Here is a 115,343-nt window from a genome sequence, read left to right on the forward strand (position 1 = left end):
AACATTTCAGAGCCAGTCAAAACTTCTGTAACACGGGGCTCGAGTCCGAAAGAAGGTGTACGTGCAACCATTTCATGCGGAATCGACTGAACGAATTACGCCGCGATATGCACCGCGAATAGCATCAATCACTCGTATGAAATTGCGGCGCAGTCATCGGTAAAAATTACGTTTAAAACCGGAAAGTTTGGCAATAAGTCCCGCAACGCCTTATCTGGCGGGCGTTACAACCTGAAACACTTTGTTACCGCGCTCGTAGGTTAATTCGCCCACAATGCCCTCAACGGTTTCAACACGGATGTGGCTGGGTGCGTGGTGTGAGCGGATACGATGCACTTGCCGGTCGGCGTATGCCGAAGCCCTGTGAAGGGGCATCCCTGCTGGGGCCGTAGTCGGCGCAGGGTCGTCGTCTCAGTCGGTTCCAACTTTGGTCTCCTCGCGCTAACCCCGTAGCGTGTGGTTTTTAGCGGGCTCCAGGCCCGCTTTTTTTTTGTCTGGCCAAACGTTTGCGTGCTGCGAAGTTGGTCTGATCTGGACAGCTCGTGAGCGCTCTCGAAGGCTTCTCTACGAGAGTTGTCGAGAAACCTTCCTGCCTGCTCTCCCCTACGCTTTGTTCCTATATCCCGGTTTTTCCAGCGCACCCTGATTTCGCGGCCTGGCACCGTCTCGCCCAAGTCACGCCGTCCTGTCTTCCCGTAGCTTCAACTCGCTAATCATCTGTTCGCGCATGATGAATTTTTGCACTTTGCCGGTCACTGTCATCGGCAATTCGTCGACGAAACGGATGTACTTCGGCACCTTGTAGTGCGCAATCTGGCCTTGGCAGAATTGCTGAATCTCGTCGGCTGTCGCCTGTTCGCCTGAACGCAAAACGACCCACGCGCACACTTCTTCGCCGTACTTCGTGTCGGGCACACCGAAGACCTGGACACTCTGAATCTTCGGGTGGCGAAACAGAAACTCCTCGATCTCGCGTGGGTAGATGTTCTCCCCGCCTCGAATCAGCATGTCCTTCAGGCGGCCAACAATGTTGCAATAGCCCTCGTTATCGAGCGTCGCGAGATCGCCGGTATGCATCCAGCCGTCCACAATGCTTTCGCGTGTCTTCGCCTCATCGCCCCAATAACCCCGCATCACCGAATAGCCTCGCGTGCACAGCTCGCCCGTTTCGCCAACCGGCACGATTTCGCCAAGCGGATCGACGATTTTCACCTCCAGGTGCGGCTGGATGCGACCGACGGTCGTGGTGCGCTTGTCGAGTGGATCAGTGGTTGAACTCTGGAACGAGACCGGGCTGGTTTCCGTCATCCCGTAGGCGATGGTGATCTCGCTCAAATGCATCTTCGAGACAACCTTTTTCATCGTTTCGATCGGGCATGGCGAGCCGGCCATGATGCCGGTTCGTAGGCGCGAAAAGTCGTAGGCGGCAAAGTCGGGATGATCCAGTTCTGCGATGAACATGGTCGGCACGCCATGCAAGGCCGTGCACTTCTCCTCGGCAACCGCGGCCAACGTTGCCGCCGGATCGAATCCCTCGCCCGGAAACACCATGTTCGCGCCGACCGACACGCTAGCCAGCACCGCCAATACCATTCCAAAACAGTGATATAGCGGGACCGGAATGCACAGGCCGTCCTGTTCGGTCAGCCGCATCGCCATCGCGATGTAGCGTGCGTTGTTGACCACGTTGCTATGAGTGAGGGTCGCGCCCTTCGGATTGCCCGTGGTGCCGCTGGTGAACTGGATGTTGATCGGCTCGTGGCACGACAGCGTGGCGCCGATAGCGTCGAGCTTCGGCACATCGAGCGTCGCGCGGCCCCGCTCAATCAGATCGGAAAAGCTCAGCATGCCGGGCGTTTCCGTGTCACACATGCGGATCACATAGCGCAACTCGGGTAATTTCGCGGCACGAAGCTCGCCGGGCCGCTGCGCTGCCAGTTCGGGCGCGAGTTCCTGCAGCATCTCCAGATACATCGACGTCTTGAAACGCTCGGCCGCAATAATCGCCTTGCAGCCGACCTTGTTCAACGCGTATTCAAGTTCCGCGAGCCGATAGGCCGGATTGATGTTGACGAGGACGGCCCCGATTCGCGCGGTCGCAAACTGGGTAAGCAGCCATTCAACCCGATTCGGCGACCAGATGCCGACGCGGTCGCCCTTCACGATACCGAGCGCAAGAAGCCCTGACGCCAGAACGTCCACCTCGTCCGCAAACTCCTTCCACGTCCAGCGAATGCGCTGCTCACGAAATACCACCGCGGGTCGATCGGGGAAGCGCCCGGCGGTGTCGCGGAGAAATTGCGCAACGGTTGCTTCGCTCAACGGAATTTCAGTCGATCCACGGACATACGAGAGGCCGTCTTTCGGCTCAATGAGTGCACCTTCGCCCGACACTTGCGTTGCCATGGTGTTGTCTCCGTGAGCGGAAGCTCGCTCTATTGAAATGAATTTGAAATCGATTGTGCCACCGGCACAGGTTGCTTCGGCATCAAGTCTTACCCGCAGCGCATTGCATGGGCATTGTTCCGCCGCAGTTCAACTCTCTTCTTGACCCTCGATTGTGCTTACCTTTCCGTAAACGTCAACTTGAGATCAAAAAAAAGCAGCCACTAAGGCTGCTTTTTCTCTAATACGTACTGCCTAGTTCTGACCGCGCAGCTTGCGCAGACGCTGGATTGCAGCGAGCTGAGCCGTCGCGTACGCCAGTTCCGCTTGCGCGGTTGCGTATTCGAGGTTCGAACCCGTGTTTTGCAGCGCTTCTTCTGCACGCTTGCGTGCATCTTCAGCTTTGGCTTCGTCGAGATCCTTGCCTCGGATTGCGGTGTCGGCGAGAACCGTCACAGCGCCCGGCTGGATTTCGAGGATGCCGCCAGCGACGAACACAAACTCTTCTTCGCCGTTTTCAGCTTCGATGCGCACCGCACCCGGACGAATCCGCGTAATGAGCGGCGTGTGGCCCGGCAGAATGCCGAGTTCACCTGCTTCGCCCGGCAGCGCGACGAACTTCGCCTGGCCCGAGAAGATCTGCTCTTCCGCGCTGACGACGTCTACTTTAATGGTTGCCATAAGTGTCGACTCCTGTGGACGAAAGTAAGCGCTTTAGCGCTGGCCCTCGTCCCATGCAAGGCTGGGTTGAGCGTAGTAAGAGGCGCCGGATTTGCGATTGGATGCCGCCAAGGCATCCAATCAGCGCGGACTCCCGCGCCTCGCTTCGTTAAACCCGACCTTTACTGGATCTTCTTGGCCTTTTCGAAGGCTTCGTCGATCGTGCCGACCATGTAGAACGCTTGTTCCGGCAGGTGGTCGCACTCGCCTTCAACGATCATCTTGAAGCCACGGATCGTTTCTTTCAGCGGCACGTACTTGCCCGGCGAACCCGTGAACACTTCAGCGACGTGGAACGGCTGCGACAGGAAACGCTGGATCTTACGAGCGCGCGCAACGGCGAGCTTGTCTTCCGGCGCCAGTTCGTCCATACCCAGAATCGCGATAATGTCGCGCAATTCCTTGTAGCGCTGCAGCGTTTGCTGCACGCCGCGCGTGATCGAGTAGTGCTCTTCACCGATCACGTTCGGGTCGATCTGACGCGAGGTCGAATCGAGCGGGTCGACTGCCGGGTAGATACCCAGCGAAGCGATGTCACGCGACAACACGACGGTTGCGTCCAGGTGGCCGAAAGTCGTAGCCGGCGACGGGTCGGTCAAGTCATCCGCAGGGACGTACACGGCCTGAACCGACGTGATCGAGCCAGTCTTGGTCGACGTAATACGCTCTTGCAGCTTGCCCATTTCTTCAGCCAGCGTCGGCTGATAGCCCACTGCCGACGGCATACGGCCGAGCAGTGCCGACACTTCCGTGCCTGCCAGCGTGAAACGGTAGATGTTGTCGACGAAGAACAGCACGTCGAGGCCTTCGTCACGGAAGTGCTCAGCCATCGTCAGGCCGGTCAGCGCAACGCGCAGACGGTTGCCCGGCGGCTCGTTCATCTGGCCGTACACCAGCGCGACCTTGTCGAGAACGTTCGAGTCCTTCATTTCGTGATAGAAGTCGTTCCCTTCGCGGGTACGCTCGCCAACACCGGCGAACACGGAGTAACCACCGTGTTCCTTGGCGATGTTGTTGATCAGTTCCATCATGTTCACGGTCTTGCCCACACCGGCGCCACCGAACAGGCCAACCTTACCGCCCTTAGCGAACGGGCAGATCAGGTCGATAACCTTGATGCCGGTTTCGAGCAGTTCCGTCGACGGCGACAGTTCGTCGAACGCCGGAGCCTTCTGGTGAATGCCGCGAACCACGTCCGAGTTGATCGGGCCGGCTTCGTCGATCGGGCGACCCAGCACGTCCATGATCCGGCCCAGAGTCGGCTTGCCGACCGGCACGCTGATCGGCTTACCCGTGTTTTTCACGACCGTGCCACGACGCAGGCCGTCCGAAGCACCCAGACAGATGGTACGGACAACGCCGTCGCCCAGCTGTTGCTGGACTTCGAGGGTCAGTTCCGAACCTTCGAGAATGAGCGCGTCGTAAATCTTCGGCATGTCCGAACGCGGGAATTCCACGTCGATCACCGCGCCGATGCACTGTACGATCTTGCCTTCTACCAAAGCAGTAGTACTCATCGCTTTTCCTTTAGATACTCAATTCTTCACTCGCGCAAAGGCGCAATTTCGATGGGACCGCCAAGGTGGGGTGCGCCGCGAAGGGCGCACACGAAGCGGCTTGCCTGACCGTCACGGTCAGACTGCCGCCGCGCCACCGACGATTTCCGACAGTTCTTTCGTGATCGCGGCCTGACGGCTCTTGTTATACACAAGTTGCAGTTCGTTGATGACCGTCTTCGCATTGTCCGAAGCGGCCTTCATCGCGACCATCCGTGCCGACTGCTCCGATGCCATGTTTTCCGCGACGGCCTGATAGACCAGCGCTTCGACATAACGCACCAGCAGTTCGTCCACCACTGCTTGCGCATCCGGCTCGTAGATGTAGTCCCACTGCGTGCTCGGCGTCGTGCCGTCATCTTCCGTGCGCTCGAACTGTTCTGCCGACAGCGGCAGCAGTTGCTCGATCACCGGCTCCTGCTTCATCGTGTTGACGAAGCGCGTGTACGCCAGGTACACCGCCGAAATCTTGCCTTCCGAGTACAGGTCGAGTTGCACCTTGACCGCGCCGATCAGCTTTTCCAGATGCGGCGTATCGCCCAGATGCACGACGTTCGACACCACTTTGGCGCGCAAGCGGTTCAGGAAACCCAGACCTTTGGTGCCGATCGCAGTTGTCTCGACCGTCTTGCCCTGGCCTTCCAGTTCCTTGAACTTCTGCAGCGACGCACGCAGCACGTTGGTGTTCATGCCGCCGCACAGACCCTTGTCGGTCGTCACGAGGATGAAGCCAGCCGTCTTCGCACCTTCATTCGACACCATGAACGGGTGACGATACTCCGGGTTCGCACGGCTCATGTGCGCAGCGATATCGCGGACCTTGTCGGCATACGGGCGAGCAGCGCGCATGCGCTCCTGAGCGCGGCGCATCTTCGATGCGGCCACCATCTCCATCGCTTTCGTGATCTTGCGCGTGTTTTGCACGCTCTTGATCTTGCCGCGAATTTCCTTCATTCCAGCCATTGCTTGCTCCTTGATCGAAGCAGCGCGGGTTCAGTTGCCTGCGGCCCGCGCCGCTTCAATGTCCGTTTATGCCTTGCGGATCACTCGCGGATCAATAAGCGCCGGACTTCTTGAAGTCTTTGACGGCCGTGTGCAGCAGGCCTTCGTCGTCCTTCGAGAGTTCCTTGGTATCTTCGATGCGCTTGACCAGGTCAGCGTGGCTCGCTTTCAGGTGTTCGCGCAGGCCCTTTTCGAACGGCAGGACTTGCGAGACTTCCAGATCGTCGAGGTAACCGTTGTTCGCGGCGAACAGCGAAACACCCAGCTCCCACACTTGCAGCGGCTGATATTGCGGCTGCTTCAGCAGTTCCGTCACGCGGCGGCCGCGTTCCAGCTGCTTACGGGTTGCTTCGTCGAGGTCCGATGCGAACTGCGCGAATGCTGCCAGTTCACGATACTGCGCCAAGTCGGTACGGATACCGCCCGACAGCTTCTTCACGATCTTCGTCTGAGCCGCACCGCCAACGCGCGACACCGACACGCCGGCGTTAATTGCCGGGCGGATACCTGCGTTGAAAAGGTCGGTTTCCAGGAAGATCTGGCCGTCGGTAATCGAGATCACGTTCGTCGGAACGAATGCGGTCACGTCGCCTGCTTGCGTTTCGATAACCGGCAATGCCGTCAGCGAACCGCTCTTGCCCTTCACTTCGCCGTTCGTGAACTTCTCGACGTACTCTTCCGAGACGCGAGCAGCACGTTCGAGCAAACGCGAGTGCAGATAGAACACGTCACCCGGGTAAGCTTCGCGGCCCGGCGGGCGGCGCAGCAGCAGCGAGATCTGACGGTATGCCCAAGCTTGCTTGGTCAAATCGTCATAAACGATCAGCGCGTCTTGACCGCGGTCGCGGAAGTATTCGCCCATCGAGCAGCCGGCGTACGGCGCGAGGTATTGCATCGCTGCCGATTCCGAAGCCGAAGCGGCCACGACGATCGTGTATTCCAGCGCGCCGGTTTCTTCCAGCTTGCGGACCACGTTCATGATCGACGACGCCTTCTGGCCGATCGCGACGTAGATACAGAAGAGGTTCTTGCCCTTCTGGTTGATGATCGCGTCGACTGCGACTGCGGTCTTGCCGCACTGGCGGTCGCCGATGATCAGCTCACGCTGGCCACGACCAACCGGCACCATCGCGTCGATCGACTTCAGACCGGTTTGAACCGGCTCCGAAACCGACTTACGCCAGATCACGCCCGGAGCAATCTTTTCGATTGCATCGGTCTTCTTTGCGTTGATCGGACCCTTGCCGTCGATCGGGTTGCCGAGTGCGTCGACCACACGGCCGAGCAGTTCCGGACCCACCGGCACTTCGAGAATGCGGCCCGTCGTCTTGACGATGTCGCCTTCCGAAATGTGTTCGTACTCACCCAGAATCACGGCGCCGACCGAGTCGCGCTCGAGGTTCAGTGCGAGACCGAAGGTGTTGCCCGGGAATTCGAGCATTTCGCCCTGCATCACTTCCGACAGGCCGTGAATACGCACGATACCGTCGGTCACGGAGATCACGGTGCCTTGGTTGCGAACGTCTGCGTTCGCTTCAAGGCCCTGGATCCGGCTCTTGATCAGCTCACTGATCTCAGAGGGATTGAGTTGCATTATTCGCTCCTGATAGTCAATTCTGTTGCGTGCCAGCCGCTTCAGCGCGTATCGCGCTTCAGGCCGTCAGAGCCGTCTGCATGCTGGCAAGCCGCGCGCGGACCGAGGCATCGAGCACTTCGTCGCCGACCGTCACGCGAACGCCGCCGATCAACGACGAGTCGACTTCGACCGTCGGCTTCAGCTTGCGTTGGAACTTGCGTTCGAGACTTGCGACGAGTTCGTTCAACTGCGCGCCTTCGAGCGGGAATGCGCTGACGATCAGCACATCGGCCGCCCCTTCGCGGGCGTTTTTCAACTCTTCGAACTGCACAGCGATTTCCGGCAGCAGTTGCAGGCGATGGTTATCGACCAGCATTTGCACCAGATTCTTCGCTTGCGCGTTGTCCTTGAGCGGCGACTTGACCGCGGCCAGCAGCAGTTCGCTGACCTGGGCGCGGCTTACTTTCGGGCTCGAGGCGATCGACAGCACTTCGGGCAGACGCGCAACCTGTGCCAGCTCCTGCACGAGGGTGGACCAGGCGGCGATGTCACCAGCTTCGGCCACGCCAAACAGCGCTTCTGCGTACGGACGGGCGATGGTTGCAAGTTCGGCCATGATCAGAGCTCGGCTTTCAGTTGATTCAGCAGGTCAGCGTGAGCTGCCTGGTCGACTTCGCGCTTCAGGATCTGTTCAGCGCCCTTAACAGCGAGTGCAGCGACTTCGCCGCGCAGCGTTTCGCGTGCTTTCACGACTTGCTGGTCCGCGTCGGCCTTCGCTTGCGCGATGATGCGAGCGGCTTCAGCTTGCGCTTGCGCCTTGATTTCGTCAGCGACTGCCACGGCGCGCTTTTCTGCGTCAGCAATACGTTGCTGACCGTCGTTGCGTGCCTGAGCGAGTTCCTGGTCGACGCGCTTATGAGCAGCTTCGAGTTCTTGCTTGCCCTTTTCAGCAGCCGACAAACCGTCAGCAATCTTCTTCGAGCGCTCGTCGAGGGCGTTGATCAACGGCGGCCACACGAACTTCATCGTGAACCACGCGAGGATCAGGAACACGACCATTTGCGCAAACAGGGTTGCGTTGAGATTCACGGTGTTTCCTTAAACGTTGCTAGTTCGGAAAGTGAAACGGCAAGGCGCTCATCGATTCTGTATTCGATCAGCGCCTAAGTGCCCGTTCCGCCCTGCGCCTTTACCTGTTATAGCTCAGGCGCAAACTTCCGAGGAACCTCAGCCTGCCAGCTTCGACAGCAGCGGATTCGCGAACGCAAACAGCATTGCCACACCAACGCCAATCAGGAACGCCGCGTCGATCAGACCAGCCAGCAGGAACATCTTGGTTTGCAGCGGGTTCATCAGTTCAGGCTGACGTGCACATGCTTCGATGTACTTGCCGCCCATCAGGCCGATACCGATACAGGCGCCGATAGCACCCAGGCCGATGATGATGCCGATACCGATGGCGGTCAGACCCTGGATGTTGGCGATGAAAGCTTGCATGATCACTCCTTTGTGAAAAGTCTTTTAGAACTGGTTGGAACTGGGATTTGAAAAACTACGATTCTTTATTCGACGGCGCCGGTTAGTGCGTGTCGTGTGCCTGGCCGATATACACCAGCGTCAGCATCATGAAAATGAACGCCTGCAGCAGAACGATCAGGATGTGGAAGATTGACCACACGCTGCCGGCAATCACATGGCCGATGAAGCCAAGCACCGTCGTGTCCGCGCCAAAGCTCCAGATGCTGCCGAGCAGGGCAATCAGCAGGAACAACAGCTCGCCCGCGTACATGTTGCCGAACAGCCGCATGCCGAGCGAGACCGTCTTCGCGACGAACTCGATGATGTTCAGTGCAAGGTTCGGGATCCACAGCAGCGGATGCGCGCCGAACGGAGCGGACAGCAGTTCATGCACGAAGCCGCCTGCGCCCTTGATCTTGAAGTTGTAGTAAATCATCAGCACGAACACACCGAGGGCGATACCGAGCGTGCCGTTCAGGTCGGCAGTCGGGACGATACGGTGGTGCGGGATGGTTTCGGACAGACCCAGCCAGCCAATCACGTGGCCCGGCAGGTCGACAGGGATAAAGTCGAGCGAGTTCATCAGCGCGACCCAGACGAACACGGTCAGGGCCAACGGTGCGATGAAGGTACGCGAGCCGTGGATCATCGACTTCGATTGATCCTCGACCATTTCGACCAGCATTTCGATCGCGCATTGGAAACGGCCGGGCACGCCGGACGTTGCCTTACGGGCAGCGAGATGCAGGATGAAGATCGTGGCCAGACCGCAAACGATCGACCAGAAAAGGGTGTCCAGATTCCACACGTGAATGTCGAAAATCGACGTCTGATGCGCGGTGGAAAAGTTTTGCAAGTGGTGCGCGATGTACTCGGACGGATCCATTGCGCGCGTGCCTTCGCTAGCTGCCATATCGTTAAAGCCACCCAAATTGTCGAAAATCGTCTTAGGCCGCACCCGCAGCAATGCTGTATTGCGGGAACACGCCGGGTGCGGACCGTGTCTCATCCGCACACCTGTTGCCGGCGCTGCGCGCCAGCCTGAATTTTTTGCTGCTACTTGTTGCTGCTGCCCGTTCGCTAACTTAGCGCCAAGCCAAGGCGATCCAGTATGTCTTGAGCGCGATGAGGTAGGTCACGAGCAGCGGAACCCAGCGTACGTCGTGATACCAGAAGGCGATGGCTACAAACATCGCGATCGTTGTCCCCATCTTGAGCGCTTCACCAATCATCCAGCTCATCACTGTTTTGGCGCCGCTCAGCGTTCTAAGGCGCGCCGCAAACAGCGCGCCTGGTATCCAGCAAATTGCGCCCCCCAGGAATGCAGACAGCGCAGCATCGCCCGGCGGCTTATAGAACAGCCACCACAACAGCGTAGCACCCAGGGACAAAACCATTTGCGCTGCCACGACCTTGAAAGGCGTAACGCGCGATGGACGACTCACATTGGGACCAAACAGCTTTTCAGCTTCGGCCCGCGTGAGCGGAACGATATTGTTATCTTCTTGCGCGACATCCCACTCATCGCCAGATGCAGCTTGCTGACCGGAGGACAGACCGGAAACGGAGCGTTCATCGCGGTGTCCGTCGTGCCCATTCTTCGGCGCTTGATTCGACGTTTTGACCGCCATCGCAGTGTTCCGAAAGTCTTGTTCCAGCCCGCGAGCTTACGCTGCGCTTACGGGGTTGCCGTGCAATTAAATCCGGGCGATTGTAAGCGATAGTTGCAGGCAATTCAAGACTTTAGGCCGTTCAATAACCTGCGTGAAATGCGCCTCCACAATGCGGCAACGGCGCATTTTTGGGTGAAAACACGTCAAATGTAAGGTGGCTGGGGGACGGCAAAAACCAATGCACAAATTGGGCTCGCGGATGTGCGGCGAACGGTCGCTAAAGCGCTGTGGCCGACGTTTCGTAAATGCAACAAACGCCAATTTATGCGCGTAGGGATTGGACAGGTGACGGGTCTTCGGGTAAGCGGGCGCTCAGACACACTTAAGCTCAGAGAACGGCCCTACCCTCTTCGAAATACCTCGCCCGCAATTTAGTTAGGAATCCAACGATTATTGATGCATTCCGGCTCCCCTCGAACCCTGCCCCGGCACAAAAAAGCCTTCGCGTTCGCCCAAAATACAAACGGGCGACTCAACATCGAGTCGCCCGTTCATTCCGCACTGTTCAGCGGGATGTATCGATCAAACGGTGGCATTGCCCCGCAAACGTACCAGGATTCCTTCCAACGCATCCAGGTCGCCGAAGTCCACGAGGACCTGTCCCCGTCCTCGTCGACCCAGCTTGATCTTCACGGTTGCCGATAACAGATCAGACAGCTCCTCTTCCAATCGACGCGTATCGCGCCCGCCGTCCTGATTTGCACGAGCCTTAACCGTAGGAACCGCCTTGGTCGTCGCCGTCACTAGTTTTTCGGTCTCGCGCACCGACATGCGCTTGTTAACTACCTGGTTAGCCAACGTGATTTGCGTTGCGGCGTCGACGGCGAGAAGTGCGCGCGCGTGCCCCATATCCAGATCGCCCGCCAGCAACATCGTCTGCACCGGCGAAGCCAGATTGAGCAAACGCAGCAGATTCGACACCGCACTACGCGACCGGCCAACCGATTCCGCCGCCTGCTCGTGCGTAAAATTAAACTCATCCAGCAGACGTTGAATACCCTGCGCCTCTTCCAGAGGATTCAGATCTTCGCGCTGAATATTCTCAATCAGCGCCATCGCAGCGGCAGCCTGGTCCGGCACGTCCTTCACCAGCACCGGCACTTCTTCCAGACCCGCCAGACGCGCCGCGCGAAAACGTCGCTCCCCAGCGATGATCTCGTACTTGTCCGCCGAAACGGGACGCACAAGAATCGGCTGCATCAATCCTTGAGCACGAATGCTGGCGGCCAACTCCTGCAACGCACCTTCGTCCATGCGTGTACGCGGTTGATACTTACCCGCCTGCATCTTGCTGAGCGGCAGCACGTTCGGTGCGCCCTCGATCGTCGCCGTCTCGGTGATGTCAGCCGTGCCGCCCAGCAACGCCTCCAGACCGCGGCCCAATCCCTTCTTTCTTGCTACTGCGTTCATTGTGCTTCCTCGATCCGCTTAGGATGCCTGGGGCGCATCGTTCAATGCGCGCACCCGTTCAATCATTTCCACGCCGAACTGCACATATGCCTGTGCGCCACGTGAAGCCTTGTCGAACACCACACCGGGCAAGCCATAGCTAGGTGCCTCGGCAAGACGCACGTTGCGCGGAATGACTGCGTCGAAAACCTTGTCGCCAAAGTGTTCTTTCAGTTGATCGGAAACCTGCTGCTGCAACGTGATGCGCGGATCAAACATCACACGCAACAGACCGATGACCTTCAGATCACGGTTCAGATTGGCATGCACCTGTTTGATCGTATTGACGAGATCGGACAGACCTTCGAGAGCGAAATACTCGCACTGCATCGGAATGACGACACCATGCGCGGCGCACAGACCATTAAGCGTCAACAGCGACAAAGCCGGCGGGCAGTCGATCAGCACGAAGTCGTATTCGCTTTCGACAGCCGCGAGTGCGATTTTCAGTTGACGCTCACGGTTTTGCACGCTGACGAGCTCCACCTCGGCGCCCGCGAGTTCGCGATTCGCGGGCAACACGTCGTACCCGACGGCTTCCGGACGAATTCGCGCACTAGCGACCGACACGCCGTCCACGAGCACTTCGTAGACGGTATTCGCGCACGCTGCCTTGTCAATACCGCTACCCATCGTGGCGTTGCCCTGCGGGTCCAGATCGATGAGAAGGACTCGCTGTCCCTGCGCTGCCAAGCTCGCGGCCAGATTCACGGTGGTGGTCGTCTTGCCGACGCCGCCTTTCTGGTTCGCAACGCAGAAGATTTTTGCCATCGTTGGTGTGTCCCTTTTGCTGCTAGATGAAGAAGAATTGCTATTGATTCTGAAGATGCTGCGAGCTACGGCGACGGCTCAATTGTCGGCGGTCACCAGAACCTTGATCAGATGACGCTCCGCGTCGAGCGACGGCACGTTCAATCGAATGATCTGTTCCACGTGGGCCCCGGCAGGCAGGCGCTCAATCTCGCCGTCCGGACGCACGCCTTTCATAGCCCAGATCGCGCCGTGCTCAGCAACCAGATGCCGGGCCAGTGTAACGAAATCCGAGAGTTCTGCGAATGCGCGTGAGACGATTACGTCGAACTTTTCCGATACTTCGGCGCCGGGCGTCAAACTCTCCACTCGCCCCGTCACCACTGACAGATTCGTCAGACCCAACTCGGCCTTCGCCTGAGCCTGGAACGCTGTCTTTTTATGAACGATGTCGTTTGTGGTGATGGTCCAGTCGGGCAGCACAATTGCCAGCACGATACCCGGCATACCACCACCCGACCCGACATCGAGCACAGACGACGGGCCGAGCGGCGCGAGGTGCGGCACGATCGAAAGCGAATCCAGAATGTGCTGGATCAGCATTTGTCGCGGGTCGCGGATCGCCGTCAGGTTGTAGACGGCATTCCATTTCGACAGCAACGCGACATAGTCCAGCAGCTTGTTGAGCTGGGCATCGCTCAAATCGAGGCCAAGCTCGCGGACACCATCCGCAAGCAGCGACGCCAACTCTTGAGAAGCGGTACTCCCCTTCTGTCCCACCATCATTGCGTCACCGGCGTGTTGTCGGTACCCGGTGCAGCAGGTTTCGTCGAACGACGCCCCAGACCACGCTTCAGGTGAACCATCAGTAGCGAGATCGCGGCAGGCGTAATGCCGGAAATCCGCGACGCCTGACCAATGGTCTCCGGGCGGAATTGCGTCAGCTTCTGACGGGCCTCAAATGACAGACCTCTCACTTCCGCGTAGTCCAACCCTTCAGGCAAACGCGTGCTTTCATGAGCTTCGTTGCGCTCGATCTCATCCGCTTGACGGTCGATATAACCTTGGTACTTGATGCCGATTTCGATCTGTTCCTTGATCTGCGCGAGGAGCACTTCATCTTCGGCCAGAACGTCGGGCGCGGCGCATTCGCCGGCACGCAGCCCGCAAACACCGTCATAGCTCACGCCCGGACGACGCAGCAGATCAGCCAGACTGTACTCATGGTCGATCGGCTTACCTAGTAACGCCGTCGCTTCGTCTGCGGGTAAAGTCTTAGGATTCACCCACGTCGTACGCAAACGCTCTGTTTCACGTGAAACAGCGTCACGTTTACGACTGAATGCATCCCAGCGGATATCGTCGACCACGCCAAGCTCGCGACCCATCTCGGTCAATCGCATATCCGCGTTGTCTTCGCGCAGGCTTAGGCGATATTCGGCGCGGCTGGTAAACATCCGGTACGGCTCGGACACGCCGCGCGTGACAAGATCGTCCACCAGTACGCCCAAGTAAGCCTGATCCCGACGGGGACACCAAGCTTCCTTGCCCTGCACGTACAGGCCCGCGTTGATACCTGCCAGCAGGCCTTGCGCAGCCGCTTCCTCGTATCCCGTCGTCCCGTTGATCTGACCGGCAAAGAACAGTCCGCTGATCACCTTGGTTTCAAGCGAAGCCTTCAAACCACGTGGATCGAAATAGTCGTACTCGATCGCATAGCCTGGTCGCAGGATGTGCGCATGCTCCAAGCCGCGCATCGATCGCACGAGTTCCAGTTGGACGTCAAACGGCAGGCTGGTAGAAATACCGTTTGGATAAAACTCGTTGGTCGTCAGCCCTTCCGGCTCCAGAAAGATCTGATGCGATTCCTTCGACGCAAACCGATGGATCTTGTCCTCAATCGAAGGGCAATAACGCGGCCCCACCCCTTCGATCACACCCGTATACATCGGCGACCGATCGAGTCCGCCCCGAATAATGTCGTGGGTACGCTCGTTCGTATGCGTGACCCAGCATGGCACTTGCCGCGGATGCTGTTCGACACGGCCCAGGAACGAAAATACCGGCACCGGATCCAGGTCGCCCGGCTGCTCTTCCAGTTGGGAGAAATCGATCGTGCGACCGTCGATACGCGGCGGCGTCCCTGTCTTGAGCCGCCCTTGAGGCAGCTTCAATTCCTTCAGTCGCGCGGACAAAGACACCGCAGCCGGATCGCCAGCACGCCCCCCGGTGTAGTTGTTCAAACCCACGTGAATCTTGCCGTCGAGGAAGGTCCCCGCCGTCAGCACAACCGCTCGGGCGAGAAAGCGAATTCCGACCTGCGTCACTGCTCCGACGACCCGGTCACCTTCCACGATCAGATCATCCACAGCCTGCTGGAACAGCCACAGGTTCGGTTGATTCTCCAGCCGATGACGGATCGCCTGCTTGTACAACAGCCGGTCCGCTTGGGCGCGCGTCGCACGCACTGCGGGGCCCTTCGACGAATTCAGGATACGGAATTGGATCCCGCCTTCATCCGTCGCTGCCGCCATCGCACCGCCGAGCGCGTCGACTTCTTTAACCAGATGGCCTTTGCCAATACCGCCGATCGACGGATTGCAGCTCATCTGGCCGAGGGTTTCAATGTTGTGAGTCAGCAGGAGCGTGGTATTGCCCATGCGTGCCGAAGCCAGGGCAGCTTCAGTGCCAGCATGACCGCCGCCGACGACGATTACGTCAAATTCTGTGGGAAAGAGCATTGCGGATCTCACGCCAGATCATCGCGTGAGCCTTTCAAAGGAAGAGGTATGGGCGAATTATAACGGGTTCGGTTTAGGCCCGAATTTCGTCCGAATGGCTAACTCATAAAAAAAGCGGCTTGTTTCACGTGAAACAAGCCGCTTCAAAGTACGACGAACAACAAACGCGCGATCCTAGGCGACTTTTTTTGCCAGCCCCAGATATGTCTCAATCACACGCGGATTTTTCGCCAAATCGGCCGCCTCCCCTTCCAGCGCCAACTCTCCCGTTTCAAGCACGTAACCATAATCGGAGATTTGCAACGCGGCGCGCGCATTCTGCTCGATCAGTAGCGTCGCGACGCCGGTCTGGCGCAGCGCGCTGATGATGTGAAAAATCTCTTTCACGATCAACGGCGCCAGGCCCAAACTTGGCTCGTCCAGCATTAGCAGATCTGGTTTGCCCATCAGTGCCCGCCCTACCGCAAGCATCTGGCGCTCGCCGCCGGACAACGTGCCAGCGGCCTGCTTGCGACGCTCCTTCAAGCGTGGAAAAAGAGTAAACACGGGTTCGAGCTGATCGAGGAAATTTCGCTCCCCTGCCCGCTTGCGCCGATACGCCCCCAGCACCAGGTTGTCTTCAACCGTCATCGACGCGAACAACTCGCGCTTCTCAGGCACCAGACACATGCCCCGCGCGACTCTCTTTTCGACCGGTACCGCGCTGACATCCTCGCCCTGATAAACCACGGCGCCTTTCGCGTGCCCCGTACTCGGCAACGCCCCCATGATCGCGTTCAAGAGCGTGGACTTGCCGGCACCATTGGGGCCGATCACCGAGACGATCTGCCCCGCGCGCACTTTGATCGCCGCGCCGTGTAGCGCCTCGACCTTGCCGTACCGAACGGACAGTCCGATAACATCGAGAATCGGCGAACCAGCATTCATTGTTTTCTCCATCACTCCACCCCGCCCAGATACGCTTCAAGCACAGCCGGGTCTTGCTGCACGTCCTGCGGCAAACCTTCGGCGATCCGGGTGCCAAACTCCATGACGACGAGTCGGTCGGTGAGATTCATCACGAAATCCATGTCGTGCTCAACCAGCAGCACGCTCATCCCCTCCGCTTTCAGGCGACGCAGCAAGTCTGCCAGTTGCAGCTTTTCCTGGTAACGCAAACCGGCCGCCGGCTCATCCAGCAGCAGCAGCGTCGGGTCACAGCACAACGCACGGGCAATCTCGAGAATCCGTTGCTGCCCCAGCGCCAGACTGCCCGCTTCGTCATACATATGCTGCTCAAGCCCGACACGACGGATCTGGCGAGCGGCCTCGGCCATCAAGCGCGCCTCTTCCGTGCCGTTCAACCTGACGACGCTGCGCCAAACGCCCGCCTGCCCTCGCAGATGCGCGCCAATCGCGACGTTCTCCAGAACGGTCATGCCGGGCAGCAGCTTGACATGCTGGAACGTCCGGCCGATTCCTCGCTTGACGATTTCACGTGAATTCAGCGAATCGATCCGCTCACCACGGAACGTAATTTCGCCGCTGGTCGCCTGAAGCACGCCGGTCACCAGATTGAAGGTGGTCGACTTGCCCGCGCCATTGGGTCCGATCAGCCCGATGATCTGCCCCGCTTTCACCTCGAAGCTGACATCGTTCACCGCAACCAGGCCACCGAACTGCTTGCGAGCCTTGTTCACCGTCAGCAGGCTTTCGCCGCTCGCCGGCTTGCTGCGCTGCGGCAGCGGTTCTGCATGATCGGACATGTGAGCGCGCGAACCACGCGGGAAAAATCGCGCGACGAATGGCCAGACACCCTGGCGGGCGTATTGCAGCAGCAGCACCATCAGGATGCCGAACACGATGACTTCGAAATTGCCATTCTCGCCCAGCAACTTCGGCAGCAAGGTTTGCAGATAGTCCTGCAACACCGTGAGGATCGCCGCCCCCAGCACTGCGCCCCACACGTGCGACACGCCCCCCACCACCGCCATGAACAGAAACTCGATGCCGTGATTCAAACCAAACGGCGTCGGATTCACTGCGCGTTGCAGGTGGGCGTACAAAAAGCCTGAAATCGACGCCAACACCGCTGCATAGACGAAGATCACCACACGCATCCAGCCCGTGTTGACGCCCATCGCTTCAGCCATCATGCCGCCGCCGCGCAACGCGCGAATCGCCCGGCCCGGCCGGCTATTAAGCAAATTCTGAACAGAGACGACCGCGCCAAGCACGACGACCCAGATCAGGTAATAGATATGCCGGCCAGACTCCAGGTTGATGCCGAACACATTCAGCACCGGAATCCCGTTGATGCCGTCGTACTTGCCCAGCATGTCCAGATTGCCGAACAGATAGAACAACGCGAGTCCCCATGCGATCGTGCCAAGCGGCAGGAAGTGGCCGGACAAACGCATGGTGACGAGGCCGAGCATCAGCGCGATCACTGCCGTCACGACCACCCCGGCGATGAGCGCGAGCCACGGCGACACGCCGTACGTTGTCGTCAGATAGGCGGTCGCATAGGCACCGATCCCGACGAACGCCGCCTGCCCGAAGCTCGTCATCCCGCCGATGCCCGTGAGTAACACGAGCCCGATCGCGACGATCGAATACAGCCCGATGTAGTTCAGCAAGGTCACCCAGTACTCGGGCACATGAATCGGTTGCGGCAACACCGGTAGCGCGAACAACACCACGAGGAACAACCAGAAGAACTTGTTTTGCATGATCCGTTTCATCGGGTCACTCCTCCTCTTCTTCGGTGTGCGGGCTGGCAAGACTTCGCCACAGCAGCACCGGGATGATCAGCGTGAACACGATCACTTCTTTATAAGCGCTCGCCCAGAACGACGAATACGATTCCAGCAGGCCGACCAGAATCGATCCCGCAGCCGCCAGCGGATAGCTGACGAGTCCGCCGATAATCGCGCCCACGAAGCCCTTCAAACCGATCAGGAAGCCCGAGTCGTAGTAGATGGTAGTCAGCGGTGCAACGAGGATGCCGCACAGCGCGCCGAGACCCGCAGCGAGCGTGAACGCGAGCCGTCCCGCCTGCGTCGTGCCGATACCGACGAGCCGCGCGCCGAGCCGGTTCACCGATGTCGCGCGCAACGCCTTACCGGAGATCGAGCGGTCGAAGTACAGATACAACGCGCCGATCAGCACAACCGCGGTGCCGACGACCCACAGGCTTTGCCCGGAGATCGACAGGCTGCCGAGGTTGAACGTCGCATCCGAGAATGCGGTCGTGCGCGAACCCTCCGCGCCGAACATCACAAGCCCGAGGCCGACCATCGCGAAGTGCACCGCCACTGCGACGATCAGCAGCAATAGCGTGGTCGCTTCTGCGATCGGCTCGTATGCGAGCCGGTAGACGAACGGTCCCATCGGAATCACGATCAGAAGTGTCAGCGCGATCTGCACGAGCATCGGCAATGGCTGCAGGAAGACACCTCGCGTGAGCGCGTAAACCGCAATCGGAAACAGCAGGTATTTGCCGACCAGCAAGACCAGCGTGCGCGCCGCATGGCGCCGCCGCTCGGCATGCCGCACCATCCCCCCTACTTCGACGACGAAACAGGCAGCGCCCATCGCCATTAACAACCAGCATGTGGCCGGAAATTTCTGCGTCTGCAAAGCGGCGAGCGTCAACGCACCGTACGAAACAAACTCCCCCTGTGGGATGAAGATCACCCGCGTCACGGAAAACACCAGCACCAGCGCAAGCGCGAGCAGCGCGTAAATCGCGCCGGTGGTGATGCCGTCCTGCGCGAGGATCGCCGCAATTGATAGATCCATACTTCCTCGTCCTGAAGCGTCGAAATCGAAAACTGGGAACCGGTCGACGTGGTGGCAAGATACGTGGCCCCACCGACCTGCAATATCTGAAAAGACACCCGCCGCACCGGAACACGGTGCGGCGGGCGATGCCATTGTCATCGAACAGAATGGCAATGCGGCTTATCAAGCCGCAGAATGCGCGAGAGGCGCGTACCGCTTTTTGTTATTAGTCGTTTTGCAGCTTCCACTTGCCGTCGACGATCTGCACGATCACACGTGCACGTTTATCGAGACCGTTGTGGTCGGTCGTCGTGGTGTTCATGATGCCGTGCGAGACCGGCAATTCCTTGATGTTCTCCAGTGCGCCGCGCAGTGCCACGCGGAACGCTTCGGTGCCCGGTTGGGCCGTCTTCAGCGCGACGGGGATCGCGGCTTGCAACATCTGGCCGGCGTCCCATGCGTGACCGCCGAAGGTTGCCACCGAACCCGCGCCATACGCTTTCTCGTACGCCGCTTTATAGGCTTCGGACGACGCCTTCACCGGATTCGAATCGGGCAATTGATCGGCCACGAGGATCGGCCCCGCAGGCAGGAGTTCACCTTCGCAATCCTTGCCGCACACGCGCAGGAAGTCGTTGTTGGCGACGCCGTGCGTCTGGTAGACCTTGCCCTTATAGCCGCGCTCTTTCAACGTCTTGGCCGGCAGCGCGGACGGCGTACCGGCCCCCGCGATCAACACCGCGTCGGGATTGGCGCCCATGGTCTTCAGAACCTGGCCGGTCACCGATGCGTCGGTGCGGTTAAAGCGCTCGTTCGATACGATCTTCAGATGATGCGCAGCGGCAGCCGCAGTGAAGACGTTGTTCCAGCCGTCGCCGTATGCGTCGGCGAAGCCGATGAAGCCCACCGTTTTCACGCCGTGACGCTCCATATAGTCGGCGATAGCGTCGGCCATCAGGCTATCGTTTTGTGGCGGCTTGAACGCCCATGCGCGCTTCGTATCCATCGGCGAAATGATCGCAGCCGATGCCGCCAGCGAAATCACCGGCGTCTTGCCTTCCGCCGCGGGATCGAGCATGGCGAGCGAATTCGGTGTGACCGTCGAGCCGATGATCGCATCGACATGATCTTCGTCGATCAGCTTGCGCGTGTTCTGCACGGCCTTGCCGGTATCCGATGCGTCATCGAGAACAATGTACTGCACGGTCTTGCCGCCAATCTCTTTCGGCAACAATGCGATTGTGTTCTTCTCAGGAATCCCGAGTGATGCGGCCGGTCCCGTGGTGGACAACGTCACGCCGATCTTCACCTGGGCGAACGCTGCGCCGGCGCCGCACATCAACGCCATGGCGATGCCTGTGCGTACCCATTGCTTTGTCTTTTTCATTGCGAGTCTCCAAACGCTTCGAAGCGCGTACCTGTAATCCGGCGCATGGGCCGGGTGTCTGAATCTAGTTTTCGGGTTCAGGCGTGCCAAGCATGGTTTTCCCTGCTTCACGTGAATACCATCGCCACTTTTTATTCCACTGCCCTACTTCTATCGTCGCGAACAGCCCGCCACGATTCCCACGATAGTCGGCGCACTTCATCGTCACGATTTCGTCGCCGGACAAAACCACTAACATGTTAGTAGTATTGCGTTCTGCATCATTCATGGTCAATAGACTGTATGGCTAATGCGGGTTTGTCCTGAAGCCGCCGAGCCACACTTTTCACGTGAAGCACTCATGCAGCGCATTCACTTCAGACAAGCAATAAAAAAGACGCGTCAACTGCACGCGTCTTTTTTGATGGGCTTCCGTATCGCTGCGCCTTCGCTCAGTCGCCGGCCAGCTTCCACTTGCCGCCGACGATCTCCACCATCACGCGCGCACGCTGGTCGAGGCCTGCGTGATCGTTCGCGCTCATGTTGAAGATGCCGTGCGACGCGGGCATGTCTTTGGTGCTCTCCAGTGCCGCGCGCAGCGCCTCACGGAATGCGGGTGTGCCCGGCTGGCCCTTCTTCAGCGCGAGCGGAATGGCACGTTGCAGCAGCAAACCTGCGTCCCATGCGTGACCGCCAAACGTCGAGATCGAGTCAGCACCGTAAGCGCCTTCATAAGCGTGCTTGTACGCAAGCGCACTCTTTTTCACCGGATTCGAATCGGGCAACTGGTCAGCAACCAGCAGCGGCCCAGCCGGCAGATAGGTACCTTCGCAATCCTTGCCGCACACGCGCAGGAAGTCGTTATTCGCGACGCCATGCGTCTGGTAGTACTTGCCCTTGTAGCCACGTTCCCGGAGCGTTTTCTGCGGCAGCGCGGCCGGTGTACCCGCACCCGCGATCAGCACCGCGTCGGGGTTTTGCGACATCATCTTCAACACCTGGCCCGTCACCGACGCATCGTTGCGCGCGAATCGTTCGTTCGCGACGATCCTGATCTTTGCGAGATCGGCAGCCTTGCTGAACTCCTTAAACCAGCTTTCGCCGTATGCATCGGCGAAGCCGATAAACGCAACCGTCTTCACACCGTGATTCGCCATGTGTTGCGCAATCGCGGTGGCCATCAGAATGTCGTTTTGCGGCGTCTTGAAGACCCACGCGCGCTTCGCATCCATCGGCTCGACGATGCTCGCGGCGGCGGCCATCGAGATCATCGGCGTGGTGCTTTCAGCGGCGACGTCGATCATTGCCAGCGAGTTCGGCACGACGGTCGAACCGATCAGCGCATCGACGTGATCTTCGCTGGTGAGCTTGCGGGCATTCTTGACCGCCTGAGTTGAATCGGTCGCATCGTCGAGCACGATGTAGTCGATCTTCTGCCCTGCTACCTCTTTAGGCAGCAACGCAACGGTGTTCTTTTCCGGAATTCCCAGCGACGCAGCCGGCCCCGTTGCCGACACCGACACGCCAATTTTCACGTCTGCGAATGCATGGGTGCTCCATGCCGACGACATGCCCACAGCGACCAGTGCCGCACTCATCCAACCCGATACCGACTTCATCCTGCTCCTCTATCTACCCCGGTTATTCATTTGAATTTAAAGCCGCGGATTTAAATGCCGACCCAGCGGTCGGTGAAAAGCGAGTTTAGCGGACGAAAGTGCGGCCCCGCAAGCAATTTGCAGGGTTGTGTGGCGTGGAATCAGTGGCTATCCGGCGAATAAAAAAGGGCCACCGGATTAGAGAAAAACGGGAATGGTGATTAATCGAAAGTACAAATAAAAAGCGCTGTTGGATATCAATCCAACAGCGCTTTCGTCTGGGCACTTAGTGCCTCATTGTCTCCTCGTTCTCCACCTGCAAATTCGGTGCTGCATCAGAACTTCATGAAGATTAAACGACCACCCTCCCGGCTACAACTAGCAATTACCCTAGTGGTGCACTGCGGCACCAACTTGGCGCACGTTTATGCCAAGCAGAACCGCCTTCGTTTGATACCGCCCGGGGAAGGCTTTGCAGTCTACCTCAAGCACGCCCGACGCACAGATACATCGGAATCCAGATCAATTGTGCGACGCATCGTTTTCACGCTCTGAGCGGCCGGACCCGCGCCACGATCTCACCGACAATGCCGCGCCGGAACGCGAGCACGCACGCGATAAAGATGATCCCCGTGACGATGGTCACTGACTCGCCCAGCGAACGGAACCAGTCGACGCCAGTCGATGCAGCCAATGCCGAGCCGATGTCGCCGAGCCGGTCTTCCAGTGCAACGATCAGCGCGGCGCCGAGCAACGGTCCGAACAGCGTGCCCATGCCGCCGACCAGCGTCATCAGGATCACGAGACCGGACATGGTCCAATAGGCATCGCTCAGCGTTTCAAAACCCTGCACCAGCACCTTGAGCGATCCGGCCAGACCTGCAAGTCCCGCCGACAGAATGAACGCGAGCAACTTGAAGCGATCCGTGTCGTAACCAAGCGACACCGCACGCGGCTCATTTTCCTTGATGGCGACCAGCACCTGCCCGAACGGCGAATGCACGATTCGCACGATCAGCAGGAACGCCAGCACCATCACGATCAACACGACAAAATACAGCGCTACGTCCGACGACAGATCGAGCAGGCCGAACAGCTTGCCGCGCGGCACGCCTTGCAGTCCGTCCTCGCCATGCGTGAACGGCGCCTGCAGGAACACGAAATAGACCATTTGCGCGAGCGCCAGCGTCACCATCGCGAAGTAGATGCCCTGCCGGCGAATCGCGAACAGCCCGACGAGCAGGCCGAGCACGGTCGCTGCCGCGGTGCCGGCCAGCACCCCGAGTTCCGGCGAAAAGCCGAGCGTCTGCATTGCATAGCCTGTGACGTAGCCGGCCGAGGCAAGAAACATCGCATGACCGAACGACAGCAACCCGGTATACCCGATCAACAGGTTGAAGGCCGCGGCAAACAACGCGAAGCACATCACCTTCATCATGAAGAGCGGATAGATGCCGAGCACGGGCACCGCGAGCAATGCAATCAGCAGCAGGCCGTAGAGGATTTTTCTCTGCATCATTTTTCCTTGCCGAAGAGACCCGCCGGGCGCACGAGCAACACCAGCGCCATGATCACGAAGACGACGGTGGCCGACGCTTCCGGATAAAACACCCGCGTCAGTCCCTCGATCACGCCGAGCATCAGCCCAGTGAGAATCGAGCCCATGATCGACCCCATCCCACCGATCACGACCACCGCGAACACGGTGATGATCATCGGCTGGCCCATCAGCGGTGATACCTGGATGACCGGTGCCGCCAGCACGCCGGCAAACGCGGCCAGCGCGACGCCGAAGCCGTAGGTCAACGTGATCATCAGTGGCACGTTGATGCCGAACGCTTCGACCAGCTTGGGGTTTTCAGTGCCCGCGCGCAGATAGGCGCCGAGGCGCGTCTTCTCGATCACGAACCACGTCGCGAAGCACACCACCAGCGACGCGACGACCACCCACGCACGATAGTTCGGCAGGAACATGAAGCCAAGATTGGTCGCACCGGACAGCGCCGACGGCACGTCGTACGGCTGGCCCGACGAACCGTAGATAGACCGGAATACGCCTTCGACCACCAGCGTCAGCCCGAACGTCAGCAGCAGGCCGTAAAGATGATCGAGCTTGTACAGCCAGCGCAGCATCGAGCGTTCGATCACCATGCCGAACAGGCCGACGATCAGCGGCGCAACAAAAATCATCACCCAGTACGGCAGCCCGAAATACGACAGCCCCATCCACGCGAGCATCGCGCCGAGCATGAACAACGCGCCGTGCGCGAAGTTGATCACGTTGAGCAAGCCGAAGATGATCGCCAGACCGAGGCTCAGGATCGCGTAGAACGAGCCGTTCACGAGCCCCAGCAGCAGCTGGCTCAGCATCGCCGGAAGCGGAATGCCAAAGATGTCCATTAAAGCCTTTAACCCCTGAAGCCATTGCCAGGATGAGATCGATCACGCACGATCCGGCCGGCGCGCGATGGGCATCGACAAAAACCCCATCGCGCGCGGCATGTGAAACGGTTGGCCGCGGCACGGGCGCTTGCGACACCGACGCGTCGACGCTCGCGCCAGCACACGCAGCCCTGCAGCCATCAGGCCTTCACGTGATGCTTATTTCCACAACGCGCAGCGCGTCTGCGCCTTGGTCGTGAATGCCTGTTCGCCGGGAATCGTCGCGAGGATCTTGTAGTAGTCCCACGGCTCTTTGGATTCGGCCGGCGTCTTCACCTGCATCAGATACATGTCGTGGATCATGCTGCCGTCCTGACGGATGTAGCCCTTCGCGTAGAAGTCGTCGATCTTCGTCTTGCGCAACTGGGCCATCACCTTGTCGGTGTCGGTGGAGCCGACTGCCTTCACCGCGTTCAGGTAGGTCATGGTCGCGGAGTAGTCGGCGGCCTGCAGGCTCGACGGCATCTTCTTCGTCTTGTCGAAGTACCGCTGCGCCCACTTGCGGGTCTCCGCGTCCTTGTTCCAGTACCAGCTGTCCGTCAGCACCAGACCTTGCGTGGTTTCCAGACCCAGGCTGTGCACGTCGTCGATAAACATCAGCAACGCGGCAAGTTTCATCGTCTTGGTCAGGCCGAACTCCTTCGCGGCCTTGATCGAGTTGACCGTGTCGCCACCGGCATTGGCGAGACCGAGAATCTGCGCCTTCGACGCTTGTGCCTGCAACAGGAACGAAGAGAAGTCCGACGCCGACAGCGGCGCACGCACCGCGCCGAGCACCTGGCCGCCGTTTGCCTTCACGACGTCCGAGGTGGCTTTTTCAAGCGCCTTGCCGAACGCGTAGTCGGCGGTCAGGAAGTACCACGTCTTGCCACCCTGCTTCGTCACCGCCGAGCCCGTGCCGTTGGCCAGCGCCGTGGTGTCGTACGCGTAATGGATCGTGTACGGCGTGCATTGCTCGTTGGTCAGCGTGTCGGCACCCGCGCCGATGTTGATGTAGACCTTGTGCTTTTCACCCGCGACGGTGTTCATCGACAGACCCGTCGCCGAGTTCGTGCCGCCGATCAGCATATCCACGCCGTCACGGTCAAACCACTCACGCGCACGCGATGCCGCGATATCCGCCTTGTTCTGGTGATCTGCGTAGACCAGCGTGATCGGCTTGCCGTTGACCTTGCCGCCGAAGTCGGCAATCGCCATCCGAATCGACTCCAGCCCGCCCTGCCCGTCGATGTCGGCATACAGCCCCGAAAGATCGGTGATGTAGCCGATCTTTACCGCGTCGTCGGCCGCTTGCGCGCTGCCTATCGCCGACGCGGTAAGCGCGGCGCCCGCAGCAACCGCAAAACAGAGGGAGGCAAGCCGCGCGAGTGGGTTCTTTTTCATTCGTGTCTCCAGTTTCTTCGCTTGTGGTTATGAGAGGCAGAGAGGCAACCAGACGCCTTTTTATACGCCCAGTAAATCGTGCAACACCGGCATCTTGCCTTCGAGCTCCTTTGCCCCGAAGTGCTCGACGATCGCACCGTGTTCCATCACGTAAAAGCGATCGGCCAGCGGCGCCGCAAAGCGGAAATTCTGCTCGACCATCACGATCGTGTAGCCGCGCGCCTTCAGCGTCACGATCATCCGCGCGAGTGCCTGCACGATGACAGGCGCCAGCCCTTCCGAGATTTCGTCGAGCAGCAGCAGGCTCGCGCCGGTGCGCAGAATGCGCGCGACCGCCAGCATCTGCTGTTCGCCGCCCGACAGGCGCGTGCCCTGACTCATCCGGCGTTCCTGCAGATTGGGAAACATCGAATAGATTTCTTCGAGCGACATCATGTGCGCCTTATCGCCGACAGGCGGTGGCAGCAGCAGATTTTCCTCGCAAGAGAGACTCGAAAAAATACCCCGCTCTTCCGGGCAATAACCAATGCCGCAATGCGCGACGCGATGCGTCGGCAGATTGATCGTTTCGCGTCCGCCGATACGGATCGACCCCGTGCGCCGCCCCGTCAATCCCATGATCGCGCGCAGCGTGGTGGTGCGGCCCGCGCCATTGCGGCCGAGCAGCGTGACGACCTCGCCGCGATTCACCGTCAGATCGACGCCGTGCAAAATGTGGGATTCGCCGTACCAGGCCTGCAACCCCGCAATCTCCAGCGCCGGTGCGCCGCTCTCGGCCCCGCTCACCGCGAGGCCTTCGCGCTCGGCAATCGTATTCATCAGTGAGCTCCGGCGAGCGCCGCGTCGGCGCTGCCCATATAGGCTTGCATCACAAGCTGATTTTTCGATACTTCGGCGTAGCTGCCTTCGGCCAGCACTTCGCCACGTTGCAGCACGGTAATCGTGTCGGAGATGCCCGCGATCACATTCATGTTGTGCTCGACCATCAGAATCGTGCGACCGCTCGATACTTTTTTGATCAGCGCCGTAACGCGGTCGACGTCTTCATGGCCCATCCCTTGCGTTGGCTCGTCGAGCAACATCAGTTCAGGTTCCATCGCGAGCGTGGTGGCGATTTCCAGCGCGCGCTTGCGACCGTACGACAACTCGACGGTCGCGACATCGGCGAAATCGGTCAGACCGACCTGGGTCAGCAGATCCATCGCGCGATCGTTCAACTGACGCAGCGTGCGCTCGCTTTTCCAGAAATGAAACGCCGTGCCGAGCGAGCGCTGCAAACCGATCCGCACGTTCTGCAATGCTGTCAGATGCGGAAACACCGCAGAGATCTGAAACGAACGAATGATGCCGCGCCGCGCAATTTGTGCCGGACGTTCACGGGTAATGTCGATGCCGTTGAAGACAATCTGACCCGCCGTGGGCGTGAGAAATTTGGTGAGGAGGTTGAAGCAGGTCGTCTTGCCCGCCCCGTTCGGGCCGATCAACGCATGGATCGAGCCACGGCGCACGCGCAGATTCACGCCGTTCACGGCGATGAAGCCTTTGAACTCGCGGGTGAGGCCGCGCGTTTCGAGAATCGTATCGCCGAGAATCATGTTCCCTTCCATACGGAGTAAGGCGAAGCATTACGATCTTCCGCGCGAAGCTCCGCGCGACTTTTTATGACGGCGGCACCCCTTTGCCGCGCGTTGACGTGCTGCACCAATACGGACGGTAATCCATGACGCGGCACGCAGCATGGCTGCCATTGTCGCGCCAATGATGCAGCGCATTCATTGGGATTTGCACTTAGTGAGGAGGGTTGCCACGCGCGTTGCCGATGCGCGACTCGGCTTTGGAACGCGTGTGAGACGCCGGCCAGGCTGGTCTGGCTGACGTCTCACACGCTGAACCGCGTCAAGCTGTCGTGACTGTCATACAGCGGACATCGAAGGAACGGGACTGCTTTGCGCCGACCAGCTGCCGCCCACGCGTGCGCGGCGATCCTCGCGGATCATGTCGCTTGCGCGCTCGGCAATCATCAGCGTGGGCGAGTTGGTGTTGCCCGACGTGATGGTGGGCATGACAGATGCATCGACCACGCGTAATCCGTCAACACCGATCACGCGCAGGCGGTTGTCGACTACTGCTGCCGGATCGTCGGTCGTGCCCATCCGGCAGGTGCCGACCGGATGAAAAATGGTCGTGCCCACTGCGCCTGCAGCCTGCTGCAATTCTTCTTCGGTCTGGTACTGGATGCCCGGCAAAATCTCCTGCGGTCGATAACGCGCAAGCGCGGGCGCCGCAGCGATGCGACGCGTGAGACGCAGCGCATTGGCCGCCACGTGGCGGTCGTAATCGGTGGACAGATAGTTGGGGGCGATGAGTGGCGCCGCGGACGCATCGGCTGACCCGATGTGGATACTGCCGCGCGAAGTCGGCCTTAACTGGCACACCGACGCCGTAAACGCATTGAATCGATGTAGTGGTTCACCGAAGCGATCGAGCGAAAGCGGCTGCACGTGATACTCGAGATCGGCACGCGTAATCGAGCGGTCATCGGGATCGGATTTGGCGAACGCGCCGAGTTGCGATGGCGACATCGACATCGGACCGCTTTGAAACAGCGCGTATTCGATACCGATCATCAGTTTGCCCCACCAATGCGCGGACGCCGTGTTGAGCGTGCGCACACCATCGACCTTATAGGCCATGCGCAGTTGCAAATGATCCTGCAGATTTTCGCCGACACCGCGCAGGTCCTTCACCACATCAATGCCCAGATTCTGCAGACGCGCGCCGTTGCCAATACCGGACAGTTCGAGCAGTTGCGGCGAGTTAACCGCGCCCGAACTGAGGATGACTTCGCAGCGGGCTTTAGCGAGGTAGTCGATGTTATCGCCACGATATTCGACACCTGTACAACGGCGTCCTTCGAAAACGACGCGCTGAGTATGTGCGCCGGTAATCACCGTCAGATTTGGGCGCTTCAATGCGGGACGCAAGAACGCTTTCGACGCATTCCACCGGATACCGCGTTTCTGATTGACGTCGAAATAGCCGACGCCAGTGTTATCACCGCGATTGAAATCGCGGGTGGCGGGAATGCCGTTCTGTTGCGCAGCTTGCGAAAACTCTTCGAGAATCTTCCATTTGAGCCGCTGTTTTTCGACCCGCCACGGACCACCCGCACCATGCGATTCACTCGCGCCAGCATGATGATCTTCGCTGCGTTTAAAGACCGGCAAAACAGAATCCCACGACCATGAAGCATCGTTGGTGACGCGAGCCCATTCGTCGTAATCTTCGCGCTGGCCGCGCATGTAGATCATGCCGTTGATCGACGAACTGCCGCCCAGTACACGTCCCCGTGGATACGAAAGCGCGCGTCCGTTCAGTCCCGCTTCCGGCTGCGTTTTATATAGCCAGTCCGTGCGTGGATTCCCGATACAGTAAAGGTAGCCGACTGGAACATGAATCCAGTGGTAATCGTCTTTGCCGCCGGCCTCGAGCAGTAGAACCTGAATGTCCGGATCTTCGGTCAGTCGATTTGCGAGCACGCAACCGGCCGTCCCTGCGCCGACAATGATGTAATCGAATTCGCCTTCCAGCCGCCGGGATGCTGCTGGCGAACTTTCGGTGTGGCTCATCATTGAGTCTCCTAAGCTTTTTTCCCGCGATCCGCGTGATGTCCACGCGGATCGCATCGTCAGGCTTTAGTTATGTTTGTACCGCTGCGTTCGACGCACGCATCACACGAAGCGCCGCCGAACGCCAATGCATCAACCACTATTTAGCGACCGGCATCGTAAATTCCGCACCCTTCGCAATGCTGTCGGGCCATCGCTGCATGATGCTCTTGTAGCGGGTGTAAAACCGCACGCCTTCTTCACCATACGCGTGATGATCGCCGAACAGCGACTTCTTCCATCCGCCAAAAGAATGCCAGGCCATCGGCACAGGAATCGGCACATTGATGCCGACCATGCCAATCTGGATCTGCCGCGAGAAAGCGCGTGCGACACCGCCATCGGAGGTGAACAGCGATACGCCGTTGGCAAACTCATTCGAGTTGATCAGTTCCACCGCTGAAGCGAAATCGGGCACGCGCACCACGCACAACACCGGGCCAAAAATCTCTTCGCGATAAATCTTCATATCGGTCGATACATCATCGAACAACGTGCCGCCGAGGAAGAACCCCTTTTCGTGGCCGGCAACCTGATGCCCTCTTCCGTCGACCACGAGCTTTGCGCCCGCTTCGACGCCGGCGTCGATATACCCCACTACCTTGTCGCGATGCACGGCCGTCACCAGCGGCCCCATCTCCGCGGCCGATTCCATCCCGTTGAGTATCTTCAGACTCTTGACGCGCGGCGTGAGTCGCTCGATCAGTTCATCGGCGATATGGCCGACTGCGACCGCGACGGAGATCGCCATGCAGCGCTCGCCCGCCGAGCCATAGGCCGCACCGATCAACGCATCGACGGCCTGATCGAGATCCGCGTCCGGCATCACGACGAGGTGATTCTTCGCCCCGCCCAACGCCTGCACGCGCTTGCCGCGCTTCGTGCCTTCCGTGTAAATATATTCGGCAATCGGTGTCGAGCCGACAAACGACAAAGCGCTCACGTCCGGATGCGCGAGCAGCGCATCGACCGCCACTTTATCGCCGTGTACGACGTTGAACACGCCGTCAGGCAAGCCCGCTTCCTTCAGCAATTCCGCGAGGCGGTTCGAGCACGACGGATCGCGTTCGGATGGCTTCAGCACAAACGTATTGCCGCAAGCAATCGCGACGGGAAACATCCAGCACGGCACCATCATCGGAAAATTGAACGGCGTAATACCGGCCACCACGCCGAGCGGCTGACGCAGATTCCAGTTGTCGATACCGCCGCCGATCTGATCGGTGAAATCGGTCTTCAACAGATTCGGAATGCCGCACGCGAATTCGACGATCTCGATACCGCGCATCACCTCGCCCTTCGCGTCCGAGAACACCTTGCCGTGTTCGCGCGTGATCAGCTCGGCCAGTTCGTCGTGGTGACGATCGAGCAATTCCTTGAACTTGAACAATACCCGCGCCCGCTTGATCGGCGCGGTTTCGCTCCATGCGGGGAACGCGGCGTTGGCGGCGGCGACCGCGGCATCCACTTCGGCGACGCTCGCGAGCGGCACGCGTGCGCTTACGCTGCCCAGCGCGGGATTGAAGACGTCGCCGAAACGGCCGCTCGTGCCGTCCACAGCATGGCCGTTGATGATATGAGTCAGCGCGCGTGCGCTGGCCGCGCTACGCACGGTGTCGTCCTGATATGTCTCGCTCATGTGTGTCCTCTTCGTGTGAAGTCTTCCGCCCGGCACCGATAGCGCGACAAAGGCGTGATGAACGACAAGCGTACGGTGCTTCAGGGCGACAAATCCAATGAGTAATGCTCAACTGCGCTATAAGCCGCGCTAATATCAGGATATGGATCTGATACTTCTCCGGGCCTTTATCACCGTCGCGCGCGAGGGCAATCTCACGCGTGCTGCGGTGCAGCTTCATCTGACGCAACCGGCGGTCAGCCTGCAAATCAAGCATTTGCAGGAGACACTCGGTGTGACATTGTTCACGCGGACCTCGCACGGACTTTCGCTGACGCGCGACGGCCAGGCGCTGCTGCCCCACGCCGAGCGCGCACTCGGAGCGGCGGCCGACGTGCAGCGCGCCGCACAATCGCTGCGTCACGAAGTACGTGGACGCTTGCGGATCGGCACGATTCTCGACCCCGCGTTTCTGCGGCTGGGCGGCTTTCTGAAGCAACTGGTGGAGACATGGCCCTCGATTGAAACCGCGTTGCGGCACGGTATGTCGGGCTGGGTGCTGGAGCAGATTCGCGCGGGTGAGCTGGATGTCGGCTATTACATCGGCCTGCCGTCCGATGACGAGCCGCGCGACGGACCCGCGTTTCACGCGGTGACGCTCACGCACTTCCAGTATCGCGTGCTGGCGCCGGCCGGCTGGAAAGACCGCGTCAAAGGGGCGCGCGACTGGCGTTCACTGGCTGCGTTGCCGTGGATCTGGACGCCGCCCGCGTCCGCGCATAACCGGCTGTTATCGCGCTGTTTCGGCGAGGCTGGGGTGAAACCCGTCAAGGTAGCCGAAGTGGACCAGGAGCCGTCGATGCTCGATCTGGTCAAATCGGGCGTGGGCCTCACGCTCGCTCGCGACGCCACCGCCATTGCCGAAGCGCATGCGCACGCGCTGACCATCGTCGAAGGAATTACGGTGCCGACCCAGCTCAGTTTCGTCACGCTCGACGAACGCAAGGACGAACCGGCGATCGCCGCTGCGCTAAAGCTGATCGAACAGCAATGGGCCACCTGAGTGAAAACGTGGACGGCCGCGGCACGGTCGTGAAACTACACCGTCACGCAGTTTTTGTTAGATTGAGGCTTCGCGCTCACACGCCGGCTCTGCACCATTCCCGTTTCGCATGACTTTGTCTCCCTGGTGGCTTCGTTGGCAATACAAGAAGCTGCCGTCCCTCCCTTTTCCCACAGGAACCTGACATGGCACGCAACATCGAAATCAAAGCCCGCGCCCAGCACTTCGACCAACTGCGCGAACGCGCAGCGAAGCTCGCGCCCGATGCGCCGCTGATCTTTCGCCAGCAGGATTTCTTCTACGATGTGCCGCGCGGCCGTCTGAAACTGCGCCAGTTCGACGACGGCACACCCGCCGAACTGATCTTCTATCAGCGCGACGATCGCGACGGTCCGAAGGCGTCGTATTACACGCGCAGCCCCGTGACCAATCCCGAAGCGATGCATGCTCTGCTCGCCACCGCGCTGACCACCCGCGGCATCGTCACCAAGGAACGGCATGTGTACCTAACCGGACGCACACGGATTCATCTGGATCGGGTCGACGGTCTGGGTGATTTCGTGGAACTCGAAGTCGTACTCGGGCAAGAAGACGACGAGGAAGGTGGTCATGCCGAAGCCCACGCGATGTTCGAAACCCTTGGTGTAGCTGAATCGGATCTGGTCGCGGTGGCTTACGTCGATCTGCTGAATCTGGACAGCGAGCCTAAGCAGGCGGCCTGACTTAAAGCCACCAGCACGGATTGCGGCCTCCATCACGGAGTAAACGTTTTGCACAGGTGACGGCGAGCGCCGCCCATGCTGGAGCCTCAGACAGCCGCTGCACCCGGCGACAGATGCGCAAGCGGCAACGGCCCGTTGCGCTTGAACGTAGTCAGCACGATATTCGAACGGACACTGTCGACCCCTGGAACGCGCATTAGCTTCTTCATCACGAAGGTCGACAGATAATTCAGATCGGGCGCGACGATGCGTAACAGGTAATCGGCGTCGCCCACCACCGCATGGCACTCCAGTACTTCCGGCAGCACGTCGATTTGCTGCTGAAACTGTTCGATGATCGAATCGCCGTGGTGCTTGAGTTTCAGACTGGTAAACGCGGTGACGCCGAGGCCGAGTTTCTCCGGCCGCAGCACGACGCGGTAGCCGTCCACCACACCGATCTGTTCCAGCCGCTGCAGGCGTCGTCCGATTTGCGACGGCGATAGCGGCACTTCCTCCGCCAATTGCTGATGGGTGGCGCGACCGAAGCGCTGAAGCACGTTCAGTAGCGCGAGATCGAAGTGATCGAGATCAAGCATGACGATTATCCGCATTAAATCGATTATTAATGCATGATTATTGCATATAAAATTAGTTAAACGCCACTATTGCGCCCATCCCGCATGCTTGCCCCTCTACACTCGCATCATCGATTTCACTTGCAGAGCGCAGCATTCATGTCGACCAGCACCTCGAACACCGCCAACACCGTCAAACTGAAAGAACAATTCGATGCCGGTCTCGAAACCCGCGTCGACTTCACCATCGACCAACCCATCGAACGATACGGTGCGGTCGATCACGCCGTCTGGCAACAGCTCTATGCGCGTCAGACCGCGCTGCTCAAAGGCCGCGTGTGCGATGAATTTCTCGAAGGAATCGAACGCATTGGCATGCCTGCGGACCGCGTCCCTTCATTCGACGAAATCAACGCGAAGCTGACACCCGCCACCGGTTGGCAGATTGTCGCCGTGCCGGGCCTCGTGCCCGACCAGGTGTTTTTCGAGCATCTGGCCAATCGCCGTTTTCCCGTGACGTGGTGGATGCGTCGTCCCGATCAGCTCGACTATCTGCAGGAACCCGACTGCTTTCACGATCTGTTCGGCCACGTGCCGCTGCTGATCAACCCTGTTTTCGCGGACTACATGCTCGCTTACGGTCGCGCTGCGCTAGCCGCCAACGATGCAGGTGCGCTGCCTCTGCTCGCGCGGCTTTATTGGTACACAGTGGAGTTTGGCCTGATCCGCGACGAGGCCAGTCCGAACGGTGTCAAGATCTATGGCGCGGGAATCGTATCGAGCAAAGGAGAGACGCTGTATAGCCAGCAGAGCGGCGCTCCGAACCGCCTCGGCTTTAATCTGGAGCGCGTGATGCGCACGCGTTATCGCATCGATACGTTCCAGAAAACCTACTTCGTAATCGATGACTTCGAGCAGCTATTCGACGTCGCGCAAACCGATTTCGCTCCGCTGCTGACGAGGCTCATCGCGGAACCTGCATTCATGGCCGGCGAGGTACGCGACGGCGATCACGTGATCACCCGTGGCACGCGGGACGGCTGGCAAACCGACGGCGATATCTGAAACACAACCTGGGAGCCACGCGGTGCACGCCGTCAGCAGGCTCAGTGCATCCGTGAAAAAATAGTGAACCCGCACGTCCGCCGGCATGCGGGTGCCGCATGTTGCCGCTATCGACGAGAGGTACCACCATGATTCAGAAACTGACCACCGAAGAACGCGCCACCGAACTCGCCCAGTTGAAAGGCTGGCAAGTTGTGAAGGACCGTGACGCAATCCAGCGCAAGTTGCAGTTTGCCGATTTCAATGAAGCATTCGGCTTTATGACGCGCGTGGCGATCAAGGCGCAGGAAATGGATCACCACCCCGAATGGTTCAATGTGTACAACAAAGTGGAAATCACGTTGTCCACGCACGAGGCCAACGGACTGACCGCGCGCGACATCAAACTCGCGTCGTTCATTGACAGTATTACAGCGTAATACAGGAAATTCGCGCCCTTCATCGCGCGCTGATCGGCCGCAAACCGCACAATTGACCGGAAATGAAAGGGCAATGCAGGTTATCCCTCGCCCAAACCTTCAGTTCTACAGGCTATTCTTAAGGCGTACGTAAGCTTCCCACGCTTGCCTGGCGAACCCGTCTAAACGATCCGGTGATAGCGTCTGCTGACGCTGTACAATCAGCAGCGCATACGGCTTGGAGAGCGCGCTTGCCTCCTTGCACAGTTCGAGTTCGTCACCGCTTGAAGGTGAGCGGGCGCGCCAGAAGTTGATCGCGGCTTCCAGTTCGTGGATGGTTATATCGGACATGACTTCGCGGTTGCCTTGCGCGCAACATGGCGGCTCGATGGCTGCTTCGTGGCCCGCTCCCGCCGTACCGGCACGGCCACCCCGCACGCTGCCTGTGCAGCAGGCGCCCCGGCGAACCGCTTGCCCAAACGCCTAAACCCATTGTACTTGAGCGAAATCCATGCGACTCCTTCTGATCGAAGATGACCGCCCCATCGCACGCGGCATCCAAAGCAGTCTCGAACAAGCCGGCTTCACAGTCGACATGGTCCACGACGGCATTTTCGCCGAACAGGCCCTCACGCAAAACCGCCATGAGCTGGTGATTCTCGATCTGGGCCTGCCCGGCATCGACGGCATGACGTTGCTCTCGCGTTTCCGCCAGAGCAATCGCCACACGCCGGTCATCATCCTCACAGCGCGCGACGAGCTGAACGACCGTGTCCAAGGCCTGAATTCCGGCGCCGACGACTACATGTTGAAGCCGTTCGAACCCACCGAACTCGAAGCACGCATTCGCGCCGTGATGCGCCGCAGCGGTCCGCACGGCGATATGCCGCGTCCGGAAGTGTCGCTGGGCGGTGTGCGTCTGTCGGGCGTCGATCGCCGCATTTTCAACGACGACAAGCCGCTCGAACTGTCGCCGCGCGAATTCGCGGTGCTCGAAATGCTGCTGTTGCGTCATGGCCGCGTGGTCAGCAAAGCGCAACTGCAAGACCATCTGACGCATTTCGGCGGCGATCTCGGCGATACCGCGATCGAAGTCTACGTGCACCGGGTGCGTAAAAAGCTCGAGAGCTGCCGTGTGGAGATCGTCACGGTGCGTGGCTTTGGTTATCTGTTGCAGGAAATTCGCCAAGCCGCATAATCGTCGTAAGGGCCGCCCACGAATTTCGTGGCGGCCTGACGGTGCCGGGCCGGCGCCGCGCACGTATCGCATGCGTGCTATGCAATTCGCCGGCATCGGCGGAATTTAAACGGCGCCTCGCGCCGTAGCCCTTTTCCCGCGCGTTCGATCATGCCCCAGCCGGCCGCCAATAGTCTGCGCCGCACGCTGCTGCGGCGCCTCGCTGCACCCCTTTCCCTGCTTGCCCTGATGAGCGGTTTGATCGCTTACTGGCTGGCGTGGCAATACACGCAGCATGTGGTCGACCGCTCGCTCGCCGACCTCGCCACCGCGATTTCCAAACAGATCCAGATTGCCGGTCCCGATGCCAGAGTGACTGTGCCGCCGCTTGCGCAGGCCATGTTCTCCGATCCGGTCGAACAGCTCGTCTACCGGATCAGCAACGGTGACGCCGAAATTGCCGGCGACCCCAGCCTTCCGCTACAAGGCACCAGCGTGCGCCGCATGCATTACGCGTACGTGTTCGAAACCGAACATCAAGGCACGACCGTGCGGGTCGCACAGGTGCGTGTCGATCAACCTTCTGGCAACCCGATCGTGATCGAAGTGGGTCAGCCAGTGCGTCACCGGTTTCAAATCGCCGCCGAGTTCCTGGTCGCGATCATGATGCCCCTGCTCCTGTTACTGCTGGCGGGCTGGGTCATCGTGTGGCGCGTCGTCAACCAGCAACTCAATCCGCTGACCGACCTCGCGGACTCCTTGAACCGGCAAACTCACACATCGCTGGAACCGGTCGACGAAACCTATGTGCCGGTCGAAATCCGGCCGCTCACCGGTGCGCTGAATGCGCTGCTCGATCGTTTGAAGACCGCGCTCGACGGCCAGCGCAAATTTATCGCCGACGCAGCGCATCAACTGCGCACGCCGTTGACCGCCGTCAAGCTGCACGCCGAACAGGCCGCCACGGCGCGCGATCCGCAGCAAACGCTGGTGGCGGTGCGTGAGTTGCGGGCCGCGGCCGACCGCGCGGTGCGTCTGTCGAATCAGTTGCTGTCGCTGGCACGTGCCGAGCCGGGCGAACAGGCGGCACGCTTCGTCAACGTGGACATGTCCGCGCTTGCGTTCGACACCGGCGCCGAATGGGTGCCGCGCGCGTTGTCGTTCCATGTCGACCTCGGCTTCCAGCGACTCGACGATCCGAACAACGATCAGCCGTTGATGGCGCGCGGCAATCCCGTGCTGTTGCATGAAGTGATCGCCAATCTGCTGGATAACGCACTGAAGTATGTGCCGCCGTCGCGCGTCGATGGCGGGCGCATCACGGTGACGGTGTCGCAAACGGTCGTCGACGAGGTGCGCATGGCTGAGATCATCGTCGAAGACAATGGGCCGGGGGTGCCGCGTACGCAGCAGTCCGACCTGTTCAAGCGGTTTTTCCGCGGCGATGGTCAGGCCGAAGCCGGCGTAGATAGCGGCGCGGGTCTCGGCCTCGCGATCGTCCACGACATCATGGTGCTGCATCACGGCAGCGTGCATTACCAGGACGCGCCGGAGGGCGGCGCACGTTTTATCGTGCGGGTTCCGTTGATCCTGGCAAGCATTCAGGCCGAAACCCCGCGTACCGACGTGCCGCGAGTCGCAAAAAAAACGGCGCACTCGGCGCCGGTGGACATGTAACGGTAGCGACACAAAAAGGGGCTGCTCAGAGTCGGCTCACGGGCGTGATATGCGCAACGTGACCTACAGGGGCAGCCCTCGCGTTATTTCTTCTTTGCCTTTTTCGCCGACGTTTTGGCTTCCGACACCTTGGCTTTCTTCGCCGACTTGCCGGCTTTACCGTCGCCCTTTTCTTTCTCCGGCGGAGCCAGCATCGTGCCGCGACACTTGCGCGCGCCGCAACGGCATTCGTATTCCTTCTTCAGCTTTTTAGTCTGACGCGCGTCGATCACGAGGCCGTAGTCGTAAAAGACTTCCTCGCCTTCAGCGATATCGCGCAATGCATGCACATAGACGTGACCGTCGATTTCTTCGGCTTCGCAGTTCGGCGCGCACGAGTGGTTAATCCATCGCGCGCTGTTGCCGTCCACTTTGCCGTCGATCACCTTGCCGCTATCCAGCGCGAAGTAGAACGTGTGATTCGGCTCGTCCGGATTATGCGGATGGCGGCGCAATGCTTCTTTCCAAGAGATCCGCTCGCCTTTGTACTCGATCAGCCGCTCGCCAGCCGCAATCGGTTCGAGGGCAAACACGCCTTTGCCGTGCACGCCCGAACGGCGCACGGCGATCCTGCGTGAACTCATTGAATGAATCCTTGTGAAGAACTGGGGATGAAGTCCGACAGCCGCCTGAAATGCCCGCGTCTGACGCGCTGCTTTTTCCTGACGCCAATAGCAAACGCGGCGCCCTGCGAGCGCCGCGTCGACTTGCGACGCTTACGCGCCACATCCGGCATCCTACACGCTCAAGACGGCTTCCTTCAACCGTCAAAAAGACGTGTTCATGCAACCTGCACTGTCGGCTTCAACGTTGTCCGAACGAAATATCGCCGAACAGCGCTTTTTGCTCGCGTGGCTGCGAACGCCAGTATTGCGGCGGCGCTTCGACCGTCGCGCCAAGTTGCGCCGCGGCATGCCACGGCCAACGCGGGTTGTACAGCAATGCACGAGCCAGCGCGATCAGATCGGCGTCGCCGGCTTCGATCAGTTGCTCGGCATGCAGCGGATCGGTAATCAGGCCGACACCGATGGTGGTCAAGCCCGTGGCCTGTTTGACCGCCTTCGCGAACGGAATCTGGTAGCCCGGTTCGAGCGGAATTTTCTGCAAAGGCGACACGCCTCCCGACGACACGTCGATCCAGTCGCAGCCGCGCTTTTTCAACTCCTGCGCAAACGCGATGGTGTCCGCAAGCGTCCAACCACCTTCGACCCAGTCGGTTGCCGACACCCGCACGCCGACGGGCTTATCGGCCGGGAATGCAGCGCGCACGATATCGAAGATTTCCAGCGGGAACCGCATACGGTTTTCGAGCGAACCGCCGTAGTCGTCATCGCGCTGGTTGGCGATGGGCGACAGGAATTGATGCAGTAAATAGCCATGTGCTGCATGCACTTCCAGCGCGTCAATGCCGATGCGCGCAGCGCGCCGTGCAGATGCCGCGAACGCTTCACGGATCCGGTTCAGCCCCGCGGTGTCGAGCGCAAGAGGCGGCTCCTCACCGGCCTTATGCGGCAGCGCGGACGGTGCGTGCGGCAGCCAGCCGCCTTGCGACACCGGGATCAGCTGACCGCCCTCCCAAGGCACATGGCTCGACGACTTGCGCCCTGCGTGCGACAACTGCATCGCAACCTTGATCGACGAATGTTTGCGAATTGCGGCCAGCACCGGCACGAGCGCGGCTTCGGTTGCGTCGTCCCACAAGCCGAGATCGCCGGGGGTGATGCGGCCGTCCGGTTCGACCGAGGTCGCTTCGATGCACAACATGCTGGCACCGGACAACGCGAGGCTGCCGAGGTGGATCATGTGCCACGCGGTGGCCTCGCCGCGTTCAGCGGAATACTGGCACATCGGGGACACGACGATACGATTGGGAAGCGTCACGCTACGCAGCGTGAGTGGAGAGAAAAGCGCGCTCATGGATGTCGCCCAGTGAAAACCCGAGAGCGATCGAGCATAGCACCGTGAGCGGTTTACTGCATGTCAGCGAGGGTCAGAGCTTTACGCCAGAGCCTGATTTCGCTTCGACCTGGTCGAGCCATTCGCCGAACATCTTGCAGGCAGCCGATTCGAGCGCAGGACCAAATTGCGCGGTCTCGGCGCGTAACCGACGTGCGTCGATACCGTGGCCAGCAAGCTCGCCCGCGTTGCCGATCAGCCAGGGTTCGAACCGGTCGGTGCGAATCTCCGGATGGCACTGCAAACCCAGCACATGATCACCCCATGCAAATGCCTGGTTTTCGCAGGTGGGAGTCGATGCGAGATGAATGGCCTGGTCGGGTAAATCGAAGGTATCGCCATGCCAATGCAGCATGGAAGTATGTGCGCCATCCAGATGACGCACCGGCGACGCGCGGCCGGCATCGGTCAACGTGAGGGGCGCCCAGCCGATTTCAGAATGACCTGCGGGATAGACTCGCGCACCGAGCGCACGCGCAATGAGTTGAGCACCCAGGCAGATACCGAGCGTCGGCAGACCCGCCGCGATGCGCTTCTCGATCATCGACAGCAACGGTACAAGGGTGGGATAAAGCGCGTCGTCGGTTGCGCTGATCGGGCCGCCGAGCACCACCATCAGCGATGCCGCGACCGGATTCGGCGCCTCGATGCGGGCGAAACCGACATCGAGATATCGCACTGGACGCCCGCGCTCGCCGAGCACGAGCTCGAGACTGCCCAGATCCTCGAAGTGCACGTGGCGAATGGCCAGAACTTCGCGATTCATCGGCCTGCCCTACCTTCAGGTTGACTAAAGACTTGCCGCGACGCGGCGCCATGCGGCTGGCGGGCGGCGTAAGCCGCCCGCCGAAGCCGGCTTGGCAGTGTAGCGGATTGCTCCGAAAGAAGCCGCGTTATTGCGCGAAGATCTTCCAGGTCTTCTTCTGGGTAGCGACGTCGGCGACTTCATATACCGAGCAATCGAGACGCAGATCCGTGTCCGACATCTTCAGACCGAGCAGCGCGCATTGATGCGGCGTCTTCTTTGGATTCTTGCTCGGTTCGAAGTGCGTGCAGCTCAGGCACATGCGATGCGGCGGAATCTGGGTCTGAGCTTCGAGCTGATGGATGGTTTTGAGCAGCGTGCGGTAGAACACAGCCTGCTCGTCGTCACGCAATGTGCCAACAGCCTTGGACAGGAAGTCCGGCCATTGCGCCGCGCGCTTGGCAGCCGTACGGCCGCGTGCGGTCAGGCGAACTGCCAGTGCCCGGCCGTCGTCGAGTGCACGACGCTTTTCGACCAGACCCTTGGTTTCGAGCGTGCTCACCGCGTCGCTGGTGGTCGCGGCAGTCAAAGCCGTTTCACGGGCGATTTCGCCAAGGCGCATCGGGCCTTTACGTTGCATCAACAAGACCAGGATTTCGCCCTGAGTCGGCGTGAGACCCGCGCCTTCGGCCCATTCCCAGGCCTGGCTCCGCATCGCCGTGCTCAATCGCAATAGGCTGTGGGTCACTCGCCCGGTTGCCTGTTCTCCGTATACGCCTTCGCTCATAATCTTCGATTGGTTTATTTGCAGCCCTGGTGCGTGCCGGTGAACTGCTCGCCGACTTCGCCCGTAGCTCGTGTGGGGTAGCTTCGCCCAACTGCAGGCGAAACGGTTTCTACTATCTCAAAAATTTACCGCCTTGCAAGCCAGCAAGGGGAAAACGGTATTCTATGCGACAGCGGCGAATCGTACAGCTAACTTATCCAATGCGAGCTGTGGATAACCGCGGGAAAACGTTTGGATAGCCTGTGCAGCGATTCTTTATCTGCGCCAGGAGCGAATTCGCCACTGACTGAATTGCACGCGTTTTGCGGCGTCGAGGCAGCATGAGGCCAGCCGGTTATCATTTTCCCACCGTGTTGACTTTGCAGGGAATTATTCAGTTGTCCACAGTCTATGGCACGCCCGCTCGCTACCTCTATGGAGGTATACGTAAACTTTCTGGAAATCTGAAGGGCTGTCCGTCAGAAAATTTAATTACGAAAAAAAACCCGCTCGAAGCGGGTTTCTCCAGAATCAGGCGCAAAAGGGTATTAGCCGGCTACGCGCGCCACTGCAGGCACTGCTGCCGCACCGCTTCGTGCAAGGACTTTTCTTCGCTAAACACGCTGCGCAACCACGTGGCGTCGTTGACCTGGCCGCGAGCGATCGCGCCGATTTCGGCCAGCGCATTGGCTGAGCCCAACGCTTCCGCGTGTGGCGCGATGAGATCGAGCGTTTCGAGGATGTCTTCGGAAATAGTCTTTCGCTCACCGGTTTGCGGGTTGATGCAGGTACCGGCCAGACCGAAACGGCAAGCTTCGAAACGGTTGAACGTGTAGACCAGGTAGTCGTCTTCCTTCGGCGTAATCGGCTTGTCGAGCAGCAGATGTCGTGCAAGCGTCTGGATGTAGCACGCAATCGCAGCGGCGCGATCCACGGAAAACGGTGTGTCCATCACGCGTACTTCGATCGTGCCGAAGCCTGGCTTAGGCCGGATGTCCCAGTAAAAATCCTTCATGCTGTTGACCACGCCCGTGTGGACCATCTTCGAGAAATACTCCTCGAAGCTGTCCCACGTCAGCACGAACGGCGCGCGTCCCGAGAGCGGGAACGCAAACACGGAATTCAGTCGTGCCGAATGAAAGCCGGTGTCCACGCCCTGCACGAACGGCGACGATGCGGACAACGCGATGAAGTGCGGAATGAAGCGCGACATCGAATGCAGCAGATAAAGCGCGCTGTTCGGATTTGGGCAACCAATGTGAACGTGCTGGCCGAACACGGTGAACTGCTTGGCCAGATAACCGTACAACTCGGACAGGTACTGAAAACGCGGCGTATCGACGATCTGCCGCTCGCTCCATTGCTGGAACGGGTGCGTGCCGCCGCCGCACAAACCGACGTTCAGATGATCGGCCGCCGACACCAGCGTGTCGCGAATCTTGCGCAAATCGGTGACGGCCTGTTCATGCGTCGTGCAGATGCCCGTCGACAGTTCGATCATGCTTTCGGTGATTTCCGGCGTGATGTTGCCGGGGATTTTTTCGTCCTTGATCAAACGCATCAAATCCGAGCCAGCTTTGGTCAGATCATAGTCATGCGTGTTGACGATCTGCATTTCGAGTTCGACGCCGAAGGTAAACGGCTTCGAATCGATGAAGGGTTCGAGTGACATGGCGTCCCCTGAGTCAGGTCGGCCGGGAAGTTGTCACATGCCCGGCCGTTTTTTGAATCAAACAAGTTGGATGTTGCAGGTCAAACTTTGAGCGCAACCAGGTGCGTTAACCGGCGCTGACTGCGGTTAGAGCCGTGCTGTTAGAGCGGTTTACTCCTCGCGTCGTTCAGCCACCATCGCGAGGCTGCGATACACGAGCCACGGCCCGAGAATCTGCAGCACGAAAATCGAACACATCACGATAGCGCGCAGTTGCGGGTCGAAATTCGGGTACAGGTTGTAGGTGTCGTCGACCAGCAGATATGCGAGCGCCGACATCGGCGAGAGCGATAAACCGAGCGCGACCCCCTGCTTCCAGTTCAAACCGCTCGGCTTGGCGAATGCCATGACGCCGACCAGTTTCGCGACCAGCCGCGCGACGATCAAACCCAACGCGGCCACACCGCCAAGCGCGATGTCCTTCCATTCGAACGATGTCAGTGTGAGCACAAACAGGATCACAGTAAGCAACCAGCCAGCCGTGCCGAAATGCTGCGGCCACAACTGCGGACGCGCTTCGTGGTTCTTCACGATGATGCCGGCCGCGAGTAGCGCGAGAATCGTCGACAGCTTGAACAGGTGCGCAACCGCGATCGCCAGCAACACCAGGCCGAACAATGCGACGAACGAATGCTCGTCCTGCATGTTCAGGCGTCGATAGAAAAATGTGCAGGTGCGCGCGAGCAGATACGCGAGTACGAGTGAGCCGGCCAGCAGATAAAGCGGCTGCAGAATGGTCGCGAAAACGTTGCCGTAAATCTCCTGATGCAGCCAGCTCGACACGAGCTTTTCAATCACCACGGCATACATGCTGTTCAACGCGGTTAACGTGAGCAGACGCTGGGTGACCTGTCCTTCGGCGCGCAATTCCGTTTTCAGCTGAATCATCATCGCGGGCGATGTCGCCATCGCAATCGCGGCGAGCACGGTCGCCACCATCAGCGGCACTTTCAGGAACAGCAAAACAGGAAGAACCAGCGCGAAAGTCAGCGTGGCTTCTGCCACACTCGACAGAATCAGCCACGGATTGCGACGGATCCAGCGCAAATCGAGTCGGCTACCCAATTCGAATAACAGTAAACCGAGCGCGACATCGAGCAATGGCCGCGCGGCGCGCGCCGATTCTGCATCGATCACGCCGAAACCCGCGGCGCCCGCTATGAGACCAATGACTGCATATCCGGAAATGCGCGGTAAACGCCACGCGCGATAGCAAAGCTCACCGCATAAACCTGCGGCAAGCAGTGCGAGACCAGCCCAAAAAATGGCGTCGGGTGAAAGCGGCCAGGCTGGAAAAAATGAAAACGCCGAATTCATCGTGATGGGTTCTCCTTTGCAGCAACGGCAGACGACACGAACCGGCGTAAACACCGGCAACGGGTAAACGCAAGAAACGTTCACCGTCGCAATCGCTTCGCGTGGCCAGCGTTGCGAATTTTCTATGATCGGATGATCTGAATGCGCTGCAGCAGCAAGAGCCCGGCACATTCATGAGTGCGGCCGTAGCTACCGGCACGGCACGGTGAAAGAACGCCGTCGACTTTGAATCAGATTCTGTTTGTCCGGCACCGTTCCGTTTGCTGCGTATGCCGCTAGAGGCAGGGCACGACGCGGAAAAGAACGGCGATTGTGCCATAGCTTTTTCAGCCCCAACCGAAAACACACGAACATGCAGGCAAAACGGTAAAAACGTACGTTATCTTCACGGCATGAGCAAAAAGCGACTTTTTTACCGCTGATGCAGGGCGACGTAAACGAAGAGATTGGATGACCCGTATGTGCTTTTCGGGTCATTGGCGCAGAAGTTTTGCGTCGATTTGAACGGGCCGGGCTATGCCGATGAGAGCGTCTCCAGCCTCGGCTTTGCTGTTTACAGGTTTACTGTATGTATACGTAGTAACAGTTAACAAGCTGCCTTGTTTTCTGTGGATAACTCCTGTTTACCGAAACGAATCATTAGCTTGCCGACCGCATAACCGGATGCACAGCGTGTGAGGGAGCGCCGCGTATACGAGGGTAACTTTTTGCGTTTTTCGGCAACGGCGAAGTTACCCCGTTTACGTCCACAACGGTTCCACACGACTTGCGCCGGTTAACTGCGCGGTTATCCACATGTTTCAGTGGATAACTTTTTCGCTCGGTGCGGTCGTTAACACCGGGAGTTAACTCACCGCTCCCTGCCGCAGCGCACGCAAGAGAAAACGTGCAGGGTCGATGTCTTCGGCAAGATCGCGTTCCAGTGGCCATGGCTCGCCTTCAATTTGCGAAGCGATCAGCTCCGCGCCGAGCGCCGCCCAGACGAGGCCGCGGGAGCCATAGGCGAATGCGCCGTATACGCCGTCCATCCGTGGCAGATCGAGTGGCCATGCGCCGCGTAAGCGCTGGGCGTCCTGAGCGGCGCGGGCTTCGTCCGCGAGTTGGCCTATCATCGGCATGCGATCGCTGGTGACGCAGCGGAATGCGACGCGGCCCGCCAGCGCCGCCGCTTGCGCAGGGTCAATCGCACCTTCGAATGCAGGCAGCATATGTGCGACCCGCGCGAGGTTTTCCCGGTGCCCGTCGGCACGCAACGACGCGTCGAGGTCGTCTAGTTCATAAGTGGCGCCGGTTAACGTGACTCCGTTGGCGAGCGGCACGGCATAGCCCTCACCGATCACCGGCAATGCAAGCGACGGCACCGTTCCGGATGGCAGCAACGTTAACTGCCCGCGAATGCTGCGCGTCGGCGCGTGCTGCAATCCGGCGATTCGCGCCGCATCGTGTGCGCTCGCGACGATCACCACTGGCGCACGGACCACGGGGTTGCCCGCTGTGTCGAAGACGGTCCATTGATCGCCGAAACGTTCGAGCCGGGCGACTTCCACGCCGAAACGCCGTTCGAGACGATTGCCAGCCGCGGCAAACTGGGCCGCGCATAGCGATGCCGGGTCAATCCAGCCACCGCGTGGAAACAACCAGCCGCCGCGTGTGAGCGGCGTGCCCGCGAGCCGTCTGGCGTCGTCCGCTGAAACGGGTGTCACATAGTCAGCCGGGTAACCGAACGCGGCGATGGCTTCGCTGATCGCACGGGCTTCATCGTCGTCCGCGGCGATCTGCAACAGGCCTTGCCCGCCGCGCAACAGCCGATGACCCGCGCGTTCAAGTTCGCCCCAGCGCCTGAGCGCGTAAAGAAAGCCCGCGCGCGTGACCCGAGACGCGACGCTGTCGTCGCGTGAAATCATCGGGTGGAACACCCCAGCGGGATTGCCCGACGCGTCCTGCGCGACCGCGCCGTGTCGTTCTAACGACGTCACCCGCCACCCACGCGCCGCTAGCCGTTCGATCACCGCGCAGCCCGCCAGCCCGGCGCCGATCACCACCGCGTGCCGCTCTTCCACCGCGAGCGGCGCGGGCGGCTCATAGCGGCGCACGCGCCAGCGCGGCGCAAAGTGACCGACCAGCATCGCCCGCTTCCAGCCGAATCCATCGACCTTGCGGTATTCGAAACCGTTCTGTGTCAACGCGCGTTTGATGTCGCCCGCGCTGCTGTAGGTGGCGAACGTCGCGCCCTCGCCGGCCAGCCGCGCGAGCGCCTTGAAGATGGATGGTGTCCATAGTTCGGGGTTCCTGGCAGGTGCGAATCCATCCAGATAGAACGCGTCGGCGCATAACCTCAACGCGGGCAGGCTCTCGGCTGCGTCGCCCAGTACGAGCGTCAGCACGACGCGTCCGTCTTCGAATTCGATGCGATGTGTGCCGGGGACGAGCATCGGCCATGCGTCGGCAAGCGTCTGCGCCAGATCCGCGATCCCGGGATCGGACAAGGTCGCGGCGTAGACGCTGCGCAGATCGTCGAGCGTAAAAGGATGTCTTTCTGTCGAGACGAAATGCAGCCGTTCGCAACGTGATGGGTCGGCACGCCACGCGGCCCACGTCACCAGAAAGTTGATGCCCATGCCGAAGCCGGTTTCGAGCACGGTGAACGTGCGTCGTCCTTGCCACCGTTCAGGCAGTGAATTGCCGCGCAGAAAAACGTAATGGGCCTGTTCCAGACCGCCGACGGCACTGTGATAAATGTCGTTATAAAGCGGCGAAAAAGGGGTGCCGTTGTCGCGAAAAGCGAGGACGGCGGGAATCAGCGGATCGGTCATTCGCGTCGGGAAATGACGCTCGGGAGAGCGGGTCGAACGTTACCGCCGGCGCGCGCAGATCGCCGGGCGGCGAAAAAGACGCGCGAGGCGTTGGTAAAAACCAACGCCAAGCCCCGTCCATACTGGGTTTCAGCCCTCGGTTAGAGGTCGCGGGGAAGAAAAATTGCAGTTTCCTTGCGATATCGGCTCCGGAACCGTCGAAATCTTCGAAACCCTTGTCCTGATTGGGTTTGCGCTGCGCTATCATAGCAAGCGCCGCGAGAGGAGCGGCAGCACGGCCGCTGGGTGGTCATTTTCCCGGCGCTCAGGTCCGGAGGGGCTCCGGAGCCGTAGCTGCTCGACGGCGCGGCCCGCGCACGTATAATCGGCGCGTTCGCGCTGTTCGTGTCAACCTAAACCAGAAAGGAACCTTAATGAACAAACAGGAACTGATCGACGCCGTCGCAGGACAGACGGGCGCCAGCAAAGCTCAAACCGGTGAAACGCTGGACACGTTGCTTGAAGTGATCAAGAAGTCTGTTTCGAAGGGCGACGCAGTCCAGCTGATCGGCTTCGGTAGTTTCGGTTCGGGCAAGCGCGCGGCGCGTACGGGTCGTAATCCCAAGACCGGCGAAACCATCAAGATCCCGGCTGCCAAGACCGTCAAATTCACGGCAGGCAAAGCGTTCAAGGACGCAGTCAACAAGCGCTAAGCAGATTACTGCCCGGCAGTTGACACCCGCCCACGGCGGGTTTTTTTTCGTCTGTGCGTTCTGGTCTGTGCGTTCTGAATAGCCAGCGTGGCTCGAGTGTGAGGCGCCGTGACGTGCGTCGCCGCGGCTCCCGACCTTCTCAATCGAGGCGATGACCCTGACAGTTCTCGTCATGGTCGTGGTCATGATCGCAACCATGATGGTGATGGCCGTGATCATGGTCATGATCGTCTTCGTCGAAATCCCATGCGGGGAACGGATCGGCGAATTGTTGCCAGGCTTGTGGTCCGAGCGCGTATTCGTCGTCGGTCAGCAGACAGGCGTCGAACTTTGCCGTCCATTCGGCCGCATCGATGCCGACGCCGATCATCACCAGTTCCTGACGACGGTCGCCGATGGTCATATCGTCCGGATCGCCGTACCAGTCGGCGGCGATTTCGGCCAGCAGTTCGTCGTCGCCCTCCGGCCACTCGCTGCGATCCTGGGCGGCCCACCACATTCCCGCCGGACCATGCCGGCACGCCCCGCCGGCTTGCGATAACGAACCGCCGATATCGTTACGCGTCGCCAGCCAGAAGAAGCCTTTGCTGCGCAATACGCCTTTCCATTCCTGATGCAGCAACGCCCACAACCGTTCCGGATGAAACGGCCGACGCGCGCGATAAATGAAATTGCCGATGCCGAATTCGTCCGCTTCGCCATGATGTGAATGGCCGTGGTCGTGCTCATGTTCATGTTCATGAGCCAGCGATGCCAGCCAGCCGGGCGCGCTCGCCGCTTCGTCGAAATCGAAGCGACCCGTGTTCAGCACGTCGGCGAGCGGCACATTGCCAAATCGGCTCACCACCTGCACCGCGCGCGGATTGATGCGGGCCAGAATGCGTTGCAATCGTGTGAGTTCGTCGGCGCTAACGAGGTCGGCCTTGTTCACCACCAGCACGTCACAGAATTCGATCTGCTCGATCAGCAATTCGACGAGCGTGCGGTCATCTTCTTCGGTCGCGGCGATACCACGCTCGGCGAGCGCGTCGGACGAACCATAATCGCGCAGGAAGTTAAACGCATCGACCACGGTCACCATCGTGTCGAGTCGCGCGACGTCGGACAGCGACGCGCCGTCGTCGTCGACGAAGCTGAATGTCTCCGCGATCGGCATAGGCTCGGCCACGCCGGTCGACTCGATCAGGATCGCGTCGAAACGCTTCTCGCCAGCAAGACGTTTGATTTCCAGCAGCAGATCATCGCGCAGCGTGCAGCAGATACAACCGTTCGACAGTTCGACCCGTTGCTCCTCGACATGTGCCAGCGCAGCGGCATCGCGCACCAGGGTTGCGTCGATATTGACGGCGGCCAGATCGTTGACGATCACGGCCACGCGCAAGCCTGCGCGATTCGCGAGGATGTGATTCAGGAGCGTGGTCTTGCCGGCGCCCAGAAAACCGGAGAGCACGGTGACGGGCAGTAGCGGCTGGTTCATCGCAGTACGGAAAAAACAAGAGAATTGGAAGGCGTGCCGCAGCGGGTGTCGCCTGACTGAACAAGCTGTCATGACGTCGAGCTTCGACGGGCAGCACGAAGCCGCATTGTGCATCAAAACGGCAGACGCCCGCGTGCCGCGGAAGGTCAAAAATCAGAAGAAGGTATAATGCGGGGCTTGTGTGCGGCGCGATTATGCGGTAAGGAGGGTGCGAACCCGCTTAATGATCCCGGCGAATCCGTGCTGGCCTGGACCGACGGGTACTCCTGACGAATCCAGCGCTCAGTGCGCGGCCGGCATCAGATTCCACTTGCGCAGAATCGCGGCGATCTGTTGTGAATACTTGTCGCGCAAAGCCGGCGTTTCAGAGTGGTACGCACCGACGGCTTGCCACGTGTTGCCGTACTTGTTCATCTGATGGCGCAGGTGCCATGCCGCGATATACACGTTCTTGCACGGCTCCATTAGCGTGCCCTGCGAGATCCCGTATTGGGCGAGCACAGGCAGATGAATCGAGTTGATCTGCATCACGCCGTAGTCGATTGAACCGTTGGCATTCTTGTGTTGCGCGTCTGGCCGGTTATGCGATTCCTGCCACGCAATGGCCCGCAGAATCAACGGATTGACCTTCTGATACTTCGCCGCCTCGTCAAAGCAATCCGCGCGCGCCGACCCTGCCGCTATCAGCATGGCAAGTCCGGCGGTGACGGTGACAAGGGCTCGTTTCATCGGTCAAGACGACTAAGTAAATCGCAAGGGTAAGGGGTGGTAAGGCATTTCTTCGGCCATATGTCAGCCGCTGACAGCCGCGAGAGCATGCTGGTTGGGACTTCGTCGGACATCGGGGAAAACCCGTGTCGGCAAAACCTCCAACCGAGGCTTGAACCGCTCGTATGATACCGGCAGTCCGGTTTGCGTCAAGTTGGCTAACAGACATAAGCAGGCAGAAAACGAAGCGCCTCTGGGGCGCCATTTATGCCCATCAGCTTTCAATTGATTAACAGACCAGCGCTCCCGCATAAGATTCGCGTCCAGTCGTTCGTTTTGTGACAAATCCGACATGAAAAACTGTTACTGTTCATTTTTTTCGGACACCGGGTGGTCCCCACCCGAGGCGATTTCAGGCCGAGAGGCTGGCCCGCAGACCGGCAAGGCGGCGTCCAGCCTCCGTGTTCGCACTGCATGACCGTCGGCAGCTCATGCTGCTGGCATCGATATCACATTCCATGAGAAGAAATAGTATGGCTTTGCGTCGCGTTGCAACGGCGCTGCTGGTGGCTGGATTGATCACCGCGCAGACAGCACAGGCACAGGTGACACTCAACTTCGTGAACGCCGACATCGATCAGGTCGCGAAAGCAATCGGCGCCGCAACCGGTAAGACGATCATCGTCGACCCGCGTGTCAAAGGGCAGTTGAACCTCGTGTCCGAAAACTCGGTGCCTGAAGATCAGGCACTGAAGACCTTGCAGTCCGCGCTGCGCATGCAGGGTTTCGCGCTGGTTCAGGACCACGGTGTACTGAAAGTCGTGCCCGAAGCCGACGCCAAGCTGCAAGGCGTGCCGACCTACGTCGGCAATTCGCCTGTCGCGCACGGCGATCAGGTTGTCACGCAGGTGTTCGTGCTGAAGAACGAGTCGGCGAACAACCTGCTGCCGGTGCTGCGTCCGCTGATCTCGCCGAACAACACCGTGGCGGCCTACCCCGCCAACAACACGATTGTCGTGACCGATTACGCCGACAACGTGCGTCGTATCGCGCAGATCATTGCGGGTGTCGATACGGCGGCGGGTCAATCGGTGGCGGTGGTGCCGCTGAGGAACGGCAACGCGCTCGACATCGCCGCGCAATTGACCAAGATGCTCGACCCGGGCGCGATCGGCAGCACCGACGCGACGCTGAAAGTGTCGGTCACGGCTGATTCGCGTACCAACTCGCTGCTGATCCGCGCGTCGAACGCCGGTCGGCTGGCGGCGGCGAAACAGCTTGCGAAAGAACTCGACGCACCGACCACGATGCCGGGCAACATGCACGTGGTACCGCTGCGCAACGCGGACGCCACCAAGCTCGCGAAGACCTTGCGCGGCATGCTCGGCAAGGGCGGCGACTCCGGTTCGTCGAGCGACTCCAGCTCGGCGAACTCGTTTAACGGCAGCGGCGGTGGCGGCTCGGGCGGCAGCAACTCCACCGGCACGTCGGGCACCCCGCCATTGCCGTCGAGCAGCCTCGGCTCCAGCAGCGGCGGTTCGTCGGCTTCGCCGATGGGCGGCAGCGGCTCGGGCAATAACAGCAACGGCGGCCTGCTGGGCGGCGACAAGGACAAGAGCGACGACAATCAGCCTGGCGGCATGATTCAGGCTGACGCCGCCACCAACTCGCTGATCATCACGGCGTCCGAGCCGGTGTACCGCAATCTGCGCGCCGTGATCGACCAGCTCGATGCGCGCCGCGCTCAGGTTTATATCGAGGCGCTGATTGTCGAACTGAACTCGAATACGAGTGGCAACCTCGGCATTCAATGGCAGGTCGCGAACAATTCGCTGTTCGCCGGCACCAACCTGACCACCGGTTCGAGCAACAGCATTATCAATCTGACGGCTGGCGCCGCCGCGACTGGCGGTCTCGCTACGTCGCTCACCGCTCTCCAGCAGGGTCTGAACGTCGGCTGGATCAAAAACATTTTCGGGGTGCAGGGTCTCGGCGCGCTGTTGCAGGCGCTGTCGACGAGCGCGGATGCCAACGTGCTGTCCACGCCTAACCTGATCACGCTCGACAACGAAGAAGCGAAGATCATCGTCGGGACGAACGTGCCGATCCAGACGGGTTCGTATTCGAACCTGACTAGCGGTACCACGAGCGCGGCGTTCAATACGTACGACCGCGTCGACGTCGGTCTGACGCTGCACGTGAAGCCGCAGATCACCGACGGCGGTATTCTCAAGCTGCAGTTGTACACGGAAGACTCGGCGATCGTGAACGGCACGACCAACGCGACCACCAACCCCGCCGGTCCGGAATTCACCAAGCGCTCGATTCAGTCGACGGTGCTCGCCGACAACGGCGAAATCATCGTGCTGGGCGGCCTGATGCAGGACAATTATCAGGTCAGCAACAGCAAGGTGCCGCTGCTGGGCGATATCCCGTGGATCGGCCAGTTGTTCCGTTCGGAACAGAAGACGCGCGACAAGACTAACCTGATGGTGTTCCTGCGTCCGGTGATCATCAACGATCGCGATACGGCGCAGGCCGTGACGTCGAATCGCTACGATTACATCCAGGGCGTGCAGGGCGCGTACCGGTCGGATAACAACATCATGAAGGACAAGGACGATCCAGTCATGCCGCCGATGCCGCTCGGCCCGAGCCAGGGTGGGTCGGCTGCGGTGAACCTGTTCGATCTGAACGCGATGCGCCGTCAGCAGGCGATCGGTGTGCAGCCGCCTGTTGCACCGGCTCCGGCAACGGTCGCCCCGGCGCCCGCCGTCGTGCCGAATCCGGCTATCGTGCCTAATCCGGCCGTGATGCCCACGCCCGCAACCGGCACGCAAGGAGTGAATCAGTGACACAGGCGCCCGCGCAAGCAGCCCATCGTGCTCAGAACGGTGACGCAGTCACCGGCGAGCGCGCTGCGCCTTCGAGCGTCGCCGCCCGGCTCGTGCCCTATGGCTTCGCGCGCAGCGGCCAGATTCTGGTCGCGCATCAGCACGCGGACAGCCTCGAAGTCTGGATCAGCGAACGCACCAGCGAAGCCGCCCTGGCCGAAGTCACGCGCAATTTTGGCGCGGTGTCGGTGGTGCGTCTGTCTGCCGACGAACTCGCGCAGGCGATCAACCAGGCGTACGCGCGCCAGGATGGCAGCGCCGCGCAAGTGGTTGGCGAGGTGGAAGGCGAAGTCGATCTGTCGCGACTGATGCAGGACATCCCCGAAGTCGAGGATCTGCTCGAATCGGAAGACGACGCGCCGATCATCCGCATGATCAACGCGCTGCTCACGCAGGCCGCGCGCGAACAGGCGTCGGATATTCACATCGAACCGTTCGAGAACGCGTCGGTAGTGCGGTTTCGCGTCGACGGGACATTGCGCGATGTCGTGCGCCCGAAGAAAGCGCTGCACGGCGCACTGATCTCGCGGATCAAGATCATGGCGCAGCTCGACATCGCGGAGAAACGTTTGCCGCAGGACGGCCGTATCACGTTGCGCGTGGGCGGCCGGCCGGTCGACGTGCGGGTGTCGACGCTGCCGACGGGCCACGGTGAGCGTGCGGTGCTGCGTCTGCTGGAAAAAGACGCGTCGCGCCTGAATCTCGAAGCGCTCGGCATGGCGCCGGATACGCTCGTCAAGTTCGACAAGCTGATCGGCAAGCCGCACGGCATCGTGCTGGTGACCGGCCCGACCGGTTCGGGCAAGACGACCACGCTGTATGCGTCGATGTCGCGGCTCGAAACGGCCACGACGAACATCATGACGGTCGAGGATCCGATCGAATACGACCTCTCCGGCATTGGCCAGACGCAGGTCAACGAACGGATCGGTATGAGTTTCGCGCGCGCATTGCGCTCGATTCTGCGGCAGGATCCGGACATCATCATGATCGGTGAAATCCGCGACCTCGAAACCGCGCAGATCGCGGTGCAGGCATCGCTGACGGGCCACCTTGTGCTCGCCACGCTGCACACGAACGACGCGGCTTCCGCCGTCACCCGTCTGACCGACATGGGCGTTGAACCCTATCTGCTGGCTTCGTCGCTGCTTGGCGTGCTGGCGCAACGGCTGGTGCGTCGTCTGTGTCCGGTGTGCCGCGAAGAGCGCACCGAAGAAGATGGCAGCGTACGCTGGCATCCGGTCGGTTGCGACCGATGCGGCCAGTCCGGTTACGCGGGACGGCGCGGTGTGTACGAACTGCTTCTGATCGACGAAGAAATTCGCAGCCTGGTCCACCGCAATGCGGCCGATGCCGAAATTCTCGCGTTAGGTCGCGAGCAAGGCATGCGCACGTTGCGTGAGGATGCGGACCGCTGGCTCGCTTCCGGGCTGACGTCGCTCGAAGAAGTGATTCGCGTGACAGGCGGAGCATAAGCGCATGCCGGCATTTCGTTTCGAAGCAATCGATGCGGCGGGCAAGGCTCAAAAAGGCGTGCTCGACGCCGACAGCGCGCGTGGCGCCCGCACGAATTTACGTTCACAAGGGCTGACGCCGCTGGTCGTCGAACCGGCGGCAACGCGCACTCGTGGCGAGCGTAATCAGCGTTTGTCGTTGGGACGGCGTTTGTCGCAGCGCGAGCAGGCTATTCTCACGCGCCAACTGGCCAGTCTGCTGATTGCGGGCCTGCCGCTCGACGAAGCGCTCGCGGTGCTGACCGATCAATCGGAACGCGATTACATTCGCGAACTGATGGCGTCGATCCGCGCGGAAGTGCTTGGCGGCCATTCGCTTGCCAATGCGCTGACGCAGCATCCGAAAGACTTCCCCGAGATTTACCGGGCGCTCGTCGCGGCCGGTGAACACACGGGTAAGCTCGGTCTGGTGTTGTCGCGACTGGCCGACTACATCGAACAGAGCAACGCGTTGAAACAGAAGATCGTGCTCGCGTTCACGTATCCGACCATCGTCACGTTCATTGCGTTCGGTATCGTCACGTTCCTGTTGAGCTACGTGGTGCCGCAGGTGGTGAACGTGTTTGCCAGCACCAAGCAGCAACTGCCCTTCCTCACGATCATGATGATGGCGTTGTCCGGTTTCGTGCGGCACTGGTGGTGGGCGGTGCTGATCGGCGTGTTCGCGGTGTCGTATATGGTGCGCTCGATTCTGAAGCAGCCCGGCCCGCGTCTCGTTTTCGACCGCTGGCTGCTTACCGCGCCGCTCCTCGGCAAACTCGTGCGCGGCTACAACACCGTGCGTTTTGCGAGCACGCTCGGCATTCTGACGGCCGCTGGCGTGCCGATTTTGCGCGCGTTGCAAGCCGCTGCGGAAACGCTCAGCAACAATGCGATGCGCGGCAACATCGACGATGCAATTGTGCGGGTGCGCGAAGGCACGTCGCTGTCGCGCGCGCTCGGCAATACGAAGACGTTTCCGCCGGTTCTGGTGCACCTGATCCGTTCAGGTGAAGCAACCGGCGACGTGACGACGATGCTCGACCGCGCGGCCGAAGGCGAAGCACGCGAGCTCGAGCGTCGCACGATGTTCCTGACGAGCCTGCTGGAGCCGTTGCTGATTCTGGCGATGGGGGGCGTGGTGCTGGTGATCGTGCTCGCGGTGATGCTGCCGATCATCGAGTTGAACAACCTCGTGCAGTGACGCGCTAAAGCAGTAACGCGAAACGAGGCCGGGTCGCGCGCCGAGTAGCGGCTGAGGCGGCCGCGCAACCGGTTGAAGCAAACGAAAGTCGAAGCGAAACGGGTTGAAGCAGGCGGGTTGAAAAATCAGGCGGCTTGAAACAGCAACGCCGCCCGATTTCAGCGGACGTAAATAGTAGGACCGGCTGCGTTGGCCGGCAGGAATACTTCGGAATGCGCGCCGTTGCGGTCGATGATGATCGAGCGGGCGCGGACTTCGGAGAGTTTGGCACCCTGCATCAGCGCGCTGCCGAGCGAGACGGCATGAGGCGGTTCACCGCCCACGCTGACGATGGCCGCAGCGCCTTCCCGCAAAGCGAGGATGCCGAACAGATGCACGTCCTGATTGACGCTGCGCGTGAGCTGGCCGCCGAACAGCGTGGCGGCCTGGTCGGTGGAGACCTGAGCGTGCACAGCGGCTGCGGGCAACGGCGTGCCGGACAGCGCGGTGAGTGTGATGACCCAGTAGGTCAGCGTCGCGCAGAAAACGGCGAACAGCGCGAGCGACAGAAGGCGGATTTGGATGGCGTTCATGCGCACATTGTACGGACTATTGTGAAAATTGCGTTGGGTTGAATCCCTTCAATACCATGACATTAAAATGACCGGCTGGGCCTGTTCAATGGCACCCTGATTGCCACTTCATGCATTCTGACCAGTCAAAAATTTCACCTGAAAAGAGGTAGCAAGCTATGCAACTGTCGACCACTCGCCGCACTGAAATCGCGGGTTCGCGCAGCCGTCTTCAACGTGGTTTCACGCTGATCGAAGTGATGGTCGTGATCGCGATTCTGGGTATTCTGGCCGCGTTGATCGTGCCGAAGATCATGAGCCGTCCCGACGAAGCACGCCGCGTCGCCGCCAAGCAGGACATCGGCACGGTGATGCAGGCGCTGAAGCTTTATCGCCTCGATAACGGCCGTTATCCGACACAGGAGCAGGGTCTGCGCGCGCTGATCGAAAAGCCGGCAACTGATCCGATTCCGGCTAACTGGAAAGACGGCGGCTACCTCGAGCGTCTGCCGAACGATCCGTGGGGCAACGCGTACCAGTATCTGAATCCGGGCGTGCACGGCGAAATCGACGTGTTCAGTTACGGCGCCGACGGCAAGCCGGGCGGCGAAGGCAATGATGCCGACGTCGGCTCCTGGCAATAAGCGGCCTGATCAAGTACGGTTTTTCACGCGCGCGAACTGCCGTCGGGTACCGCTGCTTGGCAGCGCGGTTCGTGTGTCCTGTCGATGCGTTGTTGTCTGATTTCCAGTTGATCGTTTGATGGCCGGCTCTATGCGCATGTCCGCTTGCAAGTCCCGTGTGGACAGTCCGTGTACGGCCCCGTCGCCGCACGCGGCGAGTAGCGCCGCGCGTCGCTCGCGTGATTCGCGCCGGCGTGGCAACTCGCGCCGCTCCGCCGGGTTCACGTTGCTCGAAATGATGGTCGTGCTCGTGATCGCGGGCTTGCTGGTGTCACTCACCGCCTTGACGATGAACCGCAATCCGCGCACCGATCTGAACGAGGAAGCACAGCGTCTCGCGCTGCTGTTCGAATCGGCGGGCGACGAAGCGCAGGTGCGCGCCCGGCCCATCGCATGGCAACCGCTCGATGGCGGCTTTCGCTTCGATCAGCGAACCGAAGACGGCTGGCGTCCGTTGCGCGACGACCTGCTCGGGCCGCGTAACTGGGAGGGCGGTGTGACCGGCGTGACGATCAGCTATCCAGGTTCGGATTCGCATCCGCACCGTATCGTCTTCGGCACCGAGGCGATCGATGTGCCCGTGCAGATCACGCTGTTTTCGGCAGCCGGCAGCGCGACGATCGTCGGCACCGGCAATGGCCGCTACGAGGTGCACTGAGATGCGTCGTCGCAGCAGTTTGAATCGCGCCGGTCATGCCCAAAGCACGCAACGCGGCTTCACGATGATCGAAGTGCTGGTCGCGCTCGCGATCATCGCGGTCGCGTTGTCCGCGTCGTTGCGTGCGGTCGGCAGTCTGGCGAGCGGCGAGGCCGATCTGCATCGGCGTCTGCTCGCCGGCTGGAGTGCGGATAACACGCTCGCCCAATTGCATCTGACGCACGCATGGCCCAACGTCGGCTCGACGAGCTTCGAGTGTTCGCAAGGCAATTTGCAGCTGATGTGTACCGAAAATGTGACGTCGACGCCGAATCCGGTGTTTCGTCGAGTGGAAGTGATGGTGACGATGCCTGGGCGTTCCGGCAATCTCGCTCAGATGGTCACGGTGGTCGCGAATGAAAACAACCGCTCGCTCTGAGCGCCGCCGCCGATCGGGCGCGCGTGGCTTCACGCTGATCGAATTGCTGGTCGCGATTGCGATCATGGCGGTGATTGCCGTGCTGTCGTGGCGCGGACTCGACCAGATCATTCGCGGTCGGCAGACCATTACGAACGCGATGGAAGAAGAGCGCGTGTTTGCGCAGTTGTTCGACCAGATGCGAATCGACGTGCGCCACGCCGCCTCGGACGACGAAGCGGGCCAGGCCGCGGTGTCGCTGTCGGGCAATGTGTTGCAGGTCGTCCGCGAAATGGTTTTGCCGGGCGCCGCGCCGCGTTTGCAGGTGGTGCGCTATCGGGTGTCCAATGGACGCGTGACCCGTTATGCGTCGCCGCCGCTGGGCAATCTCGGCGATTTGCGGCGCGCATTGCGCGGCACCGAGGGCGAAGGATGGTCCGCCATCCCGCTGATGGGCGACGTCACGTCGATCTCCGCGCGGCTGTATGTACCGAAGGTCGGCTGGACCACGCAAATGGAAGATGTGCAGAGCGCGATCATCGAAGCCAACAATAATCTGAAGGTGCCGCAACTGGGCAATGCGCCGTTGCCGCGCTCGGTGACGGGCCTGGACGTGAGCGTGTCGGCGAAGACGTTGGCGCGGCCCGTCAAACGGGTTTTTCTGGTCGGAGAATGAAATGAAATTCTCTTGGTTGTCTACGCGACGGTTTTTGCGTGCCTCGCCGGCTGGCTTCGGTCAGCCGCAGGCGCCTGCCCTTTCGCGCGCATCCGCCACACGGAAAGCTCGCAGGGCATCGTCGCGGGCGCGACAGCAAGGCGCGGCGATCATCAGCGCGCTGCTGGTCGTTGCGTTGTCGGCGATTCTGGTGTCGGGCATGCTGTGGCGGCAACAGGTCCAGATCAGGCGGATCGAAAATCAGCGTCTGCTTTCGCAGGCGCTATGGGTGTCGCGCGGCGCACTCGACTGGACGCGGTTGATCCTGCGCTCGGAAGGCGATACGTCCGCCGGCATTACCTATCTTGGCGGCTTGTGGGGCGTGCCGATTGCGAAGACGCGTCTGTCCGATTTCCTTGGACAGATCGGCGAGGTCCGCGCGGAACAAGGCGCGGAAACTTACCTGTCGGGTTCGATTGAAGACGCGCAAGCCAAATTCAATCTCCGCAATCTGGTAACGAGCCCTGCACCCGGCGTGCTGCAACTGAACGCCGAGCAGATCAGCGCGTATCAGCGCCTGCTCGTGTCGCTCGGCGCGAACAGTCAACTGGCGAAGAACACCGCGGTGCAGGTGCGCGCGAGCCTCGCGCAATCGGCAACCCGCTTTCAGACCAGCACGTCCACCACCACTTCGTCGAGCACCACGTCAACCACCAACACCGCGGCCCAGGCGGTTCAGGGCGGTTCCACCGGCGGCGGCTTCACCGACAGCCCCGGTATCGACGACGACAACGACAAGGGGGGCGCTCCGCTGCAAATGATCAGCGTCGACTCGCTGCTCGACATTCCAGGCTATACGCCGGAAATGGTCGAGCAACTGAGGCCCTTCGTGACAATTCTGCCGACCCCAACAGCGGTCAACATGAATACCGCGTCAGCCCAGGTGATCTCGGCGATCGTGCCGGAAATGAATCTGTCGTCGGCGCAGGCTCTCGTCGCGCGCCGGGAGACCGTGTTCTTCCGCAACATCAGCGACGTACAACTCGCGTTGACCGGTTCCGGCGTGCAGTCGACCTCGATCGATCCGAGCGAAATGGACGTCACCACCAGCTACTTTTTGATTCATGGCCGCGTGCAGCACGAACGCGCCGAAGTGGACCGCACGACACTCGTTTATCGCGATGCAATGACTCACACAACGCGTGTGGTGCGAGTACAGGACCAACTATGAATAACGCAATTCCCAGAGAGAGTGGCCTTTGAGCACGCTGATCGTCCTATTGCCGCCGCGTGATCCGGCGGTGCCATCGCAGGAATGGCAACTGCCGGAGTTGCCGTTCGTCCTGCTCGACAAAACGGGCCGCACCCAGCGCGCCGGCCGCTCGGCGCTCGCGCTGCTGCCGCGCGCCAACCTGACGGTGCTGATGGTCGCCGCGCGCGACCTGCTGATGATGCCCGCGACGCTGCCGCCGCTGCGTGGCCCGAAGTTGCGTCAGGCGCTGCCCAATGTCGTCGAGGATCAACTGATCCAGGACCCGCAAACCTGTCATATCGCCGTCGACCCGCAACCCGTTGCGGGCGGACGGCAGTTGCTGGCGATCATCGATCGCGGCTGGTTCCGCTTTATCGTCGAAGCGTTCACCACGGCGGGTCATCGCAGCCTGCGCGCGGTGCCGGTGACGCGTTGCCTGCCGCAAGCGGCCGTGCTCGACACGCCCGCCGAAGTCGCGGAAACGGTCAGCGCTGGCGAACCGGTCGCTGTGGGTTCCGCCAGAGCCAGTGTGGCGACCTCGCTGCCGGGCGTGACGCCCGTCGTGGCGCCGGAGCTTGCCTCCGTCACGCCGATGGTGGCCGCTGTCCTTGGCGCGGTCGTGCAGACCGCGCCCGCGATGTTGCTGGAAGGGATGGTCGAAAGCACCACGCCGCGCGTCGAACTGGCGATTGCGCGTGGTGTGCAAGGCGAAGGGCTGGCGGTGCCGGCCACCGCGGTGAATTCAACGCTCGGCGCATTGGCCGGCGCAGCGCCCATTTCGCTCTACATGCTGACCGAAGTGCCCGGCAATGAGCCGAGCCTGGCGCCGAGTAGTCCGGCGCGGCTCGCGGCGCATATCCATGGTGCAAGTCCGCTGCCGTTCGAGCAACTGGCGCGGCGTGCGCTGGAGTGCCGCTTCGATCTGTGCCAGTTCGAGTTCGCCTCGCAGCCGTGGCGGCTCGACCGCTCGACGCTGCGCCGTCTGCGTCTGCCGATCACGTTGGCGGTAGCCGCGCTGGTGATCGCGATCACCAGCGCGAACGTGCAGTGGATGATGCTCGCGCGCCAACGCGATGCGATCAACACGCAAATGACCGAACTGCTGCTCAACACGTTCCCGAAGACGACGGTCGTGCTCGATGCGCCCGATCAGATGTCACATCAGTTGCAGCAGTTGCGGGTCGCAGCGGGTGAATTGTCGCCGGACGATTTCCTGTCGCTGGCCGACGGGCTGGCACGCTCGTTGTCGCCGGTGCCGGTCAACGGCATTGCCGGACTCGACTATCACGACCGTCGACTCGACGTGACCTTCAAACCCGAGGTCAAGCTCGACGCCGATTTTGCGAAGCGTCTCGCGCGCAATGGGCTGAGCGGTTCGATCGACAGCAATACCGGCAAGTGGACCATCAGGAACGGACAATGAAAGCTGAACTCGCTCAAACATGGGCCGGATTCTGGGACCAGCGCACCGAGCGCGAAAAGGCCATTCTGGCTTGGGGCGGTGGTGTGCTCGCGGTGGTGATCGCGTGGTCGGTACTGTGGGCGCCGGCGCAGGAAGGCCGCTCGCATCTGCGTGAAACGCTGCCGAGCCAGCAGCGGCAACTCGCGCAGATGACGGCGGAATCGAATGAGGCGCGTGCGTTGTCGGCGGCGGGTCAGGGCGTTGCTCCCACCGGCGCGGCGCTCAAGGACGCGCTGACCGCTTCGCTCGGCGATCACGGTCTTGCCGCGACGCAGGTGCAGGTCATCGGCAACGCGGTGCAGATCCAGATGAAGAACGCGTCGTTCCCGGCGTGGACAAGCTGGGTCGACGACGCGCGCAAGCAGTTCAAGGTGCAGGTCGCCGAAGCGCACATCACCGCGCTCAAGGACGACGGCCAGGTGGATCTGACGGCGTCGTTGCAGCCGTCGACCGCTAAATAACCGCGCCGTCACGGGATCTCGCATGAATTACTGGATGCGGCGCGTGCGCGTCGCGCTGCCCTGGCTGGTGATCGCGGTACTGTCCGCCGCAGTCGTCATGCTCACGTTGTTGCCGGCCGCGTGGATTACCCCGCAGTTTGCGAAACAGACGCGCGGGCACGTCAATCTCGTCGATCCGGCCGGTTCGCTGTGGCACGGCTCGGCCACGCTGATGCTGGCTGCCGGCTCCGACATGAGCGCGGCGACCCTGCTGCCTGGGCGGATCGAATGGACTACGTCGTTCTGGCCGTTGTTCACCGGCCGCGTGCGCATGACCATGCGGCACAGCGAAGCGATGCCCGACCCGATCACCGTCGACGCCACGCTGCGCACCGTCAACGTGACGCCGGGTGCAATGTCGGTGCCGGCTTCGTTGCTGGGCGGATTGGGTGCGCCGTTCAATACGCTCGACCTGCAGGGCAACGTGCAGTTGTCGTGGTCCGACTGGCGTAGCTTCAATCGGGAAGCGTTCGGTCAGTTGACGGTGACGCTAAACGACGCGAGTTCGCGGATTTCGCTGGTGAAGCCGCTGGGTTCGTATCGGGTGCTGTTTCAGGCGCAGGGCGCGTCGTCCACGCTCGATCTGACGACCATGAAGGGGCCGCTGATGTTGAGCGGCAACGGCACGGTATCGGCGGCTTCGACTTCGTTTCATGGGGTCGCCAGCGCCGCGCCCGAAGCGCGCGACAACCTCGCGGGGCTGCTGAATCTGCTGGGAAGGCCGACTGGGCCGGGGATGGTGGCGCTCACCTTCGTGCACTGAGATTAGCGACCTGGCAAGGCGGCCAGGTGTTGGTCACGCCTTCGTCACGCATGATAAAAAAAGAGGCATGAGCGCAATGTGCGTCATGCCTCTTCTGTTTTGTGATCGACGCCCGCTCGATCAGCGCCGAACTTACTGGTTCTGAACCTGTATCGGCACCGCCCCGCTCTGCGCAACGGGCATGGCCGACGACGCTGGCAACGGAGGCGGTGCGGCCACATCGCCCGTTTCGCGGTTCATTTGCGACACGTCCCAGCCGCCGCCCAACGCCTTCACCAAGCCCACCGACGACACCATCCGCTGACCGGCCAATGCCTCGAGCCTCTGCTCGGCCGTGAACGCGGTGGTCTGCGCGGTCAGCACGTTGATGAAGCCGACCGTGCCCGCCTTGTATTCGTTCGTCACGATGGCCAGCGCCTGACGCGCCGAATCCACTGCTTGCCGTTGCACGATGATTTCCTGTTCGAGGATGCGTTGCGACGCGAGGTTATCTTCGACGTCCTGGAACGCGGCCAATATCGTTTGACGGTAGGTCGCGACATCCGCGTCATAAGCGGCGCGAGCGGCGTCGGTCTGGGCCTGGCGCAGACCCGCGTCGAACAGGGTCGCCGCGAGTTGCGGGCCGAGCGTCCAGAAGCGCGATGGCGCGGTCAGCAATTGCGAGAACACCGAATTCTCGAAACCGCCGCTGGCCGACAACGTCAACGACGGAAAGAACGCGGCAATCGCCACGCCGATCTGCTCGTTGGCCGCCGCCGCCTTGCGTTCCGCGGAGGCGATGTCCGGCCGCCGCTCCAGCAGCGCGGACGGCATCTGCGCGGGCACCGCCGGCGGTGCGGCGGTGAGCGGGCTAGGCGGAATCGAGAACACCGACGCCGGCACGCCGACCAGCACGGCAATGGCGTGCTCGTCTTGAGCGCGCTGCACGCCGTTGTCGATGGCGGCGGCTTGCGCCGACTGCAACTGCGTCTGCGCCTGAATCACATCGGAGCGCGCCGCGACGCCTTGGGCGTACTGGTTCTGCGTGAGTTGCAGCGTCTTCTGATAGGCGACTACGGTGTCGTCGAGCAACCTTTGCGTGGAGTCGAGCGCGCGTAGCGAGAAGTACGTTTGGGCCAGCGTGGCCTGTGCCGACAGGCTCGCGTTGGCCAGATCGGCGGCGGCACCTTGTTGCCCGGCTTTCTGCGCGTTGACCGTGCGCGTGACCGAACCCCACAGATCAGGCTCCCAGCTCGCGTCGAGCTGTACGTTAAAGCTATTGCTGACGCCGGAACGGTTGGTGTTCGAGCTTCCCGTCGACGACACGCCGGTGCCCGAACGCGTCGCACCCGCCGACGCACCGACAGTCGGGAAATACGCGGCCCTTGCCTCGCCCACAAGCGCGCGCGCCTGCCGGTAAGCGGCCGCATATTGCGCGATGGTCTGATTCGCGGCGTTCAACTTGTCCTGCAGTGCGTTGAGTTGCGGATCTTCGTAAATGGCCCACCAGTCGCCGCGATCCTGCTGATCGGCCGGCTGCGCGACTTTCCAGCCCGGCGCAGCTTCCTTGAACGAAGCCGGGATCTCGGCGGCAGGCCGCTTATAGTCGGGGCCGACGGCGCAAGCGGCGAGCAACGTGGAGAGCGCCGCCGTTACCGCGATAGTCAGGGCGCGAGGCGCAAACGGCCTCGCGCGCGAGAGTCGATCAGACTGCATGCAATGAATTCCTTCTGGACGCCGCGATGCGGCCGATGGCGGCACCGTCGGCGGGGCGAGATCTTGGTCTGCCGGAATGTTAGCGTATGAGCCCGCGAGCGCGGGAAACTGAAAGGGTAATGCGAGGAAGAGTGCAGAGGTGTTACTTGGACGGCCGCGATGGTTACACGTTGTTACCGCTGGACGCGTTAAACCCGTGATTCCGTCGACTTCGCCTGACGGGCCTGCTTGCCCGCTGCTGCGCGGCACGGGGCATCGCCACGTGCGTGACACGCAGTGGTGGGCGTGACGGTGCTTGCCGGCACAAGGCTCGTAGCCGTGACCGACGCTGGGATCCTCGCCATGTCGGACCCAGCCTTACTGCCCTTCCGTCCCCGCCGATGCTCGACCCATGCCATGACCACCACCCCTACCGATCCACCCGGCACCACGACCAGCACGGCGAAAAGCGCGAGTTTCCACCAGCGGTTCGGGCCTTGAAAGCTGTTTAGTGCGGAATCGGTCAGAGAGCGGCCCAGGCCGCCAAGGGTGTTTTTAAGGTACAGCATGGGGAAATCCTTGTTTGCGCGCCGCGTGCGCGACGAGCAGAAAATCGGTCAGAACATGGTCTCGGGTGGCGCGGATCGCGCGTAACTCGTTGCTTGTCATAATATTGACTATGCAATCAAATTTCAAGATACTTCGCCCTACGCGCGGCGCGGCTGTTGTTTTTCAGTCGTATGCATGGCGTGAATGAGATTTGACTTGCCTGCTTAGGCAGCTAAACTCCGTTTTGCTCGTCGATGTTCCGGAAACACAATGACTGATGGCCCCTACAACGCGGACACGACTCCTCTGGAGTCGAGCCTCGGCTATTACCTGACGAAAGCGCGCAACGTGCTGGTCGAACGGACGGATCGCGCTGTCGCGCCGCTCGGTCTCACCGCCCAGCAGATCGGCGTGATCGTGATGCTGTCGTCCAGACGCGCGAGCACGCCATTCGAGTTATCGCGAGCAATGTCTTACGACAGCGGATCGATGACGCGTTTGCTCGATCGCCTTGAAAAGAAAGGCTTTGTGGTCCGCACGCGAAGTGATGCCGATCGCCGGATGGTGAAGCTGGAACTGACGTCACAGGGCCACGAAGCCGCGCGGCAATTGCCCAGTCTGGGCGCGGCAGTATTGAACGAGCAGTTGCGCGGATTTTCCGCCGCCGAACATGCGACGCTGATTGAGTTGCTGAGCCGTTTTATCGCGAACGGGCTGGATGGGCCGTCAGGATTGTGTTGCGGGTTGGGGCCGCAGCAGGACGCCGAGCCGGAGTCGCAGAAAGATTCGTCTGAAGGATCGTCGCCGGAATAAGGCGAGCAATCCGCAATCACCAAAGAGGCGCTTTTAAGAGCGTCATTGTTTGCAGATATCTGTCTGGGCAGAGGGTGTTCCGGCATGTAAGCACGCCATTCGTCAGGCGTGATAAGGCTGCCGTGACAAGCTTTCCCAGCTGAGGAGAAGAAAATATGGATGCCACGGCTTCCGTCGCCGCGCTGCCCGCAGCCGAACCCGCGCCGCTCAAGGGCGGAATGCTTGCGCTGCTCACCGTCGGCCTCGCGTTGGGCACGTTTATGGAGGTGCTGGACACCTCGATTGCGAACGTCGCGGTACCGACCATTTCCGGCAGCCTCGGGGTGGCGACCAGCCAGGGCACCTGGGTCATCTCATCGTATTCGGTCGCGTCGGCGATTGCCGTACCGTTGACCGGCTGGCTCGCGCGGCGGGTCGGCGAGGCCAAGCTGTTCACGCTGTCCGTGCTGCTTTTCACGGTTGCCTCGGCGATGTGCGGTTTCGCGCAAAACTTCGAATCGCTGATCGCGTTCCGGCTGTTGCAAGGGTTGGTCTCCGGGCCGATGGTCCCGCTCTCGCAGACCATTCTGATGCGTTCCTATCCGCCGGAGAAACGCGGGCTCGCGTTGGGTCTCTGGGCGATGACCGTGATTTGCGCGCCGATTTTCGGTCCGGTGATGGGCGGCTACATCACCGATAACTACACGTGGCCGTGGATTTTCTATATCAACGTGCCAATTGGGGTGTTCTCGGCGGTATGCGCGTTCATTCTGCTGCGCGGTCGTGAGACGAAAACCAGCAAGCAGCGCATCGACGCAATCGGCCTCGCGTTGCTCGTGATCGGCGTGTCGTGTCTGCAGATGATGCTCGACCTCGGCAAGGATCGCGACTGGTTCAACTCGACATTCATCGTCACGCTGGCGGTGATCGCGGTGGTGTCGATTGCGTTCCTGCTGGTGTGGGAGACGACGGACACCGAGCCTATCGTCGATCTCTCGCTGTTCAAGGACCGCAATTTCGCGCTCGGCGTGGTGATCATTTCGTTTGGCTTCATGGCGTTCTTCGGGTCGGTGGTGATCTTCCCGCTGTGGCTGCAAACCGTGATGGGCTACACACCGTGGCTCGCGGGTCTGGCGACCGCGCCGGTGGGCCTGCTCGCGCTGGTGTTGTCGCCGATGATCGGCAAGAACATGCATCGGCTGAATCTGCGGATGGTGGCGAGCTTCGCGTTTATCGTGTTCGCGTTCGTGTCGTTCTGGAACTCGACTTTCACGCTCGATGTGCCATTCAATCACGTGATCTGGCCGCGTCTCATACAAGGCATCGGCGTGGCCTGCTTCTTCGTGCCGATGACGACGATCACGCTCTCGAGCGTGTCGGATGAGCGGCTGGCGAGCGCGTCCGGTCTGTCGAACTTCTTCCGGACTTTGTCGGGGGCAATCGGCACGGCGATCAGCACGACGTTCTGGGAGAACGACACGATTCACCATCACGCGATACTGACCGATTCGGTGAACGTGTATTCAGCGAATACCAACGCATATAAGGACGCATTGGCGAGCCTCGGTTTATCCGGCGACGGCCTCACTGCACAGTTGAATCAGACCGTGACAGCCCAGGCCTATATGCTGGCAACCAACGATTTCTTCCGCATTTCCTGTGCGGCGTTTCTGGTGCTTGCCGTACTCGTCTGGGTCACGAAGCCGCGTAAGGGCGCCGGCCCTTCAATGGGGCATTGATGCGTTGATGCATCGCTTCAACGCATCAAACAAAGGCGCGCACCAGCGATAGTCCGCCATCGCCTGATTGCGCGCCTTCTTCACTATTGCGACATGGCCTCGCCATTCGCCGCGGGAATCGATTGACCTTGCGACGCATCCGGATGTGCCGTTGTCGCAGCAGGTTGCGACGGCGTCGCGTTACCCTGCGGCGCATTCGCGCCCGCACCGCTCTGTCCTCGCACGAACTCCTTGAAGTCCGCGCCCGCTTCCCACGGATTCGGCTTGCAGCCCATCGAGCCATCGCAATGCGCAGCAAAGCCGATGGTCGCCGTGCCATCGGGATTCGCGGTACGGGTGATCTGATACGCGAGCGCGCGTTTGCCACCATCCGGGCCAGCGGTCTGGATCAGCGAACGGGTCGCCGATTCGATTTTGTACGTCGAGTGGTTCTGCACCCATGTTTGCGCGCGTTGCCACCAGAGATCGCATTGGGCGCCATCCGAGCACGTCAACGGGGTGGTCGCGACCTGCATGACATCCGGATTGACCTGCCCTTGCGTCGAACACCCAGCCGCGGCCACACCGGCAACACACAGCGCGGCCAATAGAATTTTGTTTATCACGATAAGCCCTCCCTCGATGGACCGTTTCATGTGAGTTTGGACCATGGCATCGGTATGGTGTTTCACCTCGATCAGAGAATCGTCGGAACGCGTGGAGAATTTGCCGATCGCGCTCTGCGTCCGCCGTGTCATCACGTAGACGTTACCTGCGCGCAATAAAAAAGCGACCTGGCCGGTCGCTTTTGCATTCACTGCCTCAGGCACACTCGTCAGACGCTAAAACGATTTAACGTGTACGCGCGATAAGCTGCGACAAATGCGTCGAACGAACCGACTTCTTCGCGCTCCAGCTTGGCCTGTTCTTCGAGCGATTGCGTGGCGAGATCGCTGAACACTTTTGCCTGATCGGCATCCAGCGGACGCGAACGGAAATACGCGGCGTGCGCTTCGCTTTGTTCCAGACCAAATGCCAGGAAGCTCTGCTGCTTGTCGCGCATGGTTTGCAGCACACGCGCCGACGGTGTGAGCGACGCGTCTGCCAGCTTCGCGCGCTGAACCTGCACCGAGCGAGCGTGCGCATCGCCGCCCTGCAACGTGTCGAGTGCGGCAGCCGCTGCGTCGATCTTGGCGAGCAATTCATTCGCCCAGTCGATCATCGCAACCGGTTGACCGTCGCGGACCAGTTCAAGGCCGGGTTTGCGACCTTCCATCGTCACGCGGCCAAAGTTCTGGTTTGCTTCCGCATAGGAATCGGGCGGCAACAGTGCGCTGTCGTCGAGCGCGCAAACCAGCAGATAAGCATCGAGAAAGCGCGACGTCTCCAACGAAATGCCGCTCGGCTCGAACGGATCGATGTCCATGCAGCGCACTTCGACGTATTGCACGCCCCGCGCGGCCAATGCATGCAGCGGACGCTCGCCCGGATGCGTTATGCGCTTCGGACGAATGGTCGAATAGAACTCGTTTTCGATCTGCAATACGTTGGTGTTGATCTGTACCCACTCGCCATCGCGTTGCGTGCCGATCTGTTCGTATGCCGGGTACGGTTGGCTCACCGCTTTGGCAAGTGCGTCGAGATAGCCGGGCAGCGTGTCGTAGTCAGCGTGCAGTGCGGCCTGCGCTGTGGTGTTCGAGTAACCGAGATCGCTCATGCGCAGGCTGGTCGCGTACGGGCGGTACAGCGTGTCGGCGTCGAAGGTTTCCAGCGTGTTTTTTCGATCGCGGAGAAAGCGCCGGTCCAAAGCCGGCGATGCGCCGAACAGGTACATCAGCAGCCAGTTAGTGCGGCGGAAATTGCGGATCAGCGCAAGGTAACGTTCGGACTGGAAATCGACCGCATTCGCCGTGGATTGCTGGTCGGCATGCAGCAGGCGCCACACCTCTTCGTTCAGGGAATAGTTGTAGTGGATGCCCGCGATGCACTGCATCGTGCGGCCATAGCGCAACGCAAGGCCGATGCGGTACACGTATTTCAGCTTGCCGATGTTCGAGTTGCCGTAATTCGCAATCGGGATGCCGTCGTCGGTATCGGGCAGCAGGCCCGGCATCGAGTTGTTCCACAGGATCTCGTCACCGAGTTCCGCATAGACGAAGCGATGCAGCGTATCGAGTTTGTCGAGCGTGATCGCGACGTCCTGCTCAGCCGGCGTGATCAGTTCGAGCAAGGCTTCGGAATAGTCGGTGGTCAGCGACGGATGCGTGAGCGCCGAACCCAGCGCGCGCGGGTGCGGCGTCAATGCGAGTTGACCCGCATGGGTGACGCGCAAGCTTTCCTTCTCGATGCCGCGCAGGCCGCGCGTCAGCGCATCGCGCTGCGGGCCCGAAGTCAGCACGGACAGGCGGTGCAGGAACGCGTCGGTCGTGCGGGAAGATGTGGTGTTTGGCATTGATGCGAGTCGGGCGTTGTCGGCCGCCATGTGCCGCGTGACTGCATGCGGCAGCACTGCGCGGTTGACAACGTCCGGCGGAATTTTCAGTAGCGGGCACTTTAACATCTCGTTACGACGCCTGCTTGAGGCCGCTTCGGCAGCCTGGGCGAGCCCGCTGGTGCGCGGTCCTGGGTGCTTTTCAGCCGAACCCGGCGGTGGTGCACGATGTCGCTACTGTCCCACTCTACTCGCCGCCCGGGCCTTCCGCGATTCGCGTTTTTCCCTGAAGGGCCTTCCGTTTCCGCCACCATTCAGCTGTTGCGTTGAACGCCGGATCAGCCGCCACGCGTGGCACCCACGCGGTCTGCCACCTCGTTCCACAGATGCATCGCTGCATACGCACGCCATGGCCGCCACGCATCGGTACGCGCGCGTTGCTGGGTGGGTCGTACAAGCGACGGGTCGCGCGCGGTGATCGACTGCATCAGCACAAGGTCCCACGCCGGCCACGCGTCGGCATCGCGCCATGCGCGCATCGCGACATATTCGACCGTCCACGGGCCGATGCCGGGCAGCGCGAGCAACGCAGCACGCAAACTATCCGCGTCGACGGCATTGCTGTCGACCGGCACGTCGCCGGTGGCGACCGCGTGCGCGAAACCTTGCAACGCCGCTACACGTTTACCCGGCATGCCGATCTGCGCGAGATCGACGGCGGCCAAAGCGGCGGGGGTCGGAAAACGCCATGCGGTGTTCTCATGCGGATGTCCGTCGATGCGCTCGCCGGCGCGCTGCACCAGCCGCCCGATGAGCGTGGTCGCCGCCTTCACGCTGACCTGCTGGCCGACGATTGCGCGCACGAAGAGTTCGAAACCCGACCACGCGCCGGGCACGCGCAAACCGGGCACGGCTTCGACCAGCGGCGCGAGCCACGGATCGGCAGAGAGTTCGGCACCGATCTTTTTCGGATCGGCGCGCAGATCGAACATCTTTGCAATCGGGACGGCGAGCGCATCCGCGTGACGGCTCACCGGTCCTTCAATGCTTGCCACCAGGCACCGTTTGCGCGGATGCAGACGCACACTTAACGTGCCGCTATCGCCGGTCCAATCGATTGCGCGGCGGTACGCGCCGTCTTCGACGGCTTCGACGCCCGGCGTGGCGCGACCGCCGAAAAAGCGCAGCAGGCGCGGCCAGTCGAACGGTGCTTTGAACGGCAGTTCCAGGGTTGCGACATCGTCAAGCGTGCTCACGCGGCGTGGTCCAGTTTGGGAGGGACAGACGTTTCCAAATCGTCAAGGCGAGATTTCTGCGTGCGATCGCGATCATTCCGACGAGATGACGCATCGCTAGCGTGCTGTGCTTCGTTATCGAGCAACGCCGCCTTGCGCGGCAGGCCCCAACGATATCCCGCGAGCGCCCCACCTTTTTGTACGACACGATGACAGGGAATCGCCAGCGCCACGGGATTCGTCGCGCACGCGGTCGCCACGGCGCGCACGGCGCGGGGCGAGCCGATTGTTTCGGCGATCTGTGAATAACTGCGCGTTTCGCCGTACGGAATGCGCCGCAGCGCGTCCCACACACGCTGCCGGAACGAGGTCGCGGCGATATCCAGCGGCAGGTCGAAGTCCTGACGCGTGCCGCGCAGATAAGCATCGATCTGCGCGATGAACGGCGCCAACTGTCGGGCATCCTCCAACAGATCGGCGTTGACGAACTCGCCGCGCAATTCGTCGATCAGCAGCGTACTGTCGTCGCCGAAACCGATCTTGCAGATGCCCTTCTCCGTCGCCGCGACCAGCACGAAGCCAAGCGACGTCGGCGCGATCGCATAGCGCACGGTCAGTCCCGCTCCCTTACGCCGATACGCGGACGGCGCCATGCCCAGTTCGGCCGGCGCGCTGTCGTACATTCGCGATGGCGAGCCGAAGCCCGCGTCGAGCGTGGCCCGCGTGACGTCGGCCCCGCTGCGCAGCGCGTCGCGCAACGCGGCGCCCCGCTGTGCGGCCTGATATTGACGCGGTGAAACGCCCACGACGCGCTTGAATAACCGCTGAAGATGGAACGGACTGACGTGTACGGCGTCGCTCAATTGCGCGAGCGTGAGACGCCGCTGCGGATCGGCATCCAATGCGGCACAGGCGCGCTTCACGATTTCCAGTTCGCGCGGCAAGCCGCCCGGCTGGCAGCGTTTGCAATCGCGGAAGCCCGCGGCGCGCGCGGCGTCGGCATCGGCGAAAAAAGCGACATTCTCACGACGTGGCTGGCGCGACGCGCACGACGGGCGGCAGAACACGCCGGTCGTTCTGACCGCGTAGAAGAATGCCCCGTCGGCTTGGGGCTCGCGACGCGTGACGGCGGCCCAGCGCTCGTCGTCGGAGGCCCAGCTGGCGCTGTCTGATGCTCGGTCGGTGTCGGTAGGATCGGTGATGCCGTTCATGATGGTTCCAGATAGGCGGTCGAGGTCGATGCTCACCAATTTAACCAATATGCCGACACACTACGCCCCGGTTCTTGCTCTGTCATTGCGGTCATGTATCGGCGCAAGGCCCCGCCAGGCAGCCGTTACGTTAAAAATTATTAAAAACTGCGACAATTTGGCCCGATGTCGGGTTTTCCCTTAAAAAGTTATTGCGTCGCACCAACCCCATGTGTATATTAGTACCTGTCTCCTCCATGTCTCCTCCTGATATGGATTCAGCCCGCTCCACATAGAGCGGGCTTTTTTTCGTCTGTAGTTTCCCAATTTTTCCTTTCGATCCGGCCCTTCTGGTCGATCCCGGCATCTCCGCTCGCAGCGTGGCCCTTTCTTCTACACTGGCTAATCATCCGTTCTGCGAAACAGCGAGGGGCGTTCGACATGAAAATCCATATTCGCGAGATCGATCACGTTGTCATCCGGGCGACGAACGTCGAGGCCATGGCGCATTTCTATTGCGATGTCCTCGGATGCAGCGTCGAAAAGGAGCAACGCGATCTGGGCCTGACGCAATTGCGCGCTGGCCGCTCGCTGATCGACCTGTTGCAGGTCGGCGCGAAGCTCGACCACGCCGACAATGGCGTACCGGGCGCGGGACGAAATATGGATCACGTGTGCTTGCGCGTCGAATCGTTCGACGCCGACGCGCTCAAAGCGCATCTGGCCGCGCACGGCGTGCGCCTGGGCGAACAGGGAGTACGCTATGGCGCGGACGGCTTTGGGCCGTCGCTGTATCTGTTCGACCCGGAGGGCAATATGGTCGAACTGAAGGGGCCGCCTGAAGCGGCGCGTATGACTTCTCTCTGACCCTTTGCGCGTCAGGGCCAACCGTCAGGCGTTGGCCGGTTCCTTCAACACTGTCCAGGCGACCTTTACCGCATCGGCATCGGCGCTGCCGAGCCATGCTTCGCCGTCCTGCACCGTGCATTGCAAACGCATCGTGCGTTCCGCGAGCGAGCCGAGCGACGCAGCCACCTCTTCATCCAGCGACCACACCGTCACGTTGCGCAGGCGTTCCACCTTATTGCGCACGCCTTGCCACCAGATGTCGGAAGTCCGGCCACCGTAGGCGATCACGATCACTTCGTTCGAGCGTCCGCTCGCCTTGGCGATCCGCCGTTCCTCCGGCTGACCGACTTCGATCCACGTTTCGATCGCGCCGGTCAAATCCTTCTGCCACAAATCCGGTTCGTCGACGTCCGACAAACCTTTGCAGAATTCGAGGCGTTCCTGCGCGAACAGCGCGAACGCGGCGACGCGGACCATCATCCGTTCGTCGGTTTCGGAGGGATGGCGGGCGATCGTCAGCGAATGGTCGGCGTAATAGTGCCGGTCCATGTTGGCGATCTGCAGTTCCGCCTTGTAAATCGTCGATTTGAGAGCCATGCCGTTGCTAAACCAGGCGCTCGCTCCACCGGAGCGAACAGAAAAAGAATCGTCGACGGCGCGTTGCCGTTTTCCGTGTTTGTTGTACATCGCCTGCTTCTCCCCGGGCCGTTAACCGGCCGTCATACCAATGGGAGAAGCATTTATCGCGCCACTGCCGCCTCGGCAGGCGTGCCATAGACCTCGGCAGCGGCTTCCCGCAAGGCTTCGAGTACGACGGAGGCCGCGGGCGAAAGCAGATGCGACTGGCGCGTGATGATACCGAATGTATCCATCCTGCACGGTAAATCGATCGGAATACGCTTCAGCACACCGTACTGTTGGTACTGACGCGCCACTTCGTCAGGTAAAACCGCCAACATGTCGCTTTGAAGAAGCAGGCTCGAAATGGCCAGAAAATTGTTGGTATTGACCACATTTTGCGGCGGATTCAGCCCGATTTGCGAAAACACCAGATCAAAGCGATGGCGCAGCACGCTGCCCGGCGGGTGCAAAACCCAACTCGCATTGACGATTCCGCGCAGCGTCAAACCTGTCTCATTTTCGAGAGGATGGCCAGGGCGGGCGACCACACAGAGCGGTTCGTCGGCGAGCGGTTCGTAGCGGACTTCGGCTTTGAACTGGTTTTGCCGCTCCAGTACGCGGCCGATCATGATGTCGAGTTCGCCTTCGGCCAGCCGCGGCAGCATCACGTCCGAGGTTTCGACCTCGGTCCAGATCTGTAATTGTGGATAACGTTGTTTCACGCTGGCGATCGCGCGCGGCACCATCGTCGCAGCGGCCGCCGCAATCACGCCGATCCGCACCTGGCCGGCGAGACCGGCGCGCAGCGCGGAGATTTCATCGTGTGCATGGCTCAGATTGGATAGCACCATGCGCGCGTGCCGGATCATCACTTCGCCGTACAACGTTGCGTGCATGCCGTGCGGCGTACGGTCGAACAGGCTGACTTCCAGCATGTCCTCCAACTCTTTCAACAGCCGCGACGCGGCGGGTTGAGTCATGCCGAGCACGTCGGCGGCGCGGCGCACGTTGCCCTCCTCCTCCATCGCCGCCAGCAGCAGCAACTGGCGCGTCTTGAGCCGCGCCCGCACGAACCAGTTCGAATAGCTACGCGTCATGCATGTCTCCGAGCTTTTTTGTTGACCGTTGGAAGCCGATCCGCCGGAAGCTTCGTCCCGGTCGGGCACCATGATGCTATACCAGAATTGATATCTGGAAGGCCAAAAAAGGGATTGGAAAGTTATTGGGGCGGCTCATACCATTCGTGGACTTTTCGAACTTCCCACTTGGCATCTTTCCGTCGATGAACCGCGATCCACTCGTTCCGCTGGTTGCCAGCCCATTTCGCCATTACATCAATGGCGGATGGGAGACGGGCGCGACCACGGGTGTGTCGTTCAATCCGTCGGACCTGGACGAGCCGGTCGGCGAATACGTGCGGGCCGACGTGCGCCAAACCGATGCGGCGATCGAAGCCGCCCATGCGGTGTTTCGCGAGTGGTCGCTGGCGTCGGCGCAGCGTCGCGCTGACGCGCTCGATGCAATCGGCACCGAAGTGCTGGCGCGCCGCGACGAGCTCAGCCGGCTGCTCGCGCGTGAGGTCGGCAAGACGCTGCCCGAGGCCGCCGCCGAAGCGACGCGCGCTGGCCAGATCTTCAAGCTGTTCGCCGCCGAAGCGTTGCGCGCGCTCGCCGAGCCGGTGGCGTCGGCGCGAGCCGAGGTCGAGATCGACGTGACGCGCGAACCGCTCGGCGTCATCGGCATCATCACGCCGTGGAGCGCGCCGCTGGCGATTGCCGCGGCGAAGATCGGCGCCGCGATCGCCCACGGCAACTGCGTGGTGTTCAAACCGGCGGAATCGGCCCCGGCGTGCGCGGCGGCGCTGGCGTCGATTATCAGCCGCGCGGGGTTGCCCGCTGGCGTGTTCAATCTCGTGATGGGGAGCGGCCGGCAGGTCGGCAAGCGGATCGTCGCGCATCCGCTGGTGGCGGCGATCAGCCTGACCGGATCGGCGGAAACCGGCTCGCGCGTGCTGCAGGTCGCGACCGCTCGCCAGGCGCGCGTGCAGCTCGAAATGGGCGGCAAGAATCCTTTTGTGGTGTTGGCCGACGCCGATCTCGACAGCGCCGTCGATGCCGCGCTGAACGGCGCGTATAGCGCGGCCGGTCAACGCGGTACGGCGTCGGCGCGGCTGATCGTCGAGCGCGCCGTGTTCGAGCCGTTCGTCGCAGCGTTGCAGGCGAAACTCGCCAGACTTTCCGTCGATCACGCGTTGAAACACGGCACCGATATCGGCCCGGTCGCGAACGCCGCGCAACTGGAGCGCAGTCTCGACTACGTGCGCATCGGCCAGCAGGAAGGCGCGCAATTGCTGCGTGGCGGCGTTCAGCTGGAGCGCGCGACGCGCGGTTACTTCTTCGAACCGGCGCTATTCGTCGGCGAGCCCGAACACCGTATCGCGCGAGAAGAGATTTTTGGTCCGCTCGCTGTCGTGTTGCGCGCGGACGATTACGAGCACGCGCTGCATCTGGCGAACGACACCACTTACGGCCTGTGCGCCGGCATCTGCACGCGCTCGCTCACCCATGCGCGGCATTTTCGCCGTCACGCGCAAAGCGGTCTCGTGACGATCAATCTGCCGACCACCGCCGTCGAGCATCACGCGCCGGGTGGCGGCCGCAAAGCGTCCGCGTATGGCGCGACCGATGCAGCCTTCTGGACGGCCGTGAAAACGGCCTACGTGGCGGCTTGATCGTGACGCGTGACGTTCGCGTTGCCACCCACCGCGCGGTTGGCAGCAAAGCGGCGCGGCCCGGCGCGTGTGCCAGGCCAGTCGTGCGACGTGACGTGAAATACGCGACGCCGCGCATTGCTTACCCACGCTCTGGCTAACGCCGCCGAGCATGCCCCCCGCTGCGAAAAATGACATCAAAGCAGCTTTTTTAACCTCAGCAACTACGTTGTATGCGACAGGAGCAGGCGCTTCGCACGAGACCGGAGTCACACGCCACGGCGTGACCTCTGATCGACAGCCAAAGCGCTGATTCCAGATCAACAGGAGACAGACATGACCAGCAAGCTTCGCCGTTTGACCCTTACCGCAATCGCCGCCGCGACCCTCGCCGCCCCCTTCGCGCTGCAATTTTCCGCGCACGCGGATCAGCCGCTTAAAGTCGGCTTCCTCGTGAAAATGCCGGAACAGGCGTGGTTCATCAATGAGCAGAAGGCCGCGACCGCGCTCGGCCAGAAGGACGGCTTCACGGTGGTCAACATCGGCACGCCGGACGGTGAAAAAGTGCTGGCCGCCATCGACAACCTCGGCGCGCAAGGCGCACAAGGCTTCGTGATCTGCGCACCCGACGTGCGTCTCGGACCGGCCATTCAGGCACGTGCGAAGCGCTACAACATGAAGTTCGTCACCGTCGACGATCAACTGGTGGACTCCACCGGCAAGCCGCTCGCGAACGTGCCGCACCTGGGCATGTCCGCGTTCAAGATCGGCAATCAGGTCGGCACGGCGATCGCCGAAGAGATGAAGCGTCGCGGCTGGAAGCCGGAAGAAGTCGGCGCACTGCGCATCACGAACTACGAACTGCCGACCGCCAAGCTGCGCACTGACGGCGCCACGCAAACGCTGGTGGCCGGCGGCTTCAAGAAGGAAAACATCTTCGACGCGCCGCAAAAGACCACCGATGACGAAGGCGGCTTCAACGCATCGTCGCCGGTGCTTGCGCAGCATCCGAACATCAAGAAGTGGGTGATCTTCGCGCTGAACGAAGAAAGCGTGCTGGGCGGCGTGCGCGCTACCGAGCAACTGCATATTCCCGCGGCGGATGTGATCGGCGTCGGCATCAACGGCGCGGGCGAAGCGTTCGCCGAGTTCCAGAAGAAAGAACCGACGGGCTTCTACGGCACGATCGCGGTCAGCTCGACCAACCATGGCAAGGACAGCACGGAGAACCTGGTCGACTGGATCAAGGCGGGCAAGCAGCCGCCTGCCGATACGCAGACTACCGGCAAGCTGATGGTGCGCAGCAACTGGCAGGACGTGCGGAAAGAACTCGGTATTTAAGCGGGCAATAAGCGGTAAAGCGAAGCGGTATGGCGGAGCTCGAGTTCGAGCCCGCATGTTGCGGGCCGTGCGCGCGTGGAGGCGCAAGCGGCCCGCAAAGATGTTCACCAGCTTGAGGTTTTTCCAATGATGTCCTCACACATTGAGTCTTCCGGCGACGCAGCGGCGGCGTTAGCGCCCTCAACTGCTTTCGAGCCCGGCACGCAACCGTATCTGCAACTCGACGGCATCACCGTGCGCTTTCCTGGCGTGCTTGCGCTCGATCAGGTGTCGCTCGAAGTGCGGCGCGGTGAAGTGCATGGCCTGATGGGCGAAAACGGCGCGGGCAAATCGACGCTGCTGAAAGTGTTGTCCGGCGTGAATCAACCGGCGGCGGGCACGTTGTCGCTGGGCGGCGTCGAGCAGCAATTCACGACGACGAAGGCGGCGATCGCAGCGGGCGTCGCGATCATCTATCAGGAATTGCACCTGGTGCCGGAATTGACCGTCGCCGAAAACCTGATGCTCGGCGCGTTGCCCAATCGCTTCGGCGTGCTCGATGAAAAAGCGCTGGTGTCGCGCGCGATGCGCGAACTGGAACGGCTCGGCGAAAAGATCGATCCGTCGCAACAGGTGAAAAATCTGTCGATCGGTCAGCGGCAGATGATCGAAATCGGCAAGGCGCTGATGCGCGATGCGCGCGTGATTGCGTTCGACGAACCGACCAGCTCGCTGTCGTCGCGTGAAACGACGCAATTGTTCCGGATCATTCGCGCGTTGAAGGCCGAAGGCCGCGCGATCATCTACGTCACGCACCGGATGGAAGAAGTCTACGAACTGTGCGACCGCGTGACGGTGTTTCGCGACGGCCGCCGTATCGATACCTTCGAAGCGGGTGCGGGACTCGATCGCGAACGCCTGATTAGCTGCATGGTGGGTCGCTCGATTGTGGATGTGTACGGTTATCGCTCGCGAGAACTCGGTGACGTGCAACTCAGCGTCAAGAATCTGATGGGACGCGGCTTGCGCGAACCGGCTACGTTCTCAGCCCGTAAGGGTGAGATCGTCGGCTTTTTCGGACTCGTCGGCGCGGGCCGTTCGGAGTTGATGAAGCTGATCTACGGCGCGGTCAAACCCGCTGCCGGCGAGATCACGCTCAAAGGCAAACAGGTGCGCTTCTCGTCACCACGCGATGCGGTGCGCGCGGGTGTCGCGCTGTGTCCGGAAGACCGCAAGCAGGAAGGCATCGTGTCTATCGCGTCGGTGTCGGACAACCTCAACATCAGTTGCCGCCGTCATTTCAGCCGCTTCAACGTGCTCAACGGACGCAAGGAAGCGCAGACCGCGAAGGAGTTCATCGGCAAGCTCGCGATCAAGACGCGCAATGGCGATACGCCGATCGGCACGCTGTCGGGCGGCAATCAGCAGAAGGTGATTCTGTCGCGCTGGCTCGCCGAAGAGATCGACGTGTTCCTGATGGACGAGCCGACACGCGGCATCGACGTCGGCGCGCGCAGCGAAATTTATGGGCTGTTGTACGGACTCGCCGAAGCGGGCCGCACGGTGATCGTCGTGTCGAGCGATCTGGCCGAGGTGATCGGCGTCGCGGATCGCGTGCTCGTGATGAAGGAAGGCTGCATCGTCGGCGATCTGCCGAAGGCGCAAGCCACGCCGGACGCATTGATCAAGCTGGCCCTGCCCCGCTGACGTCGCCTCCTGTTCGACACAACACGACACAACACGACACCATACGACACCACACGATTTAGGCCAAAGCAATTGAATCGCGCTACTGAAACGGAATACACATCATGAATACACCTTCAACCGATTCCTCGACCCCCGCCGTCGCGTCTGCCGGAATAAGCGCGCGAGCGGCGCGCACGTGGGATTTGATCAATAAGTCCGGCATCGTGATGGTGTTCATCATCCTGTTCGCGGTGCTGTCGTTCACCGTGCCGGACTTCATCAGCTCGCGCAATATCCAGGGGCTGCTGCTGTCCGTCACGTTGATCGGTTCGATCTCCGTCACGATGATGTTCGTCCTCGCGTTGGGTGAAGTGGATCTGTCGGTGGCGTCGATCGTCGCGTTTGCCGGCGTGGTCGCCTCCACGTTGATCACCGCGACACATAGCGTGATGCTCGGCGTCGCGGCCGGCGTGCTCGCGGGCGGCGCGGTCGGTCTCTTTAACGGCGTGCTGGTCGCGCGCTACAAGATCAACTCGCTGATCGTCACGCTGGCGATGATGGAAGTCGTGCGCGGCCTCGCGTTCATTACGTCGAATGGCGACGCGGTGATGATTTCCGAAGAGCGTTTCTTCGACCTCGGCGGCGGCTCGTTTCTCGGCATTTCGTATCCGATATGGAGCAACATCGTTGGCTTCGTGCTGTTCGGTTTCCTGTTGAAGAAGACGGTGTTCGGCAAGAACGTGCTGGCGGTTGGCGGCAACAGTGAGGCGGCGTTGCTGGCTGGCTTGCCCGTGACGCGCATCAAGATCACCGTGTTCGTGCTGCAAGGTCTCGTGACCGGGTTTGCAGGCGTGATGCTCGCATCGCGGATGAGCCTCGGCGATCCGAAGACGTCGGTCGGTCTCGAACTCGGCGTGATTTCGGCGTGTGTGCTCGGCGGCGTGTCGCTGACGGGCGGTGTCGCGACGATTTCGGGCGTGCTGGTCGGCGTGTTGATCATGGGCTCCGTGCAGGACGCGATGAGCCTGCTGAACGTACCGACTTTCTATCAATATCTGATTCGCGGCGGGATTCTGCTGCTGGCGGTGCTGTTCGATCAGTTCCGGCGCAGCAAGCGCGTGCATTGAGGTTTGCCGGTTATCTGTTGTTCCTGCGCTTTGCGAGAAGGCGTACTGCCGATGTGGACCACCATCCACATCGGTTTTTTTTGGCCGCCATTTTGCGCGTGGCCCAATGCGTTGCAAGCCGTGAAAATAAAAACGGCCGCGCATCTCTCCAATGCGAAGCCGCTTTTTTCAACGCATGAATTTACACGCCCCGAGGCTTTCTAAAAAGCCAGGGGATTGACGCGCGCAAAATCACATTCCAGCGAATCTCGCCGGAATTAACGCATTCAGGTTATTGCTTGATAAATCGATCGTTTGCCCACAGCCCTTCGGTATCGCTATTGCCCGAATTCACGAATTCGACGTCGTGGCCGACCACACGCACCACGCGGAAACTTGAATTTGCAGGCGTCGATACGCATTGATATCCGGAGAAGAATTCCTGCATCTTTTGCTGTTCGCCGGCTTGCGCATGCTGGTCGGCGGCGTCGAGTTTATCCTTCGACAAACAGCCGTACGCGTTGGCTTTGAACTGAATGGTTTGCTGCGGCTTGACCATGGCGTCTTGCGCCTGAACGGTCGCGGCAGCCAAACCCGCAATGGCGAAAACAACGGCGAATCGTGCTTTCATTTTTTCCTCCGGTGCGGGTCGAATACTCAGGTTAGCTATGTATTTAACTTTAACGTTTAACCCGCATCTAGCACTTTAGGAGAATGAGAAAGAACGACAAGCACATCTTGTGTGCGGTCGCAACAGTGGCGAATTGTCGCAGCGCGCATGCCGAGTGCTTAATCCTTGAGCAGTCGCCAAAACGTGTGACATTGAAACGGATAACTAAAAGACCCGCTGGTCGCACCGCTTTAACCAGTAAAGCTTTGCGCTGCGTATTGGCGTAAACGAGTAACGTCAATTAAGTGATTTAATACATCGAAAACCCTGACGTTGTGCATCGCACACAAAGTCATTCAACCGACCAAACAGAAAATGCGAAATAACGGATTAGGTGCAGAAGATAAACGATGCCATGCAGATAGCACGCCCCGTTAAAAGCGGCCCATGCAGCGAGTTTGCAGACAAGGCAAAGGCGTTATCGGCGCTGCTGCACCTGCTGGGTACGGGTGGTGCTCTACAATGAAATCATGCTCCTGCGATTCGGAGGCCACCGTGATCGAGCACCTGATATTGGGCATTTTTCTGGTCATTCCGCTGCTAATCGTCGCGTTTCTTTTCTCCGACGAATTGTGGCAGGAACACCGCCACCTTCACCCCATGCGTCCGGCGCACGTTAGACCGCGACGAATCGACTGGCGGCATCCACTGCGTCGCCCACGCGAGGGTCCCTGACGCATTGTTTCAAACGATCCAACTCCTGTTCTGCGTGCTGCACTGCACGAAGCGAGCCGCCCTCTTAAAATGGCGGCCCACTGAACAGGAGAATTCGTGCGCAAACTGATGTCTTTGATGTTGCTGACCGTCACCGCAAGTGCTTTCGTACCGACAGCGGCCAACGCCCGTACCGTATGCCAGCGCGTATGGGTGCATGGCCGGTTGGTCACGCGTTGCCACCATGTGCCGCCGCATCATTACCACCACCATCATCGTCCGCCGCCGCATCACGGCCCGGCGCCGTACCATCGGTAAATGAATCGGAAACCCGCGTTGCGCGGGTTTTTTTACGCGCTCGTGCCGGGCAAGCGGCGGCGCAGGCACAAACAAAAAAGCCTGCCGTTTCCGGCAGGCTGAAAAAAGAGATCCACACTCAATGCCTTGCGGGTACAAGGCAAATTGCAGTCTAGCCGCGCAGCGCGGGCCGCTGGTTTCAATGGCTTTTACAGTTGTTACGGCGCGTAACCACGTTAAGGAAGCACCGCGTAGAACAGCATCAGGCGGCGCGCCAGTGCGAGCGGATGCGTTTTGCGAGCGCCTCGAGCGTATCCGCATCGGCGACGTCGCGCGAATGCAGTTTCAACGGCTGGCCTTCCCAGCGCGGGATCACGTGAAAATGCACGTGAGGCACCGTTTGTCCCGCCGCCGCGCCATTGAATTGGCCGATGAACACGCCGTCCGGGCGCAACGCTGCGCGAACGGCAATCGCAAGCTTCTGCGTCATGCGCATGCACGCGGTCAATGACGCATCGGACAACTCGAAAATCTGCACCGCCTTTTCTTTCGGTACGACCAGCAGATGGCCGTCGGCCTGCGGCATCAGGTCCATGAAGGCGAGGGCGGCGTCGCTCTCGGCCACTTTGATGCACGGCAGTTCGCCACGCAGAATCCTTGCGAAGGGATTGCTGTCGTCGTAAGTCATGAGGCTTTCCTTTGCCATTGCGAGGTACAGGGGATATCGGGGAGGGGGCGTGCGCCTTCATTGTCCATCACATCTGTTACAGCGCGTGAACCGCGCGTTCAGATGCGCGACGCTGGCCGGTTGCTCGACCTTCAGCGGCTCTTTCGCGAACGACGGCGCGTTCTGGATTGCGAGAGGATGCCGGCTCCAAGTCCCAGCATCGCCGGCACTGCGGATGACCGCCCGCGCAGCGGTGATACGCCCTGAGTTGTCTGGCGCCGGCGCGCGAGATATCCGCGCGATGCGTTCTATCTGCAACATGGCATGGCAAGCGACAAGCGACGCGTGCCAGCTGACAAGCAGCAAGCGACAGATGACAAGCAATAAGCAGCAATCAGCCCGTCACCGCCACCTGATTCTTGCCATCCCGCTTTGCGCGATACAGCGCGACATCGGCGGCTTCGATCAGCGTCGTTACCGGTTCGTCCAGCGACGGCACCAGGATTGCCGCACCGATGCTGATCGTGACGACACCGGTTGCGGACATCGAATGCGGAATCCCGAGTCCCTCGATGGCGAGGCGGATTTTTTCCGCGAGCAGACGCAAGCCGCCCGACGACGTGCCCGGTATCACGACCGCGAACTCTTCGCCGCCAAAGCGCGCAGCGAGATCGGGAGAGCGACCGAGGCATGACTCAACGGTTTGCGCGACCCGTTTGAGCACTTCGTCGCCGGCCACGTGGCCGTAGGTGTCGTTGTAGGCCTTGAAGTTATCCACATCGATCATCAGAAAGCCGAGGACCGATTTGTCGCGCGTGCCGCGACGCCATTCCGCCGACAGATACTGGTCGAGATAACGCCGGTTCGATAGCCCCGTCAAGCCGTCCGAATGCGTGAGCCGCTGCAATTCCAGATTGGTCGCAAGCAACTGCTGTTGCGATTGACGCAGCGCCTGATACGCCTCGTCACGTTGCAACAGGTTCAGATACGAGCGCGAGTGATAGCGAATCCGCGCGATCAGTTCGATCCGGTCCGGCAGCTTCACCAGATAGTCGTTCGCGCCCGCCGCGAATGCCGCGCTTTTCACCAGCGGTTCTTCCTTGGTGGACAGCACGATGATCGGAATATCGCGCGTGGCCGGATTCTGCCGATACTGCCGCACCAGCGTGAGCCCGTCCGTGCCTGGCATCACGAGATCCTGCAGGATCACGGTCGCGCGCGTGTCTTCGGCGACCATCACCGCATCTTCGGGCGACGCGCAGTAATGAAAGTCGACGCTCGCTTCGTCGGCCAGCGCGAGGCGGATCGCCTCGGCGATGATCGCCTGGTCGTCGACCAGCAGCACCATGATCGGACACTCGGCCGCGGGCGGATTGCCGAGGATGCGCGCGAGCGCGTCGTCGACCGCGAGATTGGACGCGTCCGCTCCGTCCAGCACCGGTGCCTGCGCATTCGCGTCGTGTCGGGCGAGTTTTGGCGCGGCGGTGTTCTGTTTCGGTTCAGGAGTGTCCATGGTGTTCTGCCAGAATGAATGTCAATGTTCGGGGCGCGTGCGTCGAGGGGGACGAGCGGGCGTCTATCGCGCGCCGATCGCGGCCGCCAGGGCGGCGGCGATGCGTGGCAACGGCAGGATCGCGGCGGCGGCGTCGAGCGCCGCGGCGGCCTTCGGCATGCCGTACACCGCGCTGGTCGCTTGGTCCTGTGCGATCGTGTGGTAGCCCTTGGTCCGCATCGCCTTGAGTCCGATCGCGCCGTCGCGGCCCATCCCGGTCAGCAGCACGCCGACCGCACGAGCCGGCCAGCGCGCCACCACGCTATGAAAAAACACATCGACGGAAGGACGGTACGGGGTTTCTTCCGGCGCGCGCGTGTAGCCCAGCACAGCAGGCAATTTCAGATGCAGATGGTCGTCGGTGGCGGCGAGCAGCACGACACCGGCTTGCGGGCGGTCGCCTTCCATGGCGATGCGCACCGGCAACGCCGACTGCTGGTTCAGCCAGTCTGCCATGCCGGCCGCAAACGAAGCGTCGACGTGCTGCACGATCACGGTTGCCGCAGGGAAATCCTTCGGCAAACCTGCGAGCAGGGTGGCGAGCGCGGCGGGCCCGCCTGCCGACGCGCCGATCGCCACCAGCGGCGTATCGCGTGTCGTCGCCATGCCGAGGCTCGCTGCGCCAGTCGCCGCGCCGGGCGCATGGCGCTCCTTGACCAGGGCGCCGATACGGTCGATTTTGGCGATCAACGTGGCGATGCTCTTATGCGCATCGGGCCCGCTGAGCGACGGTGTATCGACCGCGTCGAGCGCGCCCGCGCCCATCGCTTCATAGACGCGCCACGCGTTCGCGCCCACGTCGACGGTCACGATCAGGATCGCGCACGGCGCCCGCGCCATGATCCGCCGCGTGGCCTCGATCCCGTCGACGTTCGGCATCACGAGGTCCATCAGCACGATGTCGGGCCGCTGGGCCGTGCAGAAATCGACCGCCTGCTGGCCGTCCTGCGCGATCCACAACACGTCGTAGTCGTGGCGGGCGGCGAGCGCGCGCCGCAGCGCCTCTACGGCGAGCGGCATGTCGTTGACGATTCCGATTTTCATTGATTTACCCGTAGGCCTCGCCGATCAAATCACGCACGGCATCGAGCAGTGCTTCGTCATGAAAGCTGCCTTTCGCGAGATAGTAGTCCGCGCCTGCATCCAGTCCGGCGCGGCGGTCTTCTTCGCGATCCTTGTACGAGACGATCATCACCGGCAGCGACTGTAATTGCGGATCGCGCTTGATGAGCGTGACGAGTTCGATGCCGTCCATGCGCGGCATGTCGATATCGGTGATGACGAGGTCGAAGCGCTCGCCGCGCACGGCGTTCCAGCCGTCCATGCCGTCGACGGCAATCGTCACGTCGTAACCACGCGTGGCCAGCAGCTTGCGTTCGAGTTCGCGCACGGTGAGCGAGTCGTCGACCACCAGCACGCGGCGGGTCGAGCGTTGAGCGACGTGAGCGCCGCCGTGTTGCGCGTGCTTCAGTTCGCCGCCGGCCACGAGTTTTTCGACCGAACGCAGCCAGTCCTCGACGTCCGCGATCAGCACCGGATCGCCGTTTTCCATCAATGCGCCGGCGGTGATGTTGCGGATCTTGCCCAGACGCGGATCGAGCGGTTGCACGACCAGCATCCGCTCGCCGAGAAAACGGTCGACTACGACACCGTAGGTGTGCGCGTCATCGCCGATCACGATCATGCAGACGGTGCCGGTGTGATCCACGGGCGGCGTGGTGTCGAGAATCTGATGAGCGGTGACGACGCCGATGCGTCGCCCGGCGAACGCAATGTGCTGATGGCCTTCGAGCAATTCGATCTCGGCACGATTGATCTGCAGCGTGCGGTTCACGTGCGCGAGCGGCACCGCATAAGGCTCGCCCGCGACTTCGATCAGCAGACTGCGAATCACCGACAGCGTCAGCGGTAATTGCAATTGCACACGCGTGCCGAGACCCGGCTCATGCGTGATGCGGACCGTGCCGCGTACGCGCTTGACGACGTCGTGCACGGCGTCGAGTCCGACGCCGCGTCCCGACACCTCGGTGACCTGATCGCGCAGCGAGAAGCCGGGCAGCAACAGGAATTCGAGCAACTCGGCTTCGGATAGCCGCGCTGCGGTTTCCTCGCTGGCGAGTTTTTTGCGAACGATCGATGCTCGCAGCCTGTCGAGGTCGATGCCCGCGCCATCGTCGGACACGGTGATGAGCAGGGCGCCGGCTGTGTGACGCGCGTCGAGCGTCAGCGTGCCTTCTTCCGGTTTGCCGCGCGCCGCGCGCACGGCGGGCACCTCGATGCCGTGGTCGAGTGCATTACGCAGCATATGGCCGAGCGGCGCTTCGAGCAAATCGAGAATGTCGCGGTCCACCTGGGTCGATTCGCCCACCAGTTGCCAGCGCACTTTCTTGCCGAGCGAGCGTGCGACGTCGCGGACCATTCTCGCGAGTCCGCTGGTGCCGTCGCCGAACGGACGCATCCGGCATTGCAGCGCGGCGTCGTAAAGCTGCTGCGACAGATGCGTCGAGCGGCGGTCGAAGCTTTCCAGATCGGCGAGACGGTCGGCAAGCAGATGCTGCGACTCGGCGGTAAGGCGGCGGACTTCTTCGAGCGCGGCTTGCGCGCGCGGATCGAGCTTCAGGTCGGCGAGGGTGTCGTGTAGCTGGTCGAGCGCGCGGCTGCTGTCGCGCTGGACGCGTTTGACACGCAGCATCGATTGCGCGAAGGGCTTTAGCCAGCGCGATTCGACCAGCGATTCGCCCGATAAGGACAGCAGGCGGTCGAGGTTGTCGGCGCGCACGCGAAGCATGCGGCCGGGTTCTGCGGTGGCGGCCGCTGTGTTGCTGCCGCCGTTGCTGGCCGCAACGGGCAATGTGGCGGCTTCGTTTGCCGCCACTGGCGCAGGCGCTGGTGACGATGCCGGTGTTCGCGCAGCTTCCGCGCGCAAGGCTTCGGCTAGCAGATTGAAGGCGGCGTCCGGATCGGCGTTGCTGGAAGCGGAGAGGGCGGCTGGCGCATCGGGTGCCGCGAAGGCCGCGCTCGGCGCAGGTGCAGATGCAGGCGCACGTGCAGGAGTAAGCGCAGAAGCAGAAGCCGCCTCCCCAACACCGCCCGCCATCATTCCGCGCCGCAATGCCGCGCCATGCGGCGGCACATTCTTCATCCGCGTCTGCAACGCGGCCACGCACACGCCGACCGCATCACGCGCGGACTCGTCCTCATCGTTGCCAATACGCGCGACGATATCGACGCCGCGCAGCAACTCGTCGATCCACGCGGCGTCGAGCAACGCGCGACCTTCCTGTGCCGCGACGAAGCAATCCTCCATCGCATGCGCGAGTTCGACACCCACCTGCACGCCCACGATACGCGCCGCGCCCTTCAGCGAATGCGCGGCCCGCATGCACGCTTCGAGCGCCGTGGCATCGTTGGGCACGCGGTCGATCACCAGCAGGCTGTCGTTGAGCACGCGCGCCTGCGTCCGCGCTTCTTCGCGGAAGAGATCGAGCAGCGACGGGCGGCGCGGGTCGTCCGTCATCCGAGACTCCGGTTCAAGGTGTCGAAGAGCGCGTCGACATCGAGCAGACCAACACTGACGCCGCGCCACGACGCGACCGCGCGCGTATGTGCGGCCGCCGCTTGCGTGAGCGTCGCGGGCGGCGCGCAAAAAGTAGACGATGCCAGCCGATGCACGCCGTCGACCTGATCGACGGGAAACGCCGCGTGTTCCTCGTCACGCGACACCACCAGCAGACGTGGCAGATCGTGTGGAGCGCGACCGTCGCGGGCGGCGGTGTCCGGCTCGAAGCCGAGCAGATGGGCGAGCGACAGGCACACCAGCAATTCGCCCTGCACGTTGACCACGCCGAGCACCGCGCGATGCTGTCGATGCGGCAACGTATGAATCGGCCGCGTCTGCACGATGCGTTTGAAGATCGACGTGGGCAACGCGAGCCATTCATCGCCGATACGAAACACGAGGAACGATTCGCTCGCGCCTTGCACATCGTGTTGCACGTGCGGAACGTGCCGATGCCGCGCCGAACCATGAGTGTCGTGTTGTGAAAGATCGACGAGCGAAATTGGCCGTTCGAGCAGTTTGGCTGCTGCCGCCTCGAATACGGGGCAATTCAGGCAGCGCACGTATTCGTCGAGCCGCTCGCACGACGAATCGCCGCGCACGCCGATGCGGTTCCAGCAGTCGTCGACAGTGGTCATGCGCGCTTCAATCACGTGCCGCCCCTTGTGCGCGGGACGCGCGTTGCATCAGCAGGCGCGCGCCGGCGCGATCGCCTTCGAGTTCGAGCAGCGTCGCCAGGTGCGCGAGCGCTTCCGCGTGCTGCGGATCGAGATAAAGCGCCTTGCGATACTGGCTGCGCGCGAGGCGGGTATCGCCATTCGCATCAGCCAGAACGCCGAGCAGATAGAACGCGCCGGCGTGCGGCGCGTGTTGCTCCAGATAGGTATTGATTGCCGTGGCGGCTTCGGCGAGACGGCCCGCGTCGGCTAGCGCATGAGCGGCGTTGAGTGTGTCGCGGGCGGCGTTTGTCGGTGCGTCGATAGACGACGCCGACGAGTCATGCACGTGCGAGGCGGCCCGCGACAGGTTGCCGGAGTCCAGCGATGCAGAGCCGTCGAGCGTAGGCGGGCGGAGCGTGACGTTGGCAGACGGGGCAAACTGCGTCACACCGTCGAGCGCTGTCCGCGCGACGGGATCAGGCCATGCAAAAGGTTCCGCCGAGAAAACCTGCGCCGGCGCAAGTGCTGGTACCGGCGAATGGGTCATCGCGAGCGCGGCGGCGCCGGCGAGCGGCGCGGTATGCCAATGGTTCAACTGCGCATCGGCGGAAGCGGCGCGATGAAACGCGAACGCCAGCGGAATCTTCGCGGATTGCATGCCGTGACGCATCAGCAAGCCGGTTTCCGCCGGGCCGACGAATAACGTACCGTTTTCAGCCAGCACGTGATTGAGCGCCTGCAACGCGGTCTGCTGGGTTTCCCGGTCGAAGTAAATCAGCACGTTGCGGCAGAACACGAAGTCGTAGACACCCAGCGCGGACGCATCGAGTTGCATCAGATTGGCGCGCGAGAATCGCACCATGTCGACGATACGCGGCGTGAGACGCCAGCCGTCTTCGGTACGGATGAAATGCGCGTCACGAAACGCAAACGCGTTGCCGCGAAACGAGTTGCGTCCGTACAGCGCGCGTTGCGCGACCGCCAGCGAACGCTCGCTGATATCCATCGCGTCGAGTCGAAACTGCGAATCGTCGATGCCCGCGTCGAGCAGGGTCATCGCGATCGTGTAGGGCTCTTCGCCAGTCGAACAGGGCAGGCTCAGAATCCGCAACGGCAGTCCGGCCGCGCGGCCGTGAAGACGTTCGTGCGCGAGTCGCGCGAGTGCCTTGAATGCGTCGGCATCGCGATAAAACCACGTTTCCGGCACGACCACCGTTTCGATCAGCGCCTGCACCATCGACGGCGATGTGGACGTGGCTTCCCAGAAGTCGGCAAGCGTGGCATCGGCGTGACCGTGCGCGCGCCACGCGGCTGCGCGTTGATCGACGGCGCGTTCGACCGCGCTATGGCCGAGCGATGCCGCATCGAGTCCCATGGTCCGATGCAGCAGTTCAACGAAGCGCCGATAAAGCGGCGCGTTGTCGGGATGCGCGTTCATGCGTGCGCCTCGGGAAACAGCAGCGCTTTCACGTCGTCAGGCAACAGATGCTCGACGCGAATCCATTGCACGAGTCCGCCTGCTTCACTGGCAACGGGGCCGAAATACCGCGCATGCGGCATATCGAGGCCGGTCGCATGAAACGCATCGGCTTCAAGCCGGATTGTGCGGGTCGCGCCTTCCAGCAATAACGCGAGCAGCCGCACAGTGCCCGCATGGGGATAACGCACCAGCACGACGCGCGTCGACATCAGCTGCGCAGCGGGACGGCCGAGCGCGAGCGCCGGCAGATCGATCACCGGCAAAGGCGTGCCTTCGTAGTCGAGCACGCCCGCCACCCACGACGGCGCGCCGGGAATCGTCTTCGGCGGCGCTTGCGGCGTGAGCGGCATCAGTCGCTCCACCTGCGTCGCGTCGATCACGTAGCGTTCGCTATCGAGCGTGAAGAGGATGAAGAGCATCGTCGTATTGGCTGGGCTGGGCTGGGCTGGAGATCAGCAGGCTGGCTTTGACGGCTGCGCGGTGGCGCGTCGTCAGGCCACGACCTTGAAGCGCGACACACCCGTACGCAGACTATTGGCGACGTGTGTCAGGTCGTCGATGGCCTGAGTCGACTGACGCAGCGACTCCGCCGTCTGCTGCGCGGCCTCCGACAATTGCGTCAATGCCTGCGTGATCTGCTCCGCGCCGGTCGCCTGGGTCTGCATGCCCTCGTTGACCATCGAGAAACGCGGCGCGAGTTGCTGCACCTGCTGGATGATCTGGGTGAGATGGCCGCCCACATTCTGCACGTCGAGCATGCCGCGCCGCACTTCCTCGGAGAACTTGTCCATACCCATCACGCCTGCGGCCACGGCAGACTGGATCTCCTTGACCATCTGTTCGATGTCGTAGGTCGCGACGGCGGTCTGATCGGCGAGCCGGCGAATCTCGGTCGCCACGACCGCGAAACCGCGTCCGTATTCTCCGGCCTTTTCGGCTTCGATCGCGGCGTTGAGCGACAGCAGATTGGTCTGATCCGCGACCTTCGTGATGGTCGCGACGACCTGGTTGATGTTGCTGGCCTTCTCGTTGAGGATCGCGAGTTTCGCGTTGACCGAACCAGCTGCTTCCATCACGAGGCGCATCGTTTCTTCCATGCGCGCGAGACCTGCGTGACCGGTGCCGGCGAGCGCGGCTGACTGACCCGCTACGTCCGATACTTCGTTCATCGTGCGCAGCAGATCGCGCGAGGTCGCAAAGATTTCTCGCGACGTCGCGCCGATCTCGGTCGTCGTCGCGGCGGTTTCATTCGCGGTGGCTTGCTGTTCACGCGAGGTCGCGGCAATTTCCGTCACCGACGTCGTGACCTGCACCGCCGACTTCTGCGCCTGGCCCACCAACGCGGTGAGTTCATCGGTCATGCGGTTGAAGCCCGCTTCGAGCGCGCCGATTTCGTCCGCGCGATTCAGATGCAGGCGCTGGGTGAGATCGCCGGTGCGCATCACGTCGACGACTTGCAGCACTTTGGCCATCGGCGTGGTGACCGCGCGCAGCAGCCAGTAACCGGCCAGCACGGCGACGAGCGCGGCGAGCAGCAGCATCACGAGCAGCACGAGCCGGGTTGTCTCGACCGAATTGCGGATACTTTCGGCGGCCTGGTCCGCGTAGCCCTTGTTGTTCTCGACCAGTTTGCGCATCGAGGTGCGGCCCGTTTCCCAAACCGGCGTGAGCTGCGTGTTGAAAATGCGCGCGGCCGTGTCTTTCGACGCCGGCAGGGCGTTCAGCAACGTGTTCTGGATCGGCAGGTATTGCGTGTGCTGCTGGCGAAAATCGTTAAAGATGTCCCGGTCGACGTCGCGGAAAATCGTCGCGCCGTAGTCGCCGAGAAGCTTCTGAAGCGCCTGTTGGGTCTCCTGCAAACGCGTGGTGTCGCGCTTCACGGAGTCGGGGTCCGCATCGACATAGATGAGACGCTGCGTGACGGTGTAGTTTTCGAACCATGCCGCGCGCATCGCGGTCGCGTAGTAGAGGCCAGGCATCGAGTCCTGCTGCTGACTCTTGGCGTCGTGATCGATACCGCCGAGTTGTTCGAAAGTGACGATCGCCATTGCCAGCATCACGATCAGCACAATCCCGAAGCTGCACAGAATCCGTTGCCGGATGGTCCATTGTTTCACGCGCACGCCCCTTACTTTTTTGGCTTTGTCTCGACCCCGGTCTGTTGATGCCGGTCTGCGCAGGGGTCGAGGATCGGAAAGCTCTGAGGGTTGTCAGATTCATCCGACGGGTTATGTCGCCGAATTTTACATTGATCGGGAGATTGTTTGAGCCTGATAGAGGAGAGTAGACCAGCGCGCCTGGCGGTCCGCGTCACCTGGTTACACGGGTAATGTCCAGTTACCACTTGCAGCATCTATTTCTATGTACTCCCTTCACAATCCGTTCCATGCCTTGAACGGCGCGGAGCTAAACATGAAAAAGATCGCAGTGGCGTTGGTGATGGTCGGGAGTCTGAGCATGGCGGGACAAGCGTCGGCTCATGGCGGTGGCGGAGACGTCGTCGGTGCGCTGATCGGCGGTGCTGTATTGGGCGCGGTGGTGACATCGGCGTTGAATCCCGCGCCAGTGGTCGCTTACCAGCAGCCTGTCTATGCGCAGCCGGTTTATGCCCAACCCGTGTATGCCCAACCGGAGTACCAGCCTGCGCCGGCCTATTCGGGTCCGCCGCCGGGATACTGCTATGACCAGTACCAGCGCGCATACGTCGCGTGCGGTGCGCCGCCCCCGGGACAGTACGGCTATGCGCAACCGCAGCCTCAACCGGGTTGGTAAGTGCCTGAGTGTGGGCGCTAAACAAAAAGGCTCGTCTTTGACGAGCCTTTTTTGTTCCGGATGCGTCGCTCAGTGACGGTGATGCAGCCACTCCGCATAGTGCGTGTCGAGCCAACGCTCGAACCGGGGCGGCTTGGTCGTGTGGTGATAGCGAGACGCCGCCCAGATTGCTACGCCAACCAGCAGCATCACAGCGGGCCCCAATAAATATGCAATCAACGATTCAGACATCGGAGCCTCCATCGCGGCGTGCATCGATGCTTCAGTTTAGGCGATCAAATCGGGGAAAGATGAACAGGTTGATGGGGTTTCTGTGCATTTCCGTGAATATTTTCGTAACCTGATGAGGCGGCTTGAATTTCTCTAATGGCAGAGTTTACAGCGTTATGGTTCCGTGAATGTGTACCATAAACGTCGCCAAATGACGGTGATAGATTCATCCGCAGGGTCATATCGAGATTGTTTGATAACTACGTTCACCGTTTGCTGCCGGCCGCAATCTGCACGTCGACGAAATCCGCCCAACGTTGAGCCATCCGACGTTGTTCGACGATTTCTGCTGGATCTTCAACCCCTTGCGCGCTGATGGATGCCGGATCGAGCGCATCGGCTTGCTGCGCGATCGCGCGCAAGTGCGTCGACGCCGTGCGCCGAAAATCATGCAGGACGAAATGTTCCACCTCGAGGCCCAGCGCCTTGACCGCCTGATTCAGCGTGCTCCGGGCAATCGGCCGGTCGTCGCCCCTGACGCTCGGGAATACGAAATTCCGGCGGAGTTTCGCCTGATGAAGCTCGCGCAGCATCGCCACCGCCTGACGCGAAAGGTACACGTGCTGATCCCGCTCTGTGTTGAGACGCGCGGCGGGAATCGTCCAGACTGCATTGTCCAGATCGAACTCGACCCATCGCGACTCGACCAGATCCGACTTCCGCACCATCGTCAATACCAGCAGATGCAGCGCCAGTTTGAGTGGCCGCCGAATGCTCGATGCGTCGATTGAACGGAACAGCGTGCCGATCTCTTCTCCGGACAGCACGCGAGTGCGGCTGTCGAAGGTCGCGATGGAACGCGCCGACACGACATCCGCCGGATTGCTGGTCGCGAGTTGGCGGCCGATCAGATATTCGTAGAGTCGTTTGACGACGTTGCGCGTGTGCAGGGCCATTTTCGGCGAGCCACGGCTTTTGATGTTCTCGCAGATCGCGACGATGTCGTTGGGCGTAACCGCATTGATCGACTTGCTGCCGATCGCGGGCAACACGTCCTTATCGAGCGCGCGGCGGGTGGTGCGCCGATATTCGGCCGATTTGCCGGACATCGCCGTCGACAGATAGAGGTCGGCGGCTTCGCGCAGCACATCGGCTTTGCTCTCCGCGCCGCGATCACGCCGCGCGGTCGCAACCGGCGAGGTGCCTTGCGCGACCATCTCCGCATACTTCTGCGCCTTGGCCCGCGCGACGCGCAACGAGATCATCCGGTAATCGCCGATGGTGGCGAGCGGCTGGCGTTTGCCGTTCAGCGTGTAGCGGAAGCGCCAGATTTTGGTGCCGGTCGTCATGACTTCGATGACCAGACCATTGCCGTCGGCAACGCAGTAGCGGGTGGCGCGCGGTTCTAGCGCGCGAATCTCGGATTCGGTAAGGGGGACGGCCAAACGGGGCATGCTTTCGGATCTTTAATACTGGGCAGTGTGGATTTTAAATCCTTATGCCGCCTGTTGTGTACCAAAGATTAGCGGTTTTTTGGGTCGACCAAAGTTCGCATTGGATCGATGCCGAGATATCGTGATTGGCTTGTTAGTCCAAGCCAGTCAAGCCCGTGTGGCAATTTCGCATTTCACCGCTACTTGCCGATGCAGAATCTGCTGAAAATCACTCCGAGCAGATCATCCGAACTGAACTCCCCGGTAATCGAGTTCAACTGATCTTGCGCAAGCCGGAGTTCCTCAGCGAACAGATCGAGCGCTTGCGAGTTCTGATCTGCGTGTGCGGCGGCTGTCGCCAGATGCTCCTGCGCAGCCCGCAGAGCAATTAGATGACGCTCGCGCGCGAGATAAACGCTTTCCGCGCCCGCCTGCCAACCGGCGATCCGCAGCAGTTCGTCGCGCAATAACGCGACGCCGTCGCCCTGTTTCGCCGACAACCGCACTTCACTCAGTTCGAGATCGGCGTCGAGCGCCTGAGTTGCTGGAGCCTGCCCCGTCAGATCGCTCTTGTTCATCACACGCACCACCGGCACTCCATTAGGGAAACGCCCGGCGATCGTCTGGTCCTCGGCGGTCATGCCGGTACGTGCATCGAGCAGATGCAGCACCACGTCCGCGCGCTCGATCTCGCTCCACGTGCGCGCAATGCCGATCTTTTCCACTTCGTCTTCGGTGTCGCGCAAACCGGCGGTGTCAATTACGTGCAGTGGAATGCCCTCGATCTGGATGGTCTGCGCGACCTTGTCGCGCGTCGTGCCGGCGATCGGCGTGACGATGGCCAACTCCGCGCCCGCAAGCGCATTCAGCAGCGACGACTTGCCGACATTCGGCTGTCCGGCAAGCACCACCGACAACCCCTCGCGCAACAGTGCCCCTTGGCGCGCTTCGCTCAACACATGCGCGAGACGCTCGCGAATGCGGGTGAGTTTGCCGCGAGCGTCGGCGGCTTCGAGGAAGTCGATTTCCTCTTCGGGGAAGTCGAGCGTCGCTTCAACCAGCATGCGCAGCGTGATCACTTCTTCGACCAGTGCGTGGATGTCGCGCGAGAAAGCGCCGTCCAGCGAACGACCTGCCGAGCGTGCGGCGGCTTCGGTGCTCGCCTCGATCAGATCGGCGACGGCTTCGGCTTGCGCCAGATCCAGCTTGTCGTTCAGGAAAGCGCGGCGCGTGAATTCGCCCGGCTCGGCCAGACGCAGAGCGAACTCGCGGCCGGCGTCGATGCAACGTTGCAGCACGAGTTGCAAGACAACCGGGCCGCCGTGGCCTTGCAACTCGAGCACGTGCTCGCCGGTGTACGAGTGCGGCGCCGGAAAATACAGCGCAATGCCGCGATCGAGCGCGCTGCCGTTGGCGTCGAGAAACGGCACGTAACTCGCGTGACGCGGCGTGAGGGCCTGGCCAGTCAGCGCCTGCATGAGCGGCTGAGCCGCTGCCTCCCCCGCCCGGCCGAACGAAATGCGCACGACACCGATGCCTCCACGGCCTGGCGCGGTAGCAATGGCGACGATGGGGTCGGAGTCGGTGGTGAGCATGGGAGCGTGGCAAAAAACGGGAAGAGGGAAGGCCGGCGCAGATCGGCGCGGCGCGACGCATTGTAACGCGGGCGTATTCCGCAGCCGCTGTCGCCGGCCGAGAACTATGTCATTTGGCCAGCTATTCAGACGAATTCAGATTTATCTCGATCAAGCTAGGATTGTTACCCTTTCGTCTCAGAATATTTAAGATAATTTAAGATGTCGACTCTCCGCAGATGCCCGCCAGCTAAAGAAAAATTGGAAAAAATCAAATCTGGCGAAACGCTTTGTCCATCGTGGACAACAAGCTAAATCTATCTCAAATACGCTAAAACGAAGCTCGGTCAGTTGTCAACTGGTTGGACGCTAAATTGCACAATCTGGCCCATGCCGACCACCAAAGAAAAAGCCGCCTTCGCCAAAAGGCTGAGGGATTCGTTAGAGCCGCTGAAGATTCGCGGCGGCACCAAGCTTGCCAACGAGTTCAATCGCCGATATCACGGCGAGCGTCCCGTTACACCGCAAACCGCGCACAAATGGCTCACCGGGACGACGATTCCAATGCCGGACAAGTTGCGCACGCTGGCCGAATGGCTGAACGTCAAGGAACATTGGCTTCACTACGGGTCACCGCCAGCAGAAAATGCCCGAGGACTGGCGCGCGGCGAGAAGTATCCGCCGACGCCCGAAACAATCGAACTGGCGTCGAAGATCGCGTCGCTCAATCCGAAAGACCGCTTTCTGCTCGAAGAAATGATTGTGCGCTTTTACGGCGAGGATTCAGAGGGGTGATAGGGCGGCGCCCACGCTTTGCGGCGCTTTCCGGGTGATACGTCTTATCTTTCCGACCGTCGCAGCGAACGCGTTTTTAATTGACTCTCCTTCTAGCCGCAGACGAGTTGCGAGGATAAAAAAAGCCGCCCGGTTTGCACCGGGCGGCTTTTTTGCATCTGTACTGCCAGCGAGCTTTTTGGCGTTGATGGAAGAGGGCGCCTCTCCCATCAGCCTATCCATCCATCAAGCCGCTTTCGGCGTCTTCGGCTTACCCATCATTCGCGTGATGTAGTACTGCTGTGCGATCGACAGCACGTTGTTCACGACGTAATACAGCACCAGGCCGGCCGGGAAGAAGAAGAACATGACCGAGAAAGCGATCGGCATGAACATCATCATCTTGGCTTGAACCGGATCCGGCGGCGTCGGGTTCAGCTTGGTCTGCAGGAACATCGAGACGGCCATCAGCACCGGCAGAATGAAGTACGGGTCTTGTTGCGACAGATCGTGAATCCACAGAATCCACGGCGCACCGCGCATTTCCACCGACGACAGCAGCACCCAGTACAGCGAGATGAACACCGGAATCTGAATCACGACCGGCAGACAGCCGCCGAACGGATTGACCTTCTCGGTCTTGTACAGCTCCATCAGTGCGGCGTTCATCTTCTGCGGATCGCCCTTGAAGCGTTCGCGCAACGCCGTCATACGCGGCGTAATCGCCTTCATGCGCGCCATCGACTTGTAGCTCGCGGCCGACAGCGGGAAGAACACGGCCTTGATCAGCAGCGTGAGCAGCACGATCGACCAACCCCAGTTGCCGACATAGCTATGAATCTTCTCGAGCAGCCAGAACAACGGCTTCGCGATGATCGTGACCCAGCCATAGTCCTTGACCAGTTCCAGACCCGGCGCAATGCCTTCGAGCATGCGCTCTTCTTCCGGACCCGCGAACAGGCGTGCCGACACGGTGGTCGTCTGGCCCGGTGCGATGGTCGGCAGCGGCTGCTTCACACCCACGCGATACAGCGACGGATCGATCTTCTCGACGTAGATGTCGCGCTTCACGCCATGTTCAGGAATCCACGCCGACGCGAAGTAATGCTGGACCATCGCGATCCAGCCGTTGTCGGCCGAGGTCGCGTAATCCTGCTTGTTCTTGTCGATGTCGCCGAACGTCATCTTCTGGAAGTGGTGCTGGTCGGTGTAGACAGCCGGTCCGATGAACGTGTGCGAGAAGCGCGGCGTTTCCACCGGCTGATCGTCGCGCACCAGTTCCATATAGACCGACGGCGTCACCGGCACATTGCCGACGTTCTGGATCTTCGTCTCGACACCGATCACGTAGCTGCCGCGCGTGAACGTGTAGGTCTTGATGACCTTCACGCCACCCTTTTCCGGCGACTCGAAGCTGAGGCTGAACGACTTTTCGTCGCCCGTCAGTTCGGTCTGCTGATTCGGCATCAGCGTGAAAATGTCGTTGTGGTTCGGGAAATCGCCGCCGAGCAGGCCTGTGCGAGCCAGATACGTGTGATTGTTCGTACGGTCGAACAGCGTGATCACGAGATCCGGCGTCTTGCCGTCGCCTTGCTTGACGAGCGACAGCTTCGACAGCGTGCCGCCGCGCGTGTCGATCTCACCGCTATAGACGTCGGTGCTGAACTTGACGAGTTGCGACTGCGTTGCCGCCGGCGCATTGCCGGGCGCGGCTGCGTTGGTAGCCGGCAGATCGGCGGGTTGGGTTCCAGGCGTCGTGGTTCCCGGTGCAGCGCTACCAGTCGTGCTGGTCGGCGTGGCGCTCGGGAAGAACATCGACTGGCGTCCATGGTCGCGTTGCCAGTTGTCGAACAGCATGACCGCTGACATGAAAAAGATGACCCATAGGACGGTGCGTTTGATATCCATGCGTTGTCTCAGTGTCGATGGAACGGCGCGTCAGCGCTTTTCAGAAGTGGGAGGCGGGACGAGATCGATGCCGCCCGCGGAAAACGGGTGGCAGCGGCAAATACGCCTGGCGGCGAGATAAGTCCCGCGCGCGGCGCCATGATACTGGATTGCTTCGCGCGCGTAATCAGAGCAGGAAGGGTAAAAACGGCACCGGTTGCCGAGCATTGGGCTCACGGCAAGCTTGTAAAAACGCAATAAAGCGATGAGTACCGTTTGCATGGCTGATGCGGCCGAACGGCGCCGCGCAACGTGGAGTACCGGGCGACGCCCGCCTGGCAAGGCTGCCGAAGCTGCTTGGGCTTCAGGAGCCGCAAAGCGGGCGGTCACTTGAGTGTCATTCCGACTTGGGCGCTTCCGCGGGTGGCGCTTCACGACGGATAATTTCGCGCGCTGCCTTGTCGAGCAACGCCTCGATTTCACTACGGCACAGCGCCCTCAGGGGCGGCGACGAGGCGCTCGGCAAAGCCTTCTTGTCGAAACGCGTGTGCAATCGCAGCAGCACATCCCAACCGCCGAATTCCGCGCGACGCAGCCGGAAGGCTTCGCGCGCGATTCGACGTACCAGATTACGCGTGGCCGCGCGCGGCGCATACTTCTTGCCGATCACGAGGCCTAAGCGAGCGTCATTGCCGGTGGGCCGGCCGTACACCACGAAGTGCGGAGTGCGGCGCCACGGGCGCAAACGAAAAACGGATGAAAATTCATCCGTTTTCAGCAGCCTTGCGGCTTTGGGGAAGGCGGCTTGCGCTGGCAACGGAACCGAGCCCGGTTGCTGCGCCCCAGCCGCTCCCGCATTACCGCGGGCTTCGGTCACAGCGCGCAATCTGCTCGCCTTAGATGGCGAGGCGCTTGCGGCCCTTCGCGCGACGTGCGTTGATGACCTTGCGGCCACCTGCGGTCTTCATGCGAACGCGGAAGCCGTGGGTGCGCTTGCGACGGGTAACGGAAGGTTGGTAAGTACGTTTCATGTTGCTCTCACTTGATCGAAAAAAAACCGCGCGATCATCGCTGAAAGCGCAATGGCCGGAGGTTTACTGAAATTGGTTTTCGCGGAACCCGCTATTTAAACCGGTTTTCCGTTGGCCGTCAATAGTTTAGCCTGGTTCGGCCGAGCCCTGGGCCTGGTTCGTCGGTTGATCCGTCCCTGTGGATAACTCCCTTGCGGGTTCGTTTACGCGTTAGAATCTCGCCTTACTTCCCAAAAATCCTGCACGCCGCTCCGGCTCGCTTGCCCCGCAAACCCTTGTGGCACAAGCGCCTGGAGCCGTTACGCCTGGCTGCTCAGGGCCTTGTTGCGCGCACGCAACGGGGGCAGCGGCGACCGCCGTGCACACCATAACGACAGCAACTCGATGAACGATTTCTGGCAACACTGTTCCGCATTGCTGGAGCGTGAGCTTACGCCCCAGCAGTATGTGACGTGGATCAAACCGTTGGCCCCGGTCGCCTTCGACGCCGCTGCGAACACACTCAGCATCGCCGCGCCGAACCGCTTCAAGCTCGACTGGGTCAAGAGCCAGTTCTCCGGCCGCATTTCCGATATGGCCCGCGATTTCTGGCAGGCCCCGGTCGACGTGCAATTCGTGCTGGACCCGAAAGCCGGTATGCGCGCCCCTGCGGCAGCGTCGCCGGCCCCGGCTCGTCCGGCGTCGTCCGCACCGATGGGCGGCCATGCTGGCGGCGGTGCCGCGGTGGATGCAGCCGTCGGCGCCGTGCAGGCCGCACAGATCGCGCGCGCCAATCAGGCGATGTCCGCGCAAAACGCGAACGCTCGCGCCGCCGCTGAAGACGCCGCCGACCTCGACCTCCCCAGCCTCGACGCAAACGAAGCCGCAGCAGCACGCCGCACGTGGCGCCCGGGTCAGAGCGCGGGCTCGTCCAGTAACGGCGAAAACGACTCGATGTACGAGCGCTCGAAGCTGAACCCCGTTCTCACGTTCGATAACTTCGTGACCGGTAAGGCCAACCAGTTGGCGCGCGCGGCGGCGATTCAGGTCGCGGACAACCCCGGCATTTCGTACAACCCGCTGTTCCTGTATGGCGGCGTGGGTCTCGGCAAGACCCACCTGATCCACGCAATCGGCAACCAGTTGCTGATGGATAAGGCCGGCGCCCGGATCCGCTACATCCACGCGGAGCAATATGTGTCCGACGTGGTGAAGGCTTACCAGCGAAAGGCATTCGACGAGTTCAAGCGCTATTACCACTCGCTCGACCTGCTGCTGATCGACGATATTCAGTTCTTCTCGGGCAAGTCGCGCACACAAGAGGAATTCTTCTACGCATTCGAGGCGCTGGTCGCAAACAAAGCGCAGGTGATCATCACCAGCGACACCTATCCGAAGGAAATTTCGGGTATCGACGACCGCCTGATCTCGCGCTTCGACTCCGGCCTGACCGTCGCAATCGAGCCGCCCGAGCTGGAAATGCGTGTCGCGATCCTGATGCGCAAGGCGCAGTCGGAGTTCGTGAGCCTGAATGAAGACGTCGCGTTCTTCGTCGCCAAGCATTTGCGCTCGAACGTGCGCGAACTCGAAGGCGCGTTGCGCAAGATCCTCGCGTATTCGAAGTTCCACGGCCGTGAAATCACGATCGAACTGACCAAAGAAGCGCTTAAAGACCTGCTTACGGTGCAAAACCGGCAGATTTCGGTAGAAAACATCCAGAAAACCGTGGCTGACTTCTACAGCATCAAGGTTGCGGACATGTATTCCAAAAAGCGGCCGGCGAACATCGCGCGGCCGCGCCAGATCGCGATGTACCTGGCGAAAGAGCTGACCCAGAAGAGCTTGCCGGAAATCGGCGAATTGTTCGGCGGGCGCGACCACACCACGGTGCTGCACGCGGTGCGCAAAATTGCCGACGAGCGCAGCAAGGACGCGCAACTGAACCACGAATTGCACGTGCTGGAGCAGACCCTGAAGGGCTAGGCGGCCCGGATGGAAAAATCGACCTGTTTATTTCCAAACTCGCCCCCATTTTAGTGAGGCGGTTCCGTTTTCAGGCACAATACAGGTTTAACCGCCCGGCGGCCGCGGGCGGATTTCACGCCGTGACAGGCGCTGCATGGCGCCGGCGGGGAGCCACGGCTGCATGCTGGAAAGCTTACCTGGCAAGGTGCGCAGGCCGTCATATCAACGAAGGAACTCTATGCAACTGGTCAAGACCGAACGCGATAACCTCCTCAGGCCGCTGCAAACTGTGAGCGGCATCGTCGAACGCCGCCATACGTTGCCGATCCTCGCCAATTTGCTGATTACCAAGAACGGCCCCGACGTGTCGTTCCTGTCGACCGACCTCGAGTTGCAGATCACCACGCGTGCCGATTTCGGCGTGGGCGCTGATTCGGTCGCGACCACGGTGGCAGCACGCAAGCTCCTCGACATTCTGCGCGCCATGCCCGACGGGCAGGTCACGCTCACGCTGAACGACAAGCGTTTGACCGTGCAATCCGGCAAGAGCCGTTTTGCGCTGCAAACCCTCGCCGCAGACGAATTCCCGACGGTCGCGCAAGCCAAAGACTACGGCGCGAGCCTCGTGGTTCCCCAGAAGACGTTCCGCCAGTTGCTCGGCATGGTCCATTTTTCGATGGCCCAGCAGGACATCCGCTACTACCTGAACGGCATGCTGCTGGTGGTAGACGGCGACCAGCTGATGGCAGTCGCGACAGACGGTCACCGTCTGGCGTTTTCGTCGATGAAGATTGAAGGCTCGTTCCCGCGCCAGGAAGTCATCATTCCGCGCAAGACGATCCTGGAATTGCAGCGCCTGCTGGAAGACATCGACGACACGCTGAAGATCGACATCGCGCAAACGCAGGTGAAGTTCACGTTCGGCCAGGTTGAACTGGTGTCGAAGCTGGTCGAAGGCAAGTTCCCCGACTTCCAGCGCGTGATTCCGAAGTCGCACAAGAACCAGTTCCTGATTGGCCGCGAAGAACTGCAGCGCTCGCTGCAACGCGCAGCAATTTTGACGTCGGACAAATTCAAGGGCGTGCGCTGCATCATCGAGCCGGGCCAGTTGAAGATCATGTCGACCAACGCCGACCAGGAAGAGGCGCAGGAAGAACTGGAAATTGCCTATACCGGCGACAGCGTCGATATCGGGTTCAACGTCACGTATCTGCTCGACGTGCTCGCGAACCTGAAGGTCGACATGTTGCAAGTGAGCCTGGGCGACGCCAGCTCCAGCGCGTTGATCACGATTCCCGAGAACGACGAATTCAAATACGTAGTGATGCCGATGCGCATCTAACGCGTCCAATACCGAGAACACACCAAGGGGCGCAGCGCCCCTTTGGCGTTTTTATGGTGTTTTGAAAAGTCCCGAGCAGCAACCAAGCAGCAACGCAGAACCGGAAAAAATCCATGACTGAAACGAACAATACGCAACCCGACAACAGCTACGGCGCCTCGTCCATTCAGATCCTCGAAGGTCTGGAGGCTGTGCGCAAGCGGCCGGGGATGTACATCGGGGATACATCGGATGGCACCGGTTTGCACCACCTCGTGTTCGAGGTGCTCGACAACTCGATCGACGAGGCATTGGCAGGCCATTGCAACGACATCCAGGTGATCATTCACGCGGACAACTCCATCTCGATCACCGACAACGGCCGCGGCGTGCCGACCGGTCTGAAGATGGACGACAAGCACGACCCGAAGCGCAGCGCCGCTGAAATCGTGATGACCGAGTTGCACGCCGGCGGCAAATTCGACCAGAACAGCTACAAGGTGTCCGGCGGGTTGCACGGCGTGGGTGTGTCGTGCGTGAACGCGCTGTCTGGATGGCTGCGTTTGACCATTCGCCGCGACGGCAAGAAGCACTTCATGGAATTCCACCGTGGCGTGCCGCAAAACCGCATTATCGAAGAGATTGACGGCGTGGCTGTTTCGCCGATCCAGATCACCGGTGACACCGAGAACCGCGGCACCGAAGTGCACTTTCTCGCCGACGAGACGATTTTCGGCAACATCGAATACCACTACGACATTCTGGCCAAGCGGATTCGCGAACTGTCGTTCCTGAATAACGGCGTGCGCATCAAGCTGACCGACCAGCGCACAGGTAAAGAAGAAGATTTCGCGTTCGTTGGCGGCGTGAAGGGCTTTGTCGAGTACATCAACAAGAACAAGTCCGTGCTGCACCCGAACATTTTCCACATCAGCGGCGAGAAAGACGGCGTGGGCGTGGAAGTGGCCATGCAGTGGAACGACAGCTACAACGAAAACGTGCTGTGCTTCACGAACAACATTCCGCAGCGCGACGGCGGCACTCACCTGACCGGGTTGCGTGCGGCGATGACGCGCGTGTTGAACAAGTACATCAACGATCACGAAGTCGCGAAGAAGGCGAAGGTCGAGACTTCTGGCGACGACATGCGCGAAGGCTTGTCGTGCGTGCTGTCGGTGAAGGTACCCGAGCCGAAGTTCAGCGCGCAGACGAAGGACAAACTGGTGTCGTCGGAAGTGCGTGCGCCGGTGGAAGACGTGGTCGCGAAGGCGCTCGAAGAATTCCTGCTCGAAACGCCGAACGACGCGAAGATCATTTGCGGCAAGATCGTCGATGCAGCGCGCGCGCGCGATGCGGCTCGGAAAGCGCGGGAAATGACGCGTCGTAAGGGCGTGCTCGACGGCGTTGGTTTGCCTGGGAAGCTGGCGGATTGCCAGGAGAAGGATCCGGCGAAGTCTGAAATTTATATCGTCGAGGGTGACTCGGCAGGCGGGTCCGCGAAGCAGGGACGCGATCGGAAGTTTCAGGCTATTTTGCCGCTACGCGGCAAGGTGCTGAATGTGGAGAAGGCGCGTTATGACAAGCTGCTTTCTTCGGAGCAGATCGTTACGCTGATTACGGCTTTGGGTTGTGGCATCGGCAAGGAGGACTACAACCTCGACAAGCTGCGTTATCACCGGATCATCATCATGACCGATGCTGACGTCGACGGTGCGCACATTCGGACACTGCTGCTGACATTCTTCTATCGTCAAATGCCGGAGATGATTGAGCGCGGATATATCTATATCGCGCAGCCGCCGCTGTTCAAGATTAAAGCGGGTAAGGACGAGCGGTATCTGAAGGATGAGGCTGAAGTTAATGCGCACATTCTGAAGCTGGCGTTGCAGGGCTCGGAGCTGGTTTCGTCCGAAGGCGCTACGCCGATTACGGGCGATGCATTGGGTGAGCTCGCTCGGGCTTATTTGCTGGCTCAAGGTGTGGTTAATCGGTTGAGCCGTTTGTATGACGCCGGTGCGCTTGAGGCCGTGATGGATGGGGTTGTTATCGACCTTTCCAGTGAGGAAGCGGCTGAAGCGTCGGCGGCTGCGTTGGAAGCCAAGCTGCGCGACGATCCGCTGAAGCCTGAAGTCAAGATCACGACGATGTACGACCCGGTGCGTGAATTGCGCTCGCTGCGCGTCGCGCGAACTCATCACGGTAATCAGAAGATTTCCGTGCTGGATCAGGATTTCCAACTCACCGCTGATTATCAACAGCTGATCAATACCGCTAATACGTTTAAGGGGTTGATTGGGGTTGGGGCAGTGATCAAACGTGGTGAGCGGAGTATGGCTGTTACCGACTTCAAGTCCGCTATGAAGTGGTTGCTGGCTGATGCTGAACGCAATGTCTCCAAGCAGCGCTATAAGGGCTTGGGTGAGATGAATCCTGGGCAGCTTTGGGAGACTACGATGGATCCGACTGTGCGTCGTCTTCTTCGGGTGCAGATTGAGGATGCTATTGCGGCTGATGGTATTTTCACGACGCTCATGGGGGATGATGTGGAGCCACGTCGGGCGTTTATTGAGTCGAATGCGTTGAGGGCGGGGAATATTGACGTTTGAGTTGTAGGTTTTCAGAGTTCGTGAAAACATTCTCACTGAGATGAAAATTATTTCTCAGTGTTTATGAAAATTTAGGTCAGTGTTGTAGCCCGGTCGACGTCCTGCGTCTGTCGGGCTATTTTATTTTTCGACACCGAAATCCACGCGACTAAATAGTAGGAAACATTAAATGCAATAAATATTGCACATTGCACTAGTGAAAACGAATTGCGCCACGAAGAGTCAATTTCCCCATCATTTCATGCGGCTGGAGATTCAATTGACGTCGGTCGATTTGCGATAAAAAATACTCCAATAGTTATTGACCATGCGTCGGTAATCAATAAAATAGCGTCTTCACTGAAAAAAGATGCTAATTTTAAGCAGGATCAAGCATGCCCGTCGATTTTGAGGGGCAATGAAAAAAGGAGAGATGGATGTAAAAACGGAGCAAAGCCCCCTATTGGAAGCTTGCCCCGCTGGTGGGCGCTGACGCTACCCGATCTAGTCAATCAAAGTATCGGCAATCGCCCGACCGCGGTCAAGTTTTTCTGATCTCGCAAGTTGAGAGGGTTTAATGCGCCCTTTTTATTTGCAAGCGGAGCAAATCATGCAAAACAAACCGCATACCGCCGTCAGTTTGACGGCCAGGCAGGGAATTCATCATACTCCCGCCCGAGAGGTAGTTCGGCCTACAGGAGGCATATTCCGTGGCCGTTTTCGCGACGACGACACAAAACCAACTTATGCGTTTAGTGTTTTTCTCAACCCGCATTCCGCTGACCTGTCGGCGCGGCTCGTCATTTCTACGCATTTAGCAGGCTTGGCGACAACGCCATGCCAAGAACACTCGGTACAAAGCACGGGTTTGGTGCGAGCCCAAGGCGATTGCGGAGAAGACCGACCTGCTCAGCAATTGGCAGGACGTCGCCATGTGCTGCTTTGCAAGAGACTTACAGATCCGGAGAAAATGGGAGCAGATGCACGTTATTAATACCGATATTAAACCGTCCAGCCGAACTTGGAAATAAATTCCGATTTAACAATTTCTTTTGAATATACGATTGCTGTAAACGTCTGATCTTTTGTATTATCGCGCGATAGCGCGGGGGCGCAATTTGCATAAAAAGAGGCGGTATGGGTGCGCAGGACATTATCGCGGCGATAAAAGGCGGGCTCGCGCAAAGCGATCGACTGCTTAAACTGGACACACCACTGGGCACCGACGTCCTTTTGCCACAAAGGCTGACGGGCCAATCACGCCTCGGGCGAGACTACGAATTTACGCTGGACGCTGTTTCAATCAACGACAATATCGAGCTGAAAACGCTAATCGCCCAGCCGGTCACGCTCTGGATCCAGCAGACCGACCAGTCGTACGTCCCGCATCACGGTTATGTTCATACCGCCCGTCGGTTAGGCTCTGATAGCGCGATTACCAGTTATCAGATCGGTTTTGTCTCCTGGATGCATTTTCTGCGTTTCAGAAAAGATGCACGGATCTGGCAGGATAAAGCCGTCGATGAGATTCTCACCGATGTATTCAATATGCATCCGCAGGCGCGGGGTGCATTCCGGTTCTCATTGCGTAATCCTTTGCCTCGGCGTTCGTTCTGCGTGCAGTACGAGGACGACTGGAATTTCTGTCACCGGCTGATGGAAACGGAAGGCCTGTTCGGCTACTTCGAACAGGCTGCCGATGGTAAATCGCACACGCTGGTTATCACCGACGATATCGGCAGCCTGCGACCGATTTCGCCGCAGGTGGTAGATTTCTACCGCTCGGGCACCAACAGCGAAGCCGACGCCTTCGTGCAGTGGAGCGGTACGCGCACGCTGCAAAGCACTACGCTTACTACGCGTACGTTTGACTACAAGGCCCCGTCGGCACCTGCCAATCCCAAAGGCACGACGATCCCGACGCTGACTACTCAGGGCAACCTTCCGCAGCAGGCGGAAGTGTACGAATACACGGGCGCATATACGTACGGACAGCAGGACCGCGGTGATCACCTCTCGAAGGTGAGGATGGAGGAATGGGAATCGCAGGCGAAGCGTTTCCACGGCGTAGGCGCAGTCCGTCGCATCGACGCAGGCCGCTGGTTCGAACTGCAAAACCACGCGGAGCACGACACTGGCAGTCAGCAGGACCGACAGTTCGCCGTTATCGCCGTCGAATGGGTCATCGAGAATAACCTGCCGGTCTCTGCCGGCACGACGGACTTCCCGCATAGCCTGAAGCAGGCGATCGCTGCGGCGAGTGCGCAGCACGCGAACGATCCCAGGTTGCTCATCAAGTCGGCCGATGGCAGCGAAGGCTTCTTCATGGCGACGGTCGACGCGCAACGCAAAGCTATCCCGTTCCGCAGTCCGCTTGAGCATCAGAAGCCCAGGATGCACATGCAGACGGCGGCGGTGGTAGGCCCCGCGAACGAGGAGGTCTTCACGGACCAGTTGAACCGCATCAAGGTACAGATGCACTGGGATCGGCTGAGCTTCGGAGATGAAAACGCGTCCTGCTGGATGCGGGTGGTTCAGTCAGATACGGGCGGCAGCTACGGTGCAGTCAACGTGCCCCGCATCGGTGAAGAGGTCATTGTGTCTTTCCTCGACGGCGACTGCGACAAGCCGCTCGTTACCGGCCGCGTCTATAACGGCGCAAAGACTCCCGACTGGCATTCGAACGGGATTCTCTCGGGCTACAAATCGAAGGAATATCAGGGCAGCGGCTATAACCAGATGGTGATGGACGACGCTACCGGCCAGAACCGGGTGCAGATGTACAGCAGCAGCGCAAACTCCCAGTTGCATCTGGGCTATCTGATCGCGCAAACGGGCAACTCGCGTGGGGAGTACCTGGGTAGCGGTTTCGACCTGAAGTCGGACGCATTTGGCGCGGTCCGGGCGGCACAAGGCATGTACGTGTCGACGCATCCGTCGACCGGGACCTCCAGCCAGCCCCTCGCCGTCCGTGAGGCGAACAGTCAGCTGGTCAATTCCGAAAGCATGATGGAGTCGTTAAGCCAGGCGAGCGAAACCCATCAGGCTGAAAGCCTGAAAGACGGCTACGACTCATTGAAGTCCTTCACGGACGCGACGCAAAACAGTGTCACAGGCGCCGCAAGCGACGGCGGCAATACTGCCGGCGGTGGCACGGGCAGTGCGAACGCGTTCAAGGAACCGATCATGCTGTTTGCGACGCCTTCGGGCATCGCGATGTCAACGCAAAATCGGCCCACATCGCGGCAACGGACCACATAAACCTGGTCAGCGGCCAGAGCACGCATATCGCGACAGGCAAATCGCTACTGGCAAGCGTCGGCGAGAAAATCAGTCTGTTCGTTCAGAACGCAGGCATGAAGTTGTTTGCTGCCAAAGGTAAGGTTGAAATCAAAGCGCAGTCCGACAACGTGGAATTCACTGCGCAGAAAACGTTCAGGTTGCTCTCGGCAACCGAAAAAATCGAAGCGGCAGCCGATCAGGAAATCCTGTTGACGAGCAGCGGCGCATACATCCGTATATCTGGCGGCAACATCGACATCCATGCGCCGGGAAAGGTCGATGTCAAAGGCGCGCAGCACAGCTTCAACGGTCCGACCAGTCAGGGCTATCCGCTGCCGGCCGCGCGCCCTGATCAACCGGGCCAACTCGAGTTGCTGCACCAGTATGCGAATGGCGAGGCGTTCAAGGGTGGAACGTTCTCGGTGCTGGACGCCAACGGCGCAATTCTACGCAAAGGCGCACTGGACGGGAGCGGGCACACGATCGTGAGCGGCTTGCCGGCCGGTGCTGCACAGGTCCAGTTCGGCGAAGATCCGCGCAACCAGTACGACCCGTCCAGCGTATTCAAGACCGCGACATGGCCTGCACAGCCGCCTCAGTCAGGCGGCGTCGCCACATCGGCACTCTCGCAGCTTGGTGGGTTGTTGCCGTCCGCCACCGGCGGCGCCGGTAAAGCGCTTTCCGGCGCAACGCAGCTCGCGAGTGTGGCGGGACAGGCGGCGCAAGGCAGCAGTGGGCTGACGCAGGCGCTAGGCGGTCAGGCCGTCGGACTCGCCCAAGGCGCACTTTCGCAAGCCCTTCCAGGGCAAGCCAGCGCCGCCTTGTCGAAGGCGAGCCAACTGGGAGCCGCGGCGAAGCAAATCAGCACGCTGGCGCAAACCGCGCGCGCGTCCGTACCTGCATTGACCTCTCTCTGAAGCTCGCGTCAGACGCGAAACCTCACCTTCCCAGAAAAAACCGCTATGGCCGAGTCTTCCGGTGTCCTTCTTCCCAAACCGACAGAGGTGTTCGTCGGTCCGCTGCTCCAGATAGAAACCGTCGATGTGAGCGCTGGCATCAAGGCCTGTGATCGCTGGCTGCGCAGCATTAGCGATGACTTCATCACCATCGAGCGCATCCAGATGGTGGCCAACGCCTTGCCCGTCGTAGCAAACATCATGGCAGCCGTGGATCTTGTGCTCGATATCAAGGACATGGTCGAGCACAGCCAGCAACGGAAAGATCCCGACGTGTTCGACTGGATGAACCTCGGTCTCGACCTGATCGGCATCATTCCGATTCCGCTTGGAACTGCGGAATTCCGCATGGGCGCGCGGCCGGTGATGAAGCTGGTTCGACAAAAGATCGTCGAAAGCGGCAAAGCAGTCGGAGAGGCGACGTTGCAGGTGATGCAGACTGCACTGTTGCAAGCGGTGATCGACAGCCTGAGCGAACAGTTCGCCGGCCGGATACAAAGCTTCGTGGACGGCGTCAAAAAGGAGCTGGATAGCCTGCTCAAGACCTGTGCGGAGTACATCGAGAAGTTCATGCTGGGCTTCGCTCATCTGTTCGCTCAGGCGGCCGGTGACGAGCCGCTCAGCGCAGCGGGAAATGTCCGTGCGGCTGGCCAACACCTGGACCAGGCAGCCGCTGGATTTGCGGCTCACGATGCCCGTAAAACCGCCAGCGGTCTCGGCCATCTGATCGTCGACTTCGTCAAGATTGAGGCGAAGGGGCTAATCAACACCGGCACGTACGTGGCGAAGGCGCTAGACGTCTCGTATCAGAAACCGTTACGTGAGATGGCGGCTGCGTTGCGGGCGATGGTGCCAATGGTCAAGGAGCGAATCCTGGCACTCGGTGGAACGGATGCTGGCAAGATCGGCTGGCTGATCAACCTCATTCAGGTCGCAATCGAAAAGAAGCGCGACATCCTGGCGCGTCAGCGCTTGCATTCGACCGGCATTAAAGAGCGTGGCACGACGAAAGTGCATCGTCAGGAGGGGGAGGGACAGAAGGAGACATTGCGGCATACGGAGGATGCGAAACATCCGGGCCCCAACGACGGCAAGGTTCATTGTCCAAGACCATCCCCACCTGCTCGCACCGGTCACTCAGTGGGCTTTGCGCTGGGTGACGAGCGGCTGAATCATCAGGATTTCGTCCTCCCCGGCGCGATGGCGATCGATTGGACAAGAACTTACCGTTCGTTCTTCGACGCGAACGACGAGCGAGGCGAACTGGGTGCACGCTGGATCACCGCGTACACCACGCGGCTCGATGTACGTCTCGACAAGCTGGTGTATCACGACGCCACGGGACGAAGCCTCGCTTACCCCCTTCTTGCACCGGGTGATGAGCACGACGATCGATCCGAGGGGTTCACGCTCGTCCGTCTCGATGAGCAATGGCTGACGCTTGCACGCGACCATGTGCTACTCGAAGTGTACGAAAAGCGAAACGACGCTTTTCGTCTCGCGTTCTATCGCGACAAGTCAGGCAACCAGGTCACGCTTGACTATGACGAGGCGCAGCGTTTGCACCGGCTGATTACGCCGCAAGCCGTGGTGGCGCTCCGGTACGACACCCAAGATCGAATCATCGAGATAGCTCATCACGACGTGGAGGGCAAGCGAGTCGGCACGCTCGCTACGTACGCTTACAACGCCGATGGCGACTTGGTCAGCGCGACGGATCGCTTCGGCAACCGGCGTGAGTATGCTTATCGCCATCACCTGATTACGCGCTACACGGATCGGACCGGACGAGGAATGAATCTCGAATGGAGCGGGACCGATCCAAAGGCCAAATGCGTCCGCGAATATGCGGATGACGGCAGTCATGACACACGCCTGGCCTGGCATCCGGATTTCCGCAAGGTGAGCGTGACGGACGCAACAGGCAACGTTACGCAGCACTACTACGATCTGCACGGTTATACGTTCCGTATCGTTTATCCCGATGGTCGCGAGGAGTGGATGTATCGCGACACCAATCACAATCTTGTCCAGCATGTCTATCCGGACGGCACTAGCGAGCGCATGACCTACGACGCTCGTGGTCGAATGGCGCGACATGCACGCCCGGACGGCAGCACGATTGAAATGGTCTACGACGAAAAGGACCACATGGTTCAGATCGTCGACCCCGAGGGGCATGCCTGGAAGCGCGCATATGACGATGCTGGCAATCTGGTGGAGGAAACGGATCCGCTAGGCCATTCCACGAAATACAGCTACAACGCGCAGGGCTTGCCTATCGAGGTAACGGATGCCAAGGGCGGCGCCAAGGTCATCGCTTACAACGAAGCCGGACAGATGACCTCGTACACGGACTGTTCAGGCAAAACGACGGCTTGGGAGTACGGCGTCGATGGGCGCCTGAAAACCGTAAAAGATGCGGCGGGTGGCACGACGACCTACCGCTATGGTTCGAATGGTTTTCCTCAGGAAATCCAGAGTCCGGCCGGCATCGAACGCATTCAGTTCGACGCCGAGGGACGCTTGCTGACGAGAACCGACCCGCTGGCGCGCACCACTCAGTACAGCTACGACGGCGCTGGGCGGATCGCCAGCCGTATCGATCCGATGGGCTATTCTCTGAGCTATGGCTACGACCGGCAGGGCCGTCTGGTTCGGCTGACCGATCAGAACCAGGCGACCTACCAGTTCAAGTACGATCCGGCCGGCCACCTGCTCGAATCGATCGGTTTCGACGGGATGCTAACTCGTTACGAATATGACGCGGAAAGCGGTCGGTTGTGCGCGATCGAGGAAGGCGGACAGAAAACGCATCTGGACTTCGATCGAGGTGGCCGCCTGACGAGTCGCGCCAGTGGCGAAGTTGAGGAACGATTCGCCTACGACGCAATGGGGCGGTTGATCGATGCCCAGAACGCCTATAGTCGCGTACAGCATTTCTTCGACGCGACGGGCAACCTGGTACGCGAGCATCATGCCTACAATCTTTTCGGTGTGCAGCGTAGCTACGTGTGGCACCACGCCTACGACGAGCTGGGTATGCGCGTTCGAACGGTGCGACCGGATGGTCACGCGATCGACTGGCTGACCTACGGCTCGGGCCACGTCCACGGCATGGCGCTCGATGGTGAGGAACGTCTTCAGATTGAACGTGATGATCTTCACCGCGAAGTGAAGCGCATTCTGCCCAGCAAGATTGTTCAGCGCACGGACTACGATTCGGCGGGACGGATGCTGCGGCAAACCATCCAGCGCGGCAACGCGCCGGCGCCGCTTGCTGCGCGCATATACCGTTACGATGCGGCCGGCCAGCTCTCACACATTGAGGATAGCCGTAAGGGCCTGACGGATTATCGCTATGACCCGCTCGGCCGGTTGGTCGAATCGATTGGTCCGGGTGGCACGGAACGGTTCTCGTTCGATCCCGCCAGTAACCTACTTGACGCAGGTACCCCGGAAAGGGCTCGCACCCATTCCACCTTGATCGCCTCTCGACCGGAGAGCACGTTGCCGGCAACGGCGCCCAAGGTGCTGGGAAATCTTCTCAAGGAATACGCAGGGACTCATTTCAATTACGACGAACGCGGAAATCTGACGGAAAAGCGTTCCCCCGGACGGATACAGAGCTTCGAATGGGACGGTTTTAACCGCCTGACGCGAGCACGCACGGAGAGGCTCAATGAAAGTGTCGAAGCACGTTACTTCTACGATGCGTTTGGTCGAAGAATCGCGCGAGAGGTGGACGGCGAACGGACTGTGTTTGGATGGAGCGGCAATACTCTCGCGTACGAAAGCAGTGTAAAGCGCAGCACGCATTTTGTTTACGAGGCCGGGTCGTATGTCCCGCTTGCACAGTATGCCGGGGAGCCGGTATCTGGGACACCAACACCGGTGGCTGGTGCGCATGAGCGGTATGCACCTGAAGACGATCCATTGCAACGCATCCCGGCGCCTGTTTCGGATGTACACCTGTTTTTCTATCACTGCGACCAGATTGGCACACCGCTTTTGCTCACCGATGAGCTGGGCGATGTAGCCTGGGAAGCATCGTACAAGGCTTGGGGCGAAGCAAAAGAGGTGATCGCCCGCGCCTCCAGTGCGACTGGAACCGCGCCGCAGAATCCGATCCGTTTTCAAGGTCAGCAGGCAGACGGCGAAACAGGGCTTGTCTATAATCGGCACCGTTACTACGACACCGATTCAGGGCGGTTCGTCAGCAAGGATCCGATCGGGCTGGCGGGTGGCATCAATCTTTATCAATATGCACCGAACGCCATTGGCTGGATTGATCCATTAGGTTGGGCTGGTGACAACATACTTGCGCTGCCCGCTCCTACCAATGCGGAACCATGGATGCCCAATACGCCGCTGATGTCGGCGCCTGCCCCGGCAGGCGGACTGACGGTCCAGATGGCGATGGCTCCTGGCCAGACACGTCCGGGGGGATGGGCGACAACGGATAACATCACCAGCGTCGATTACGTGCGCAACGATCTGGCTGTCACGCCCGAGTTTAAGCAGGACGTGTCTCACGTCCAGACCTTCCATATCCCCGAAGGTGTGCAGCTACAGCACGGTACCGTTGGTCCTCAAGAATACGGTTGCGCGTTGTATCCGGGGGGAGGAAGTCAGGTACAGATCCTAAACTACTCGGATCGGGCCAAGCTGGTTCCGATCGGAGCGCCGAGACCTATTGAATGAGTACTTTAGAAAAAATCGCGGACCTTCGGATCGTCGACCGCCACCCCGGTTACGACAAGGTCAACAATCCTCAGCGATTGAGCGTTGCGGAATTGGCGCCTGTCGGCCTTACGTGGCAGTCGGGCGGCGTTCAACACGCCATTCACAGTCAGTCGGGTGTGAGTGGACGACTTCTTGGTGACGCGAGCGGTATCGCAGTCGTTGAAGGGCCATACGACCCTTCGGCGAATCGGGCTTATATCGTCAATGCAGACGGGTCATTGAGGGCGCAAATTCCTGCACAAATCGGCGGCGATCGTGTCATGTTTTATGACGTGATCGAAGCTAACGGCTCAGTCGCATTTCTGGCTGCGGCGCCTGGAAGAGATGTTCGTATCGAAGTGCGAGAGGCAGACGGTGCCATCGTGCAAGTCACAGAAAGTCGGTAAGTGCACGTCGACGCGATGAACAGCGGTCTGACGCCTTGGTGCGACTCGACGCGTCGTGTCCAATGATGGGTAGGTCGCATCGCAGGTCGTCAAACTGGATTAGATTCGAACGGTTGCGGTAGACCTCGGAGACACATTGAAACGATATCTGGTTTTGAACGGCGACAAGACGACGGCCAATGGGGTCGTCCAAGCGACGCCAACTTCGATTCGATTGAGTGACAAAGACGTCGCCCATTACGGCGACGAGATTGCGTGCCCGGCTTGCAATTCGACGGGGAAAATCCAATGCGATGGACCGCGTCAGATAATGACGGCGCTGGACCGTAGGCACGCCGCCTTAAGTGATGACTTGTCTATATGTGGTTGCCATCCGCCGGCACGCTTGGTGACATCGCAGCAAATGATGTCTACC

General features: G+C 60.7%; 98 protein-coding genes and 1 pseudogene (1 of these 99 only partly in view). 35 read left to right on the top strand and 64 right to left on the bottom strand.

The genetic code is table 11. The features are described from left to right. Positions 1–675 precede the first annotated feature (675 nt). The 27 genes from LMG28727_RS17320 to LMG28727_RS17450 all read right to left on the bottom strand — a co-directional run bounded on the left by LMG28727_RS17320 (position 676) and on the right by LMG28727_RS17450 (position 31,231). A complete protein-coding gene (locus tag LMG28727_RS17320) occupies positions 676–2,406 on the bottom strand; it encodes an AMP-binding protein (RefSeq protein ID WP_201643533.1) in 1,731 nt (576 codons plus the stop codon). A gap of 234 nt (positions 2,407–2,640) precedes the next feature. Then, entirely contained in the window at positions 2,641–3,066 is a 426-nt protein-coding gene (locus LMG28727_RS17325) for a F0F1 ATP synthase subunit epsilon (RefSeq protein WP_012434800.1), read from the bottom strand. 161 nt (positions 3,067–3,227) lie between these two features. Next, positions 3,228–4,622: a F0F1 ATP synthase subunit beta gene (gene atpD, locus LMG28727_RS17330; RefSeq protein WP_042327173.1), complete on the bottom strand. Its 1,395-nt coding sequence runs from the start codon at positions 4,620–4,622 to the stop codon at positions 3,228–3,230. A 117-nt stretch (positions 4,623–4,739) separates the two neighbouring features. After that, the gene (gene atpG / locus LMG28727_RS17335) at positions 4,740–5,624 is read right to left on the bottom strand and encodes a F0F1 ATP synthase subunit gamma (RefSeq protein WP_201643534.1); all 885 of its coding nucleotides are present in this window, start codon (positions 5,622–5,624) and stop codon (positions 4,740–4,742) included. Positions 5,625–5,715: 91 nt separating this feature from the next. Continuing rightward, complete coding sequence (gene atpA, locus LMG28727_RS17340; RefSeq protein WP_201643535.1) at positions 5,716–7,257, bottom strand: F0F1 ATP synthase subunit alpha; 1,542 nt, start codon at positions 7,255–7,257, stop codon at positions 5,716–5,718. A gap of 58 nt (positions 7,258–7,315) precedes the next feature. Then, positions 7,316–7,855 (bottom strand): F0F1 ATP synthase subunit delta, encoded by a 540-nt coding sequence (locus LMG28727_RS17345; RefSeq protein WP_201643536.1) that lies wholly within the window; start codon positions 7,853–7,855, stop codon positions 7,316–7,318. Between the two features lie 2 nt (positions 7,856–7,857). Beyond that, positions 7,858–8,328, bottom strand: coding sequence for a F0F1 ATP synthase subunit B (locus LMG28727_RS17350; RefSeq protein WP_042327177.1), 471 nt, complete (start codon positions 8,326–8,328; stop codon positions 7,858–7,860). Between the two features lie 138 nt (positions 8,329–8,466). Beyond that, entirely contained in the window at positions 8,467–8,736 is a 270-nt protein-coding gene (gene atpE / locus LMG28727_RS17355) for a F0F1 ATP synthase subunit C (RefSeq protein WP_007180033.1), read from the bottom strand. Between the two features lie 82 nt (positions 8,737–8,818). Next, positions 8,819–9,670, bottom strand: coding sequence for a F0F1 ATP synthase subunit A (gene atpB, locus LMG28727_RS17360; protein WP_074762541.1), 852 nt, complete (start codon positions 9,668–9,670; stop codon positions 8,819–8,821). Positions 9,671–9,842: 172 nt separating this feature from the next. Next, entirely contained in the window at positions 9,843–10,388 is a 546-nt protein-coding gene (locus LMG28727_RS17365) for an ATP synthase subunit I (RefSeq protein ID WP_201643537.1), read from the bottom strand. Between the two features lie 564 nt (positions 10,389–10,952). Next, a complete protein-coding gene (locus LMG28727_RS17370) occupies positions 10,953–11,840 on the bottom strand; it encodes a ParB/RepB/Spo0J family partition protein (RefSeq protein ID WP_201643538.1) in 888 nt (295 codons plus the stop codon). 18 nt (positions 11,841–11,858) lie between these two features. Then, on the bottom strand, positions 11,859–12,650 hold the full coding sequence (locus LMG28727_RS17375; protein WP_201643539.1) for a ParA family protein: 792 nt from the start codon (positions 12,648–12,650) through the stop codon (positions 11,859–11,861). A 78-nt stretch (positions 12,651–12,728) separates the two neighbouring features. After that, positions 12,729–13,415 carry a 16S rRNA (guanine(527)-N(7))-methyltransferase RsmG gene (rsmG, locus tag LMG28727_RS17380; RefSeq protein ID WP_201643540.1) on the bottom strand — a complete coding sequence of 229 codons (687 nt, stop codon included), beginning with the start codon at positions 13,413–13,415 and terminating at the stop codon, positions 12,729–12,731. Further along, positions 13,412–15,370 (bottom strand): tRNA uridine-5-carboxymethylaminomethyl(34) synthesis enzyme MnmG, encoded by a 1,959-nt coding sequence (gene mnmG / locus LMG28727_RS17385; RefSeq protein WP_201643541.1) that lies wholly within the window; start codon positions 15,368–15,370, stop codon positions 13,412–13,414. The genes rsmG and mnmG overlap by 4 nt, the downstream gene beginning before the upstream one ends. Positions 15,371–15,544: 174 nt before the next feature. Further along, on the bottom strand, positions 15,545–16,297 hold the full coding sequence (locus tag LMG28727_RS17390) for an ABC transporter ATP-binding protein (RefSeq protein ID WP_201643542.1): 753 nt from the start codon (positions 16,295–16,297) through the stop codon (positions 15,545–15,547). Between the two features lie 11 nt (positions 16,298–16,308). Then, positions 16,309–18,093: a branched-chain amino acid ABC transporter ATP-binding protein/permease gene (locus LMG28727_RS17395; RefSeq protein WP_201643543.1), complete on the bottom strand. Its 1,785-nt coding sequence runs from the start codon at positions 18,091–18,093 to the stop codon at positions 16,309–16,311. Positions 18,094–18,097: 4 nt separating this feature from the next. Continuing rightward, positions 18,098–19,153, bottom strand: a complete 1,056-nt coding sequence (locus tag LMG28727_RS17400; protein WP_201643544.1) for a branched-chain amino acid ABC transporter permease — start codon at positions 19,151–19,153, stop codon at positions 18,098–18,100. Between the two features lie 208 nt (positions 19,154–19,361). Further along, positions 19,362–20,522 carry an ABC transporter substrate-binding protein gene (locus LMG28727_RS17405; protein ID WP_201643545.1) on the bottom strand — a complete coding sequence of 387 codons (1,161 nt, stop codon included), beginning with the start codon at positions 20,520–20,522 and terminating at the stop codon, positions 19,362–19,364. A 64-nt stretch (positions 20,523–20,586) separates the two neighbouring features. Further along, complete coding sequence (locus tag LMG28727_RS17410) at positions 20,587–20,790, bottom strand: hypothetical protein (protein ID WP_201643546.1); 204 nt, start codon at positions 20,788–20,790, stop codon at positions 20,587–20,589. A 163-nt stretch (positions 20,791–20,953) separates the two neighbouring features. Beyond that, entirely contained in the window at positions 20,954–22,120 is a 1,167-nt protein-coding gene (locus tag LMG28727_RS17415) for an ABC transporter substrate-binding protein (protein WP_201643547.1), read from the bottom strand. Positions 22,121–22,643: 523 nt separating this feature from the next. Continuing rightward, positions 22,644–23,615, bottom strand: a complete 972-nt coding sequence (locus LMG28727_RS17420; RefSeq protein WP_201643738.1) for a branched-chain amino acid ABC transporter permease — start codon at positions 23,613–23,615, stop codon at positions 22,644–22,646. Continuing rightward, a complete protein-coding gene (locus LMG28727_RS17425; protein ID WP_201643548.1) occupies positions 23,615–24,499 on the bottom strand; it encodes a branched-chain amino acid ABC transporter permease in 885 nt (294 codons plus the stop codon). Before LMG28727_RS17425 ends, LMG28727_RS17420 begins: the two co-directional genes overlap by 1 nt. Positions 24,500–24,700: 201 nt before the next feature. After that, entirely contained in the window at positions 24,701–25,924 is a 1,224-nt protein-coding gene (locus LMG28727_RS17430) for an ABC transporter substrate-binding protein (protein WP_201643549.1), read from the bottom strand. Positions 25,925–25,984: 60 nt separating this feature from the next. Beyond that, positions 25,985–26,743 (bottom strand): ABC transporter ATP-binding protein, encoded by a 759-nt coding sequence (locus tag LMG28727_RS17435; RefSeq protein ID WP_201643550.1) that lies wholly within the window; start codon positions 26,741–26,743, stop codon positions 25,985–25,987. Then, positions 26,743–27,519 (bottom strand): ABC transporter ATP-binding protein, encoded by a 777-nt coding sequence (locus LMG28727_RS17440; RefSeq protein WP_201643551.1) that lies wholly within the window; start codon positions 27,517–27,519, stop codon positions 26,743–26,745. Before LMG28727_RS17440 ends, LMG28727_RS17435 begins: the two co-directional genes overlap by 1 nt. 318 nt (positions 27,520–27,837) lie before the next feature. Beyond that, positions 27,838–29,553 (bottom strand): GMC family oxidoreductase, encoded by a 1,716-nt coding sequence (locus LMG28727_RS17445; RefSeq protein ID WP_201643739.1) that lies wholly within the window; start codon positions 29,551–29,553, stop codon positions 27,838–27,840. A gap of 139 nt (positions 29,554–29,692) precedes the next feature. Further along, a complete protein-coding gene (locus LMG28727_RS17450; RefSeq protein ID WP_201643552.1) occupies positions 29,693–31,231 on the bottom strand; it encodes a CoA-acylating methylmalonate-semialdehyde dehydrogenase in 1,539 nt (512 codons plus the stop codon). 142 nt (positions 31,232–31,373) lie between these two features. Here LMG28727_RS17450 and LMG28727_RS17455 point away from each other — a divergent pair, with 142 nt between their 5' ends. Both LMG28727_RS17455 and LMG28727_RS17460 read left to right on the top strand, forming a co-directional pair. Further along, positions 31,374–32,273, top strand: a complete 900-nt coding sequence (locus tag LMG28727_RS17455) for a LysR family transcriptional regulator (RefSeq protein ID WP_201643553.1) — start codon at positions 31,374–31,376, stop codon at positions 32,271–32,273. 185 nt (positions 32,274–32,458) lie between these two features. Continuing rightward, entirely contained in the window at positions 32,459–32,995 is a 537-nt protein-coding gene (locus LMG28727_RS17460; RefSeq protein ID WP_201643554.1) for a class IV adenylate cyclase, read from the top strand. Between the two features lie 86 nt (positions 32,996–33,081). On the opposite strand, the gene LMG28727_RS17465 is transcribed toward LMG28727_RS17460, so the two are convergent. Then, entirely contained in the window at positions 33,082–33,573 is a 492-nt protein-coding gene (locus LMG28727_RS17465) for an Lrp/AsnC family transcriptional regulator (protein WP_201643555.1), read from the bottom strand. A 138-nt stretch (positions 33,574–33,711) separates the two neighbouring features. Here LMG28727_RS17465 and phhA point away from each other — a divergent pair, with 138 nt between their 5' ends. Beyond that, positions 33,712–34,617, top strand: coding sequence for a phenylalanine 4-monooxygenase (phhA, locus tag LMG28727_RS17470; protein ID WP_201643556.1), 906 nt, complete (start codon positions 33,712–33,714; stop codon positions 34,615–34,617). A gap of 128 nt (positions 34,618–34,745) precedes the next feature. After that, positions 34,746–35,036, top strand: a complete 291-nt coding sequence (locus tag LMG28727_RS17475; RefSeq protein WP_201643557.1) for a 4a-hydroxytetrahydrobiopterin dehydratase — start codon at positions 34,746–34,748, stop codon at positions 35,034–35,036. Positions 35,037–35,141: 105 nt separating this feature from the next. On the opposite strand, the gene LMG28727_RS17480 is transcribed toward LMG28727_RS17475, so the two are convergent. After that, entirely contained in the window at positions 35,142–35,366 is a 225-nt protein-coding gene (locus tag LMG28727_RS17480; RefSeq protein ID WP_201643558.1) for a DUF3717 domain-containing protein, read from the bottom strand. Between the two features lie 160 nt (positions 35,367–35,526). Here LMG28727_RS17480 and LMG28727_RS17485 point away from each other — a divergent pair, with 160 nt between their 5' ends. Both LMG28727_RS17485 and LMG28727_RS17490 read left to right on the top strand, forming a co-directional pair. Then, complete coding sequence (locus LMG28727_RS17485) at positions 35,527–36,213, top strand: response regulator (protein WP_007180058.1); 687 nt, start codon at positions 35,527–35,529, stop codon at positions 36,211–36,213. 150 nt (positions 36,214–36,363) lie between these two features. Then, positions 36,364–37,869, top strand: coding sequence for a sensor histidine kinase (locus LMG28727_RS17490; RefSeq protein ID WP_201643559.1), 1,506 nt, complete (start codon positions 36,364–36,366; stop codon positions 37,867–37,869). A gap of 83 nt (positions 37,870–37,952) precedes the next feature. On the opposite strand, the gene LMG28727_RS17495 is transcribed toward LMG28727_RS17490, so the two are convergent. The 7 genes from LMG28727_RS17495 to mnmC form a co-directional block, all read right to left on the bottom strand. Further along, entirely contained in the window at positions 37,953–38,492 is a 540-nt protein-coding gene (locus LMG28727_RS17495; RefSeq protein WP_201643560.1) for an SET domain-containing protein, read from the bottom strand. A gap of 220 nt (positions 38,493–38,712) precedes the next feature. Continuing rightward, on the bottom strand, positions 38,713–39,825 hold the full coding sequence (locus tag LMG28727_RS17500; protein ID WP_201643561.1) for an NADH:flavin oxidoreductase/NADH oxidase: 1,113 nt from the start codon (positions 39,823–39,825) through the stop codon (positions 38,713–38,715). A 73-nt stretch (positions 39,826–39,898) separates the two neighbouring features. Beyond that, complete coding sequence (locus LMG28727_RS17505; protein ID WP_201643562.1) at positions 39,899–40,630, bottom strand: glutamine amidotransferase; 732 nt, start codon at positions 40,628–40,630, stop codon at positions 39,899–39,901. Positions 40,631–40,757: 127 nt separating this feature from the next. Beyond that, a complete protein-coding gene (locus tag LMG28727_RS17510; RefSeq protein WP_201643563.1) occupies positions 40,758–41,396 on the bottom strand; it encodes a MarR family winged helix-turn-helix transcriptional regulator in 639 nt (212 codons plus the stop codon). A gap of 535 nt (positions 41,397–41,931) precedes the next feature. Continuing rightward, positions 41,932–43,047 carry a YbdK family carboxylate-amine ligase gene (locus LMG28727_RS17515; RefSeq protein ID WP_201643564.1) on the bottom strand — a complete coding sequence of 372 codons (1,116 nt, stop codon included), beginning with the start codon at positions 43,045–43,047 and terminating at the stop codon, positions 41,932–41,934. Positions 43,048–43,197: 150 nt separating this feature from the next. Then, complete coding sequence (locus LMG28727_RS17520) at positions 43,198–44,403, bottom strand: cation:proton antiporter (RefSeq protein WP_201643565.1); 1,206 nt, start codon at positions 44,401–44,403, stop codon at positions 43,198–43,200. Between the two features lie 845 nt (positions 44,404–45,248). Beyond that, positions 45,249–47,216 (bottom strand): bifunctional tRNA (5-methylaminomethyl-2-thiouridine)(34)-methyltransferase MnmD/FAD-dependent 5-carboxymethylaminomethyl-2-thiouridine(34) oxidoreductase MnmC, encoded by a 1,968-nt coding sequence (gene mnmC / locus LMG28727_RS17525; RefSeq protein ID WP_201643566.1) that lies wholly within the window; start codon positions 47,214–47,216, stop codon positions 45,249–45,251. A gap of 413 nt (positions 47,217–47,629) precedes the next feature. Here mnmC and LMG28727_RS17530 point away from each other — a divergent pair, with 413 nt between their 5' ends. Next, a complete protein-coding gene (locus tag LMG28727_RS17530) occupies positions 47,630–47,908 on the top strand; it encodes an HU family DNA-binding protein (RefSeq protein ID WP_006050811.1) in 279 nt (92 codons plus the stop codon). Positions 47,909–48,047: 139 nt separating this feature from the next. Here the strand turns inward: LMG28727_RS17530 and LMG28727_RS17535 are convergent, their stop codons facing one another. Together LMG28727_RS17535 and LMG28727_RS17540 are read right to left on the bottom strand one after the other, a co-directional pair. Continuing rightward, positions 48,048–49,385: a GTP-binding protein gene (locus LMG28727_RS17535; protein ID WP_201643567.1), complete on the bottom strand. Its 1,338-nt coding sequence runs from the start codon at positions 49,383–49,385 to the stop codon at positions 48,048–48,050. A gap of 282 nt (positions 49,386–49,667) precedes the next feature. Continuing rightward, complete coding sequence (locus LMG28727_RS17540; protein WP_201643568.1) at positions 49,668–50,114, bottom strand: lytic transglycosylase domain-containing protein; 447 nt, start codon at positions 50,112–50,114, stop codon at positions 49,668–49,670. 512 nt (positions 50,115–50,626) lie between these two features. On the opposite strand from LMG28727_RS17540, the gene gspD reads away from it, so the two are divergent. Genes gspD through gspF form a run of 3 tightly spaced genes read left to right on the top strand, consistent with a single transcriptional unit; the run spans position 50,627 to position 55,684 of the window. Beyond that, positions 50,627–52,948: a type II secretion system secretin GspD gene (gspD, locus tag LMG28727_RS17545; RefSeq protein WP_201643569.1), complete on the top strand. Its 2,322-nt coding sequence runs from the start codon at positions 50,627–50,629 to the stop codon at positions 52,946–52,948. After that, positions 52,945–54,462 carry a type II secretion system ATPase GspE gene (gene gspE, locus LMG28727_RS17550; protein ID WP_201643570.1) on the top strand — a complete coding sequence of 506 codons (1,518 nt, stop codon included), beginning with the start codon at positions 52,945–52,947 and terminating at the stop codon, positions 54,460–54,462. The genes gspD and gspE overlap by 4 nt, the downstream gene beginning before the upstream one ends. A gap of 4 nt (positions 54,463–54,466) precedes the next feature. Further along, positions 54,467–55,684, top strand: coding sequence for a type II secretion system inner membrane protein GspF (gspF, locus tag LMG28727_RS17555; protein ID WP_201643571.1), 1,218 nt, complete (start codon positions 54,467–54,469; stop codon positions 55,682–55,684). A gap of 158 nt (positions 55,685–55,842) precedes the next feature. On the opposite strand, the gene LMG28727_RS17560 is transcribed toward gspF, so the two are convergent. Then, positions 55,843–56,256, bottom strand: coding sequence for a type II secretion system protein N (locus LMG28727_RS17560; RefSeq protein ID WP_201643572.1), 414 nt, complete (start codon positions 56,254–56,256; stop codon positions 55,843–55,845). A gap of 158 nt (positions 56,257–56,414) precedes the next feature. Here LMG28727_RS17560 and gspG point away from each other — a divergent pair, with 158 nt between their 5' ends. The 8 genes from gspG (at position 56,415) to LMG28727_RS17600 (ending at position 62,605) form a co-directional block, all read left to right on the top strand. After that, entirely contained in the window at positions 56,415–56,879 is a 465-nt protein-coding gene (gene gspG, locus LMG28727_RS17565) for a type II secretion system major pseudopilin GspG (protein WP_201643573.1), read from the top strand. A gap of 130 nt (positions 56,880–57,009) precedes the next feature. After that, the gene (locus LMG28727_RS17570; protein ID WP_236592032.1) at positions 57,010–57,576 is read left to right on the top strand and encodes a GspH/FimT family pseudopilin; all 567 of its coding nucleotides are present in this window, start codon (positions 57,010–57,012) and stop codon (positions 57,574–57,576) included. A 1-nt stretch (position 57,577) separates the two neighbouring features. Continuing rightward, positions 57,578–57,994 (top strand): type II secretion system minor pseudopilin GspI, encoded by a 417-nt coding sequence (gspI, locus tag LMG28727_RS17575; protein ID WP_201643575.1) that lies wholly within the window; start codon positions 57,578–57,580, stop codon positions 57,992–57,994. Next, complete coding sequence (locus LMG28727_RS17580) at positions 57,972–58,649, top strand: PulJ/GspJ family protein (protein WP_201643576.1); 678 nt, start codon at positions 57,972–57,974, stop codon at positions 58,647–58,649. Before gspI ends, LMG28727_RS17580 begins: the two co-directional genes overlap by 23 nt. Before the next feature lies 1 nt (position 58,650). Continuing rightward, positions 58,651–59,859, top strand: a complete 1,209-nt coding sequence (gspK, locus tag LMG28727_RS17585; RefSeq protein ID WP_201643577.1) for a type II secretion system minor pseudopilin GspK — start codon at positions 58,651–58,653, stop codon at positions 59,857–59,859. A 28-nt stretch (positions 59,860–59,887) separates the two neighbouring features. Beyond that, positions 59,888–61,303: a type II secretion system protein GspL gene (gspL, locus tag LMG28727_RS17590; RefSeq protein WP_201643578.1), complete on the top strand. Its 1,416-nt coding sequence runs from the start codon at positions 59,888–59,890 to the stop codon at positions 61,301–61,303. Next, on the top strand, positions 61,300–61,803 hold the full coding sequence (locus LMG28727_RS17595; RefSeq protein WP_201643579.1) for a type II secretion system protein M: 504 nt from the start codon (positions 61,300–61,302) through the stop codon (positions 61,801–61,803). Before gspL ends, LMG28727_RS17595 begins: the two co-directional genes overlap by 4 nt. Positions 61,804–61,825: 22 nt before the next feature. Further along, entirely contained in the window at positions 61,826–62,605 is a 780-nt protein-coding gene (locus LMG28727_RS17600; protein ID WP_201643580.1) for a type II secretion system protein N, read from the top strand. A 132-nt stretch (positions 62,606–62,737) separates the two neighbouring features. Here the strand turns inward: LMG28727_RS17600 and LMG28727_RS17605 are convergent, their stop codons facing one another. Then, positions 62,738–64,300 (bottom strand): efflux transporter outer membrane subunit, encoded by a 1,563-nt coding sequence (locus tag LMG28727_RS17605; protein WP_201643581.1) that lies wholly within the window; start codon positions 64,298–64,300, stop codon positions 62,738–62,740. A 188-nt stretch (positions 64,301–64,488) separates the two neighbouring features. Next, positions 64,489–64,848, bottom strand: coding sequence for a hypothetical protein (locus LMG28727_RS17610; protein ID WP_201643582.1), 360 nt, complete (start codon positions 64,846–64,848; stop codon positions 64,489–64,491). 250 nt (positions 64,849–65,098) lie between these two features. Between LMG28727_RS17610 and LMG28727_RS17615 the strand changes: the two genes are divergently transcribed. After that, positions 65,099–65,641, top strand: a complete 543-nt coding sequence (locus LMG28727_RS17615) for a MarR family winged helix-turn-helix transcriptional regulator (RefSeq protein ID WP_201643583.1) — start codon at positions 65,099–65,101, stop codon at positions 65,639–65,641. A gap of 155 nt (positions 65,642–65,796) precedes the next feature. Next, the gene (locus LMG28727_RS17620; RefSeq protein ID WP_201643584.1) at positions 65,797–67,359 is read left to right on the top strand and encodes a DHA2 family efflux MFS transporter permease subunit; all 1,563 of its coding nucleotides are present in this window, start codon (positions 65,797–65,799) and stop codon (positions 67,357–67,359) included. An 83-nt stretch (positions 67,360–67,442) separates the two neighbouring features. Here the strand turns inward: LMG28727_RS17620 and LMG28727_RS17625 are convergent, their stop codons facing one another. From LMG28727_RS17625 to ada, 4 genes are all read right to left on the bottom strand, one after another. After that, the gene (locus LMG28727_RS17625; protein WP_201643585.1) at positions 67,443–67,964 is read right to left on the bottom strand and encodes a hypothetical protein; all 522 of its coding nucleotides are present in this window, start codon (positions 67,962–67,964) and stop codon (positions 67,443–67,445) included. Between the two features lie 209 nt (positions 67,965–68,173). Continuing rightward, positions 68,174–69,790, bottom strand: a complete 1,617-nt coding sequence (gshA, locus tag LMG28727_RS17630; RefSeq protein ID WP_201643586.1) for a glutamate--cysteine ligase — start codon at positions 69,788–69,790, stop codon at positions 68,174–68,176. 317 nt (positions 69,791–70,107) lie between these two features. After that, entirely contained in the window at positions 70,108–71,025 is a 918-nt protein-coding gene (locus LMG28727_RS17635) for a DNA-3-methyladenine glycosylase family protein (protein WP_201643587.1), read from the bottom strand. Further along, the gene (ada, locus tag LMG28727_RS17640) at positions 71,022–72,215 is read right to left on the bottom strand and encodes a bifunctional DNA-binding transcriptional regulator/O6-methylguanine-DNA methyltransferase Ada (RefSeq protein ID WP_201643588.1); all 1,194 of its coding nucleotides are present in this window, start codon (positions 72,213–72,215) and stop codon (positions 71,022–71,024) included. Before ada ends, LMG28727_RS17635 begins: the two co-directional genes overlap by 4 nt. A 420-nt stretch (positions 72,216–72,635) precedes the next feature. On the opposite strand from ada, the gene LMG28727_RS17645 reads away from it, so the two are divergent. Next, positions 72,636–73,061 carry a VOC family protein gene (locus LMG28727_RS17645; RefSeq protein WP_201643589.1) on the top strand — a complete coding sequence of 142 codons (426 nt, stop codon included), beginning with the start codon at positions 72,636–72,638 and terminating at the stop codon, positions 73,059–73,061. 24 nt (positions 73,062–73,085) lie between these two features. On the opposite strand, the gene LMG28727_RS17650 is transcribed toward LMG28727_RS17645, so the two are convergent. Continuing rightward, entirely contained in the window at positions 73,086–73,640 is a 555-nt protein-coding gene (locus tag LMG28727_RS17650; protein WP_201643590.1) for a YaeQ family protein, read from the bottom strand. 143 nt (positions 73,641–73,783) lie between these two features. Beyond that, complete coding sequence (locus LMG28727_RS17655) at positions 73,784–74,761, bottom strand: LysR family transcriptional regulator (RefSeq protein WP_201643591.1); 978 nt, start codon at positions 74,759–74,761, stop codon at positions 73,784–73,786. 185 nt (positions 74,762–74,946) lie between these two features. Here LMG28727_RS17655 and LMG28727_RS17660 point away from each other — a divergent pair, with 185 nt between their 5' ends. The 5 genes from LMG28727_RS17660 to LMG28727_RS17680 all read left to right on the top strand — a co-directional run bounded on the left by LMG28727_RS17660 (position 74,947) and on the right by LMG28727_RS17680 (position 80,714). Further along, positions 74,947–76,395 carry an aldehyde dehydrogenase family protein gene (locus LMG28727_RS17660; protein ID WP_201643741.1) on the top strand — a complete coding sequence of 483 codons (1,449 nt, stop codon included), beginning with the start codon at positions 74,947–74,949 and terminating at the stop codon, positions 76,393–76,395. A gap of 315 nt (positions 76,396–76,710) precedes the next feature. Beyond that, positions 76,711–77,715, top strand: a complete 1,005-nt coding sequence (locus LMG28727_RS17665) for an arabinose ABC transporter substrate-binding protein (RefSeq protein WP_201643592.1) — start codon at positions 76,711–76,713, stop codon at positions 77,713–77,715. A gap of 126 nt (positions 77,716–77,841) precedes the next feature. Continuing rightward, positions 77,842–79,401 (top strand): L-arabinose ABC transporter ATP-binding protein AraG, encoded by a 1,560-nt coding sequence (araG, locus tag LMG28727_RS17670; RefSeq protein WP_201643593.1) that lies wholly within the window; start codon positions 77,842–77,844, stop codon positions 79,399–79,401. 104 nt (positions 79,402–79,505) lie between these two features. Further along, positions 79,506–80,510, top strand: coding sequence for an L-arabinose ABC transporter permease AraH (gene araH, locus LMG28727_RS17675; protein ID WP_201643594.1), 1,005 nt, complete (start codon positions 79,506–79,508; stop codon positions 80,508–80,510). A 51-nt stretch (positions 80,511–80,561) separates the two neighbouring features. Continuing rightward, a complete protein-coding gene (locus LMG28727_RS17680; protein WP_201643595.1) occupies positions 80,562–80,714 on the top strand; it encodes a hypothetical protein in 153 nt (50 codons plus the stop codon). A 67-nt stretch (positions 80,715–80,781) separates the two neighbouring features. On the opposite strand, the gene sap1 is transcribed toward LMG28727_RS17680, so the two are convergent. The 10 genes from sap1 to LMG28727_RS17730 form a co-directional block, all read right to left on the bottom strand. Further along, positions 80,782–81,120 carry a surface attachment protein Sap1 gene (gene sap1, locus LMG28727_RS17685; RefSeq protein ID WP_201643596.1) on the bottom strand — a complete coding sequence of 113 codons (339 nt, stop codon included), beginning with the start codon at positions 81,118–81,120 and terminating at the stop codon, positions 80,782–80,784. A 922-nt stretch (positions 81,121–82,042) separates the two neighbouring features. After that, the gene (locus tag LMG28727_RS17690) at positions 82,043–82,249 is read right to left on the bottom strand and encodes a hypothetical protein (protein WP_201643597.1); all 207 of its coding nucleotides are present in this window, start codon (positions 82,247–82,249) and stop codon (positions 82,043–82,045) included. 123 nt (positions 82,250–82,372) lie between these two features. Further along, entirely contained in the window at positions 82,373–82,798 is a 426-nt protein-coding gene (locus LMG28727_RS17695; RefSeq protein WP_201643598.1) for an HIT family protein, read from the bottom strand. A 373-nt stretch (positions 82,799–83,171) separates the two neighbouring features. Beyond that, positions 83,172–84,290, bottom strand: a complete 1,119-nt coding sequence (locus LMG28727_RS17700; protein WP_201643599.1) for a diguanylate cyclase — start codon at positions 84,288–84,290, stop codon at positions 83,172–83,174. Positions 84,291–84,353: 63 nt separating this feature from the next. After that, positions 84,354–85,373 carry a chemotaxis response regulator protein-glutamate methylesterase gene (gene cheB / locus LMG28727_RS17705; RefSeq protein WP_201643600.1) on the bottom strand — a complete coding sequence of 340 codons (1,020 nt, stop codon included), beginning with the start codon at positions 85,371–85,373 and terminating at the stop codon, positions 84,354–84,356. 4 nt (positions 85,374–85,377) lie between these two features. Then, positions 85,378–87,846 carry a hybrid sensor histidine kinase/response regulator gene (locus tag LMG28727_RS17710; RefSeq protein WP_201643601.1) on the bottom strand — a complete coding sequence of 823 codons (2,469 nt, stop codon included), beginning with the start codon at positions 87,844–87,846 and terminating at the stop codon, positions 85,378–85,380. Further along, entirely contained in the window at positions 87,843–88,526 is a 684-nt protein-coding gene (locus LMG28727_RS17715) for a chemotaxis protein CheW (RefSeq protein WP_201643602.1), read from the bottom strand. The genes LMG28727_RS17710 and LMG28727_RS17715 overlap by 4 nt, the downstream gene beginning before the upstream one ends. Before the next feature lie 7 nt (positions 88,527–88,533). Continuing rightward, positions 88,534–89,985, bottom strand: a complete 1,452-nt coding sequence (locus tag LMG28727_RS17720; RefSeq protein WP_201643603.1) for a CheR family methyltransferase — start codon at positions 89,983–89,985, stop codon at positions 88,534–88,536. Then, positions 89,982–90,446 (bottom strand): chemotaxis protein CheW, encoded by a 465-nt coding sequence (locus LMG28727_RS17725; protein WP_201643604.1) that lies wholly within the window; start codon positions 90,444–90,446, stop codon positions 89,982–89,984. Before LMG28727_RS17725 ends, LMG28727_RS17720 begins: the two co-directional genes overlap by 4 nt. A 72-nt stretch (positions 90,447–90,518) precedes the next feature. Then, entirely contained in the window at positions 90,519–92,144 is a 1,626-nt protein-coding gene (locus LMG28727_RS17730; RefSeq protein WP_201643605.1) for a methyl-accepting chemotaxis protein, read from the bottom strand. Positions 92,145–92,439: 295 nt separating this feature from the next. Between LMG28727_RS17730 and LMG28727_RS17735 the strand changes: the two genes are divergently transcribed. Further along, positions 92,440–92,799 (top strand): ecotin precursor, encoded by a 360-nt coding sequence (locus LMG28727_RS17735; protein ID WP_201643606.1) that lies wholly within the window; start codon positions 92,440–92,442, stop codon positions 92,797–92,799. A gap of 69 nt (positions 92,800–92,868) precedes the next feature. Here the strand turns inward: LMG28727_RS17735 and LMG28727_RS17740 are convergent, their stop codons facing one another. The 3 genes from LMG28727_RS17740 to mnmE form a co-directional block, all read right to left on the bottom strand. After that, a complete protein-coding gene (locus tag LMG28727_RS17740) occupies positions 92,869–93,030 on the bottom strand; it encodes a hypothetical protein (RefSeq protein ID WP_201643607.1) in 162 nt (53 codons plus the stop codon). Positions 93,031–93,275: 245 nt separating this feature from the next. Next, positions 93,276–94,463 (bottom strand): tyrosine-type recombinase/integrase, encoded by a 1,188-nt coding sequence (locus LMG28727_RS17745; RefSeq protein ID WP_201643608.1) that lies wholly within the window; start codon positions 94,461–94,463, stop codon positions 93,276–93,278. A gap of 179 nt (positions 94,464–94,642) precedes the next feature. Further along, on the bottom strand, positions 94,643–96,037 hold the full coding sequence (gene mnmE / locus LMG28727_RS17750) for a tRNA uridine-5-carboxymethylaminomethyl(34) synthesis GTPase MnmE (RefSeq protein ID WP_201643609.1): 1,395 nt from the start codon (positions 96,035–96,037) through the stop codon (positions 94,643–94,645). Positions 96,038–96,406: 369 nt separating this feature from the next. On the opposite strand from mnmE, the gene LMG28727_RS17755 reads away from it, so the two are divergent. Next, positions 96,407–96,811, top strand: coding sequence for an XRE family transcriptional regulator (locus LMG28727_RS17755; RefSeq protein WP_201643610.1), 405 nt, complete (start codon positions 96,407–96,409; stop codon positions 96,809–96,811). Between the two features lie 225 nt (positions 96,812–97,036). Here the strand turns inward: LMG28727_RS17755 and yidC are convergent, their stop codons facing one another. The 4 genes from yidC to rpmH all read right to left on the bottom strand — a co-directional run bounded on the left by yidC (position 97,037) and on the right by rpmH (position 99,708). Then, positions 97,037–98,698 (bottom strand): membrane protein insertase YidC, encoded by a 1,662-nt coding sequence (yidC, locus tag LMG28727_RS17760; RefSeq protein ID WP_201643611.1) that lies wholly within the window; start codon positions 98,696–98,698, stop codon positions 97,037–97,039. A gap of 30 nt (positions 98,699–98,728) precedes the next feature. After that, on the bottom strand, positions 98,729–98,959 hold the full coding sequence (yidD, locus tag LMG28727_RS17765) for a membrane protein insertion efficiency factor YidD (protein ID WP_006050604.1): 231 nt from the start codon (positions 98,957–98,959) through the stop codon (positions 98,729–98,731). A 115-nt stretch (positions 98,960–99,074) separates the two neighbouring features. After that, positions 99,075–99,554 carry a ribonuclease P protein component gene (gene rnpA, locus LMG28727_RS17770; RefSeq protein WP_407945853.1) on the bottom strand — a complete coding sequence of 160 codons (480 nt, stop codon included), beginning with the start codon at positions 99,552–99,554 and terminating at the stop codon, positions 99,075–99,077. Between the two features lie 19 nt (positions 99,555–99,573). Next, complete coding sequence (rpmH, locus tag LMG28727_RS17775; protein ID WP_004198824.1) at positions 99,574–99,708, bottom strand: 50S ribosomal protein L34; 135 nt, start codon at positions 99,706–99,708, stop codon at positions 99,574–99,576. 384 nt (positions 99,709–100,092) lie between these two features. Between rpmH and dnaA the strand changes: the two genes are divergently transcribed. From dnaA to LMG28727_RS17810, 7 genes and pseudogenes are all read left to right on the top strand, one after another. Next, positions 100,093–101,670 carry a chromosomal replication initiator protein DnaA gene (dnaA, locus tag LMG28727_RS17780; protein ID WP_236592043.1) on the top strand — a complete coding sequence of 526 codons (1,578 nt, stop codon included), beginning with the start codon at positions 100,093–100,095 and terminating at the stop codon, positions 101,668–101,670. Between the two features lie 220 nt (positions 101,671–101,890). Then, a complete protein-coding gene (gene dnaN, locus LMG28727_RS17785; protein ID WP_201643614.1) occupies positions 101,891–102,994 on the top strand; it encodes a DNA polymerase III subunit beta in 1,104 nt (367 codons plus the stop codon). A gap of 113 nt (positions 102,995–103,107) precedes the next feature. After that, positions 103,108–105,579, top strand: coding sequence for a DNA topoisomerase (ATP-hydrolyzing) subunit B (gene gyrB / locus LMG28727_RS17790; protein WP_201643615.1), 2,472 nt, complete (start codon positions 103,108–103,110; stop codon positions 105,577–105,579). Between the two features lie 1,116 nt (positions 105,580–106,695). Then, positions 106,696–109,757: pseudogene (locus LMG28727_RS17795) on the top strand (type VI secretion system Vgr family protein). A 45-nt stretch (positions 109,758–109,802) separates the two neighbouring features. Next, positions 109,803–114,500 (top strand): RHS repeat-associated core domain-containing protein, encoded by a 4,698-nt coding sequence (locus LMG28727_RS17800; RefSeq protein ID WP_201643616.1) that lies wholly within the window; start codon positions 109,803–109,805, stop codon positions 114,498–114,500. Then, the gene (locus LMG28727_RS17805; protein WP_201643617.1) at positions 114,497–114,928 is read left to right on the top strand and encodes a hypothetical protein; all 432 of its coding nucleotides are present in this window, start codon (positions 114,497–114,499) and stop codon (positions 114,926–114,928) included. The genes LMG28727_RS17800 and LMG28727_RS17805 overlap by 4 nt, the downstream gene beginning before the upstream one ends. A gap of 154 nt (positions 114,929–115,082) precedes the next feature. Beyond that, positions 115,083–115,343, top strand: partial view of a PAAR domain-containing protein gene (locus LMG28727_RS17810; RefSeq protein WP_328810961.1) — the 5' portion only. 9 nt of this gene lie beyond the right edge of the window; only the first 261 of its 270 coding nucleotides appear in the window; it begins with the start codon at positions 115,083–115,085; the stop codon falls past the right edge of the window.

Source organism: Paraburkholderia metrosideri (assembly GCF_904848625.1).
Classification (GTDB): domain Bacteria; phylum Pseudomonadota; class Gammaproteobacteria; order Burkholderiales; family Burkholderiaceae; genus Paraburkholderia; species Paraburkholderia metrosideri.

Bases quoted from the DNA above. Each gene is read 5' to 3' on its own strand.
- LMG28727_RS17320 (WP_201643533.1), bottom strand. From the start codon at position 2,406: ATGGCAACGCAAGTGTCGGGCGAAGGTGCACTCATTGAGCCGAAAGAC.
- LMG28727_RS17325 (WP_012434800.1), bottom strand. From the start codon at position 3,066: ATGGCAACCATTAAAGTAGACGTCGTCAGCGCGGAAGAGCAGATCTTC.
- atpD (WP_042327173.1), bottom strand. From the start codon at position 4,622: ATGAGTACTACTGCTTTGGTAGAAGGCAAGATCGTACAGTGCATCGGC.
- atpG (WP_201643534.1), bottom strand. From the start codon at position 5,624: ATGGCTGGAATGAAGGAAATTCGCGGCAAGATCAAGAGCGTGCAAAAC.
- atpA (WP_201643535.1), bottom strand. From the start codon at position 7,257: ATGCAACTCAATCCCTCTGAGATCAGTGAGCTGATCAAGAGCCGGATC.
- LMG28727_RS17345 (WP_201643536.1), bottom strand. From the start codon at position 7,855: ATGGCCGAACTTGCAACCATCGCCCGTCCGTACGCAGAAGCGCTGTTT.
- atpE (WP_007180033.1), bottom strand. From the start codon at position 8,736: ATGCAAGCTTTCATCGCCAACATCCAGGGTCTGACCGCCATCGGTATC.
- atpB (WP_074762541.1), bottom strand. From the start codon at position 9,670: ATGGCAGCTAGCGAAGGCACGCGCGCAATGGATCCGTCCGAGTACATC.
- LMG28727_RS17365 (WP_201643537.1), bottom strand. From the start codon at position 10,388: ATGGCGGTCAAAACGTCGAATCAAGCGCCGAAGAATGGGCACGACGGA.
- LMG28727_RS17370 (WP_201643538.1), bottom strand. From the start codon at position 11,840: ATGAACGCAGTAGCAAGAAAGAAGGGATTGGGCCGCGGTCTGGAGGCG.
- LMG28727_RS17375 (WP_201643539.1), bottom strand. From the start codon at position 12,650: ATGGCAAAAATCTTCTGCGTTGCGAACCAGAAAGGCGGCGTCGGCAAG.
- rsmG (WP_201643540.1), bottom strand. From the start codon at position 13,415: ATGATGGTGGGACAGAAGGGGAGTACCGCTTCTCAAGAGTTGGCGTCG.
- mnmG (WP_201643541.1), bottom strand. From the start codon at position 15,370: ATGCTCTTTCCCACAGAATTTGACGTAATCGTCGTCGGCGGCGGTCAT.
- LMG28727_RS17390 (WP_201643542.1), bottom strand. From the start codon at position 16,297: ATGAATGCTGGTTCGCCGATTCTCGATGTTATCGGACTGTCCGTTCGG.
- LMG28727_RS17395 (WP_201643543.1), bottom strand. From the start codon at position 18,093: ATGAAACGGATCATGCAAAACAAGTTCTTCTGGTTGTTCCTCGTGGTG.
- LMG28727_RS17400 (WP_201643544.1), bottom strand. From the start codon at position 19,153: ATGGATCTATCAATTGCGGCGATCCTCGCGCAGGACGGCATCACCACC.
- LMG28727_RS17405 (WP_201643545.1), bottom strand. From the start codon at position 20,522: ATGAAAAAGACAAAGCAATGGGTACGCACAGGCATCGCCATGGCGTTG.
- LMG28727_RS17410 (WP_201643546.1), bottom strand. From the start codon at position 20,790: ATGAATGATGCAGAACGCAATACTACTAACATGTTAGTGGTTTTGTCC.
- LMG28727_RS17415 (WP_201643547.1), bottom strand. From the start codon at position 22,120: ATGAAGTCGGTATCGGGTTGGATGAGTGCGGCACTGGTCGCTGTGGGC.
- LMG28727_RS17420 (WP_201643738.1), bottom strand. From the start codon at position 23,615: ATGCAGAGAAAAATCCTCTACGGCCTGCTGCTGATTGCATTGCTCGCG.
- LMG28727_RS17425 (WP_201643548.1), bottom strand. From the start codon at position 24,499: ATGGACATCTTTGGCATTCCGCTTCCGGCGATGCTGAGCCAGCTGCTG.
- LMG28727_RS17430 (WP_201643549.1), bottom strand. From the start codon at position 25,924: ATGAAAAAGAACCCACTCGCGCGGCTTGCCTCCCTCTGTTTTGCGGTT.
- LMG28727_RS17435 (WP_201643550.1), bottom strand. From the start codon at position 26,743: ATGAATACGATTGCCGAGCGCGAAGGCCTCGCGGTGAGCGGGGCCGAG.
- LMG28727_RS17440 (WP_201643551.1), bottom strand. From the start codon at position 27,519: ATGATTCTCGGCGATACGATTCTCGAAACGCGCGGCCTCACCCGCGAG.
- LMG28727_RS17445 (WP_201643739.1), bottom strand. From the start codon at position 29,553: ATGAGCCACACCGAAAGTTCGCCAGCAGCATCCCGGCGGCTGGAAGGC.
- LMG28727_RS17450 (WP_201643552.1), bottom strand. From the start codon at position 31,231: ATGAGCGAGACATATCAGGACGACACCGTGCGTAGCGCGGCCAGCGCA.
- LMG28727_RS17455 (WP_201643553.1), top strand. From the start codon at position 31,374: ATGGATCTGATACTTCTCCGGGCCTTTATCACCGTCGCGCGCGAGGGC.
- LMG28727_RS17460 (WP_201643554.1), top strand. From the start codon at position 32,459: ATGGCACGCAACATCGAAATCAAAGCCCGCGCCCAGCACTTCGACCAA.
- LMG28727_RS17465 (WP_201643555.1), bottom strand. From the start codon at position 33,573: ATGCTTGATCTCGATCACTTCGATCTCGCGCTACTGAACGTGCTTCAG.
- phhA (WP_201643556.1), top strand. From the start codon at position 33,712: ATGTCGACCAGCACCTCGAACACCGCCAACACCGTCAAACTGAAAGAA.
- LMG28727_RS17475 (WP_201643557.1), top strand. From the start codon at position 34,746: ATGATTCAGAAACTGACCACCGAAGAACGCGCCACCGAACTCGCCCAG.
- LMG28727_RS17480 (WP_201643558.1), bottom strand. From the start codon at position 35,366: ATGTCCGATATAACCATCCACGAACTGGAAGCCGCGATCAACTTCTGG.
- LMG28727_RS17485 (WP_007180058.1), top strand. From the start codon at position 35,527: ATGCGACTCCTTCTGATCGAAGATGACCGCCCCATCGCACGCGGCATC.
- LMG28727_RS17490 (WP_201643559.1), top strand. From the start codon at position 36,364: ATGCCCCAGCCGGCCGCCAATAGTCTGCGCCGCACGCTGCTGCGGCGC.
- LMG28727_RS17495 (WP_201643560.1), bottom strand. From the start codon at position 38,492: ATGAGTTCACGCAGGATCGCCGTGCGCCGTTCGGGCGTGCACGGCAAA.
- LMG28727_RS17500 (WP_201643561.1), bottom strand. From the start codon at position 39,825: ATGAGCGCGCTTTTCTCTCCACTCACGCTGCGTAGCGTGACGCTTCCC.
- LMG28727_RS17505 (WP_201643562.1), bottom strand. From the start codon at position 40,630: ATGAATCGCGAAGTTCTGGCCATTCGCCACGTGCACTTCGAGGATCTG.
- LMG28727_RS17510 (WP_201643563.1), bottom strand. From the start codon at position 41,396: ATGAGCGAAGGCGTATACGGAGAACAGGCAACCGGGCGAGTGACCCAC.
- LMG28727_RS17515 (WP_201643564.1), bottom strand. From the start codon at position 43,047: ATGTCACTCGAACCCTTCATCGATTCGAAGCCGTTTACCTTCGGCGTC.
- LMG28727_RS17520 (WP_201643565.1), bottom strand. From the start codon at position 44,403: ATGAATTCGGCGTTTTCATTTTTTCCAGCCTGGCCGCTTTCACCCGAC.
- mnmC (WP_201643566.1), bottom strand. From the start codon at position 47,216: ATGACCGATCCGCTGATTCCCGCCGTCCTCGCTTTTCGCGACAACGGC.
- LMG28727_RS17530 (WP_006050811.1), top strand. From the start codon at position 47,630: ATGAACAAACAGGAACTGATCGACGCCGTCGCAGGACAGACGGGCGCC.
- LMG28727_RS17535 (WP_201643567.1), bottom strand. From the start codon at position 49,385: ATGAACCAGCCGCTACTGCCCGTCACCGTGCTCTCCGGTTTTCTGGGC.
- LMG28727_RS17540 (WP_201643568.1), bottom strand. From the start codon at position 50,114: ATGAAACGAGCCCTTGTCACCGTCACCGCCGGACTTGCCATGCTGATA.
- gspD (WP_201643569.1), top strand. From the start codon at position 50,627: ATGGCTTTGCGTCGCGTTGCAACGGCGCTGCTGGTGGCTGGATTGATC.
- gspF (WP_201643571.1), top strand. From the start codon at position 54,467: ATGCCGGCATTTCGTTTCGAAGCAATCGATGCGGCGGGCAAGGCTCAA.
- LMG28727_RS17560 (WP_201643572.1), bottom strand. From the start codon at position 56,256: ATGAACGCCATCCAAATCCGCCTTCTGTCGCTCGCGCTGTTCGCCGTT.
- gspG (WP_201643573.1), top strand. From the start codon at position 56,415: ATGCAACTGTCGACCACTCGCCGCACTGAAATCGCGGGTTCGCGCAGC.
- LMG28727_RS17570 (WP_236592032.1), top strand. From the start codon at position 57,010: ATGCGCATGTCCGCTTGCAAGTCCCGTGTGGACAGTCCGTGTACGGCC.
- gspI (WP_201643575.1), top strand. From the start codon at position 57,578: ATGCGTCGTCGCAGCAGTTTGAATCGCGCCGGTCATGCCCAAAGCACG.
- LMG28727_RS17580 (WP_201643576.1), top strand. From the start codon at position 57,972: ATGAAAACAACCGCTCGCTCTGAGCGCCGCCGCCGATCGGGCGCGCGT.
- gspK (WP_201643577.1), top strand. From the start codon at position 58,651: ATGAAATTCTCTTGGTTGTCTACGCGACGGTTTTTGCGTGCCTCGCCG.
- LMG28727_RS17595 (WP_201643579.1), top strand. From the start codon at position 61,300: ATGAAAGCTGAACTCGCTCAAACATGGGCCGGATTCTGGGACCAGCGC.
- LMG28727_RS17600 (WP_201643580.1), top strand. From the start codon at position 61,826: ATGAATTACTGGATGCGGCGCGTGCGCGTCGCGCTGCCCTGGCTGGTG.
- LMG28727_RS17605 (WP_201643581.1), bottom strand. From the start codon at position 64,300: ATGCAGTCTGATCGACTCTCGCGCGCGAGGCCGTTTGCGCCTCGCGCC.
- LMG28727_RS17610 (WP_201643582.1), bottom strand. From the start codon at position 64,848: ATGCTGTACCTTAAAAACACCCTTGGCGGCCTGGGCCGCTCTCTGACC.
- LMG28727_RS17615 (WP_201643583.1), top strand. From the start codon at position 65,099: ATGACTGATGGCCCCTACAACGCGGACACGACTCCTCTGGAGTCGAGC.
- LMG28727_RS17620 (WP_201643584.1), top strand. From the start codon at position 65,797: ATGGATGCCACGGCTTCCGTCGCCGCGCTGCCCGCAGCCGAACCCGCG.
- gshA (WP_201643586.1), bottom strand. From the start codon at position 69,790: ATGCCAAACACCACATCTTCCCGCACGACCGACGCGTTCCTGCACCGC.
- ada (WP_201643588.1), bottom strand. From the start codon at position 72,215: ATGAACGGCATCACCGATCCTACCGACACCGACCGAGCATCAGACAGC.
- LMG28727_RS17645 (WP_201643589.1), top strand. From the start codon at position 72,636: ATGAAAATCCATATTCGCGAGATCGATCACGTTGTCATCCGGGCGACG.
- LMG28727_RS17650 (WP_201643590.1), bottom strand. From the start codon at position 73,640: ATGGCTCTCAAATCGACGATTTACAAGGCGGAACTGCAGATCGCCAAC.
- LMG28727_RS17655 (WP_201643591.1), bottom strand. From the start codon at position 74,761: ATGACGCGTAGCTATTCGAACTGGTTCGTGCGGGCGCGGCTCAAGACG.
- LMG28727_RS17660 (WP_201643741.1), top strand. From the start codon at position 74,947: ATGAACCGCGATCCACTCGTTCCGCTGGTTGCCAGCCCATTTCGCCAT.
- LMG28727_RS17665 (WP_201643592.1), top strand. From the start codon at position 76,711: ATGACCAGCAAGCTTCGCCGTTTGACCCTTACCGCAATCGCCGCCGCG.
- araG (WP_201643593.1), top strand. From the start codon at position 77,842: ATGATGTCCTCACACATTGAGTCTTCCGGCGACGCAGCGGCGGCGTTA.
- araH (WP_201643594.1), top strand. From the start codon at position 79,506: ATGAATACACCTTCAACCGATTCCTCGACCCCCGCCGTCGCGTCTGCC.
- LMG28727_RS17680 (WP_201643595.1), top strand. From the start codon at position 80,562: ATGTGGACCACCATCCACATCGGTTTTTTTTGGCCGCCATTTTGCGCG.
- sap1 (WP_201643596.1), bottom strand. From the start codon at position 81,120: ATGAAAGCACGATTCGCCGTTGTTTTCGCCATTGCGGGTTTGGCTGCC.
- LMG28727_RS17695 (WP_201643598.1), bottom strand. From the start codon at position 82,798: ATGACTTACGACGACAGCAATCCCTTCGCAAGGATTCTGCGTGGCGAA.
- LMG28727_RS17700 (WP_201643599.1), bottom strand. From the start codon at position 84,290: ATGGACACTCCTGAACCGAAACAGAACACCGCCGCGCCAAAACTCGCC.
- cheB (WP_201643600.1), bottom strand. From the start codon at position 85,373: ATGAAAATCGGAATCGTCAACGACATGCCGCTCGCCGTAGAGGCGCTG.
- LMG28727_RS17710 (WP_201643601.1), bottom strand. From the start codon at position 87,846: ATGACGGACGACCCGCGCCGCCCGTCGCTGCTCGATCTCTTCCGCGAA.
- LMG28727_RS17715 (WP_201643602.1), bottom strand. From the start codon at position 88,526: ATGACCACTGTCGACGACTGCTGGAACCGCATCGGCGTGCGCGGCGAT.
- LMG28727_RS17720 (WP_201643603.1), bottom strand. From the start codon at position 89,985: ATGAACGCGCATCCCGACAACGCGCCGCTTTATCGGCGCTTCGTTGAA.
- LMG28727_RS17725 (WP_201643604.1), bottom strand. From the start codon at position 90,446: ATGCTCTTCATCCTCTTCACGCTCGATAGCGAACGCTACGTGATCGAC.
- LMG28727_RS17735 (WP_201643606.1), top strand. From the start codon at position 92,440: ATGAAAAAGATCGCAGTGGCGTTGGTGATGGTCGGGAGTCTGAGCATG.
- LMG28727_RS17740 (WP_201643607.1), bottom strand. From the start codon at position 93,030: ATGTCTGAATCGTTGATTGCATATTTATTGGGGCCCGCTGTGATGCTG.
- LMG28727_RS17745 (WP_201643608.1), bottom strand. From the start codon at position 94,463: ATGCCCCGTTTGGCCGTCCCCCTTACCGAATCCGAGATTCGCGCGCTA.
- mnmE (WP_201643609.1), bottom strand. From the start codon at position 96,037: ATGCTCACCACCGACTCCGACCCCATCGTCGCCATTGCTACCGCGCCA.
- LMG28727_RS17755 (WP_201643610.1), top strand. From the start codon at position 96,407: ATGCCGACCACCAAAGAAAAAGCCGCCTTCGCCAAAAGGCTGAGGGAT.
- yidC (WP_201643611.1), bottom strand. From the start codon at position 98,698: ATGGATATCAAACGCACCGTCCTATGGGTCATCTTTTTCATGTCAGCG.
- yidD (WP_006050604.1), bottom strand. From the start codon at position 98,959: ATGCAAACGGTACTCATCGCTTTATTGCGTTTTTACAAGCTTGCCGTG.
- rpmH (WP_004198824.1), bottom strand. From the start codon at position 99,708: ATGAAACGTACTTACCAACCTTCCGTTACCCGTCGCAAGCGCACCCAC.
- dnaA (WP_236592043.1), top strand. From the start codon at position 100,093: ATGAACGATTTCTGGCAACACTGTTCCGCATTGCTGGAGCGTGAGCTT.
- dnaN (WP_201643614.1), top strand. From the start codon at position 101,891: ATGCAACTGGTCAAGACCGAACGCGATAACCTCCTCAGGCCGCTGCAA.
- gyrB (WP_201643615.1), top strand. From the start codon at position 103,108: ATGACTGAAACGAACAATACGCAACCCGACAACAGCTACGGCGCCTCG.
- LMG28727_RS17800 (WP_201643616.1), top strand. From the start codon at position 109,803: ATGGCCGAGTCTTCCGGTGTCCTTCTTCCCAAACCGACAGAGGTGTTC.
- LMG28727_RS17805 (WP_201643617.1), top strand. From the start codon at position 114,497: ATGAGTACTTTAGAAAAAATCGCGGACCTTCGGATCGTCGACCGCCAC.